We start from the raw sequence: 90,185 nt of genomic DNA on the forward strand, positions 1-90,185 counted from the left end.
GGAGGAAAGAGAAGAAAAACAAAAAAAAAAAAAAACACAAGGGAGGGGGGCGGCCCCCCTCCCCTCCGGGGGGGGGACCGGGGCCCGGCCCTTTCGGGGCCGGAGCGCCCGTCAGTCCGACAGCCAGTCCTCCACCACGCGCGCCGTCGTACCGGCGTGGTCCTCCATCATGGTGAAGTGGTGCCCCGGCACATCGCGCACGGAGTGGGGCAGCTCCCAGTACGACCGCCAGTCCCCGTCGCGGGACCAGTCGAAGAACTGCTCCTCGGCCCGGACCAGCAGGGTCGGCGTCTTGACCTCGCGGGGCTGCCACTGTCCGAAGAGCCGGAAGTACGCGCCCATGGCCAGCAGCCGGGCGTCGTCCACCGGCACAGGGCCCGTGCTCCGCTCGTCGATCCCCGCCCGCAGACCGGGCTGGAGGGCCATGGCGGCCTCCCGGTCGTGCGAGTAGATGTCGAGCAGCACCACCGCTTCCGGGAAGACCCCGGTGCTCTCCAGCCGTGCGGCCACCTCATGGGCGAGCAGCCCGCCCGAGGAGTGGCCCAGCAGCACGAACGGCGCCCCGTCGGTCTGTCGCAGCACCGCTTCGGCCTGCGCCTCGATCACCGCCTCCGGGTTCGCCGGAAGCCGCTCCCCGGCGATGAAACCGGGGTTGCCCAGTGCCCAGACGTCCCGGTGGCCACGGAATCCGGCGGCGAACCGCGCGTACTGGTGCGGGCCTCCGATCGACAGGATCGAGGGGAAGCACACCAGCGCGGGCCGCGTGTCCCCGCTGGACAACCGCACCATTGTGGGCGCCTTGTCCAACTCGGCGGCGCTCGCGAACGAGGGCCGGAACCGCGAGACGTCCATCAGCATCCGGGTGAACTCCCCCTGCTGACCGAGCTGCTCGGCTTCCCGCATCATCGCGCCGAACACGGCCGACGGCTCCGCGCCCGCCATCTCCGCCTGCGCGGCACCCGGATCCGCACCGCCCTCGGCGGCCACCGAACCGGCCAGCCCGGTGAGCAGTTGCCGGGCGACCAGCTCGGGCGTCGGGTGGTCGAAGAGCAGCGTCGGGGGCAGCCGCAACCCGGTCGCGGCATTGAGCCGGTTGCGCAGCTCGACGGAGGTCAGGGAGTCGAAGCCCAGCTCCAGGAAGCCACGCGTGGCCCCCACGGCCTCCGGGTCCTCGAAGCCGAGGACCACGGCGGCGTGGGTACGGACCAGATCCAGCAGGGTCTTCTCCCGCTCCGCCTCGCCCAGCCCGGCCAGGCGCCGCGCCAGCGAGGGGCCGCCCGCGTCGGCCGCCGCGGCGGAGGCCGTGCGCCGCCGGGGCGTCGCCCGGACCAGTCCGCGGAACACGGCGGGCAGCGCGCCCTCGGCGGCCTGCTCCCGCAGCGGCGCGGTGTCCAGGTGAAGCGGTACGAGCACCGCCTCACCGTCGACCGCGCACGCCGTGTCGAACAGCTCCAGACCGTCCCGCGAGGACAGCGGCGCCATCCCGGAGCGTGCGATACGCCGCACGTCCGCGTCCGTCATCGTGCCGGTCATCGCGCTGCGCTGGTCCCACATGCCCCAGGCCAGCGAGAGGGCGGGCAGTCCGGCGGAGCGGCGCTGCGCGGCGAGAGCGTCCAAGAAGACGTTCGCGGCGGCGTAGTTGGCCTGGCCCGGCGCGCCGAAGGTACCGGCGACGGACGAGAACAGCACGAACGCCGTGAGATCGAGATCGCGGGTCAGCTCGTCGAGGTTCCGGGCGGCGTCCACCTTCGGCCGGAAGACCGTGTCGATCCGGTCCGGGGTGAGCGCGGGCAGCGGCCCGTCGTCCAGCACGCCCGCCGTGTGCACCACGGCGGTGAGCGGATGCGCCGGGTCCACCTCGGCCAGCATCGCCGACAGCGCCTCACGGTCGGCCACGTCGCAGGCCGCGACGGTCACCTCCGCGCCCTGCGCCATCAGTTCGGCGATCAGCTCCGGCATTCCCTCGGCGCTGTGCCCCCGGCGGCTGCCCAGCAGCAGATGCCGCACCCCGTGCCCGGCCACCAGATGACGGGCGAGCTGTCCGCCGAGGACACCGGTGGCGCCGGTGATGAGCACCGTGCCGTCCGGGTCGAACCCCGGCAGCCCCTCCGGTTCCTCAGATTCCGGCGTGGTGGCGACCTTGGCCAGGCGGGGCGCGTACAGGCCGCTCGCGCGGACGGCGAGCTGCGGCTCACCGCTGTTCGCCGCCGCCGTGAGCGCTGCGGCCGGTGCCTGGTCGCCGTCCAGATCCAGCAGCAGGAAACGGTCCGGGTTCTCGGTCTGGGCGGTCCGGATCAGCCCCCATACGGGCGCGTTCGCCAGGTCGGACACCTCGGCGTCCGGGCCCGTGGCGACCGCGCCTCGGGTGACGAACGCCAGCCGCGCCCCGGCGAAACCCTCCTCCGCGAGCCACGCCTGCGCGCTCTCCAGCGCGGCGTGGGCGGCCAGCCGTGCGCCCTCGGCCACCTCACCGGTGGTGGCGGTGGTGTGCGGGAGGAGGACGACGTCCGGCCGCTGCCCGCCGGAGGCCACCACGGCCGCCAGCTCGGCCAGATCGGGGAACACGTCGCACTCGGCACCGGTGGACTCCAGCGCGGCGATGAGCCCGAGGGTGTCCGTACCGTCCGCCGCGGCCGCGTCGACCAGGGCCCAGCGGATGGCCTCGGGGGCCACCGAGGGCGTCGGCACCGCGGCCCACTCCAGCCGGAACAGCGAGTCGTGGTAGGTCACCTGGGCCGCGCGCAGCTGCTCAGGGGCGATGCTCCGCAGCATCAGGGAGTCCACCGACGCGACCGCGCCGCCGTTCTGGTCCGCGACGGCCAGGGCCACCGCGTCCGGCCCGGCCGGTGCGATCCGTACGCGCAGTGACGTGGCACCCGACGTGTGGAGGGTGACACCGCTCCAGGAGAACGGCAGCCGGATCCCGTCGGCGTCGGCGCCCACGAAGTCGCCGAGCGCCACGCCGTGCAGCGCGGAGTCCAGCAGTGCCGGGTGCAGCCCGAACAACGCGGCCTCGGCCTGCTGCCGCTGCTCCAGCCGGAGTTCGGCGAAGACCTCGTCACCGCGCCGCCAGGCGGCCGTCATCCCCTGGAACGCCGGACCGTAGCCGATACCGGCGGCGGCGAACCGCTCGTAGAAATCGTCCATTTCGATGGCGACCGCCTCGGCGGGCGGCCATTCGGCCAGGCCCTCGGCGGTGCCGACGGCCTCGGCGGCCTTGGTGGCCGCACCGGACGCGAGGACACCGCTGGCGTTCCGGCTCCAGGACTGGTCCGAGCCGTCTCCCCGGCCCGCGTCCGGCTCCGGCCGCGAGTAGACGTCCAGGGTCCGGCGTCCGTCCGCGTCGGGCACGCCAACGGTCAGCCGCAGCTGGACCCCGCCCCGCTCGGGCAGGATCAGCGGCGCCTCAAGGGTCAGCTCCTCCAGCAGGTCACAGCCCACCTGGTCGCCCGCCCGGATCGCCAGTTCGACGAAGGCCGTCCCCGGCAGCAGCGCGGTACCGGCCACGGTGTGGTCGGCGAGCCAGGGGTGGGTGTGGAGGGAGAGCCGCCCGGCGAACAGGAAGCCGTCGGAGTCCGGCAGTTCGACGGCCGCGCCGAGCAGCGGGTGATCGGCGGAGCCCAGACCGGCGGAGGCGACATCGCCCACCGAGGCCGGGACCTCGATCCAGTAGCGCTCGTGCTGGAAGGCGTACGTGGGCAGCTCGACGCGCTCCGCGCCCGTGCCCGCGTAGTACGCCTCCCAGTCCGGGACCGCACCCCGGGTGTGCAGGGCGGCCAGGGCGATCGTCAGGCTCTCGGCCTCGGGGCGGCCCTTACGCAGCGCGGACGCGAAGGCAACGTCATCGCCGGTCACGCACTCCTGCGCCATCGCGGTGAGCACACCATCCGGGCCCAACTCGACGTAGGTCGTGACGCCCTGCGCTTCGAGGGCGCGGACACCGTCGAGGAAGCGCACGGTCTCGCGCACGTGGCGCACCCAGAAGTCGGCCGTGACGATCTCCTCACCGGCGACACCGCCGGTGAGGTTGGAGACCACCGGGATCTTCGGGGGCTGGTACGTCAGGCTCTCCGCGACCTCGCGGAACGGCTGCAGCATCGGCTCCATCAGCAGCGAGTGGAACGCGTGGCTGACCGTGAGCCGCTTGGTCTTACGGCCCCGCGTCTCGAAGGACGCGGCGAGCGCGACGGTGGCCTTCTCCTCACCGGCGATGACCACCGAAGCGGGCCCGTTCACCGCGGCGATCGAAACGCCCTCGGTGAGCAGCGGCACCACCTCGTCCTGCGACGCCTGGACGGCGATCATCGCGCCACCGGCCGGAAGCTCCTGCATCAGACGGCCACGCGCCGCCACCAGCTTCGCGGCGTCCGCGAGCGACAGCACACCCGCCACATGCGCGGCGGCGATCTCGCCGATGGAATGGCCGGAGACCACGTCCGGCTTCACGCCCCACGCTTCGACGAGGCGGAACAGCGCCACCTCGATGGCGAACAGCGCGGGCTGGGTGTAGCCGGTCTGATCCAGCGCCTCGACGTCGTCCCCGAACAGCACTGTCTTCAGCGGCCGTTCGAGGTGCCGGTCCAGCTCATCGCAGACGACGTCCAGCGCCTCCGCGAACACCGGGTACGCCTCGTACAGCTCACGCCCCATCCCCAGGCGCTGGCTGCCCTGCCCGGTGAAGAGAACCGCCACCTTCCCCCGGCTCTCCACCCCCCGAACCACCCCGGCGGTGGACTCGCCCGAGGCGAGCACGGCGAGCCGGTCCAGGAAGGTCGCGCGGTCACCGGCGACGACGGCCGCCCGGTGCTCCAGCGCCGTACGGGACGTGGCCAGCGAGTATCCGACCGACACCGGGTCCAGATCGGGGTTCGCGGCCACATGGCTGTGGAGCCGGGCGGCCTGAGCCCGCAGGGCGTCCTCGCTCTTACCGGACACCACCCAGGGCAGCACCGGAAGAGCCGCATCGGTCGCGGAGGGGGTCGTACCCGCCATCTGCCGCGGCTCGGGGGCCTGCTCGATGATGGTGTGCGCGTTGGTACCACTGATACCGAACGACGACACGGCGGCACGACGCGGACGGCCGGTCTCCGGCCACGCCAGCTGCTCGGTCAGCAGCGACACCGCGCCCATCGACCAGTCCACATGCGGCGACGGCTCATCCACATGCAACGTCCTGGGCAACACACCGTGCTCGATGGCCTTGACCATCTTGATGAGCCCGGCAACACCCGCCGCGGCCTGCGTGTGCCCGAAGTTCGACTTCACCGAACCCAGCCACAGCGGCGCGTCCTCGGAGCGCTCCTGACCGTACGTGGCCAGCAGCGCCTGCGCCTCGATCGGGTCACCCAGCGTGGTCCCCGTACCGTGCGCCTCAACGGCATCGATCTCGGCGGCGGACAGCCGGGCGTTGGCGAGCGCCTGCCGGATGACGCGCTGCTGGGACGGGCCGTTGGGGGCGGTCAGGCCGTTGGACGCACCGTCCTGGTTGATGGCCGAGCCGCGCACGACGGCGAGGACCGGGTGGCCGTTCTTGCGCGCGTCGGACAGCCGCTCCACGAGCAGCATGCCGACGCCCTCGCCCCAGGCCGTGCCATCGGCGGCGGCCGCGAAGGGCTTGCAGCGACCATCGGTCGCGAGGCCGCGCTGCTTGCTGAAGGCCACGAACGTACCGGGGGTCGCCATCACGGTCACACCACCGGCGAGCGCGAGGGAGCATTCACCGTTGCGCAGGGCCTGCACCGCCATGTGCAGCGTCACCAGCGACGACGAACACGCCGTGTCGACCGTGACCGCCGGACCCTCCAGACCGAAGGTGTAGGAGACGCGGCCCGAGGCCACGCTGCCGGAGCTGGCGGTGCTGATATAGCCCTCAAGACCATCGGGCGCCCGGTAGAGGAGCGATCCGTAGTCGTTGTACATCACGCCCGTGTAGACACCGGTCTGGCTGCCCCGCAGCCCGGCCGGGTCGATGCCCGCGCGCTCGAACGCCTCCCACGACGTCTCCAGCAACAGCCGCTGCTGCGGATCCATCGCCAGGGCCTCACGCGGCGAAATACCGAAGAAGACCGGGTCGAAGTGGTGCGCGTCGTGGAGGAAGCCACCGTTGCGGGCGTAGCTGGTGCCCCGCTGGTCCGGGTCGTCGTCGTAGAGCGACTCGATGTCCCAGCCACGGTCGGTGGGCATATCGGTGATCGCGTCCGTGCCCTCGACCACCAGCTTCCACAGCTCTTCGGGCGACGTCACCCCACCGGGGAAGCGGCAGCTCATCGCGACGATGGCGATGGGGTCGTCGTCAACCGCCTTGGCGGCGACGACCGGTGCGGCCGCGTCGGACTGGCTGCCCTGGGCCTCGGCCCGCAGGTACGCGGCGAGAGCGATCGGATTCGGGTAGTCGAAGATCAGCGTCGCCGGGAGCCGGACACCGCTGACCGAGGTCAGGCGGTTGCGCAGCTCGACAGCCGTGAGGGAGTCGAAGCCGACCTCGCTGAACGCGCGCTGCGGCTCGACCGCTTCGGGTCCGGCGTAGCCGAGTACGGCCGCCACCTGCGTACGCACCACATCCAGCACGATCGCCTCGGCCTCGGCCTCGGACGTCCCGGCCAGCTGTTGTGCCAGCGCGCCGGACTGCGCCGCCGCAGCGGCCTGAGCAGCCCGCCTCGGCGGGACGCGCACCAGGCCACGGAAGAGGGGCGGCAGCATCCCGCCACTCGCCTGAGCGCGGAGGGCGGCCAGATCGAGCGGCATCGGCACCAGCAGTGCCTCGTCAGCGGCATCCGCCAGGTCGAACAGCTCCAGGCCCTGGTCGGCGGTGAGAGCGACGACACCACCGCGCCGCAAGCGGGCGAGTTCCGCCTCGTCCAGCTCCCCGGTCATGGCGCTGGCCTCGGCCCACAGGCCCCAGGCGAGGGAGGTGGCGGGCAGGCCCTGGGCACGGCGGTGCTGCGCCAGGGCGTCCAGGAAGGCGTTGGCCGCCGCGTAGTTGCCCTGCCCCGCGCCACCGAAGACACCAGCGGCGGAGGAGAAGAGGATGAACGCGGCCAGGTCCAGGTCGGCTGTCAGCTCATGCAGGTTCCACGCCGCGTCCACCTTCGGACGCAGCACACCGGCCATACGCTCCGGGGTCAGCGCCCCGATCACACCGTCGTCCAGCACACCGGCGGTGTGCATCACGGCCGTCAACGGATGCTCGGCGGGAACGGACGCGATGACGCGGGCCAGCGCGTCCCGGTCGGCCACATCGCACGCGACCCACTGCGCCTTTGCACCCAACTCAGCTAGCTCAGCCGTCAGTTCACCGGCGCCAGGGGCCTGGTCACCACGGCGACTGACCAGCAGCAGCCGACGCACACCCCGCTCGGTCACCAGATGGCGCGCGAAGAGGTTGCCCAGCATGCCGCCGGCACCAGTGATCAGCACCGTGCCCTCCGAACCGAAGGAGGGAATCTCCTGATCGGCGGCGGGCGCGGCGGGGTCGGTGACGGGAGCGGCGGGGTCGGCGACGGGAGCGGCGACGCGCGCCAGGCGCGGAGCCTTGACCGCGCCCTGGCGGACGGCGAGTTCCTGCTCGCCCGATTCCAGAGCGGCGGGGAGGGCGGTGAGCGAGTCCGGGTGGCCGTCGAGGTCCACCAGGATGATTCGCCCGATGTTCTCCGACTGCGCGGAGCGGATCAGGCCGGTCACGGTCGTCTGGGCCAGGCTGGTCGCCGGGTCGTCGGTGGCGGTGGCCACCGCGCCCTGGGTGAGGACGACCAGGCGCGAGTCCGCGAAGCGCTCCTCGGCCAGCCACGTCTGCAGCAAGGCCAGGGCACGGTCGGCGATCTCGTGCGCCATGGCAACCGGCGAGTCGGCCTCACCCGAGGCCGCCCGCGCGGACACCACCACGTGGTCCGGGGCCGTGGCACCGGACCCGATCTCCTCGGCCAGCGCGGCCAGGTCCGGGTACGTCTCGGCCTCGACACCGAGGCCGGGGACGTCCGCGCCCACAACCGCCACGCGCCCCTCGGCGGGCTTCCCGGAGGGAGTCGGGACCGCGATCCAGTCCACGCGGAACAGGGCGTCCGCCGCGTCGCCACCAGCCTGATCGGCACCCAGCTGCTCGGGGGACACGGTGCGCAGCACGAGCCGCTCCACCGAGGCCACCGGGGCACCCGTCACATCAGCGAGCTGGAAGGCCACCGTGCCGTTCCCGGCCGACGACAGCCGCACCCGCACGCTGTCCGCACCCACCGAATGGACCCGGACACCCGTCCAGGAGAAGGGCAGTCCGACCCCCTCCAGGTTCTCGGTCAAGTCGCCCAGGGCGATGGCGTGCAACACGGCGTCCAGCAGCGCGGGGTGCAGACCGAAGAGGTCCGCACCGGGCTCGACGCCCTCGGGCAGCGCGACCTCGGCGTAGACCTCGCCGTCGCCGCGCCAGGCGGCCCGGACCCCCTGGAAGGCCGGGCCGTAGCCGAAGCCTGCCTCGGCCAGCCCCTCGTAGAGGCCGTCGATCTCGATCCGCTCTGCACCGGCGGGCGGCCAGACACTCAGCTCGAACGACGGGGCGGACAGCGGCGCGCTGTCCACGAGCACACCCGTGGCATGCCGCACCCACGGCGCCTCGTCGTCGCCGTCATCGGGACGCGAGTGCAAGGCGAGGGCGCGGCGGCCGGAGTCGTCCCCCGCGCCCACGGCGATCTGCAGCTGAATCCCGCCCCGCTCGGGCAGGATCAGCGGCGCCTCAAGGGTCAGCTCCTCCACCAGATCGCAACCGACCTGCTCACCGGCGCGCACGGCCAGCTCCACGAACGCGGTACCGGGCAACAGCACCGAACCCATCACCGCATGGTCGGCCAGCCACGGATGTGTCTCCAGCGACAGCCGCCCGGTGAACAGGAAGCCCTCGAAGTCCGGCAGCTCGACGGCCGCACCCAGCAGCGGGTGACCGGCGGCGCCCAGACCGGCGGAGGCGACATCGCCCACCGAGGCCGGGACCTCGATCCAGTAGCGCTCGTGCTGGAAGGCGTACGTGGGCAGCTCTGCGCGGCGTGCGCCGGTCCCCTCGAACACGGCGTTCCAGTCCACGGACACACCCCGCGACCACGCCTCACCGAGGGAGGTCCAGAAGCGGTCCAGACCGCCTTCGTCGCGGCGCAGCGACCCGATCGCCGCCGCGTCCATCCCGGCATCCTCGGCGGTCTCCTGCACACCCATGGCCAGCACCGGATGCGCGCTGGACTCGATGAACACGCCGAAGCCCTCGTCGAGCAGCCGCCGGACCGCGCCCTCCAGCTCGACCGTCCGGCGCAAGTTGGTGAACCAGTACGCGGCGTCCAGCTCCGGACCCTCGACCCACTCCCCCGTCACCGTCGACAAGAACGGCACCTGGGCCGTCTTCGGCTGGACGGGAGCCAGCAACTCCAACAGCTCATCGCGCAACAACTCCACCTGCGCGGAGTGCGACGCGTAATCCACCGGCACCCGACGCGCCCGGACCTCATCCACCTCACACGACACCAGCAGCTCATCCAGCGCGGCCGGCTCACCCGAAACCACCACCGCCGAGGGCCCATTCACGGCCGCCACCGAAATGCGCTCCTCGCCCCACGGCGCGATCCGCTCCCGCACCTCCGACACCGGAAGCGCCACCGACACCATGCCGCCCCGACCCGCCAGCACCCGGCCAATCGCCTGACTGCGCAGCGCCACCACACGCGCCGCGTCCTTGAGCGACAGAATCCCCGCCACGCACGCCGCCGCGATCTCACCCTGCGAATGGCCCACCACCGCGGACGGCTCGACACCGAACGAACGCCACAACTCCGCCAGCGACACCATCACCGCGAACAGCACCGGCTGCACCACATCCACGCGCTCCAGCGACGGCGCACCCTCCGCACCCCGCAACACATCCACCAACGACCAGTCGGTGAACTCCGCCAGAGCCGCCGCGCACTCGTGGACACGGGCCGCGAACGCCGGTGCCGTGTCCATCAACTCCACGGCCATACCTGCCCACTGGGACCCCTGTCCCGGGAACACGAACGCCGTCTTGTCGGATGTCCCGATGCCCTGGACCGGAGCCTCACCCTGGGCCAGCGCCGTCAGGGCGCGGATGAAGTCGTCTCGGTCGGTGCCCACCACGACCGCGCGCCGATCGAACGCGGCGCGGGTGGTGGCCAAGGAGTAGCCGACGTCGGCCGGACGCAGACTCGGGTCTGCGTCGAGGTGGGCCAGCAGCCGCTCGGCCTGCGCGCGCAAGCCCGCCTCGCCCCTGGCGGACAGCGGCCACGGCAGCACACCGCCGGTCACCGGGGCGCTCTGCTGCGCGTCCGGCTCCTGCGGCTCCGGGGCCTGCTCGATGATGGTGTGCGCGTTGGTACCACTGATACCGAACGACGACACGGCGGCACGACGCGGACGGCCGGTCTCCGGCCACGCCAGCTGCTCGGTCAGCAGCGACACCGCGCCCATCGACCAGTCCACATGCGGCGACGGCTCATCCACATGCAACGTCCTGGGCAACACACCGTGCTCGATGGCCTTGACCATCTTGATGAGCCCGGCAACACCCGCCGCAGCCTGCGTGTGCCCGAAGTTCGACTTCACCGAACCCAGCCACAGCGGCGCGTCCTCGGAGCGCTCCTGACCGTACGTGGCCAGCAGCGCCTGCGCCTCGATCGGGTCACCCAGCGTCGTACCGGTGCCGTGCGCCTCAACGGCATCGATCTCGGCGGCGGACAGCCGGGCGTTGGCGAGCGCCTGCCGGATGACGCGCTGCTGCGACGGACCATTCGGCGCCGTCAGACCATTCGAGGCGCCATCCTGGTTGATCGCGGAGCCACGGACGACCGCGAGCACCGGGTGGCCGTTCTTCCGGGCGTCGGACAGCCGCTCCACGAGCAGCATGCCCACGCCCTCACCCCAGGCCGTACCGTCGGCGGCGGCCGCGAAGGGCTTGCAGCGACCATCGGTCGCGAGGCCGCGCTGCTTGCTGAAGGCCACGAACGTACCGGGGGTCGCCATGACGGTGACGCCGCCCGCGAGCGCGAGCGAGCATTCACCGTTGCGCAGGGCCTGCACCGCCATGTGCAGCGTCACCAGCGACGACGAACACGCCGTGTCGACCGTGACCGCCGGACCCTCCAGACCGAAGGTGTAGGAGACGCGGCCGGAAGCCACACTGCCCGAACTCGCGGTGCTGATATAGCCCTCAAGACCATCGGGCGCCCGGTGCAGCAGCGTGCCGTAGTCGTTGTACATCACGCCCGTGTAGACACCGGTCCGGCTGCCCCGCACGGTCCCCGGGTCGATGCCCGCGCGCTCGAACGCCTCCCAGGTGGTCTCCAGCAGCAACCGCTGCTGCGGATCCATCGCCAGGGCCTCACGCGGCGAAATACCGAAGAAGACCGGGTCGAAGTGGTGCGCGTCGTGGAGGAAGCCACCGTTGCGGGCGTAGCTGGTGCCCCGCTGGTCCGGGTCGTCGCCGTAGAGCGACTCGATGTCCCAGCCACGGTCGGTGGGCATATCGGTGATGGCGTCCGTGCCCTCGACCACCAGCTTCCACAGCTCTTCGGGCGACGTCACCCCGCCGGGGAAGCGGCAGCTCATCGCGACGATGGCGATCGGCTCATCATCCCCCGCCCTGACAGCCGCGACCGGTCCGGCCACATCCTCCTGGCTGCCCTGGGCCTCGGCCCGCAGGTACGCGGCGAGAGCGATCGGATTCGGGTAGTCGAAGATCAGCGTCGCCGGGAGCCGGACACCGCTGACCGAGGTCAGGCGGTTGCGCAGCTCGATGGCAGTGAGCGAGTCGAAACCGACCTCGCTGAACGCACGCTGCGGGTCCACGGCCTCAGGTCCGGCAAAGCCGAGTACGGCCGCCACCTGCGCACGCACCACACCCAGCACGATCGCCTCGGCCTCGGCCACGGAGGCCCCGGCCAGCTGCCGCGCCAGCGCACCGGACCGCGCCGCCGCAGCGGCCTGAGCAGCCCGCCTCGGCGGGACGCGCACCAGACCACGGAAGAGCGGCGGCAGCATCCCCGTACCCGCCTGCTCACGCAACGCCGCCAGATCGAGCGGCACCGGCACCAGCAGCGCCTCGTCAGCGGCATCCGCCAGGTCGAACAGCTCCCGCCCCTGCTCGGCGGTGATGGCGGCGACGCCGCCGCGCTGGAGGCGGGCGAGTTCCGCCTCGTCCAGGTCTCCGGCCATGCCGCCGGATTCGGCCCACAGGCCCCAGGCGAGGGAGGTGGCGGGCAGGCCCTGGGCACGGCGGTGCTGGGCCAGGGCGTCCAGGAAGGCGTTGGCCGCCGCGTAGTTGCCCTGCCCCGCGCCACCGAAGACACCAGCGGCGGAGGAGAAGAGGATGAACGCGGCCAGGTCCAGGTCGGCTGTCAGCTCATGCAGGTTCCACGCCGCGTCCACCTTCGGACGCAGCACACCGGCCATACGCTCCGGGGTCAGCGATCCGATGACACCGTCGTCCAGCACACCGGCGGTGTGCATCACGGCCGTCAACGGATGCTCGGCGGGAACGGACGCGATGACGCGGCCCAGCGCGTCCCGGTCGGCCACATCGCACGCGACCCACTGAGCCTTTGCACCCAACTCAGCCAGCTCAGCCGTCAGTTCACCGGCGCCAGGGGCCTGGTCACCACGGCGGCTGACCAGCAGCAGCCGACGCACACCCCGCTCGCTCACCAGATGGCGCGCGAAGAGGTTGCCCAGCGTGCCACCGGCACCAGTGATCAGCACCGTGCCCTCCGCGTCGAAGACGGCGGGCTCCCGGTCGGTGGCCGGAGCGGTGGTGGTCCGGACCAGACGCGGAGTCATGACCGCGCCCTGACGGACGGCGAGTTCCTGCTCGCCCGATTCCAGAGCGGCGGGAAGAGCGGCGAGCGAGTCCGCGTGGTCATCCAGGTCCACCAGGATGATTCGCCCGATGTTCTCCGACTGCGCGGAGCGGATCAGGCCGGTCACGGTGGCCTGCGCGGGCTCGGTCACCTGGTCATCGGTGCCCGTGGCCACCGCGCCCTGGGTGAGGACGACCAAGCGCGAGTCCGCGAGCCGGTCCTCGGCCAGCCATGTCTGCAGCGAGGTCAGGGCATGGTCGGCGCTCTGATGCGCCACGGTGGCAGGCGAGTCGGCCTCACCCGAGGCCGCCCGCGCGGACACCACCACGTGGTCCGGGGCCGTGGCACCGGACCCGATCTCCTCGGCCAGCGCGGCCAGGTCCGGGTACGTCTCGGCCTCGACACCGAGGCCGGGGACGTCCGCGCCCACAACCGCCACGCGCCCCTCGGCGGGCTTCCCGGAGGGGGCCGGGACCGGAATCCAGTCCACGCGGAACAGGGCGTCCGCAGCGCCACCACGAGCCTGATCGGCACCCAGCTGCTCCGGGGACACCGCACGCAGCGCGAGCCGCTCGACCGACGCCACCGGGGCACCGGTCACATCAGCCAGCTGCAGAGCTACCGTGCCGTTCCCGGCCGACGACAGGCGCACCCGCACGCTGTCCGCACCCACCGAGTGAACCCGGACACCGGTCCAGGAGAAAGGCAGTGCAGCCCCCAGGCCCTCGGTCAGGCCACCCAGCGTGATGGCGTGCAACACGGCGTCCAGCAGCGCGGGGTGCAGACCGAAGAGGTCCGCACCGGGCTCGACGCCCTCGGGCAGCGCGACCTCGGCGTAGACCTCGCCATCACCCCGCCAGGCGGACCGCAGCCCCTGGAAGGCCGGGCCGTAGCCGAAGCCCGCCTCGGCCAGCCCCTCATACAGCCCATCGATCTCGATCCGCTCGGTACCGGCGGGCGGCCAGACACTCAGCTCGAACGACGGGGCGGACAACGGCGCGCTCTCCACGAGCACACCCGTGGCATGCCGCACCCACGGCACCTCGTCGTCGCCCACATCGGGACGCGAGTGGAGCTCAAAGGCGCGGCGGCCGGAGTCGTCCTCGGCTCCCACGGCGATCTGCAGCTGCATCCCGCCCCGCTCGGGCAGGATCAGCGGCGCCTCAAGGGCCAGCTCCTCCACCAGGTCACAGCCGACCTGCTCACCGGCGCGCACCGCCAGCTCCACGAACGCGGTACCGGGCAACAGCACCGAACCCATCACCGCGTGGTCGGCAAGCCACGGATGCGTCTCCAGCGACAGCCGCCCGGTGAACAGGAAGCCCTCCGCAGCGGCCAGGGACACGGCCGTGCCGAGCAGCGGGTGATCGGCGGAGCCCAGACCGGCGAAGGCCACGTCGCCCACCGAGGGCGGGACCTCGATCCAGTAGCGCTCGTGCTGGAAGGCGTACGTGGGCAGCTCGACGCGCTCCGCGCCCGTGCCCGCGTAGTACGCCTCCCAGTCCAGGGTCGCACCCCGGGTGTGCAGGGCGGCCAGGGCGATCGTCAGGCTCTCGGCCTCGGGGCGGCCCTTACGCAGCGCGGACGCGAAGGCAACGTCATCGCCGGTCACGCACTCCTGCGCCATCGCGGTGAGCACACCATCCGGGCCCAACTCGACGTACGTGGTGACGCCCTGGGCCTCCAGGGTGCGGACACCGTCGAGGAAGCGGACCGCCTCGCGGACGTGGCGCACCCAGAAGTCGGCGGTGGCGATCTCCTCGGCGGAGACCACTTCGCCCGTCAGGTTGGACACGATCGGGATGCGCGGGGCCTCGTACGTCAGCCCCTGCGCGACCTCGCGGAACGCGTCCAGCATCCCGTCCATGCGCGGGGAGTGGAACGCGTGGCTGACAGTGAGCCGCTTGGTCTTACGACCCCGCTCCTCGAACGACGCCGCGACCTCAGCCACAGCGTCCTCGTCACCCGCGATGACCACCGACGTGGGCCCGTTGAGGGCGGCAATGCTCACCCGCTCACCGAGCAGCGGCAGCACCTCGTCCTCCGACGCCTGGACGGCGATCATCGCGCCACCGGCCGGAAGCTCCTGCATCAGACGGCCACGCGCCGCCACCAGCTTCGCGGCGTCCGCGAGCGACAGCACACCCGCCACATGCGCGGCGGCGATCTCGCCGATGGAATGGCCGGAGACCACGTCCGGCTTCACGCCCCACGCTTCGACGAGGCGGAACAGCGCCACCTCGATGGCGAACAGCGCGGGCTGAGTGAAACCGGTCCGGTCCAGCGCCTCGACGTCGTCCCCGAACAGCACTGTCTTCAGAGGCCGTTCGAGGTGCCGGTCCAGCTCATCGCAGACGACGTCCAGCGCCTCCGCGAACACCGGGTACGCCTCGTACAGCTCACGCCCCATCCCCAGGCGCTGGCTGCCCTGCCCGGTGAAGAGAACCGCCACCTTCCCCCGGCTCTCCACCTCCTGGACCACTCCGGCAGCGGGCTCACCAGCGGCGAGCGCGGCGAGCCGCTCCAGGAAGGTCGCGCGGTCACCGGCGACAACAGCGGCCCGGTGCTCCAGCGCCGCGCGGGTGGTGGCCAGCGAGTGGCCGACGGACACCGGGTCCAGATCGGGACGCTCGGCCACATGGCTGTGGAGCCGGGCGGCCTGAGCCCGCAGGGCGTCCTCGTCCTTACCGGACACCACCCAGGGCAGCACCGGAAGAGCCGCATCGGTCGCGGAGGCGCCCGTGCCCGCCGTCTCCTGCGGCTCGGGGGCCTGCTCGATGATGGTGTGCGCGTTGGTGCCGCTGATGCCGAACGACGACACGGCGGCGCGGCGCGGACGGCCGGTCTCCGGCCACGCCTGCTGTTCGGTGAGCAGCGAGACCGCGCCCGCCGACCAGTCCACGTGTGCGGACGGCTCGTCGACGTGCAGGGTCTTCGGCAGGACGCCGTGCTCGATGGCCTTGACCATCTTGATGATTCCGGCGACACCGGCCGCGGCCTGGGTGTGCCCGAAGTTCGACTTCACCGAGCCGAGCCACAGCGGCGCGTCCTCGGTGTGCTCCTGGCCGTAGGTGGCGAGCAGCGCCTGCGCCTCGATCGGGTCACCCAGCGTCGTACCGGTGCCGTGCGCCTCGACGATGTCGATGTCGGCGGCGGACAGCTGGGCCCCGGCCAGGGCCTGGCGGATGACGCGCTGCTGGGACGGGCCGTTGGGGGCGGTCAGGCCGTTGGACGCACCGTCCTGGTTGATGGCGGAGCCGCGGACGACGGCGAGCACCGGGTGGCCGTTCTTGCGCGCGTCGGACAGCCGCTCCACGAGCAGCATGCCGACGCCCTCGCCCCAGGCCGTGCCATCGGCGGCATCGGCGAACGGCTTGCAGCGGCCGTCGGTCGCGAGGCCGCGCTGCTTACTGAAGGCCACGAAGGTGCCGGGGGTCGCCATGACGGTGACGCCGCCCGCGAGCGCGAGGGAGCATTCACCGTTGCGCAGCGCCTGCACCGCCATGTGCAGGGTGACCAGCGACGACGAGCACGCCGTGTCGACGGTGACGGCCGGGCCCTCCAGGCCGAACGTGTACGACACGCGGCCCGAGGCGACGCTGCCGGAGCTGGCGGTGCCCATGTAGCCCTCAAGGCCATCGGGCGCCCGGTGCAGCAGCGTGCCGTAGTCGTTGTACATCACGCCCGTGTAGACACCGGTCCGGCTGCCCCGCACGGTCCCCGGGTCGATGCCCGCGCGCTCGAACGCCTCCCAGGTGGTCTCCAGCAGCAACCGCTGCTGCGGGTCCATCGCGAGGGCTTCGCGCGGCGAGATACCGAAGAAGACGGGGTCGAAGTGGTGGGCGTCGTGGAGGAATCCGCCGTTGCGGGCGTAGCTGGTGCCCTGCTGGTCCGGGTCGTCGTCGTAGAGCGACTCGATGTCCCAGCCACGGTCGGTGGGCATATCGGTGATCGCGTCCGTGCCCTCGGTGACCAGCTTCCACAGGTCCTCGGGCGAGGCCACCCCGCCGGGGAAGCGGCAGCTCATCGCGACGATGGCGATGGGGTCGTCGTCGTGTGCGATCGCGGTGGCGGTGGGTGTTGCCGCGTCGGCCTGGCTGCCCTGGGCCTCGGCCCGCAGGTACGTGGCGAGGGCGGCGGGGGTCGGGTAATCGAAGATCAGCGTGGCGGGGAGCCGGACGCCGGTGACCGCGGTGAGGCGGTTGCGCAGCTCCACGGCGGTGAGCGAGTCGAAGCCGACCTCGCTGAACGCGCGCTGCGGTTCGACCGCTTCGGGCCCGGCGAAGCCGAGTACGGCCGCCACCTGCGTACGGACCAGGGTGAGGACGATCGCCTCGGCCTCGGTGGCGGGTGCTCCGGCGAGCTGCTGGGCGAGGGCGCCGGACTGCGCGGCCGCGGCGGCCTGCGCGGCGCGGCGCGGCGGGACGCGGACCAGGCCGCGGAAGAGGGGTGGCAGCATGCCGACGCTTGCCTGCGTGCGGAGGGCCGCCATGTCGAGGGGCATCGGGACGAGCAGCGGCTCGTTGGCGGCCTTCGTCGCCGCGTCAAAGAGTTCGCGGCCCTGGTCGGCGGTGATGGCGGCGACGCCGCCGCGCTGCAGGCGGGCGAGTTCCGCCTCGTCCAGGTCTCCGGCCATGCCGCCGGATTCGGCCCACAGGCCCCAGGCGAGGGAGGTGGCGGGCAGGCCGCTTGCTGTGCGGTGCTGGGCGAGGGCGTCGAGGAAGGCGTTCGCCGCCGCGTAGTTGCCCTGTCCGGCGCCGCCGAAGACGCCTGCGGCGGAGCTGAACAGGATGAACGCGGCCAGGTCCGCGTCCTGGGTCAGCTCGTGCAGGTTCCACGCCGCGTCTGCCTTCGGGCGCAGGACGCCGGTCAGACGGTCCGGGGTGAGGGACGCGATCACGCCGTCGTCCAGCACGCCCGCCGTGTGGATCACGGCGGTCAGGGGGTGGGCGGTGGGGATCGCCGACAGGGCTTCCGACAGGGCGGTGCGGTCTGCTACGTCGCAGGCCGACCAGCGGACGGTGGCGCCCAGCTCGGTGAGTTCCGTGGTGAGTTCGGCGGCGCCGGGGGCTTCCGCTCCACGACGGCTCACCAGGAGGAGGTGGCGTACGCCTCGCTCGGCCACCAGGTGGCGCGCGAAGAGGGTGCCCAGCGTGCCGGACGCGCCGGTCAGCAGGACCGTGCCCTCGGGGCTCCACTCGGGGGCTTCGTCTTCCTCCGCCACCGGGGTGGTGCGGGCCAGGCGCGGGGCCCGGATCTCGCCGTTCCGTACGGCCACCTGGGGTTCGCCGGTGGCCAGGGCGGCGGCCACGTTGTCGCGCAGCTCGCCTTGGCCGTCGGTGTCCACCAGGACGATGCGGTCCGGGTTCTCCGACTGGGCGGAGCGGACCAGGCCGCGGACGGCGGCGTGGGCCAGGTCGGTGGCGGTGGTGAGGACGACCAGGCGGGAGTTCGCGAAGCGGTCGTCGGCCAGCCACGTTTGGAGGAGGGCGAGGGCTTGGGTGGTGGCGTCGTGGGCGGCTTGAGCGGGGCTTTCCCCCACCCCGCCCCTTCCCGCAGCATCGATATGCGGCTCCGCCGCGTGGATGGGCTCCGCCCCTGGACCCCGGTCCCCAATCGCCGGACGGGCTGGAGTTGCCGCACCCGGGCTTTCAAGTGCCGCACCGTTCGGGGCATGGGGTGCCGCGTCCCTCGGGGCGTGGGGTGCCGCGCCGTCCGAAGCCAGGGGGACGGTGGGTGCCAGGGACACCACTACGTGGTCCGGCAGCGGCGTGCCGGAATCGACGGCCTTGCCCAAGGCCTCCAGGTCCGGGTAGACGGTGTCGGGGCCCACGGACACCCAGGTGTCCTCCGACAGCGGCTCGGACACCGCCGCCACCGGGGTCCAGTCCACCCTGTACAGGGCGTCCGACGCGGCGCCCTGGCCGCTCGGGGCCAGCTGGGCCGGGGATACCGTGCGGAGGGCCAGGGACTCCACGGAGGCCACCGGGGCGCCCGTTACGTCCGCCAGCTGGAGCGACACCGTGCCGTTCGCGGCTGAGGTCAGGCGGACGCGGACCGTGTCCGCGCCCACCGAGTGGACGCGGACGCCGGTCCAGGCGAAGGGGAGGCCGCCTTGGCCCGGGGTTTCGGTCAGGTCGCTGAGGCCGATGGTGTGGAGCACGGCGTCCAGCAGGGCCGGGTGGAGGCCGAAGAGGGCGGCGCCGGGTTCGGTGGCCTCGGGGAGGGCGACCTCGGCGTAGACCTCGCCATCGCCGCGCCAGGCGGCGCGCAGGCCCTGGAAGGCCGGGCCGTAGGCGAAGCCCGCCTCGGCCAGGCCCTCGTACAGGCCGTCGGTCTCGATGCGCTCCGCGCCCTCGGGCGGCCAGGTGGTCAGGGCGAACGGCGCGGTCGGGGCGCTCTGCGCGAGCAGGCCCGTGGCGTGGCGTATCCACGGCTCGTCGTCAGGGGCCGCGTCGGGGCGGGAGTGGAGTGCCAGGGTGCGGCGGCCGGTGTCGTCTTCGGCGCCCACAGCGATCTGGAGCCGGACCCCACCCTGTTCGGGCAGGATCAGCGGGGCCTCCAGGGTGAGTTCCTCGACCAGGTCGCATCCGGCCTGCTCACCGGCGCGTACGGCGAGTTCCACGAACGCGGTGCCGGGCAGCAGGACCGTGCCCATCACGGTGTGGTCGGCCAGCCACGGGTGGGTGTCCAGGGCGAGCCGCCCGGTGAACAGGAAGCCCTCCGCGGCGGCCAGCGAGACGGCCGCGCCGAGCAGCGGATGGTCGGCGGTGCCGAGGCCGACCGAGGAGACGTCGCCGTAGGCGGTGCCCGCGTCGAGCCAGTAGTGCTCGCGCTGGAAGGCGTACGTGGGCAGCTCGACGCGCTCCGCGCCCGTGCCCGCGTAGTACGCCTCCCAGTCGGGGGCGGTGCCCCGGGTGTGCAGGGTGGCCAGGGCGGTGGTCAGGGTCTCGGCCTCGGGGCGGCCGGAGCGCAGTACGGGGACGAACGCCATGTGCGCGGTCTCGTCGCCCGCCAGGCAGGCCTGGCCGAGCGCGGACAGCACGCCGTCCGGGCCGAGTTCGAGGTACGTGGTGACGCCCTGGGCCTCCAGGGTGCGGACACCGTCGAGGAAGCGGACCGCCTCGCGGACGTGGCGCACCCAGAAGTCGGCGGTGGCGATCTCCGACGCGGGGGCGATGCCGCCGGTGAGGTGGGAGACGACCGGGATCTTCGGGGTGTCGTACGTCAGGCTCTCGGCGACCTTGCGGAACGCCTCCAGCATCGGGTCCATGAGCGGCGAGTGGAACGCGTGGCTGACCGTGAGCCGCTTGGTCTTGCGGCCCTGGGCCTCGAAGGACGCGGCGATGGCGACAGCCGCGTCCTCGTCACCGGAGATGACCACGGAGGTCGGGCCGTTGAGGGCGGCGATGCTCACGCGGTCGGTGAGCAGCGGCGTCACCTCGTCCTCGGACGCCTGGACGGCGATCATCGCGCCACCGCCCGGCAGCCGCTGCATCAGGCGGCCGCGCGCCGCCACCAGCAGGGAGGCGTCGGCGAGCGACAGCACGCCCGCCACATGGGCGGCGGCGATCTCGCCGATGGAGTGGCCGGAGACGAAATCCGGCGTCAGGCCCCACGATTCGACGAGGCGGAACAGCGCCACCTCGATGGCGAACAGCGCGGGCTGGGTGAAGCCGGTGCGGTCCAGGGCCGCGGCGTCGTCCCCGAAGAGGACGTCCTTCAGCGGCCGTTCGAGGCGCGGGTCGAGCGCGGCGCACACGGCGTCGAAAGCCTCGGCGAAGGCCGGGTACGCGGCGTACAGCTCGCGGCCCATGCCGAGCCGCTGGCTGCCCTGGCCGGTGAACAGGAAGGCCAGCTTGCCCCGGGTTTCCGTGCCCTCGACCAGCCCGGTGGCGGGCTCGCCCGCGGCGAGGGACGCGAGCCGGTCGAGGAACGTCTCGCGGTCTCCCGCGATGACGGCCGCGCGGTCCTGGAGGGCGGCGCGGGTGGTGGCGAGGGCGTAACCGGTGGACAGCGGGTCCAGGTCCGGGCGTTCGGTGACGTACGTGTGCAGCCGGGCGGCCTGGGCGCGCAGCGCGTCCTCGCCCTTGCCGGACAGCAGCCAGGGGAGGACGGGGAGGTCGCGCGGCGTGGCGGCGGCCACCGGTTCGGTGTCCTCGTCCGTCGTCTCGTCGGTGACCTCGTCCGGCGACGGGGGCTGTTCGATGATCAGGTGGGCGTTGGTGCCGCTGATGCCGAACGACGACACGGCGGCGCGGCGCGGGCGGCCGGTCTCCGGCCACGGGCGGCCCTCGGTGAGCAGCGAGACGGCCCCGGCCGACCAGTCGATGTGCGGCGACGGCTCGTCCACGTGCAGGGACTTGGGCACATAGCCGTGCTCGATGGCCTTGACCATCTTGATGATCCCGGCGACACCGGCGGCGGCCTGGGTGTGGCCGACGTTGGACTTGATGGAGCCGAGCAGCAGCGGCCGCTCGGCGGGCTTCTCCTTGCCGTAGGTGGCGAGCAGCGCCTGCGCCTCGATCGGGTCGCCCAGCGTCGTACCGGTGCCGTGCGCCTCGACGACGTCGATCTGGTCGGCCGTCAGCCGGGCGCTGGCCAGCGCCTGGCGGATGACGCGCTGCTGGGACGGGCCGTTGGGGGCGGTGAGGCCGTTGCTCGCGCCGTCCTGGTTGGTGGCCGAGCCACGGACGACGGCCAGCACCCGGTGGCCGTTCTTGCGCGCGTCCGACAGCCGCTCCACGAGCAGCATGCCCGCGCCCTCGGACCAGCCGGTGCCGTCGGCGGCCGCCGCGAACGACTTGCAGCGGCCGTCGAAGGACAGCCCGCGCTGGCGGCTGAACTCGGTGAAGGTGCCGGGCGTCGACATCACGGTGACGCCACCGGCCAGCGCCAGCGAGCATTCGCCGTTGCGCAGCGCCTGCATGGCCAGGTGCAGGGTGACCAGCGACGACGAGCACGCCGTGTCGACGGTGAGCGCCGGACCCTCCAGGCCGAAGGTGTACGCCACCCGGCCGGACGCGATGCTGCTGGATCCGCCGGTGCCGAGGTAGCCCTCGACACCGGGCGGTACGGAGCGCAGCCGCGAGGCGTAGTCGTGGTACATGACGCCCGCGAAGACGCCGGTGCGGGTGCCGCGTACGGAGGTGGCGTCGATGCCCGCGCGCTCGAACGCCTCCCAGGTGGTCTCCAGCAGCAACCGCTGCTGCGGATCCATCGCCAGGGCCTCGCGCGGGCTGATGCCGAAGAACGCCGGGTCGAAGTAGTTGGCGTCGTGGAGGAAACCGCCCTCCCGGACGTAGCTCGTGCCCGAGCCGTCCGGGTCGTCGTCGAAGAGCCGCCCCATGTCCCAGCCGCGATCGGTGGGGAACTCGGAAATGCCGTCCCCGCCCTCGGACACCAGCCGCCACAGGTCCTCGGGCGACTCGACGCCGCCCGGGTAGCGGCAGCTCATGCCGACGATCGCGATGGGCTCCTGGTCCTCCGACTCCACCTCCTGGAGGCGGCGTCGGGTCTCGTGCAGGTCGGCGGTGACCCGCTTGAGAAAGTAACGGAGCTTTTCCTCATTCATACGTGCGTTCCCTCTCGAGGAATCCGGAAGTCGGGTCACTTCTCGTCGGCCACGGTCACTTCAGGAGATCCCGAATTCTTTGCCGAGGAAGTCGATGAGGTCGTCGTCCGTGGCGGACTCGATCTCACCGGCGATGTCGGCGCCGTCTTCCGGTCCTCGGTCGTCATTCCATTGCGCGAGCAGCGCCTGCAGGCGTGCGGTGATCCTGCTCCGGTCCGCATCGTCCGGGGCGGCCCCGGCCAGGGACCTCTCGAGCCCGTCGAGTTCGGCGAACAGGGAGGTGACCCCCGTCGCGTCGTCCGGCAGGATCTCGCCCCGCAGGTACTGGACCAGTGCGTTCGGTGTGGGGTAGTCGAAGACCAGCGTCGCGGGGAGCCGGACCCCGGTGGTCGCGTTCAGTCGGTTGCGCAGCTCGACCGCGGTGAGCGAGTCGAAGCCGACCTCGCTGAACGAGCGGGTCGGATCGACCGTTTCCGGGCCCGGGTAGCCGAGTACGGCCGCCACCTGGGTGCAGACCAGGTCCAGCACCGCTTCGTCCCGCTCGGGCTCGGACAGCCCGGCGAGCCGTGCGCGCAGGGCGTCGGCGCCGCCGGTGGCCGTGGCCGCCGCGGACTCCGCCGCCCGGCGGGCGGGGGCCGTCCGGACCAGGCCGCGGAAGAGGGGTGGCAGCATGCCGACGCCCGCTTGGGCGCGGAGGGCCGCCATGTCCAGGGGCATCGGGACGAGGAGCGGCTCGTTCTGCCCGTACGTGGCATCGAACAGCGCCAGGCCGTTGTCCGCCGTGAGGACGCCGATGCCGCCGCGGCGGATGCGGGCGATCTCGGTCTCGTCCAGCTCACCGCCCATGCCTCCGGCTACCGACCACAGGCCCCAGGCGAGGGAGGTGGCGGGCAGGCCGCTTGCTGTGCGGTGCTGGGCGAGGGCGTCGAGGAAGGCGTTCGCCGCCGCGTAGTTGCCCTGTCCGGCGCCGCCGAAGACGCCTGCGGCGGAGCTGAACAGGATGAACGCGGCCAGGTCCGCGTCCTGGGTCAGCTCGTGGAGGTTCCAGGCGGCGTCTGCCTTCGGGCGCAGGACGCCGGTCAGGCGCTCGGGGGTGAGGGACGCGATCACGCCGTCGTCCAGCACGCCCGCCGTGTGGATCACGGCGGTCAGGGGGTGGGCGGTGGGGATCGCCGACAGGGCTTCCGACAGGGCGGTGCGGTCTGCTACGTCGCAGGCCGACCAGTGCACGGTGGCGCCCAGTGCCGTTAGCTCGGCGGTCAGTTCTTGCGCGCCCGGGGCCTGGTCGCCTCGGCGGCTCACCAGGAGGAGGTGGCGTACGCCCCGCTCGGCCACCAGGTGGCGCGCGAAGAGGGTGCCCAGCGTGCCGGACGCGCCGGTCAGCAGGACCGTGCCCTCGGGGTTCCACTCGGGGGCTTCGTCTTCCGCCGCCGGGGTGGTGCGGGCCAGGCGCGGGGCCCGGATCTCGCCGTTGCGGATGGCCAGCTGGGGTTCATCGGTTGCGACGGCCGTCGCCAGTGTTTTCAGCGAGGTGTCGTGGTCCTCGGTGTCGACCAGGACGACGCGGTCCGGGTTCTCCGCCTGGGCGGAGCGGACCAGGCCGCGGACGGCGGCGTGGGCCAGGTCGGTGGCGGTGGTGAGGACGACCAGGCGGGAGTCCGCGAAGCGGTCGTCGGCCAGCCACGTTTGGAGGAGGGCGAGGGCTTGGGTGGTGGCGTCGTGGGCGGCTTGAGCGGGGCTTTCCCCCACCCCGCCCCTTCCCGAAACCTGGGGCAAGCCCCAGGACCCCGGACGCCCTTCGGGCGTGTCCTCAATCGCCGGACGGGCTGGAGTTGCCGCACCCGGGCTTTCAAGTGCCGCACCGTTCGGGGCGTGGCGTGCCGCACCGTTCGGGGCGTGGCGTGCCGCGCCGTCCGAAGCCAGGGGGACGGTGGGTGCCAGGGACACCACTACGTGGTCCGGCAGCGGTGTGCCGGAATCGACGGCCTTACCCAAGGCCTCCAGGTCCGGGTACGTGGTCAGGCCCAGGGCGTCGGTGCCCAGCGCTGCCCAGTGGTCCGGGGACGGCTCCGTGGGCTGGGTCGGGATCGGGGTCCAGTCCAGGTGGAACAGGGCTTCCGACGTGGCACTCTGGCGGGTCGCGCCCAGTTGGGCCGGGGTCACCGTGCGGAGCGCCAGGCCCTCTACGGTCGCCACCGGGGCGCCCGTCGCGTCCGCCAGCTGGAGCGTCACGGTGCCCGTCGTGGTGCCCGCCAGGCGGACCCGTAGCGCGGAGGCACCGATGGCGTGCAGGGAGACGCCGGTCCAGGCGAACGGCAGGCGGCCCTCGCCGCCGTTTCCTTCGGCGGCGGCCAGGCCGAGGGCGTGCAGGGCCGCGTCCAGCAGGGCCGGGTGGAGGCCGAAGGTCTTGGCGTCGGCCTCGGTGCCCTCCGGGAGCCGGACCTCGGCGAACACCTCGTCGTCGCGCCGCCAGGCCGCTTCGAGGCCCTGGAAGACCGGGCCGTAGGCGAAGCCTGAATCGGCCAGGCCGTCGTAGAGGCCGTCGACGGCGATCTGCTCGGCGTCGGCGGGGGGCCATGCGGTCAGGTCGAACGCGGCCGCCTCCGCGTCGGCCGTCAGGGCACCGGTCGCGTGGCGCAGCCACGGCTCGTCGGACGGGGCGTCCTCGGCGCGGGAGTGCATCGTCAGGGCGCGTCGGCCCGTGGTGTCGGGGGCCGCGAGCGACAGGCGGAGCTGGACGGCGCCCCGTTCGGGCACGATCAGCGGTGCTTCCAGGGTGAGTTCGTCCAGCCGGTCGCAGCCCGCGTGTTCCCCGGCGCGCAGCGCGAGTTCCACGAACGCGGTGCCGGGCAGCAGCACCGTGCCCATCACGGCGTGGTCGGCCAGCCACGGCTGGGTCTGGAGGGAGAGCCGTCCGGTGAAGGCGAAACCGTCCGCGTCGGGCAGCTCCACGGCGGCGCCGAGCAGCGGGTGGCCCGCCGCGTGCAGGCCGATCGCGGTGGCGTCGCCGCCGGAGGGGCCGATGTCGAGCCAGAAGCGGCGGCGCTGGAACGCGTACGTCGGCAGCTCCACCCGGTGCGCGCCGTACGGGGCGTACAGCGCCTCGAAGTCCACGGCGGCGCCCCGCACATGGGCCTGGCCGAGGGCGGTGAGCAGCGTCTCGGGCTCCGGGCGGCCGCCGCGCAGCGTGGCGGCGAAGGCGTGGGTTCCGTCCGTGACGCAGTCCTGCGCCATGGCGGTGAGCACGCCCTCGGGGCCCAGCTCTACGTACGTGGTGACGCCCTGGGCCTCAAGGGTGCGGATGCCGTCGAGGAAGCGGACCGCCTCGCGGACGTGGCGTACCCAGAAGCCCGGGTAGGTCATGTCGTCGGCGGAGACGACGTCACCGGTGAGGTTGGAGACGATCGGAATGCGGGGCGCCTCATACGTCAGCCCGTCCGCGACCTGGCTGAACGCGTCCAGCATGCCGTCCATGTGCGGCGAGTGGAACGCGTGGCTCACGGTGAGCCGCTTGGTCTTGCGGCCCTGCGCCTCGAAGTCCGCCGCGATCTCCAGAGCCGCGTCCTCGTCGCCCGCGACCACGACCGCGGTCGGGCCGTTGACGGCTGCGAGGCTCACCCGCTTGCCCAGGTGCGGCGTCACCTCGTCCTCGGACGCCTGGATGGCGATCATCGCGCCGCCGGGGGGCAGTTGCTGCATCAGACGGCCGCGCGCGGCCACCAACCGGCACGCGTCCGCGAGGGAGAACACACCCGCCACATGGGCGGCTGCCAGCTCGCCGATCGAGTGGCCGGACAGGACATCGGGCTTCACGCCCCACGCCTCCACCAGGCGGAACAGGGCCACCTCGATGGCGAACAGCGCGGGCTGGGTGTAGGCCGTCTGGTCCAGGGTCTCGGTGTCCTCACCGAAGAGAACGTCACGCAGCGGCTGGTCCAGGTGCTGGTCCAGCTCATCGCATACGGCGTCCAGCGCCTCCGCGAACACCGGGTACGCCTCGTACAGCTCGCGGCCCATGCCCAGCCGCTGGCTGCCCTGGCCCGTGAACAGGAACGCCACCTTGCCCTCCGACACCGTGTCCGCCACGAGCCCGGGCGCGGTGCGCCCCTCGGCCAGGGCGTCCAGCGCGGCCAGGAATCCGTCCCGGTCCCGGGCGACCAGCGCCGCCCGGTGGTCGAAGCTGGCGCGGCCGGTGGCCAGGGAGTGGCCGAGGTCGGTGAGAGCGGCCTCGGGGTGGTCCGCCACGTGCGTGCGGAGCCGGGCGCTCTGGGCGCGCAGCGCCTCCGGGGACTTGGCGGAGAGCACCCACGGCAGCGCCGCCGCACCGTCCTCGGCACCGGACGCCGCAAGCGGCTCCGGCTCGGGGGCCTGCTCGATGATGGCGTGGGCGTTGGTGCCGCTCATGCCGAAGGAGGAGATGCCCGCGCGGCGCGGGTGACCGGTCTCCGGCCACTCCCTCGCCTCGGCGAGCAGCGACACCGCGCCCGCCTCCCAGTCGACGTGCGGCGACGGCTCGTCGATGTGCAGCGACCGCGGAAGCACACCGTGCCGCATCGCCAGCACCATCTTGATGATGCCCGCGACACCGGCGGCGGCCTGCGTGTGGCCGAAGTTGGACTTGATGGAGCCGAGCCACAGCGGCTGGTCCGCGTCCCGGTCACGGCCGTACGTGGCCAGCAGCGCCTGCGCCTCGATCGGGTCGCCGAGCGTGGTGCCCGTGCCGTGCGCCTCGACCGCGTCCACCTCGGCGGGGGACAGACCCGCGTTCGCCAGCGCCTGGCGGATGACCCGCTGCTGGGACGGGCCGTTCGGCGCCGTCAGACCGTTGGACGCGCCGTCCTGGTTGACCGCCGTACCACGCACCACGGCCAGCACCTGGTGGCCGTTCTTCCGCGCGTCCGACAGCCGCTCCACGAGCACCATGCCGACGCCCTCGCCCCAGGCCGTGCCGTCGGCCGCCGCCGCGAACGGCTTGCAGCGGCCGTCGGTGGCCAGGCCGCGCTGGCGACTGAACTCGGTGAAGACGGCGGGCGTGGTGATGATGGTGACACCGCCCGCGAGCGCCAGCGTGCATTCGCCGTTGCGCAGCGCCTGCGCCGCCAGGTGCAGCGCCACCAGCGACGACGAGCACGCCGTGTCGACGGTGACGGCCGGGCCCTCGAAGCCGAAGGTGTACGACACCCGGCCGGAGGCGATGCTGCTGGAGCCGCCGGTGCCGAGGTAGCCCTCGACGCCCTCGGGTACGGTGCTCAGCCGCGACACATAGTCGTTGTGCATCTGGCCGACGAAGACGCCGACCTCCTTGCCGCGCAGCGTGCCCGGGTCGATGCCCGCCCGCTCGAACGACTCCCACGACGTCTCCAGCAGCAGCCGCTGCTGGGGGTCCATCGCCATGGCCTCACGCGGGTTGATGCCGAAGAACTCGGGGTCGAAGTCGGCGGCGTCGTACGTGAATCCGCCTTCGCGGGCGTACGAGGTGCCGGGCCGGTCCGGGTCCGGGTCGTAGAACGCCTCGATGTCCCAGCCCCGGTCGTCCGGCAGCCGGGAGATGCCGTCGCGGCCCTCGGCCAGCAGCTCCCACAGGTCCTCGGGGGTGCGGACGTCGCCGGGGAAGCGGCAGCTCATGGCGACGATGGCGATCGGGTCGTCCTCGTCGGTGTCCTTGGCCGTGGCCCGTGCCTGGGCCTGCGCCGGGACGGCGGCCGCCGCCTCGGAGCCGAGGAGTTCGTCGCGCAGGTACGCGGCGAGCGCGGTCGGCGTCGGGTAGTCGAAGACGAGCGTGGCGGGCATGCGCAGCCCGGCGGCGCCACCGAGGCGGTTGCGGAACTCCACCGCCGTCAGCGAGTCGAAGCCGAGGTCCTTGAAGGCCCGGCTCGCCTCCACCGCGTCCGGCGAGTCATGGCCGAGCACCACGGCCACCTGGCTGCGCACCAGGTCGAGCAGCATCTGATCGCGCTCGGCCGCGTCCAGCCGGACCAGCCGCTCCACCAGCGGGGCACCGTCCCCCGCCGCGCCCGACTCGGCGGTGCGGCGGGTCGTACCGCCGCGCACCAGGCCGCGCAGCAGCGGCGGCACCGCCGCGACGGGCGCGCCCGTGAGCGACGCCAGGTCGAGCTGCATGGGCACCAGGAACGCGTCGCCCGTCTCCTGGGCGGCGTCGAACAGCGCCAGGCCCTCGTCCGAGGACAGGCCCAGTACGCCGGACCGGCTCATCCGGGACTTGTCGGTGGCCTCCAGCTCGCCGGTCATGCCGCTGGCCTCGGCCCACAGGCCCCAGGCCAGCGAGGTGGCGGGCAGGCCCTGGGCATGGCGGTGGCGGGCCAGCGCGTCCAGGAACGAGTTGGCCGCCGCGTAGTTGGCCTGGCCGGGGCCGCCGAACGTACCGGCCGCCGAGGAGAACAGCACGAACGCGGCCAGGTCCAGGCCGGCTGTCAGCTCGTGCAGGTTCAGCGCCGCGTCCACCTTGGGCCGCAGCACCTTCTCCAGCCGCTCGGCCGTCAGGGAGCCGATCACCCCGTCGTCCAGCACACCGGCCGTGTGCACGACGGCGGTCAGCGGACGGTCGGCGGGGATGGCGGCGAGGACGGTGGCGAGCTGGTCGCGGTCGGCCGCGTCGCAGGCGGCGATGGTGACCTCGGCGCCCAACGCGCGCAACTCGGCGGCGAGTTCGGCCGCTCCCGCCGCCTGCTCACCGCGTCGGCTGGTGAGCAGCAGGTGCCGGGCGCCGCGCTCGGTCACCGCGTGCCGGGCGACCAGGCCGCCCAGGGTACCGGTGCCACCGGTGATCAGCACCGTGCCGTCCGGGTTCCACGTGGCGGGCACGGTGAGGACGACCTTGCCGATGTGCCGAGCCTGGCTGAGGTAGCGGAACGCGTCCGGGGCCTGCCGCAGATCCCACGCGGTGATCGGCAGCGGCCGCAACGCGCCCCGCTCGAACAGCTCCAGCAGTTCGCACAGCATGGCCTGGATGCGGTCCAGGCCCGCCTCGGTCAGGTCGAACGCCTGGTAGGAGACGCCCGGGTAGGCGGCCGCGACGTCCTCGGGCGCCCGGACGTCCGTCTTGCCCATCTCGACGAACCGGCCGCCGCGCGGCAGCAGCCGCAGCGACGCGTCCACGAACTCCCGGGCCAGCGAGTCCAGTACGACATCCACGCCACGGCCACCGCTGACCTCGCGGAACGTCTCCTCGAAGGCCAGATCACGGGAGGAGGCGATGCGGTCGTCGGCCAGCCCGAGGCCGCGCAGCGTGTCCCACTTGCCGGGGCTGGCGGTCGCGTAGACGTCCACGCCCCAGTGGCGGGCCAGCTGCACGGCGGCCATGCCGACACCACCGGCGGCGGCGTGGACGAGCAGCGATTCGCCGCCGCGCAGGTCCGCCAGGTCGCGCAGCGCGTAGTACGCCGTCATGAAGACGATCGGCACGGACGCGGCCTGGGCGTACGACCAGCCCTGGGGCATCGGCGCCACCATGCGGCGGTCCACGACCACCAGCGGCCCGAACCCGCCGGGCAGCATGCCCATCACCGGGTCGCCGGGCGCCAGGTCGGTGACACCGGGGCCGGTTTCGAGGACGACACCGGCGCCCTCACTGCCCATCAGGCCCGCGTCGCCCGGGTACATGCCGAGCGCGTTCAGCACATCGCGGAAGTTCACACCGGCGGCCCGCACGGCGACCCGCACCTGCCCGGCCTCCAGCGGCGCGGCGGCCTCCGGAGTCGGCAGCAGCGTCAGGTTCTCCAGCGTGCCCTTGTCCTCGATGTCGAGCCGCCACGCCTGCTCACCGGCGGGCGGCACCATGGGCCCGTCGGCGGCGATGCGCGCCAGCCGGGGCGCGTGGACGGCGCCACGGCGCAGCACGAACTGCGGCTCGCCGGAGGTCAGGGCGGTGCCCAGCGCGGCGCCCAGCGCCTCGTACGAGGCGTCGGTGCCGTCGAGGTCCACCAGCACCAGCCGGTCCGGGTTCTCCGACTGCGCGGAGCGCACCAGACCCCACACCGGGGCGTGCGCCAGGTCGTACGTCCCCGCGTCACCGGCGGTGGCCACCGCGCCCCGGGTCACCAGCACCAGCCGGGACGCGGCGAACCGCTCGTCGGCCAGCCACTCCCGTACGAGGGCCAGCGCGTCCTGGGTGGCGGTGTGCACCGCGCCGGTCACGTCGTCGCCGTCGGCGCGCGGGTCGAGGCAGGCGAGGACGAAGTCGGGCAGGTCCCCGGCCTCGCCCAGCGCGGCCAGATCGGCGTGGACCGCCGCACCGGACGTCAGCGCGCCGGGCGCGCCAGCGCCCAGCACCGCCCACCGCGCATTGCCTTGCGGGGCGTCGGTGGCCATGGGCACGGTGGCCCAGTCCAGCCGGTACAGCGAGTCGTGGTACGTGGCCGACCGGGCGCCCGCGAGCTGACCGGCCGCGACCGGACGCAGCGCCAGCTGCTCCACGGACGCCACCGGGGCGCCGGTGCCATCGGCCAGCTCCAGCGACACCGCGTCCGTCCCGGCCGGGGTCAGCCGCACCCGGAGCGCACCGGCGCCCACCGCGTGCAGCGACACCCCGCCCCAGGAGAACGGCAGCCTGCCCTGCTCATCGCCATCGGGACGCGCGAACGTGCTGTGCAGCGCGGCGTCCAGCAGCGCCGGGTGCAGCCCGAAGGCCTTGGCGTCGCCCTCGGCGTCCTCGGGCAGCCGGACCTCGGCGAACACCTCGTCGCCGCGCAGCCACGCCGCCTCAAGGCCCTGGAACACCGGGCCATACGCGAAACCGCCCTGCGCCAGGTGCTCGTAGAGCCCGTCGATCTCGACGGGCTCGGCGCCCGGCGGCGGCCATGCCGTCAGATCGAACGACGGCTGCGGGGCGCCCGCCACCAGCACACCGCTGGCGTGCCGGATCCAGGGCACCTCGGCGGGCGCGTCCTGGGCCCGCGAGTACAGCTCCAGCGTGCGGTGTCCGGCGGCCTGCGGGGCCCCGACCATGATCTGCAGCTGTACCGCGCCGCGCTCGGGGAGGATCAGCGGCGCCTCGATGGTCAGCTCGTCCAGCCGGTCGCAGCCCACCTGGTCACCGGCGCGGATCGCCAGCTCGACGAAGGCGGTGCCGGGCAGCAGGACCGTGCCCATCACGGCGTGGTCGGCCAGCCACGGGTGGCTTTCGAGGGAGAGCCTGCCCGTGAGCAGGAAGCCATCGGAGTCGGCCAGCGGCACGGCCGCGCCCAGCAGCGGGTGGTCGGCCCGGCCCAGGCCCGCCGACTCCACGTCGCCGACGAAGCCCGCCGGGTTCGTCAGCCAGAAGCGGCGGTGCTGGAAGGCGTACGTGGGCAGGTCGACACGGGCCGCGCCCGTACCCGCGTAGTACGCGGCCCAGTCCGGCGCCACACCACGGACGTGCAGCCGGGCGAGGGCGGCGGTGACGGTGTCGGCCTCGGGGCGGTCCTTGCGGCATGTGGCGGCGAAGGTGGCGTCGCCGTCGGTGAGGCAGTCCTGCGCCATGGCGGACAGCACACCGTCGGGGCCGAGTTCGAGGTAGGTGGTGACGCCCTGGGCCTCCAGGGTGCGGATGCCATCGAGGAAGCGGACGGCTTCCCGGACGTGGCGCACCCAGAAGTCGGGCGTCATGATCTCGTCGGCGGAGACGACGCTACCGGTGAGGTTGGAGACGATCGGGATGCGCGGGGACTCGTACGACAGGCCCTCGGCCACCTCGCGGAACGCGTCCAGCATCCCGTCCATGCGCGGCGAGTGGAACGCGTGGCTGACGGTGAGCCGCTTGGTCTTACGACCCCGCTCCTCGAAGCCCGCCGCGATCTCCAGCGCCGCGTCCTCGTCGCCCGCGATGACCACGGACATCGGCCCGTTGAGGGCGGCGATCGAGACCCGCTCGGTGAGGAGCGGCGCCACCTCGTCCTCCGACGCCTGAATGGCGATCATCGCGCCACCGGCCGGAAGTTCCTGCATCAGACGGCCACGGGCGGCCACCAACCGGCAGGCGTCCGCGAGGGAGAGCACACCCGCCACATGTGCGGCGGCGATCTCACCGATGGAGTGGCCGGACAGGAAGTCCGCCCGCAGACCCCACGCCTCGACGAGACGGAACAGCGCCACCTCGAGGGCGAACAGCGCGGGCTGGGTGTAGCCGGTCTGATCCAGCGCGTCGGCATCGTCGCCGAACAGGACCGTCTTCAGCGGCTGTTCGAGGTGCGCGTCCAGCGCGTCGCACACCGCGTCCAGCGCCTCCGCGAACACCGGGTACGCCTCGTACAGCTCACGGCCCATGCCCAGCCGCTGGCTGCCCTGGCCCGTGAACAGGAACGCGACCTTGCCGCCCTCGGTCACCGAGCCCTCGATCAGCCCCGCGACGGACTCGCCGCGCGCCAGCGCCTCCAGGCCCGCGACCAGCGCGGCGCGGTCGTCACCGACCACCACCGCGCGGTGGTCCAGCGCGGCGCGCGTGGTGGCGAGGGAGTAGCCGAGGTCGGTGAGCGGCAGGTCAGGCCGCTCCTCCAGGTGGGCGAGCAGCCGTACGGCCTGGCCGCGCAGCGCGTCGGCGGACTTGGCCGAAAGGGCCCAGGGCAGCACCCCGGCCGCGCGCGGCGTGGCATCCGTCGTGGCCCGGGGCTCCGCCTCCGGGGCCTGCTCGATGATGGCGTGGGCGTTGGTGCCGCTGACGCCGAAGGAGGAGATGCCCGCGCGGCGCGGGTGTCCGGTCTCCGGCCACTCCCTCGCCTCGGCGAGCAGCGAGACGGCCCCCGCCTCCCAGTCGACGTGCGGCGACGGCTCGTCGATGTGCAGCGACCGCGGCAGCACACCGTGGCGCATCGCCTGCACCATCTTGATGATGCCCGCGACACCGGCGGCGGCCTGCGTGTGGCCGATGTTCGACTTGATGGAGCCGAGGTACAGCGGCTGGTCCGCGTCCCGGTCACGGCCGTACGTGGCCAGCAGCGCCTGCGCCTCGACCGGGTCGCCCAGCGTGGTCCCCGTACCGTGCGCCTCGACCACGTCCACGTCCCCGGCCGACAGCCCCGCACCGGCCAGGGCCGCGCGGATGACCCGCTGCTGGGACGGGCCGTTGGGCGCCGTCAGACCGTTGGACGCGCCGTCCTGGTTGACCGCCGTACCGCGCACCACGGCCAGCACCTGGTGGCCGTTCTTCCGCGCGTCCGACAGCCGCTCCACGAGCAGCATGCCGACGCCCTCGGCCCAGCCCGTGCCGTCCGCGTCGGCGGCGAAGGACTTGCAGCGGCCGCTCGCCGACAGGCCGCCCTGGCGGCTGAAGTCGATGAAGGTGTCCGGGGTGGACATGACGGTGACACCGCCCGCGAGCGCCATGGTGCACTCGCCGCTGCGCAGCGCCTGCGCGGCCAGGTGCAGCGCCACCAGCGACGACGAGCACGCCGTGTCGATGGTGACGGCCGGGCCCTCAAGACCGAAGGTGTACGCGACGCGGCCGGAGGCGACACTGCCCGCCGTACCGGTCCCGAGGTAGCCCTCGAGCCCCTCGGGCAGGGCGGTCAGCCGGGAGAGGTAGTCGTGGTACATGACGCCGGTGAAGACACCGGTCCGGCTGCCGCGCACGGCCGCCGGGTCGATGCCCGCGCGCTCGAACGCCTCCCACGAGGACTCCAGCAGCAGCCGCTGGTGGGGGTCCATGGCGAGGGCTTCGCGCGGGTTGATGCCGAAGAAGTCCGGGTCGAACTCGCCCGCCTCGTAGAGGAATCCGCCCTCGATGGTGGCGCTGGTGCCCGTCTGCCCCTGGTCGTCACCGAGCAGCCCGTCCAGCTGCCAGCCACGGTCGGTGGGGAAGCCGGAGATGGCGTCGGTGGCGCCCATGACGAGCTGCCACAGCTCCTCCGGGCTGCTGACCCCGCCCGGGTAGCGGCAGCTCATGCCGACGATGGCGATCGGCTCGTCGTCGGCGACGGCGGTGGCCGCCGCCGGGGTCGCGGCGCCCTCGTCGGCCTGGTCGCCGAGGATTTCGGTGCGCAGGAAACCGGCGAGCGAGGAGGGCGTCGGGTAGTCGAAGACGAGCGTGGCGGGGAGCCGTACGCCCGTCACCGTGCCGAGGCGGTTGCGCAGCTCGACGGCGGTGAGCGAGTCGAAGCCCAGCTCCTTGAAGGCGCGGCCCGCGCCGACCGCCTCCGGGCCCGCGTAGCCGAGGACGGCGGCGACCTGGCCTGAGACGACCTCCAGCAGCAGCCGGTCGCGCTCGGGGACGGACAGCGCGAGGAGCCGTTCGGCGAGCCCGCCGGGGGCCGTGGCGCCCGACTCGGCGGTGCGGCGGGCCGTACCGCCGCGCACCAGACCGCGCAGCAGCGCCGGGACCATGGTGGCCTCGGCGTGGCGCAGCGACGCCAGGTCCAGGTGCATGGGGACGAGCGCGGGGTCGCCGACGGCGAGCGCGGTGTCCAGCAGGGCCAGGCCCTCGTCGGAGGAGAGGGCGGCGACTCCGGCGCGGGTGATGCGCTGGATGTCGGCGTCGTCCAGGTCGCCGGTCATGCCGCTGCGCTCGGCCCACAGGCCCCAGGCGAGGGCGGTCGCGGGCAAGCCCTGGGCACGGCGGCGCTGGGCGAGGGCGTCCACGAAGGCGTTGGCGGCCGCGTAGTTGGCCTGTCCGGGGCCGCCGAGCGTTCCGGCGGCGGCGGAGAACAGGACGAACGCGGACAGGTCGAGATCGCGGGTCAGCTCGTGCAGGTTCAGCGCCGCGTCCACCTTGGGCGGCAGGACGCGGTCGACGCGCTCGGCGGTGAGCGAGCCGATGACACCGTCGTCGAGGACGCCCGCCGTGTGCACGACGGCGGTCAGCGGACGGTCGGCCGGGACGGTGGCCAGCACCTCGGCCAGCGCGTCGCGGTCGGCCACGTCGCAGGCGACGAGGGTGACATCGGCGCCGGACGCGCGCAGTTCGGCGACGAGGTCGGCGGCGCCGTGCGCTTCGGCGCCGCGACGGCTGAGCAGCAGCAGGTTGCGTACGCCGTGCTCGGCGACCAGGTGGCGGGCGACCAGGCCGCCCAGGGTGCCGGTGGCGCCGGTGACCAGGGCGGTGCCCTCGGGGTCGAGGGCGGGGGCGGTGTGGGCGGCGTCGGAGGCCACCTTCGCCAGGCGCGGTACGACGACGGCCCCGGCGCGGACCGCGAGCTGCGGCTCGCCGGTGGCGAGGGCAGGCGCGAGGGCGCGGTACGAGGCGTCGCCGCCGTCGATGTCGACGAGGGTGAAGCGGTCCGGGTTCTCGGACTGCGCGGAGCGCAGCAGCCCCCACAACGGGGCGCCCGCAAGGTCCTCGGTGTCGGCGTCCGCGGCGGTGGCGACGGCGCCACGGGTGGCGATGACCAGCCGGGAGCCCTCGAAGCGGTCGTCGGCGAGCCAGCGTTGGACGAGGTCCAGCGCGCGGTGCAGGGCGTCGCGTACCCCGTCCTGGACAGAAAGGTCCGCTGCGGCCGGGAAGAACGGCGCGACGACGGCCTGCGGCACCGGTGCGCCGCCGGTCACGGCCTCGCCGAGCGCGGCCAGGTCGGCGTAGCCCACGGCGGTGGGCAGCGCGGCGGCCAAGGCGGGAGTGGCGTCGCCCAGCAGCGCCCACTGCCCGGCCACGACGCTGGTGGCGGACGGCACCGGGGCGGGGGTCCACTCGACGCGGAACAGCGCGTCGTAGAAGGCGCCGCGCGCGGACGTCACCTGCTCGGGCGAGACCGGGCGCAGCAACAGCGCGTCGACCGAGGCGACGGGCGCGCCGCTCTCGTCGGTGACCAGGACGGCCACGGTGTCCTGACCCGCGGGCGACAGCCGGACGCGCAGCGCGGAGGCGCCGACGGCGTGCAGCCGGACGCCGCTCCAGGAGAACGGGAGGCGGCCGTGTTCGGTGTCCTCCAGCAGGGAGCCGATGCCGACGGCGTGCAGGGCCGCGTCCAGCAGCGCCGGGTGCAGCCCGAACAGGTCGGCCTCGGCGCGGGCGCCATCGGGGAGGCGGACGTCGGCGTACACGTGGTCGCCGTGCTGCCAGGCGGACTTGAGGCCCTGGAACACCGGGCCGTAGGCGAATCCGCTTGTCGTGAGCCAGTCGTACAGCCCGTCGACGGGGACCTCGGTGGCACCGGCCGGTGGCCAGGTGGTGAGGGTTTCGTCGGGGGTCGTGGCGCCGGTGGCGAGCACACCGGTGGCGTGGCGGGTCCACTCGCCCTCGCCCCAGCTGCCGTCGGCGGCCTCTTCGAGCCGCGAGTGCAGGGTCAGCGAGCGGCGGCCGGACGCGTCCGGCGCGCCCACGGACACCTGGACCTGCACGCCGCCCTGCGGGGGCAGCACGAGCGGCGCCTCAAGGGTCAGCTCGTCCAGGACGTCGGCGCCGACGTGGTCACCGGCGCGGATGGCCAGCTCCACGAAGGCGGTACCGGGCAGCAGCACGGTGTCCATGACGGCGTGATCGGCGAGCCACGGGTGGGTCTGGAGGGAGAGCCTGCCGGTGAACAGGAACCCGGCGGCGTCGGCGAGCGAGACGGCCGCGCCGAGCAGTGGGTGGTCGGCCGAGCCGAGCCCGGCGGCGGTGACATCGCCGGTCCAGGGCCCGGCGGGCTCGGGCCAGTACAGCTCGCGCTGGAAGGCGTACGTGGGCAGCTCGACGCGGCGGGCGCCGGAGCCCGCGAACACGGCGGCCCAGTCGACGGCCACGCCGTGCACATGGGCGCGGGCGAGCGCGTCGGTCAGGGCGGTGGCCTCGGGGCGGTCGCCGCGCAAGACGGGTACGAAGGCGGCGCCCTCAGCGGTGACGCAGTCCTGCGCCATGGCGGTGAGCACCCCGTCGGGGCCCAGCTCCACGAAGGTGGCGACGCCGTACTCTTCGAGCCCGCGGATGCCATCGGTGAAGCGGACCGCCTGCCGGACGTGCCGGACCCAGTAGTCGGGCGAGCAGATCTCGTCGGCGGACACGGAGGCGCCGGTCAGGTTGGAGATGACGGGGATGACCGGCGGGGCGTACGTGACGCCCTGCGCGACCTCGCGGAACGCCTCCAGCATGCCGTCCATGTGCGGCGAGTGGAACGCGTGGCTGACGGTGAGCCGCTTGGTCTTGCGGCCCTTCTCCGCGAAGACATCGGCGATCCGCTGAGCTGCGTCCTCGTCACCGGCGATCACGATCGACGTGGGACCGTTGAGCGCGGCGATGGAGACCCGCCCGGTGAGCAGCGGCGTCACCTCGTCCTCGGACGCCTGGACGGCGATCATCGCGCCGCCGCCCGGCAGCTCCTGCATCAGACGGCCGCGCGCGGCCACCAACCGGCAGGCGTCCGGGAGCGACAGCACGCCCGCCACATGGGCGGCGGCCAGCTCGCCGATGGAGTGGCCGACGAGGAAGTCGGGCTTCACGCCCCACGTTTCGAGCAGCCGGAACAGCGCCACTTCGAGGGCGAACAAGGCGGGCTGGGTGTAGCCGGTGCGGTCCAGCAGAGTGCTGTCCTCACCGAACATGACGTCGCGCAGGGGCAGTTCGAGGTGGCCGTCGAGTTCGGCGCACACCTCGTCCAGCGCCGTGGCGAAGGCCGGGACGGCCGCGTACAGCTCGCGGCCCATCCCCAGCCGCTGGCTGCCCTGCCCGGTGAACAGGAACGCGACCTTGCCCTCGCTGACCTCGCCCTGGACGAGCCCGCCCGCCGGGCTGTCCTCGGCGAGCGCGGCCAGCCCGCGCAGCAGGTCGTCCCGGCCGCCGTCGCCCGCGAGGACCACGGCCCGGTGGTCCAGCGCGGCGCGGGTGGTGGCCAGGGAGTGGGCGAGGTCGACCAGGCCGAGGCCCGGGGCGTCCCGCACATGGGCGGCGAGCCGCGCGGCCTGGGCGCGCAGCGCCTCCGCGCTCTGCCCGGACACCAGCAGCGGCAACGGCCCGCCGAGCCCGGTCCACTCACCCTCGGTGGTCTCCGTCTGGCGGTCCTCGGCGGGCGCCTGCTCGATGACGGTGTGGGCGTTCGTACCGCTCACGCCGAACGAGGAGATGCCCGCGCGGCGCGGCTGTCCGGTCTCCGGCCACGGGGTGTTCTCGGTGAGCAGGGACACCGCGCCCGCCGACCAGTCGACGTCCCCGGAGGGCGCGTCGACGTGCAGCGTCCTGGGCAGCACACCGTGCTCGATGGCCTTGACCATCTTGATGATTCCGGCGACACCGGCCGCGGCCTGGGTGTGCCCGAAGTTGGACTTGACGGAGCCGAGCCACAGCGGGCGGCCCTCGGCCCGGTTCTGCCCGTACGTGGCGAGCAGCGCCTGCGCCTCGATGGGGTCGCCGAGCGACGTACCGGTGCCGTGCGCCTCGACGGCGTCGACCTGGGCCGGGGTGAGGCGGCCGTCGGTGAGCGCCTGGCGGATGACGCGCTGCTGGGACGGCCCGTTCGGCGCCGTCAGACCGTTGGACGCGCCGTCCTGGTTGATGGCGGATCCCCGCACGAGGGCGAGCACCCGGTGGCCGTTCTTCCGGGCGTCCGACAGCCGCTCGACGAGCAGCATGCCGACGCCCTCGCCCCAGCCGGTGCCGTCCGCGCCGTCCGCGAACGCCTTGCAGCGGCCATCGGGGGCCAGGCCCCGCTGACGGCTGAAGTTGATGAACGCGCGCGGGCTGTTCATGACCGTGACACCACCGGTCAGCGCCATCGAGCACTCACCGTTGCGCAGCGACTGCACGGCCAGGTGCAGCGCCACCAGCGACGCCGAGCAGGCCGTGTCGACGGTGAGCGCCGGGCCCTCCAGCCCGAAGGTGTAGGAGACGCGGCCGGAGATGACGCTCGCCGCGTTGCCGGTCAGCAGGTACTGCTCGACGCCCTGCGGCGCCGTGTGCATCAGCTCCGGGTAGTCCTGGCCGTTGGTGCCGATGAAGACACCGGCCTTGCTGCCGCGCAGCGTGGCCGGGTCGATCCCGGCCCGCTCGAACGCCTCCCAGGAGGTCTCCAGCAGCAGCCGCTGCTGGGGGTCCATGCCGAGGGTTTCGCGCGGGCTGATCCCGAAGAACCCGGCGTCGAACTCGCCGGCGCCCTCCAGGAATCCGCCCTTGTCGGTGTAGCTGGTGCCCTGCTGGTCGGGGTCGGCGTCGAAGAGCGACGAGACGTCCCAGCCCCGGTCCGTGGGGAAGTCCGTGATGGCGTCGCCGCCACCGGACACGAGCTGCCACAGCTCCTCCGGAGACGTGACGCCTCCGGGGAACCGGCAGCTCATGCCGACGATCGCGATCGGCTCAGGCTCCTGCGACTCGACCTCGCGAAGACGCTGCCGCGTCTGGTGCAGATCGGCAGTTACCCGCTTGAGGTAGTCGAGGATCTTGTCCTGATCCGCCATTGGAGTCTCACCCATGCTTCTCGTCACAAACCTTGCGCCCGCGAACCTTCAGGTCCTCAGATTCCGAGTTCCTTCTCGATGAAGTCGAAGACCTCATCCTGCGTCGCCTGTTGCAGCTTCTCCGTCACGGTGCCGGCGCCGCCGTCGGCCGTCTCGGTACCGGCCGTACGGGGCTCCGCCCACTTCGCCGCGAGGTCCCGCAGCCGGGCCGCGATGTCGTCCCGCGCCTCGCTCTCCGGGTCGAGGACGGACAGGGCCGACTCCAGCGCGTCCAGCTCCGCGAGCCCGGGCGCGGCCGCCGCCCCGCCGTCGCCGACGAGTTCGCCGCAGAGGAACTCGGCGAGCACCGCCGGGGTCGGATAGTCGAAGACCAGCGTGGCGGGCAGCTTCTGCCCGGTGGCGACGCCCAGCCGGTTGCGCAGCTCCAGCGCGATCAGCGAGTCGAAGCCCAGCTCCTTGAACGCCCGCCCCGCGCCGACCTCGTCGGTCGTCGGGTGGCCGAGCGCCGCGGCCGCGTTGGCGCGGACGACGTCCAGCACCACCAGGGACTGTTCGGCCCGGGAGATCCCGGCCAGCCGCTGCCGCAGCGCGTCCGCCGGGGAACCGTCCGAGGACGCGGCCACCGCCGGGACGCCGCCCGGGCCGCCGGTCTCGCGCAGCCGCCGCACCTCCGGCAGGTCGCCGATGAGCGGGCTGGGTCGGACCGCCGTGTAGCCCTGGGCGAAGCGTTCCCACTGGATGTCGGCGACGGCCACGGCCGTGTCGTCGTGGTCCAGCGCCTGCCGCAGCGCCGCGATGGCCGCGTGCGGGTCCATCGCCGGGACACCGCCGCGGTCCAGCCGCTCGCCGATGGCGCCACCGGCGGCGAGGCCCGTCTCACCCCAGCGGCCCCAGGCCACGGAGGTGGCGGGCAGGCCGTCCGCGCGGCGCTGCTCGGCCAGTGCGTCGAGGTACGCGTTGGCCGCCGCGTAGTTGCCCTGCCCGGCGTCGCCGAGGGTGCCCGCGACGCCGGAGAACAGCACGAACGCGGACAGCTCCAGGCCCCGGGTCAGCTCGTGCAGATGGCGCGCCGCGTCGGCCTTCGGGCCGAGGACGGTCGCGAACCGCTGGGGGTCGAGCGCGTCGAGTACGCCGTCGTCGAGCACACCCGCGGCGTGCATCACGGCGGTCAGCGGCTGGTCGGCCGGGATCGCCGCGAGCAGCGCCTCGACCGCCTTGCGGTCGGCCACATCGCACGCCGCGACGGTCACCCGGGCGCCGAGCGCGGTCAGTTCGTCGCGCAGTTCGGCGGCGCCGGGGGCCTCCGGGCCACGGCGGCTGGTGAGCACCAGGTGCTCGGCGCCGCTACGGGCCAGCCAGCGCGCCACATGGGCGCCCACTGCCCCCGTACCGCCGGTGACCAGCGTGGTTCCGGTGGGCTTCCAGGACCGTACGGCGGGCGCCCCGGCCAGCGGGGAGCGGGCGAGCCTGCGGGCGAACACGCCCGCCGCGCGCACCGCGAGCTGGTCTTCGCCCTCGGCCCCGGCGAGCACCCCGGCGAGCCGGGACAGCGCCCGCTCGTCGGCGGCCCCGGGCAGGTCGACCAGACCGCCCCAGCGCTGCGGGTACTCCAGCGCGGCGGTCCGGCCGAGCCCCCAGACGAGCGCCTGCTCGGGGGATTCCGTGCGGTCCGTACCGCTGACGGACACCGCGCCACGGGTGGCGCACCACAGCGGCGCCTCCACCCCGGCGTCGCCCAGCGCCTGGATCAGCGCGGTGGTGCCGGTCAGCCCGGCGCCGACACCGTCCGTGCCGGGCGCGGTCCGCTCGTCGAAGGCGAGCAGCGACAGCACACCGGAGACGGTTCCGGCGTCGGCCAGTTCCTCGCGCACCAGACGGGTCAGCGACCCGCGGTCGGATGCCACGGCGGACGGTGTGATCTGCCGTACGTCGGCGCCGCGTTCGGCGAGCGTACGGACCGCGCCGAGCGTCCAGTCGTCGGTGACGGCGGACTCGGGCACGGCCAGCAGCCACGTCCCGGACAGCCGTGGGGCTTGGCGCTCGGACTGGGCCTTCCACGTCACGCGGTAGCGCCAGCCGTCCACGGTGGACTGCTCGCGCGCCCGCTTGCGCCACGAGGCGAGGGCGGGCAGGACGGCGCCGAGCGAGGACCGCTCGGTGTCGTCGTCGCAGGCGAGGGTGTCGGCCAGCGACTCCAGGTCCTCGCGCTCGACGGCCTCCCAGAAGCGGGCGTCGACGGCGTCGGACGATGATGCCGGGGCGTCATCCGCCACGGCGTCGGCGGCCCGCGGCCAGAGGTGCTGGTGCTGGAAGGCGTACGTGGGCAGCTCGACGCGCTCCGCGCCGGTGCCGTCGAACACCGCGTCCCAGTCGACGTCGACACCGCGTGTCCACGCCTCACCGAGGGAGGCCCAGAAGCGGTCGAGACCGCCTTCGTCGCGGCGCAGCGAACCGATCGCCGCAGCCTCGCGGCCCGCGTCCTCGGCGGTCTCCTGCACACCCATGGCCAGCACCGGGTGGGCGCTGGACTCGATGAACACGCTCATGCCCTCGTCGAGCAGGCGGCGGATGGCGCTCTCCAGCTCGACGGTGCGGCGGAGGTTGGTGAACCAGTACTCGGCGTCCAGCTCGGAACCGTCGGCCCACTCGCCCGTCACGGTGGACAGGAAGGGGGTGTGGGCCGTCTGCGGCTGTACGGGGGCGAGCAGTTCCAGCAGCTCGTCGCGCAACAGCTCCACCTGCGCGGAGTGCGACGCGTAGTCCACCGGCACCCGGCGCGCCCGGACCTCGTCCGCCTCGCACGAGGCGACCAGCTCGTCCAGAGCGGTCGGCTCACCGGAGACGACCACGGCCGAAGGCCCGTTGACGGCCGCCACCGAGATGCGCTCCTCGCCCCACGGCGCGATGCGCTCCCGTACGTCCGCCACCGGCAGCGCCACCGACACCATGCCGCCCTGGCCCGCCAGCACCCGGCCAATGGCCTGGCTGCGCAGCGCCACCACACGCGCCGCGTCCTTGAGGGACAGGATTCCCGCCACGCACGCGGCCGCGATCTCACCCTGCGAGTGGCCCACCACCGCGGACGGCCGCACACCCAGCGAACGCCACAGCTCCGCCAGGGACACCATCACCGAGAACAGCACCGGCTGAACGACGTCCACCCGCTCCAGTGACGGCGCTTCCTCCGCTCCTCGCAGCACATCCACCAACGACCAGTCGGTGAATTCAGCGAGCGCGGCGGCACACTCATCAATACGGGCAGCGAACACCGGTGAAGCATCCAACAGCCCCACGGCCATGCCTACCCATTGTGACCCCTGTCCTGGGAACACGAATGCGGCCTTGCCCCCGATTGAGGCCCCCTGCACCAGGTTGGGGAGGACCTGCCCCCTAGCAAGGGCGTCCAAACCGCGAGCAAAGTCATCCCGGTCCGAGCCCACCAGCACCGCGCGCCGGTCGAAGGCGGTACGGGTGGTGGCCAGCGAGTGTCCGACGTCGGCCGGACGCGGACCCGGGCCGGCGCCGAGGTGGGCGTCGAGGTGGGCCAGCAGCTTGGCGGCCTGCGCGCGCAAACCCGCCTCGCTCTTGCCCGAGAGCACCCACGGCAGCACACCACCGGTCTCCGGGGTGTCCCGCTGTGCGTCCGGCTCCTCGACGGGGGCCTGCTCCAGGATGGCGTGGGCGTTGGTGCCGCTGAAGCCGAACGAGGATACGGCGGCGCGGCGCGGGCGGCCGGTCTCCGGCCACGGCCGGGCCTCGGTCAGCAGCTCGATGTCGCCCGCCGACCAGTCCACGTGCGGGGTCGGTTCGGCGATGTGCAGCGACTCCGGCAGGACGCCGTGCCGCATGGCGAGCACCGTCTTCATCACGCCCGCGACACCGGCCGCCGCCTGGGCGTGGCCGATGTTGGACTTGATGGAGCCGAGCCACAGCGGCTGACCCTCGGGCCGGTCCTGGCCGTAGGTGGCCAGCAGCGCCTGCGCCTCGATCGGATCGCCCAGCGACGTCCCCGTACCGTGCGCCTCGACGACGTCGACCTCGCCGGTGCCCAGGCGGGCGTTGGCGAGCGCCTGCCGGATGACGCGCTGCTGGGACGGGCCGTTCGGCGCCGTCAGACCGTTGCTCGCACCGTCCTGGTTGATGGCGGAGCCGCGGACGACCGCGAGCACCGGGTGGCCGTTCTTCCGCGCGTCCGACAGCCGCTCCACGAGCAGCATGCCGACGCCCTCGGCCGGGCTGAAGCCGTCGGCGTCCGACGAGAACACCTTGGAGCGGCCGTCGGAGGACAGTCCGCGCTGGCGGCTGAACTCGATGAACGTGCCGGGGGTGGCCATGACCGTCACACCGCCCGCGAGCGCCAGCGAGCATTCGCCGCCCCGCAGCGCCTGCACGGCGAGGTGCAGCGCCACCAGCGACGCCGAGCAGGCGGTGTCGACGGTGACGGCGGGCCCTTCCAGGCCGAAGGTGTACGAGAGGCGGCCGGAGACGACGCTGGCGGCGCTGCCGGTGGCGAGGTGGCCCTCGTAGCCCTCGGTGGTGTCGCGCATGAGGATCGAATAGTCGGAGCCGTTGGTGCCGACGAAGACGCCGGACTGGCTGCCGCGCAGCGTGGCCGGGTCGATGCCGGCGCGCTCGAACGCCTCCCACGAGGTCTCCAGCAGCAGCCGCTGCTGCGGGTCCATCGCCATGGCCTCACGCGGCGAGATCCCGAAGAACGCGGGGTCGAACTCGGCGGCCCCGGTGAGGAATCCGCCCTCGCGGGTGTAGCTGGTGCCCTGGGCGTCCGGGTCCGGGTTGTAGAGGGCGTCGATGTCCCAGCCACGGTCGCCGGGGAACTCCGACAGCGCGTCGCCACCGGAGTCGAGCAGCTGCCACAGCTCCTCCGGGGTGCGGACACCGCCCGGGAAGCGGCAGCTCATGGCGACGATGGCGATGGGCTCGTCGTCGGCGGACCCCGCCGCGACCGGCCGCGTGGCCACCTCCGCCCGCTGCCCGCCGGACAGCTCGGTGCGCAGATGGCGCGCGAGCACCGTGGGGGTCGGGTAGTCGAAGATCAGGGTCGGGGGCAGCTTGAGCCCGCTGGCGGCGCCGAGGCGGTTGCGGAGTTCGACGGCGGTCAGCGAGTCGAAGCCCAGGTCCTTGAAGGCCCGGCCCGGCTCGACGTCGTCGGGTCCCGCGTAGCCCAGCACGGCCGCGACGGCGGTCCGCACCAGCTCCAGCACCAGCCGCTCCTGCTCGGCCTCCGATGCTCCCGCGAGCTGCCGCGTCAGCGCGGCGCTGTCGGCGCCCTCCGCCTCGGCGTCGGCGCCCATGTCCGCGATGACGTCCCGCGCCTCGGGCAGGTCGTGCAGCAGCGGACGGGAGCGGCCGGAGGTGAAGGCGAGGACGAAACGCTTCCACTCCATGTCGGCGACGGTCAGCACCGACTCGTCGCGGTCCAGGGCGTGCTGGAGCGCGGTGACGGCCGCGCCGGGCGCCATTTCGATGACGCCGTGGCGGCGCATCCGGTCGCCGACGCCGCCCTCGGCCATGCCGCCCTCGCCCCACGGGCCCCAGGCCAGCGAGGTGGCGGGCAGGCCCTGGGCGCGCCGCCACTCGGCGAAGGCGTCGAGGAACGCGTTGCCCGGCGCGTAGTTGCCCTGGCCGGGCGCGCCGAAGGTGGCCGCGAAGGACGAGAACAGCACGAACGCGGACAGGTCGAGGTCGCGGGTCAGCTCGTGCAGATGCCGGGTGGCGTCGACCTTCACCTTCAGCACCCGGTCGATCTGCTCCGGGGTCAGCCCCTCGATCACCCCGTCGTCCAGCACGGCGGCCGTGTGCACGACGGCGGTCAGCGGACGGTCGGCGGGGACGGTGGCCAGCGTCTCGGCCAGCGCGTCGCGGTCGGCCACATCGCACGCGGCGATGGTGACCTGGGCGCCGAGCGCGGTGAGTTCGTCGCGCAGCTCGGCGGCGCCGGGAGCGTCCGGGCCACGGCGGCTGGTGAGCACCAGGTGCTCGGCGCCACTGCGGGCCAGCCAGCGCGCCACATGGGCGCCGAGCGCGCCCGTACCGCCGGTGACCAGGGTGGTTCCGGCGGGCTTCCAGGTGCGTACGGCGGGAGTGCCGCTCAGCGGGGCCCGCACCAGGCGGCGTACGAGGAGCCCGGCAGCGCGGATCGCCACCTGATCCTCGCCCTCTGCCCCCGCGAGCGCGGTGACCAGCCGGGACAGCGCCCGCTCGTCGGCCGTAGCGGGCAGGTCGACCAGACCGCCCCAGCGCTCGCCGTGCTCCAGCGCGGCCACCCGGCCCAGGCCCCAGATCAGCGCCTGCTCGGGCGCGTCCAGCGCATCGGCCCGGCCGACGGACACCGCGCCACGGGTGGCGGACCACAGCGGCGCGCCGATCTCCGCGTCGCCCAGCGCCTGCACCAGCGCGAACTGCGCCGCCACCCCGGCCGGGACGGAGCCGTGGCGCGGATGCGGACGGCCGTCCAGCGCCAGCAGCGACAGCACACCGGCGAACGGGATGCCCTCGGTGTCGGCGAGCGCGGTGCGCAGCCGCTCGGTCAGCCGCTCACGGCCCTCGGTGCCGGGGTCCACCACGATCTGCCGTACGTCGGCGCCGCGTTCGGCGAGCGTACGGACCACGCCGGTCGCCCACGCGCCCTCGGCGGCGGACTCCGGCACCACCAGCAGCCACGCCCCGGACAGCCGCGCGGGCTGCCCATCGGCGAGCGGCTTCCACGTCACGCGGTAGCGCCAGCCGTCCACGGTGGACTGCTCGCGGGCCTGCTTGCGCCACGCGGCGAGAGCGGGCAGCAGCGCGCTGACCTGCTCGTCGCCGTCGACGGCCAGCTCGGCGGCCAGCGCCTGCCAGTCCTCGCGGTCGACGGCGTCCCAGAAGCGGGCCTCGACGGGGTCGGCGGCGGTGGCGGCAGCGGGCGTCGTACCCGACTCAAGCCAGTAGTTCTGGTGTTGGAAGGCGTACGTGGGCAACTCGACGCGCTCGGCGCCCGTACCGTCGAACACCGCCTGCCAGTCGACCCGCACGCCACGGGTCCACGCCTCGCCGAGGGAGGTCCAGAAGCGGTCCAGACCGCCTTCGTCGCGGCGCAGCGACCCGATCGCCGCCGCGTCCATCCCGGCGTCCTCGGCGGTCTCCTGCACACCCATGGCCAGCACCGGATGCGCGCTGGACTCGATGAAGGCCCCGAAGCCCTCGTCGAGCAGCCGCCGGACCGCGCCCTCCAGCTCGACCGTCCGGCGCAAGTTGGTGAACCAGTACGCGGCGTCCAGCTCCGGACCCTCGACCCACTCCCCCGTCACCGTCGACAAGAACGGCACCTGGGCCGTCTTGGGCTGGACGGGAGCCAGCAACTCCAGCAGCTCATCGCGCAACAACTCCACCTGCGCGGAGTGCGACGCGTAATCCACCGGCACCCGACGCGCCCGGACCTCATCCACCTCACACGACGCCAGCAGCTCATCCAGCGCGGCCGGCTCACCCGAAACCACCACCGCCGACGGCCCATTCACGGCCGCCACCGAAATGCGCTCCTCGCCCCACGGCGCGATCCGCTCCCGCACCTCCGACACCGGAAGCGCCACCGACACCATGCCGCCCCGACCCGCCAGCACCCGGCCAATCGCCTGACTGCGCAGCGCCACCACACGCGCCGCGTCCTTCAGCGACAGAATCCCCGCCACACACGCCGCCGCGATCTCACCCTGCGAATGACCCACCACGGCGGACGGCTCGACACCGAACGAACGCCACAACTCCGCCAGCGACACCATCACCGCGAACAGCACCGGCTGCACCACATCGACGCGCTCCAGCGACGGCGCACCCTCCGCACCCCGCAACACATCCACCAACGACCAGTCGGTGAACTCCGCCAGAGCCGCCGCGCACTCCTCGATCCGCGCCGCGAAGACCGGCGAGGCCTCCATCAGCCCCACCGCCATGCCCACCCACTGCGAGCCCTGTCCCGGGAACACGAACGCCGTCCGACCGCCGACGACGGACCCCTGCGCCACGCCCGACGCCATGCCACCACCGGCCAGCGCGCCCAGCCCGGCGAGCAGTTCGTCGCGGTCGCGGCCGCGCACCACCGCGCGGTGGTCCAGCTGTGCGCGCGTCGTGGCCAGCGACAGGCCCACGTCCAGCGGGCGCGGCGCGGGCTCGGCCTCCAGGTGGGTCAGCAGCCGCTCGGCCTGCGCGCGCAACGCCGCCGCGCTCTTGCCGGACACCACCCACGGCACCACATCCAGCCGCTGCGACGGGGGTTCCTCGGCGACCTCCTCCGCGCCCTCCTCGTCGGCGGGGGCCTGCTCGATGATGGTGTGCGCGTTGGTGCCGCTGAAGCCGAACGAGGACACGGCGGCGCGGCGCGGACGGTCGGTCTCCGGCCACGGTGTGGTCTCGCTGAGCAGCGACACCGCGCCCGCCGACCAGTCGACGTGCGGGGTGGGCTCGTCGAGGTGGAGGGTCTTGGGCAGGACGCCGTGGCGGATGGCCATGACCATCTTGATGATTCCGGCGACACCGGCCGCGGCCTGGGTGTGGCCGATGTTGGACTTGATGGAGCCGAGCAGCAGCGGCTGCCCCTCGGGGCGGTCCTGGCCGTAGGTGGCGAGCAGCGCCTGCGCCTCGATGGGGTCGCCCAGCGTCGTACCGGTGCCGTGCGCCTCGACCACGTCGACATCGGCCGCGGCGAGGCGGCCGTTGGTGAGCGCCTGGTGGATGACGCGCTGCTGGGAGGGGCCGTTGGGCGCCGTCAGACCGTTCGACGCGCCGTCCTGGTTGACGGCCGAGCCGCGCACGATGGCGAGCACCGGGTGGCCGTTGCGGCGCGCGTCGGACAGCCGCTCCACGAGCAGCATGCCGACGCCCTCGCCCCAGCCGGTGCCATCAGCGGCGGCGGCGAACGGCTTGCAGCGGCCGTCGGCGGCGAGTCCGCGCTGACGGCTGAACTCGGTGAACGTGGCAGGCGTGGCCATCACGGTCACACCGCCCGCGAGCGCCAGCGAGCATTCGCCGTTGCGCAGCGCCTGCACCGCCATGTGCAGCGTGACCAGCGACGACGAACACGCCGTGTCGACGGTGACCGCCGGGCCCTCCAGGCCGAAGGTGTACGACACCCGGCCGGACGCGATGCTGCCGGAGCTTCCGGTGCCGAGGAAGCCTTCGACGCCCTCGGGGATGGCGTCGAGCCGCGAGGTGTAGTCGTGGTACATGACGCCCGCGAACACGCCGGTGCGGCTGCCGCGCAGCCCGGTCGGGTCGAGGCCCGCGCGCTCGAACGCCTCCCACGACGACTCCAGCAGCAGCCGCTGCTGCGGGTCCATCGCCAGGGCCTCACGCGGCGAGATACCGAAGAGCGTGGGGTCGAAGCCGCCCGCGTCGTAGAGGAAGCCGCCCTCGCTCACATAGCTGGCGCCCGCCTGGTCGGGGTCGGCGTCGTACAGCGACTCGACGTCCCAGCCGCGGTCCGTGGGGAAGCCGGAGATGGCGTCCTCGCCGCCCGCGACGAGCCGCCACAGCTCCTCGGGGGTGCGTACGCCGCCCGGGTAGCGGCAGCTCATCGCGACGATCGCGATGGGCTCCTGGTGGCGCTCCTCGACCTCGCGCAGCTGGCGGCGGGCCTGACGCAGGTCGGCGGTGGCCCGCTTGAGGTAGTCGCGGAGCTTGTCCTCGTTATTCACCATTGCGTCGGCTCCTTGCGAAGGGGGAGGTGGTGCTCATGAGTTCCAGACGCTCCCTTTCAGGAGGAGCCGAGTTCGTCGTCGAGCAGGTCGAAAAGCTCATCGTCGGTCGCGGAATCGAGGTCGTTGTCGTCGGTGTCGCCATCGGCGGCCGTGTCCTGCGCGTCGTTCCACTTCGCCAGCAGGGCCTGGAGCCGCATGGTGATCCTGGAGCGGGTGACGCTGTCGTCGGCGGCCCCCGCCAGGGCGGCTTCCAGCCGGTCGAGTTCGCCGAACACCGACGGGCCGCCGCCGTCCCCGTGCGGGAGTTCCGCGCGCAGATGGCCGGCGAGGGCGTCGGGCGTCGGGTAGTCGAAGATCAGCGTGGCCGGGAGCCGGAGGCCGGTGGCCGCGCCGAGCCGGTTGCGGAGTTCGACGGCGGTGAGCGAATCGAAGCCGAGGTCCTTGAAGGCCGCTCCCGGTTCGATCGCCGCCGCGCTGCCGTATCCGAGCACGGTGGCCACCTGGGCGCACACCAGGTTGATCAGGTGGCGGTCCCGTTCGGCCGGGGACATGCCCGCGAGCCGGGTGGCCAGGCTCGTGGCGTCGTCCGCCCCGCCGCCACCGGCCACGGCGGCGCGCCGTACCGGGGTGCGGATCAGCCCGCGCAGCAAGGGCGTCACCCCAGCGGTCGACTGGGCGCGCAGGGCGGCGAGGTCCAGGGCGGCGGGGATCAGCACCCCGTGTCCGGCGAGCCCGGCCACGTCGAACAGGGCCAGGCCCTCGGCGGCGCCGAGCGCGTTCATGCTGCCGCGGTTCATCCGCTGCCGGTCGGCGGTGGCGAGCGTGGACGCCATGCCGCCCCCGGCCGTACCCACCTCGTCGTCCCACAGGCCCCAGGCCAGCGAGACGGCGGGCAGGCCCTGGCCGCGCCGGTGCTGGGCGAGGGCGTCCAGGAAGGTGTTGGCCGCCGCGTAGTTGCCCTGCCCCGGGTTGCCGAAGACACCGGCCGCCGAGGAGAACAGCACGAACTCCGCGAGGTCCAGGCCACGGGTCAGCTCGTGCAGGTTCCACGCCGCGTCGACCTTCGGACGGAGCACCCGCTCCACGCGCTCGGGGGTGAGGGATTCGAGTGTCCCGTCGTCGAGCACGCCCGCCGCGTGGATCACGGCGGTCAGCGGGTGTGCGGCGGGGATGTCGGCCAGGACGGCGGCGAGAGCGTCCCGGTCGGCCGCGTCGCAGGCCGCCCAGGTGACCTCGGCGCCCAACCGGCCCAGTTCGTCCGCGAGTTCGGCGGCGCCCGCCGCCTCGCCGCCACGGCGGCTCGTCAGCAGCAGCCGCCCGGCCCCGCGCTCGGTCACCAGGTGGCGGGCCAGCAGCCCGCCCAGGGTGCCGGACGCGCCGGTGACCAGCACCGTGCCCGCCGGGTCGAGGCCGGGCACGGCCGCCTCGTCGAGGGCCGCCACGCGCGCCAGTCGCGGTGCGTACGCGGCCCCGGCGCGCACGGCGAACTGCGGCTCGTCCGAGCGCAGCGCGGACAGCAGCGCGGGGAGGGCGGCGTCGGTGGCGCCGTCCACATCGGCCAGGACGAATCGGCCCGGGTGCTCGGCCTGCGCCGACCGCACCAGACCCCAGAGCGCGGCGTGGGTGAGGTCGTCCACGCCCTCGCTGTTCTCCCCGTCCGTCACGGCCACGGCGCCCCGGGTGAGCAGGACCAGCCGGGACGCGGCGAACCGCTCGTCGGCCAGCCACTCCCGGACCAGGGCCAGCGCCCGCAGGGTCACGGTGTGCGTCGCGGCCGCCGTGTCCCCGGGGGTGGTGAGGTCGGGCAGGCACGGTACGAGGACCACGTCCGGCGCGATCCCCTCGGCCTCCACCGCTTCGCCGAGCGCGGACAGGCCCGCGTAGGTCTCGGCCTCGATCCCGGTGTCGGCCAGCGCCGCCGCGATCTTCAGGTCGCCGCCGGTGTTCTCCAGGACGGCCCACAGGGCCTGCTGCGCTTCGTCGGATGTGGGCAGCGCGGCCCAGTCGACGCGGAACAGCGACTCGTGGTGACGGGCGTTGCCAGCGTTGAACTGCCCGGGGTCGAGCGGCCGGAGCGCGAGCGAGCCGACCGACACCACCGGGGCACCGGCCTCATCGGTGATCTCCAGCGCCACCGCGCCCTGCCCGGCCGGGGACACCCGCACCCGCAGCGCGGTCGCACCGACCGCGTGCAGCCGTACGGAGTCCCACGCGAACGGCAGCCGGGCCCGCCCGGCCTCCTCCGCCGCCCAGAATTCGCCGAGGCCCACGGCGTGCAGCGCGGCGTCCAGCAACGCCGGGTGCAGCCCGTACGCACGGGCCTCACCCTGCTGCTCCTCGCCCAACGCCACCTCGGCGAACACCTCGTCGCCACGCCGCCAGGCGGACTTCAGCCCCTGGAACACCGGGCCGTACGCGAGACCGAGCACGGCGAAGCCGTCGTACAGGCCGTCGACATCGATCGGCTCGACAGTCACTCCATCGGCATCCGCCGGGGGCCACTCCGTCAGCGCGGTGGCCACGGCGCCGGAAGCCGAGAGCACACCGGCCGCGTGCCGGGTCCACGGCTCATCGGCAGCGTCCTCCGGGCGCGAGTAGATGTGCACCGGGCGCCGCCCCTCGGCACCGTCCGGCTCGTCCACGGAGACGCGGAGCTGCACCGCGCCGCGTTCGGGGAGGACCAGCGGTGCCTCAAGAGTCAGCTCGTCGACCTGGTCGCACCCCACCTGGTCACCGGCCCGGACCGCCAGCTCGACCAGGGCCGTGCCCGGCAGCAGCACGGTGTCCATGACGGCGTGATCGGCCAGCCACGGATGCGTACGGAGCGACAGTCGGCCCGTGAAGAGGAAGCCGTCGGAATCGGGCAGGTCCACGGCGGCACCCAGCAGCGGGTGATCGGCGGTGCCGAGACCGGCCGACGCCACGTCGCCCACGGCCCCCGCGGGAGCCTCCAGCCAGTACCGCTCGCGCTGGAAGGCGTACGTCGGAAGCTCGGCGCGCCGCGCCCCGGTCCCGGCGAAGAACGCCTCCCAGTCAACCGTCACGCCACGGACGTACGCACCGGCGACGGCGGCCGTCAGCGCCTCGGCCTCGGGGCGGTCCTTGCGGAGGGCGGACACGAACGCCGCGTCGGCACCGGTGACGCACTCCTGCGCCATGGCGGTGAGCACACCGTCCGGGCCCAGCTCGACGTACGTGGTGACGCCCTGCGCTTCGAGGGTGCGGACACCGTCGAGGAAGCGCACGGCCTCGCGGACGTGGCGCACCCAGAAGTCGGCGGTGGCGATCTCCTCGGCGGAGACGACATCCCCGGTCAGGTTGGAGACGATCGGGATGCGCGGAGCCTGGTAGGCGAGCCCCTGCGCGACCTCGCGGAACGCGTCCAGCATCCCGTCCATGCGGGGTGAGTGGAACGCGTGGCTGACGGTGAGCCGCTTGGTCTTACGACCCTGCGCCTCAAAGCCCGCCGCGATCTGTACGGCGGCGTCCTCATCGCCTGCGATCACGACCGACGTCGGGCCGTTGAGCGCGGCGATGCTCACGCGCTCGGTGAGCAGCGACGCCACCTCGTCCTCCGACGCCTGCACCGCGATCATCGCGCCACCGGCCGGAAGCTCCTGCATGAGCCGGCCACGAGCGGCCACGAGGGTGCACGCCTCCGCGAGCGACAGCACACCCGCCACATGCGCGGCGGCCAACTCACCGATCGAGTGCCCGGACAGGAAGTCGGGCCGCATCCCCCACGCCTCGACCAGCCGGAACAGCGCCACCTCGATGGCGAACAGCGCGGGCTGAGTGAAACCGGTCCGGTCCAGCGCCTCCGCGTCATCCCCGAACACCACCGTCTTCAGCGGCGTTTCAAGATGCCGGTCCAGCTCATCGCAGACGGCGTCCAGCGCCTCCGCGAACACCGGGTAGGCGTCGTACAGCTCACGCCCCATCCCCAGCCGCTGGCTCCCCTGACCCGTGAACAGGAACGCCACCTTGCCGTCGCTCAGCGAGCCCTCGACCAGCCCCGCAGCCGACTCGCCACGCGCCAGGGCGTCAAGTGCGGCATGGTCCTCGCCGACCACCACCGCACGGTGGTCCAGCGCGGCGCGCGTGGTGGCGAGGGAGTAGCCGAGGTCACCCGGAGTGATCTCGGGGTGCTCGTCCAGGTGCGAACGGAGCCGCACGGCCTGGGCACGCAGCGCGTCGGCGGTCTTCGCCGACAGGACCCACGGCGTCACGCCAGGTACCGCCGCCACGTCGCGCGGCGCTTCATCCTCGGCAACCGGCGCCTGCTCAATGATCGTGTGGGCATTCGTGCCGCTGAACCCGAACGACGACACCGCCGCACGCCGGGGGCGGCCCGACTCCGGCCACTCCCGCGCCTCGCCCAGCAGCGACACCGCGCCCGCCGACCAGTCGATGTGCGGCGACGGCTCATCCACATGCAGGGTGCGCGGCAACACGCCCTCGCGCATCGCCATCACGATCTTGATGATGCCCGCGACACCGGCAGCGGCCTGCGTGTGGCCCATGTTCGACTTGATGGAGCCGAGCAGCAACGGCCGCTCCGCGTCCCGCTCCTGGCCGTAGGTGGCCAGCAGCGCCTGCGCCTCGATCGGGTCGCCCAGCGACGTACCGGTGCCATGCGCCTCCACCGCGTCCACCTCGGCGGCCGACAGCCCGGCGTTCGCCAGCGCCTGCCGGATGACGCGCTGCTGCGACGGGCCGTTCGGCGCCGTCAGACCATTCGACGCACCGTCCTGGTTGACGGCCGAGCCACGGACGACCGCCAGCACCGGGTGACCGTTCTTCCGCGCATCGGACAGCCGCTCCACCAGCAGCATGCCCGCGCCCTCGGACCACCCCGTGCCATCGGCGTCGGCCGAGAAGGCCTTGCACCGGCCGTCCGCCGCGAGCCCCCGCTGACGGCTGAACTCCACGAACGGCGCCGGAGTCGCCATCACCGTCACACCACCGGCCAGCGCCAGCGAGCATTCACCGTTGCGCAGCGCCTGCACCGCCAGGTGCAACGCCACCAACGACGACGAACACGCCGTATCCACCGTGATCGTCGGGCCCTCAAGCCCGAACGTGTACGCCAACCGGCCCGAAATCACACTCGCCGCGTTGCCCGTACCGAGGAAGCCCTCAACGCCTTCCGGGAGCGCCGGGAGCGAGGACGCGTAGTCGTGGTACATGACGCCCGCGAAGACACCCGTACGGCTGCCCCGCAGCACACCCGGGTCGATTCCGGCCCGCTCGAACGCCTCCCACGACGTCTCCAGCAGCAACCGCTGCTGCGGGTCCATGGCAAGGGCCTCACGCGGCGAGATCCCGAAGAAGGCCGGGTCGAAGTGGCCCGCTTCCGCCACGAAACCGCCCTCGCGGGAGTACGAGGTACCGGGGTGATCCGGGTCCGGGTGGTAGAGGCCGTCCAGGTCCCAGCCACGGTCGGTCGGGAACTCGGAAATCGCGTCCCGGCCTTCCATGACCAGCCGCCACAGATCCTCCGGGGTCTCCACCCCACCCGGATAACGGCAGCCCAGACCCACAATCGCGATCGGCTCGTCATCCACAGCCGACACCACCACGGGACCGGCCACCGCAGCCGCCGTCCCGCCAAGCTCCGCGCGCAAGAACTCCGCTAGCACCACCGGCGTCGGGTAGTCGAAGACCAGCGTCGCGGGAAGCCGCAGCTCACTCGCCGCACCCAGCGCGTTGCGCAGTTCCACCGCCGTCAGCGAGTCGAAGCCCAGCTCACGGAAGGAACGCCCCGGCTCGACCGTCTCCGGACCGGCGTATCCGAGCACCGCCGCGACGTTCGAGCGGACCAGGTCGAGCAGCACATCGAGCTGTTCGGCCTCGCCGAGCCCGGCCAGCCGCCGCCCCAGCGCACCCGAACCGGCCGCCGCGCCCTCCGCCGTACGTCGCCCTGGCACGCGCACCAGCCCACGGAACAGCGGCGGCAGCGCGCCGCTGCCCGCCTGCGCCCGGAGCGTGGCCATGTCCAGCGACATCGGTACGAGCAGCGGGTCACCGGAGCGGCCCGCCGCGTCGAACAGCTCCAGCCCCTCGGCGGTCGACAGCGCGAGCACACCGCCCCGGCTCATCCGGGACGCGTCGCCCTCGTCCAAGGCGCCGGTCATCGTGCTGGAGTCCGCCCACAGACCCCACGCCAGCGACGTACCGACCAGACCGCGCGCCCGACGCTGCTGCGCCAGCGCGTCCAGGAAGGCATTGGCGGCGGCGTAGTTGCCCTGACCGGCGTTACCGAAGACACCGGCAGCCGACGAGAACACCACGAACGCCGACAGACCGAGGTCCGCCGTCAGCTCGTGCAGACGCCACGCCGCATCCACCTTCGGCCGCAGCACCCGCGCCAACCGCTCCGGCGTCAGCGAGCCGATCACACCGTCGTCCAGCACACCGGCCGTGTGCACAACGCCCGTCAACGGATGCTCAGCCGGAACCGACCCCAGCACCTCCGCCAGCGCGCCACGGTCCGCCACATCACACGCGGCCCACCGCACCTCGGCACCCAACCCGGCCAACTCCGCGCCGAGTTCCGCAGCCCCCGGCGCCTCCGCACCACGACGGCTCACCAACAGCAGCTGCCGTACGCCACGCTCCGCCACCAGATGCCGCGCCACCAGCCCGCCCAGCGTGCCACTCGCACCGGTCACCAACACCGTGCCCTCGGCGCCGAACTCCGCTACGGCATCCGAGGAATCCGCGACCGCCCGCGCCAGACGCGGCACCAGCACCACCCCGGCGCGCAGCGCGAGCTGCGCCTCCCCCGAGGCAAGCCCGGCGGACAGCGCACGGAACGACGCGTCCTGACCGTCGACGTCGACCAGCACAAACCGGCCCGGGTTCTCCGACTGCGCCGAGCGCAGCAGACCCCACACAGCGGCGCCTGCCAGGTCCGCCACCGGCTCACCGGCCCGGGTGGCCACCGCGCCCGAGGTCAGCACCACCAGGCGGGCAGCCGCGAACCGCTCATCGGTCAGGTACGCCTGGATCAGCTCCAGCGCCCTGGCAGTGGTCTGGTGGACGGCAACCGGACCGTCGTTTCCATCAGACGCGAAGTCGACGATCACCTCATCGACCGACGCCGCGCCCGACTCAACCGCCGCGCCCAGTGCGGCCAGATCCGCGTACGCGGCCACTCCCGCACCGAACAGGCTCTCGGAACCGAGCACCGCCCAACCATCGCCGACCGGCGTGTCCGCAGCGGCCGGAGAGGCCGACTCGGTCCACTCCAGGCGGTACAGCGACTCCTGACGGCTCCCGCGCGCACCGCTGATCTGCTCAGCGGCCACCGGACGCAGCACGAGCGAGTCCACCGACAGCACGGCACGACCCGCGCCATCGGCCACCGCCAACGACACCGCATCCGTACCAGCCGCCGCCAACCGCACCCGCAGCACCGACGCACCCACCGCGTGCAGCGACACACCCGACCACGAGAACGGCAGCCGAGCCCCGTCCTCGTCCCCGATCAGGCCGCCAAGACCCACCGCGTGCAACGCCGAATCCAACAGAGCCGGATGCAGACCGAACGAACCCGCCTCGGACCGCGCGTCCTCCGGCAACTCCAGCTCGGCGAAGACCTCATCGCCCAGCCGCCAGGCAGACTTCAGCCCCTGGAACACCGGGCCGTACGCCAGCCCAAGTCCCGCCATGCCCTCGTACAGACCATCCAGCTCAACCGGCGTCGCACCCGCCGGAGGCCACACCCCCAGATCGAGCGAGCCGGACGACGCACCCTCCGCCAACGCACCCGAGGCGTGCCGCACCCACGGCTCATCAGCGGCCGCGTCCTCAAGCCGCGAGTACACCTCGACCGCACGACGCCCGGCGCCGTCCACCGCACCGACCGACACCTGAAGCTGTACGCCACCCGTCTCAGGAAGCACCAACGGCGCCTCCAGCGTCAGCTCCTCCACCAGGTCACACCCGAGCTGGTCACCAGCGTGAACCGCCAGCTCGACAAAGGCCGTGCCCGGCAGCAACACCGAACCCATCACCACGTGATCAAGCAACCACGGATGCGTCCGCACCGAGAGCCGCCCGGTCAGCAGCAGCCCATCGCCACCCGCCAGCGGAACAGCAGCCCCCACCAACGGATGGTCGACGGTCGCCAGCCCCAGCCCGGCCGTACCGCCCAGGGCAGCGGGCAGCTCCGGCCAGTAGCGCTCGTACTGGAACGCGTACGTCGGAAGCTCGACCCGCGCGGCGCCCGTACCGGCGAAGACGGCATCCCAGTCCACCGCCACGCCCCGCACATGGGCCCGCGCGACAGCCGACACCAGCGCCTCGGCCTCAGCACGGTCCTTGCGGCAGACGGAGACGGACGCGACATCGTCGCCGGTCACACACTCCTGCGCCATGGCGGTGAGCACACCGTCCGGCCCCAGCTCCACGAACGTCGTGACGCCCTGAGCCTCCAGAGCACGCACACCATCGAGGAAGCGCACCGCCTCCCGGACATGCCGCACCCAGAAGTCGGCGGTCGCGATCTCCTCGGCGGAGACGACATCCCCGGTCAGGTTGGACACGATCGGAATGCGCGGGGCCTCATACGACAGCCCCTCCGCGACCTGGCGGAACGCGTCCAGCATCCCGTCCATGCGCGGCGAGTGGAACGCGTGGCTGACCATGAGCCGCTTGGTCTTACGACCCCGCTCCTCAAAGCCCGCCGCGACCTCCACCACAGCGTCCTCGTCACCCGCGATGACCACGGACGCGGGCCCGTTGAGGGCGGCAATGCTCACCCGCTCACCGAGCAGCGGCACCACTTCCTCTTCCGACGCCTGGACGGCGACCATCGCGCCACCCGCCGGAAGCTCCTGCATCAACCGCCCACGCGCAGCCACCAAACGGCACGCGTCCGCGAGCGACAACACACCCGCCACATGCGCGGCAGCCAGCTCGCCGATGGAGTGGCCGGACAGGAAGTCGGGCCGCACACCCCACGCCTCCACCAGCCGGAACAGCGCCACCTCCACCGCGAACAGCGCGGGCTGGGTGAACCCCGTCTGGTCCAGAACCCCCGCATCGTCCCCGAACAGCACCGCCTTCAACGGCCGCTCAAGATGCCCGTCCAGCGCATCGCACACCGCGTCCAGCGCCTCCGCGAACGCCGGGTACGCGTCGTACAGCTCACGACCCATCCCCAGCCGCTGGCTGCCCTGGCCCGTGAACAGGAAGGCGAGCTTTCCGGCCACCGGCGAGCCCTGCACCACACCCGTGGCCGGTTCACCAGAAGCCAACGCCTCCAGACGGGCCAGCAGCCCGGCGCGGTCGTCGGCGACGACGGCCGCGCGGTGGTCGAAGGCGGACCGGGTGGTCGCGAGCGAGTAGGCGAGGTCGACGGGGCGCAGCTCGGGGCGGGCGTCCATGTGTGCCCGCAGCCGCGAGGCCTGCTCCCGCAGCGCGGCCGCGCTGCGGCCGGAGATCACCCAGGGCAGCACCGGCAGAGCGGCGTCAACGACGGTCTCCGCGTCCGCCTCGACCGGGGCCTGCTCGATGATCGTGTGCACATTGGTGCCGCTGATGCCGAACGACGAGATGCCCGCCCGGCGCGGACGGCCGGTCTCCGGCCACTCCATGGCCTCCGTGAGCAGCGACACCGCACCCGCCGACCAGTCGACATGCGGCGACGCCTCGCCCGCGTGCAGGGTCTGCGGCAGCACCCCGTACCGCATGGCGAGCACCATCTTCATCACGCCCGCGACACCAGCCGCGGCCTGCGTGTGGCCCATGTTCGACTTGATGGACCCCAGCCACAGCGGCTGGTCATCGGCGCGGTCCCGGCCGTACGTGGCCAGCAGCGCCTGCGCCTCGATCGGGTCGCCCAGCGTCGTCCCCGTACCGTGCGCCTCCACCGCGTCCACATCGCCAGCCGACAGCCCCGCACCGGCCAGCGCCTGCCGGATGACCCGCTGCTGCGACGGGCCGTTCGGCGCCGTCAGACCATTGGACGCACCGTCCTGGTTGACGGCCGAGCCACGCACGACCGCCAGCACGGGGTGGCCGTTGCGGCGCGCGTCCGACAGCCGTTCCACGAGCAGCATGCCCGCGCCCTCGGCCCAGCCCGTACCGTCCGCGTCCGCCGAGAACGCCTTGCACCGGCCGTCGGCGGACAGGCCGCCCTGGCGGCTGAAGCCGATGAAGGTGGCCGGGGTGGCCATCACCGTCACACCACCGGCCAGGGCGAGGGAGCACTCCCCCGCCCGCAGCGCCTGCATGGCCCAGTGCAGGGCGACCAGCGACGACGAACAGGCCGTGTCCACCGTCACCGCCGGGCCCTCCAGGCCCAGGGCGTACGCGACCCGGCCGGAGGCGATGGAGCCGGTGCTGCCGGAACCGATCGCGCCCTCGCCACCGCCGTCGGGCGCCTGCTCCACGAGCGTGGCGTAGTCGTGGTACATGACGCCCGCGAACACACCGGTCTGGCTGCCGCGCAGCGACGCGGGGTCGATCCCGGCCCGCTCGAAGGCCTCCCACGACGTCTCCAGCAGCAGCCGCTGCTGCGGGTCGGTGGCGACGGCCTCGCGCGGCGAGATGCCGAAGAAGGTGGGGTCGAAGTCGGCGGCGTGGTGGAGGAAGCCGCCCTCGCGGGTGTACGAGGTGCCCGGGTGCTCGGGGTCCGGGTGGTAGATCGTGTCCAGGTCCCAGCCACGGTCGACCGGGAAGCCGGAGATCGCGTCCTGCCCGGAGGCCAGCAGCTGCCACAGCTCCTCGGGGGTACGCACCCCACCCGGGAAGCGGCAGCTCATGGCGACGATGGCGATCGGCTCATCGTCGACCGCGCCCACGGTCGACGCCGGAACCGCCAACTGAGCATCGGTGCCCGCCAGTTCGGCCCGAAGGTGTTCGGCCAGGACGAGGGAGGTCGGGTAGTCGAAGACCAGGGTGGCGGGGAGCCGCATCCCGGTGGCCGCGTTCACGCGGTTGCGCAGCTCGACGGCGGTCAGCGAGTCGAAGCCCAGGTCGCGGAAGGCGCGGTCGGGGTCCACGGAGTCGGCGGAGCCGTATCCCAGGACGGCGGCGACCTGCGTACGGACCAACCCCAGCAGCAGGCCGAGCCGTTCGGCCTCGCCGAGCCCGGCCAGCCGCCGCGCCAGCGCGCCCGACCCAGAGGAGGCTTCCGCCGTACGCCGCGCCGACGCCCGCACCAGCCCCCGCATGAGCGGCGCCACCACACCCGACGACGCGGCCTCGGCCCGCACCGCCGCCAAGTCCAGCCGCACCGGCACGAGCAGCGCCTCGCCCGCACCACACGCCGCGTCGAACAGCTCCAGCCCCTCGGCGGCCGACAGCGCGGCGACGCCACCCCGGCTCATCCGGGACACATCGGCCTCGTCCAAGGCACCGGTCATGCCGCTGGAGTCCGCCCACAGACCCCAGGCCAGCGACGTACCAGCCAGGCCACGCGCCCGGCGGTGCTGCGCCAGCGCGTCCACATACGCGTTGGCGGCGGCGTAGTTGCCCTGCCCCGCGCCGCCGAAGACACCGGAGGCCGACGAGAACACCACAAACGCCGACAGATCCAGATCCGCCGTCAGCTCGTGCAGGTTCCAGGCCGCGTCCACCTTCGGGCGCAGGACGATATCCAAGCGCTCCGGCGTCAGCGAGCCGATCACACCGTCGTCCAGCACACCGGCCGTGTGCACAACGCCCGTCAACGGATGCTCAGCCGGAACCGACCCCAGCACCTCCGCCAGCGCGCCACGGTCCGCCACATCACACGCGGCCCACCGCACCTCGGCACCCAACGCGCCCAACTCCGCGCCGAGTTCCGCAGCCCCCGGCGCCTCCGCACCACGACGGCTCACCAACAGCAGCTGCCGTACGCCACGCTCCGCCACCAGATGCCGCGCCACCAGCCCGCCCAGCGTGCCACTCGCACCGGTCACCAACACCGTGCCCTCGGCACCGATATCGGGAACCTGCTCGGCGTCCACCACGGCCCGCGCCAGACGCGGCGCCCTCAGCACACCGTCCCGTACGGCCACCTGCGGCTCGCCCGACGCCAGCGCGCCCGACACCGCCGTACGCGAGTCAGCGGCACCATCCACATCAACCAGCACGAACCGGCCGGGGTTCTCCGACTCGGCGGACCGCACCAGCCCCCACACGGCGGCGTGGGCCAGATCGGTCACCGGCTCGTCCGTACCGGCGGCTACGGCACCCGAGGTCAGCACCACCAGCCGGGCGTCCGCGAACCGCTCGTCCTTCAGCCACGCCTGGACCAGGCCCAGCGCCTCGCCCGTGGCCCGGCGCACTGCGGCGGGGTCGCCATCCCCCTCGGGGCCGAGGGAAACCAGTACGTCATCCGGCATGGCGGCGCCAGAGGTGACGGCCGTGGCCAGCGCGTCCAGGTCCGCGTAGGTATCAACCGACGGTGCCAAGCCGAGGGCGTCGGACCCCAGCAGCGCCCACTGCCCCGCCGCGCCCGCGCCCGATATCTCGGCCCAGTCGAGCCGGTACAGCGACTCCTGGCGCGCGCCCCGCGCGCCACGGATCTGCTCGGTGGCCACCGGACGCAGCACCAGCGAGTCCACCGACAGCACGGCACGACCCGCGCCATCGGCCACCGCCAACGACACCGCATCCGTACCAGCCGCCGCCAACCGCACCCGCAGCACCGACGCACCCACCGCGTGCAGCGACACACCCGACCACGAGAACGGCAGCCGAGCCCCGTCCTCGTCCCCGATCAGGCCGCCAAGACCCACCGCGTGCAACGCGGAGTCCAGCAGCGCCGGATGCAGACCGTACGAACCCGCCTCCGTCCGCGCGTCCTCCGGCAACTCCAGCTCGGCGTAGACGTCATCGCCCAGCCGCCAGGCAGACTTCAGCCCCTGGAACACCGGACCGTAGGCGAGCCCGGCGTCGGCCAGCCCCTCGTACAGGCCCTCGACAGGCAGCGCCTGGGCACCGGCCGGAGGCCACACGCCCAGGTCGAAGGAGGCGGCAGACGACGCCCCCGACCCCAGGACACCCGAGGCGTGGCGCTCCCACACCTCATCCACGGCCGCGTCCTCGGACCGCGAGTACACCGTCAGCGAACGCCGCCCCGACGCGTCGGGCGCGCCCACCGACAGCTGAAGCTGAACGCCACCCACCTCGGGAAGCACCAACGGCGCCTCCAGGGTCAGCTCCTCCAGCAGATCGCATCCCACCTGGTCACCGGCGCGCACCGCCAGCTCCACGAACGCGGTCCCGGGCAGCAGCACGGAACCGGCCACCGTGTGGTCCGCGAGCCACGGGTGGGTGTCCAGGGCGAGGCGGCCGGTGTAGAGGAAGCCGTCGGTGTCGGCGAGCGCCACGGCGGCGCCCAGCAGCGGGTGGTCGGCGGCGCCGAGCCCGGCGGACGCCACGTCGCCCATCGGGTATCCGGCGTCCAGCCAGTACGTTTCGCGCTGGAAGGCGTACAGCGGCAGGTCGGCGCGCGCGGTGTCGGTCCCGGCGAACACCGCGTTCCAGTCGGGGGAAACGCCGCGTACGTGCGTCTGCGCGAGGGCGGTGGCCAGGCTCCGGACCTCGGGGCGGCCGGTGCGCAGCGCGGAGACAAGGGTGGTGTCGTCACGGGTCAGACAGTCCTGTGCCATGGCGGTGAGCACACCGTCCGGGCCCAGCTCGACGAACGTCCTGACGTTGCGCTCCTCCAGCGTGCGCACGCCGTCGAGGAAGCGCACGGCCTCCCGGACATGCCGCACCCAGAAGTCCGGACTGGTGATCTCCTCGGCGGACACCACGGCACCGGTCAGGTTGGACACGATCGGGATGCGCGGAGCCTCGTACGTCAGCCCCCGCGCCACCTGACGGAACGCCTCCAGCATCCCGTCCATACGGGGCGAATGGAACGCATGGCTCACCGCGAGCCGCTTCGTCTTACGACCCCGCTCCTCAAACGACGCCGCAACCTCGGCCACAGCGTCGTCATCACCCGCGAGGACCACCGACGTGGGCCCGTTGAGGGCGGCAATGCTCACCCGCTCACCGAGCAGCGGCGCCACCTCGTCCTCCGACGCCTGCACCGCGACCATCGCGCCACCGGCCGGAAGCTCCTGCATCAACCGCCCACGCGCAGCCACCAATCGGCACGCGTCCGCGAGCGAGAAGACGCCCGCCACATGCGCGGCGGCCAGCTCACCGATCGAGTGCCCCGACAGGAAGTCCGCCCGCAGGCCCCACGCCTCCACCAGCCGGAACAGCGCCACCTCCACCGCGAACAACGCGGGCTGAGTGAACCCTGTCTGGTCCAGAACCCCCGCGTCCGCACCGAAGAGCACGTCACGCAGCGGCCGTTCGAGGTGCTGATCCAGCTCCGCGCACACCGCGTCCAGGGCCTGCGCGAAGACCGGATACGCGTCATACAGCTCGCGCCCCATCCCCAGCCGCTGGCTGCCCTGCCCGGTGAACAGGAACGCCACCTTGCCGCCCGCCACCTTGCCGTCGAACAGCCCGGTCGCGGGCTCCTCGTGGCTCAGCGCGTCGAGGGCCCGGACCAGGCCCTCGCGGTCGTCGGCGACGATCGCCGCGCGGTGGTCGAAGGCGGCCCGGCCCGTGGCCAGGGAGAACGCGGCGTCGGCGAGCGGGAGTTCGGGGTGGGCGTCCAGGTGGGCGCGGAGGTTCGCGGCCTGGGCGCGCAGCGCGGTCCGGGACGTGGCCGCGACGGTCCACAGCGGCAGCGCGGCGGCGGGGCTCCCGTCTTCGGTGGCCTGCGATTCCTCGGTGGCGGCGGCCGGGTCGGGCGCCTGCTCCAGGATGGTGTGCGCGTTGGTGCCGCTGATGCCGAACGAGGACACGGCGGCGCGGCGCGGCTGCCCGGTGTCGGGCCACGCGCGGCTCTCGGTGAGCAGCGAGACGGCGCCCGCCGACCAGTCGACGTTGGAGGTGGGCTGGTCGACGTGCAGCGTCTGCGGGATGACCCCGTGGCGCATCGCCATGACCATCTTGATGATGCCCGCGACACCGGCTGCGGCCTGGGTGTGCCCGATGTTGGACTTGATGGACCCGAGCCACAGGGGCTGCTCGTCGGTGTGGTCGCGCCCGTACGTGGCGAGCAGCGCCTGCGCCTCGATGGGGTCGCCCAGCGTCGTCCCCGTACCGTGCGCCTCGACCACGTCGATCTGCCCGGCGGAGAGCCGGGCGCCGGACAGGGCCTGGCGGATGACGCGCTGCTGGGAGGGGCCGTTGGGGGCGGTGAGGCCGCTGCTGGCGCCGTCCTGGTTGATGGCGGAGCCGCGTACGAGGCCGAGCACCTGGTGGCCGTTCGCGCGGGCGTCGGACAGCCGCTCCAGCAGCAGCATGCCCGCGCCCTCGCCCCAGCCGGTGCCGTCGGCCGCGTCCGCGAACGACTTGCAGCGGCCGTCGGTGGCCAGCCCGCGCTGGCGGCTGAACTCGGTGAAGGTGCCGGGGGTGGCCATGACGGTGACGCCACCGGCCAGCGCGAGCGAGCACTCGCCGCGCCGCAGCGCCTGCGCGGCGAAGTGCAGGGCGACCAGGGAGGAGGAGCAGGCCGTGTCGATGGTGACGGCCGGGCCCTCCAGTCCGAAGGTGTACGCGACGCGGCCGGAGGCGATGGACCCGGAGCTGCCGTTGCCGAGGAAGCCCTCGACGTCCTCGGGCGCGGAGAACAGCCGGGACGCGTAGTCGTGGTACATGACGCCCGCGAACACACCGGTCTGGGTGCCGCGAAGCGTCGTCGGGTCGATGCCCGCGCGCTCGAACGCCTCCCACGACGTCTCCAGCAGCAACCGCTGCTGCGGGTCCATGGCCAGCGCCTCGCGCGGCGAGATGCCGAAGAACGCCGGGTCGAACTCGGCGGCCTCGTGCAGGAAGCCGCCCTCGCGGACGTACGGCTCCTGGCCGCTGTCCGGCTCGGGATCGAAGAGGACGTCGGTGCCCCAGCCGCGGTCGGTGGGGTACGGCGAGGCCGCGTCACCGCCGCGGGCGACGAGGTCCCACAGCTCCTCGGGCGTCCGCACGCCACCCGGGTAGCGACAGCTCATCGCCACGATGGCGATGGGTTCCTGCTCGCGCTCCTCGACCTCGCGCAGCCGCCGCCGCGCCTCGCGCAGGTCGGTGGTGGCCCGCTTGAGGTAGTCGAGGTATTTCTCTTCGTTCGCCGTCGCCATTACGCCGTCTCCGCGGTTGAGAGAGTCCGAAAGCTCTTGTGGAGCCGGTCAGGAGAGCCCGAGCTCGTCGTCGAGGAGATCGAAGATCTCGTCTGCTGTCGCGGACTGGATTTCACGGTCTTCCGCGGGGCTGCCCGTAGCACTGTGCGCTTCATTCCACTTCGACAGGAGGTCCCGCAGGCGGGTGGTGATGGCGGGGCTCTCGGCGTCGTCGGGTGCGATCGTGGCGAGGATCGCTTCGAGCTTGTCGAGTTCCGCGTGTACGGGCGGGTGTGCGTCCGCGCTGTCCAGGCCGAGTTCCTCGCGCAGATACCCGGCGAGCGCGGTGGGCGTCGGGTAGTCGAAGATCAGCGTGACCGGCAGCCGCAGTCCGGCGGCGGCGCCCAGTCGGTTGCGCAGATCGACGGCGGTGAGCGAGTCGAAGCCCAGGTCGAGGAAGCCGCGCCCGGCGTCGACGTCGTCCGGCGTGGCGTGTCCGAGGACGGCCGCCACGTGGGTCCGTACGACCTCCAGCAGTTCCCGGTCGCGTTCGGTGTCCGAGAGGCCCGCGAGCCGCTCGGTGAGCGATCCGGAGTCGGCCGGGGTCCCGGCACCGGTGGGTCCGGTGTCGACGGAGCGCCGTACGGGCGTACGGACCAGGCCGCGCAGCAGCGGCGGCAGCAGCCCGGTGGCGGCCTGGCCGCGCAGCGCGCCGGTGTCGATGCGGATGGGTACGAGCACGGCCTCGGAGAGGGTGTCCGTCAAGTCAAACAGGGCCAGGCCCTCGTCCTGCGGCAGCGCCTCGAAGCCACCGCGCGCGATGCGGCCCACATCGGTGGTGTCCAGGCTGCCCGCCATGCCGTCGGCCGCCGCCCACAGGCCCCAGGCCAGCGAGGTCGCGGGCAGGCCCTGGGCGTGGCGATGCTGGGCGAGCGCGTCCAGGAAGGTGTTCGCCGCGGCGTAGTTGCCCTGCCCCGCGCTGCCGAAGGCTCCGGCGGCCGAGGAGAAGAGTACGAACGCGGAGAGGTCCAGCTCGCGGGTCAGCTCGTGCAGGTTCCACGCGGCGTCCACCTTGGGGCGCAGCACCGCGTCGATCCGCTCACCGGTCAGCGAGCTGATCACACCGTCGTCCAGGACGCCCGCGGTGTGCACCACGCCGGTGAGCGGGTGCTCGGCGGGGATCGCGGAGAGGACGGCGGCCAGGGCGTCCCGGTCGGCGGTGTCGCAGGCCGCCCAGGTCACGGTGGCACCCAACGTGCCCAGTTCGGCGCCGAGTTCGGCCGCGCCGGGGGCGTCGCCGCCGCGCCTGCTGAGCAGCAGCAGCCGCCGTACGCCGCGCTCGGCGACCAGGTGGCGGGCGAAGAGCCCGCCCAGGGCGCCGCTCGCGCCGCTGAGCAGCACGGTGCCGTGCGGGTCGCCGAAACCAGCCGCCTGCACGTCATCCGTCGCGCCCGTTTCGGCCGGGACCCGGGCGAGCCGGTACGCGTGTGCGGTGCCGGAGCGCAGCGCGAGCTGCGGTTCGTCGGTGGCGAGCACCGTCGGCAGCGCCCGCTGCGAGGCGTCGGTGCCGTCGGTGTCGACCAGTGTGAACCGGCCCGGGTTCTCCGACTGGGCGGACTTGACCAGGCCCCACACGGTGGTGCGGGTCAGATCGGCGACGTCCTCACCGGGGCGTGCCACGACCGCGCCACGGGTCACGAACACCAGGCGGGTGTCGGCGAACCGCTGGTCGGCCAGCCACTTCTGGACGAGGTCCAGGGCGTCCCGGGCGGCGGCCTTGGCCGCCTCGGGCAGCGACGCCCCGCCGCCCGTGAGGGGCACGAGCACCACGTCGGGGGCGGTGCCGTCGAGGGCGTCGGTGAGCGCCGTCAGATGCGGGTAGTCATCCAGCCGCTCGCCCGCCGCCGTGAACGCGGCGTCGGCGCCGAGGGTCACCCAGCGTTCGCCCAGCGGGATGCCGGTGGCGGACGCGGGGGTGGTCAGCTCCGTCCACTCCGGGCGGAACAGCGACTCGTGGTGTGCGGCGCGCGAGGCGTTGACCTGGTCGGCCGACAGCGGGCGCAGCACCAGACCGTCGATGGTGGCGACGGTGGCGCCGGTGCCGTCCGCGACGTGGAGCGCCACGCCTTCGGCGGCCGGGCGCAGCCGTACCCGCAGCGACGCGGCGCCCCCGGCGTACAGCCTCACGCCCGTCCAGGCGAACGGCAGCCGCGCCCCTTCGCTCTCCCCGCCGGCGTCCGGCGTGGCGAGGCCGAGGGTGTGCAGGGCGGCGTCCAGCAGCGCGGGATGCACCCCGTACGAGGCGGCCTCGGGCTCGTCGCCACGCGGCAGCCGGATGGTCGCGAAGAGGTCGTCGCCGCGCCGCCAGGCTTCGTGCAGGCCCTGGAAGACCGGGCCGTAGCCGAGCCCGGCGGCGGCCGCGTGCTCGTAGAACGCCTCGGTCGGGAGGGCGGTCGCGCCGGTGGGCGGCCAGACGCCGAGGTCGACGTCTTCCACCTGCTCGGCGGGTGCGCTCGGGGTGAGGAAGCCGGTGGCGTGGCGTACCCACGGCTCGTCGGCGGGGACGTCCTCGCGGCGGGAGTGCAGGGTCAGTTGGCGCCGTCCAGTGTCGTCGCCCGCCGCCAGCTCCAGCCGCAGCTGGACGGCGCCCTGTTCGGGCACGACCAGCGGCGCCTGCAGCGTCAGCTCCTCGACCGTGTCGCAGCCCGCCTCCTCACCGGCCCGCAGCGCCAGTTCGACGAAGGCCGTGCCGGGCAGCAGGACGGTGTCCATGACGGCGTGATCGGCCAGCCAGGGGTGGGTCAGCAGCGACAGCCGCCCGGTGAACACGAAGCCACCGGTGTCGGGGAGTTCCACCGCCGCGCCCAGCAGCGGGTGGCCCGCCGAGCCGAGGCCCGCGGAGGCCACGTCCTCGGCGGAGATGCCCACGTCGAGCCAGTAGCGCTGCCGCTGGAAGGGGTACGTGGGCAGCTCGACGCGGCGGGCGCCGCGACCGGCGTAGACGGCGGCCCAGTCCAGGGCCACGCCCCGCACATGGAGCTGGGCGAGGGTCGTGGCCAGCGCCTGGGCCTCGGGACGGCCGTTGCGCAGGGCGGGGACGAACACGGCCTCTGCCGCGTCCTCCTCGATCTCGGCCAGGCAGTTCTCACCCATCGCGGAGAGCACCCCGTCGGGACCGAGTTCCACGAAGGTGCTCACACCGTTGTCGCGCAGGGTGCGCACACCGTCGACGAAGCGGACGGACTCGCGGACGTGGCGGACCCAGAAGTCCGGCATGCGGATCTCGTCGGACGTGGCCACGGTGCCGGTGAGGCAGGAGACCAGGGGGATCGTCGGGGCGTTGTACGTCAGACCCTCCGCGACCTTGCGGAAGTCCGCCAGCATGGCGTCCATGCGCGGCGAGTGGAAGGCGTGGCTGACGGTGAGCCGTTTGGTCTTACGACCCTGTGCCTCGAAGCCCGCCGCGATCTCAGCAACAGCATCGTCGTCACCCGCGATGACCACGGACGACGGGCCGTTGAGCGCGGCGATGCTGACCCGCTCGGTGAGCAGCGGCGCCACCTCGTCCTCCGACGCCTGCACCGCGACCATCGCGCCACCGGCCGGAAGCTCCTGCATCAGACGGCCACGCGCCGCCACCAGCTTCGCCGCGTCCGCGAGCGAGAACACACCCGCCACATGCGCGGCGGCCAGCTCGCCGATGGAGTGGCCGGACAGGAAGTCCGCACGCACACCCCACGCCTCGACCAGCCGGAACAGCGCCACCTCCACCGCGAACAGCGCGGGCTGGGTGAATCCGGTCCGGTCCAGCGCCTCGGCGTCCTCGCCGAAGAGGACGTCCCGCAGGGGCCGTTCAAGGTGCTGGTCCAGCTCCGCGCACACCGCGTCCAGGGCCCGCGCGAACACCGGGAACGTCTCGTACAGCTCGCGGCCCATGCCGAGCCGCTGGCTGCCCTGTCCCGTGAAGAGGAACGCCGCCTTGCCCTCGGCCGCGACCCCGCGCAGCTCTGCCGCCGGACGCTCGCCGCGCGCCAGCGCGTCCAGCGCGTCCAGCACCTCGTCGTGGCCGTCGGCAACCAGGGCGACGCGGTGTTCGAGCGCGGCACGGGTCGTCGCGAGGGAGAAGCCCAGATCGGTCAGGTCGGAGGTCCCGGTGGCGATCCGCGAGCGCAGTCGCCGCGCCTGGGCGCGCAGGGCGTCCTCGCCGCGCGCCGACAGCAGCACGGGGACGTACGGCAGGGCCTCGGTGTCCGCCGGGGCCTCGACCGCCTCGGACGCGGGCGGCTGCTCGATGATGGCGTGCGCGTTGGTGCCGCTGATGCCGAACGACGACACGGCGGCCCGGCGCGGGCGGCCGGTCTCCGGCCACTTTGTCTGCTCCGTCAGCAGCGACACCGCGCCCGCCGACCAGTCGACGTGCGGCGACGGCTCGTCCACGTGCAGGGTTCGCGGGAGCACACCGTGGCGCATGGCCAGCACCATCTTGATGACACCGGCGACACCGGAGGCGGCCTGGGTGTGGCCCAGGTTGGACTTGACGGAACCCAGCCACAGCGGCTGCTGCTCCGCGTCCCGCTCCCGGCCGTAGGTGGCCAGCAGCGCCTGCGCCTCGATCGGGTCGCCCAGCGTCGTCCCCGTACCGTGCGCCTCGACCACGTCGACCTCGCCGGTGCCCAGACGGGCGTTGGCGAGCGCCTGCCGGATGACACGCTGCTGCGACGGGCCGTTCGGCGCCGTCAGACCGTTCGACGCACCGTCCTGGTTGACCGCCGAGCCGCGCACGACGGCCAGCACCTCATGGCCGTTGCGACGGGCGTCCGACAGCCGCTCCAGCAGCAGCATGCCCGCGCCCTCGCCCCAGCCGGTGCCGTCGGCGGCGGCCGCGAACGACTTGCAGCGGCCGTCGCGGGCCAGCCCGCGCTGGCGGCTGAAGTCGATGAACGTGCCCGGGGTGAACATCACCGTGACACCACCGGCCAGCGCCAGGGAGCATTCGCCGTTACGCAGCGCCTGCGCGGCCAGGTGCAGCGCCACCAGCGACGACGAGCACGCCGTGTCGACCGTGACGGCCGGGCCTTCCAGACCGAAGGTGTACGCGACGCGGCCGGACACCACGCTGCTGGAGCTGCCGGTGCCGAGGTAGCCCTCGACCCCGTCCGGCACGGCGTGCAGCCGGGACCCGTAGTCGTGGTACATGACGCCCGCGAACACACCGGTCCTGCTGCCGCGCACGGACGACGGGTCGATGCCCGCGCGCTCGAACGCCTCCCAGGTGGTCTCCAGCAGCAACCGCTGCTGCGGGTCCATGGCCAGCGCCTCGCGCGGGGAGATCCCGAAGAACGCCGGGTCGAACTCGGCCGCGTCGTGCAGGAATCCGCCGTCGCGGGCGTACGAGGTGCCCGGGGTCTCCGGGTCCGGGTCGTACAGGGCGTCGAGGTCCCAGCCGCGGTTGTCCGGGAAGCCCGTGATGCCGTCCTCGCCCGCGGCGAGCAGCTGCCACAGCTCCTCGGGGGTGGTCACCCCGCCCGGGTAGCGGCAGCTCATCGCCACGATGGCGATCGGATCGTCGTCGGTGGCGGCCGACACCGGCACCGGCGTGTGCACCGCCGCCTGCGGCTCCTCGCCCACCAGCTCGGTCCGCAGGTGGCGGGCCAGCACCTGCGGGTCCGGGTAGTCGAAGATGAGCGTCGCGGGCAGCCGCAGCCCGGTCACGGCCTTGAGCTGATTACGCAGCTCAACGGCGGTCAGCGAGTCGAAACCCAGGTCCTTGAACGCCCGCCCGGAACCAATGGTGTCCGCACCCGCGTACCCCAGCACGGTCGCGACCTGCGCCCGCACCAGGTCCAGCAGCAGCCTCTCCTGCTCCGCCACGCTCAGCCCGGCCAGCCGACCGGCCAGCCCGGCGTCGCCACCGGCCGCGACCGCGTCCACCGCGCGCCGCGCCGGGATGCGCACCAGGCCGCGGAAGAGGGGCGAGATGGCGGGCTGGTCGCGCAGCGCCGCGAGGTCCACCCGCATCGGCACCAGCGATGCCACGTTCATGGTCAGCGCGGTGTCGAGCAGCGCCAGGCCGTCCGCCACCGGCAGCGGCGGCAGTCCGGCCCGCCGCATCCGGGCGATGTCGGCCTCGTCCAGGGTGTCGCCCATTCCGGCCCCGGCCCACAGACCCCACGCCAGCGAGGTGGCGGGCAGGCCCTGGGCGGCGCGGTGCTGCGCGAGCGCGTCCAGGAAGACGTTGGAGGCGGCGTAGTTGCCCTGCCCCGGGCCACCGAACACACCGGAGGAGGACGAGAACAGGACGAAGGCCGCGAGGTCCAGGTCCCGGGTCAGCTCGTGCAGGTTCCAGGCCGCGTCCACCTTCGGGCGCATGACGTGGTCGATGCGCTCGGGCGTCAGCGAGCCGATCACACCGTCGTCCAGCACACCGGCCGTGTGCACGACGGCGGTCAGCGGATGCTCAGCCGGAACCGACCCCAGCACCTCCGCCAGCGCGCCACGGTCCGCCACATCACACGCGGCCCAGCGCACCTGGGCGCCCGACGCGGCCAGCTCGGCGCCGAGTTCGGCGGCGCCCGGAGCCTGGTCGCCACGACGGCTCACCAGCAGCAGATGCCGTACGCCACGCTCCGCCACCAGGTGGCGCGCCACCAGCCCGCCCAGCGAACCGGACGCACCGGTCACCAGCACCGTGCCCTCGGGGTCCATCCCACGGGCGGTGTCCGCTTCGGGCTCCACGGCCACCCGCGCCAGCCGTGGCGCCGACACCACGCCCGCGCGGATCGCGAGCTGCGGCTCGCCCGTCGCCACGGCGGCGGGCAGCGCTGCCGCCGACTCCTCCTGCCCGTCCACATCCACCAGGACGAAACGGCCCGGGTTCTCCGACTGCGCCGAGCGCAGCAGACCCCACACGGCCGCACCGGCCGGGTCCGCCACCGGCTCACCCTCGGCGGCGGCCACCGCGCCACGGGTCACGACCACCAGCGGGGCGTCCCCGAACCGCTCCTCGCCCAGCCACTGCTGGACGGTGGCGAGGGCCTCGGCGGCGGCGCGGTGCGCGCCCTCGGCCACGTCGTCGCCGTGGTGTTCCACGGACGGCGCCACGACCACGTACTCGGGCGACGGGGCCGTGCCCGAGGCGAGGGACCCGGCCAGCGCCGTGAGGTCCGGGTACGCGGTACCACCGAGCCCCAGCGTGTCCGTGCCCAGAACCGCCCGCGAGCCATCGGCCGGGGTGTCCGTCATGGCCACCGACCCGGCCGCCGTCCACTCCAGGCGGAACAGCGAGTCGTGGTACGCGGTACGCGCGCTCCGCAGCCGCGCGGCCGAGACCGGGCGCAGCCCGAGCGTCTCGACGGCTCCCACCGGCGCACCGGTGGTGTCGGCGATCTCCAGCCGCACCCCGTCGTTGCCCGAGGGCACCAGGTGGACGCGCAGCGCCGACGCGCCGCTCGCGTACAGCGACACCCCGGTCCATGCGAACGGCAGCCGCCCCTCGCCGTTGGTGTTGCCAAGGCCGTCGAGCCCGATGGCGTGGAGGGCGGAGTCCAGGAGCGCCGGGTGCAGGCCGAATACGGCGGCGTCCTCGGCCACGTCCTCGGGAAGCGCCACCTCGGCGAACACCTCACCGTCGCGCCGCCACGCCCTGCGCAGGCCCCGGAACTCCGGGCCGTACGCGAAACCGATGTCCAGCAGGCCTTCGTAGCGGCCGTCGAGGTCGATCTCGGTGGCGTCGGCGGGCGGCCAGGCGCCCAGCTCGAACTTCGCCTCCGGGCGCCCGCCCGCCGCCAGGAAACCGGTCGCGTGCCGGGTCCACGGCTCCTCGGCGGGCAGGCTCTCGACGCGCGAGTGCAGCGACAGCGGACGGCGGCCCAGGTCGTCGGCCGCGCCCACCGAAAGCCGCAGCTGAACGCCGCCCTGCTCGGGCAGGACCAGCGGCGCTTCGAGGGTCAGCTCTTCGAGGTAGTCACATCCGACCTGGTCACCGGCGCGGATCGCCAGCTCCACGAACGCGGTGCCCGGCAGCAGCACGCTGTCCAGGATCGTGTGGCCCGCGAGCCAGGGGTGGGTGGAGAGCGCCAGGCGGCCGGTGAACAACACCCCGTCCGAGTCCGGCAGTTCGGCGCTGGCACCGAGCAGCGGATGCGCGGCCTCGCCCAGACCCACTGCGGCCACGTCGCCGAGGAACAGCGACGACACCTTCGGCCAGTAGCGCTGGCGCTGGAAGGCGTACGTGGGCAGCTCGACCGACGTGGCGCCCGTACCGCTGTAGAAGGCCGCCCAGTCCACGGCCACGCCACGGACGTGCGCCCGCGCGAGGGCGTTCGTCAGCGCCTCGGTCTCGGGGCGGTCCTTGCGGCAGACGGAGGCGAAGACGGCCTCGTCATCGCCGGTGACGCACTCCTGCGCCATGGCGGTGAGCACACCGTCCGGGCCCAGCTCGATGAAGGTGGTGACGCCCTGCGCCTCCAGGGTGCGCACGCCATCGAGGAACCGCACCGCCTCGCGGACATGCCGCACCCAGAAGTCGGCGGTCGCGATCTCCTCGGCGGAGACGACATCCCCGGTGAGGTTGGAGACGATCGGGATGCGCGGGGCCTCGTACGACAGCCCCTGCGCGACCTCGCGGAACGCGTCCAGCATGCCGTCCATGCGCGGCGAGTGGAACGCGTGGCTGACGGTGAGCCGCTTGGTCTTACGACCCCGCTCCTCGAAGCCCGCCGCGATCTCCAGCGCCGCGTCCTCGTCACCGGCGATGACCACGGATGACGGTCCGTTGAGGGCGGCGATGCTCACGCGCTCGGTGAGCAGCGGCGCCACCTCGTCCTCCGACGCCTGCACCGCGACCATCGCGCCACCGGCCGGAAGCTCCTGCATCAGACGGCCGCGCGCCGCCACCAACGCAGCCGCATCGGCGAGCGACAGCACACCCGCCACCTGCGCGGCGGCCAGCTCGCCGATGGAGTGCCCGGACAGGAAGTCCGGCTTCAGGCCCCACGCCTCGACGAGACGGAACAGCGCCACCTCGATGGCGAACAGCGCGGGCTGGGTGTAGCCGGTCCGGTCCAGCGCGGCGGCGTCGTCCCCGAAGAGAACGTCCCGCAGCGGCCGTTCCAGATGCGCGTCCAGATGGGCGCACACCTCGTCCAGCGCGTCCGCGAACACCGGGTACGTCTCGTACAGCTCACGGCCCATGTCCAGCCGCTGGCTGCCCTGACCCGTGAACAGGAACGCCACCTTGCCGCCCGCCACCGAGCCCTCGACCAGGCCCGGGGCGGACTCGCCCGCCGCCAGCGCGTCCAGGGCGGTCAGCAGCCCGTCCCGGTCGTCGGCGACCAGTGCGGCCCGCTCCTCGAACGCCGTACGGCGCGTGGCGAGCGTGAACGCCACGTCGCGGCCGTCCAGCTCGGGGCGGGAGTCGAGGTGTGCGCGCAGCTGTGCGGCCTGGCCGCGCAGCGCTTCGGGGGTCTTGGCCGACAGCACCCAGGCGGCCGGGCCGTCGACCTGCGGCGCCTTCGTGGCTTCCCCCTCAAGAGCGGGAGCCTGCTCGATGATGGTGTGCGCGTTGGTGCCGCTGATACCGAAGGAGGACACGGCGGCCCGGCGCGGGCGGCCGGTCTCCGGCCACTCCCGCGCCTCCGTCAGCAGCGCGACCGCGCCCGCCGACCAGTCGACCTCGGGCGTCGGCTCGTCCACGTTGAGGGTCTGGGGCAGCACACCGTGCCGCAGCGCCAGCACCATCTTCATCACGCCCGCCACACCGGCAGCCGCCTGCGTGTGGCCGAAGTTGGACTTGATGGAGCCCAGCCACAGCGGCTGGTCCGCGTCCCGGTCCTGGCCGTACGTGGCGAGCAGCGCCTGCGCCTCGATCGGGTCGCCCAGCCGGGTGCCCGTACCGTGCGCCTCGACCGCGTCCACGTCGGCGGCCGACAGACCGGCACCGGCCAGTGCCTGCCGGATCACCCGCTGCTGCGACGGACCGTTCGGCGCCGTCAGACCATTGGACGCACCGTCCTGGTTGATCGCGCTGCCGCGCACCACCGCCAGCACCTCGTGGCCATGACGCCGCGCGTCCGACAGCCGCTCCACGAGCAGCATGCCGACACCCTCACCCCAACCGGTGCCATCCGCACCCGCCGCGAAGGCCTTGATACGGCCATCCGCAGCCAGCCCCCGCTGACGGCTGAAGTCCACGAACGAACCCGGCGTCGACATCACCGTCACACCACCGGCCAGGGCGAGAGAGCACTCCCCCGCCCGCAGCGCCTGAATCGCCCAGTGCAGCGCGACCAGCGACGACGAACACGCCGTGTCCACCGTCACCGCCGGGCCCTCAAGACCCAGCGCGTAGGACACCCGGCCCGACAACACGCTGGCCGCGTTGCCCGTGCCCAGGAAGCCTTCCGACCCGTCGGGGGCGGACAGGATCACGGGCAGGTAGTCCTGGCCGTTCGTACCGGCGAACACGCCGACCTGCTGGCCGCGCAGCGTCGTCGGGTCGATGCCCGCGCGCTCGAACGCCTCCCAGGAGGTCTCCAGCAGCAGCCGCTGCTGCGGGTCCATGGCCAGCGCCTCGCGCGGCGAGATCCCGAAGAAGACGGGGTCGAACTCGGCGGCGTCCGCGAGGAATCCGCCCTCGCGCACATAGCTGGTGTTCTCGGCTCCCGACTCCGGGTCGTACAGCGACTCGACGTCCCAGCCACGGTCGGCCGGGAAGTCCACCACCGCGTCCTGCCCGGCGGCCAGCAGCCGCCACAGCTCCTCCGGCGTGCGCACCCCGCCCGGGAAGCGGCAGCTCATGCCCACGATCGCGATCGGGTCGTCGTCCACGGCCACGCCCACCGACGACGCGCCGGTGACGGCCGGGTGCGAGCCGATGAGTTCGGCCTGCAGGTGGTCGGCGAGGGCGAGCGGGGTCGGGTAGTCGAAGATGATGGTGGCGGGCAGCCGCAGCCCGGTGAGCGTGCCGAGCAGGTTGCGGATCTCGACGGCGGTGAGCGAGTCGAAGCCGAGGTCCCGGAAGGCGCGGCTGGGCTCCACCGAGTCCGGCCCTGGGTAGCCGAGGACGGCGGCGACCTGGGTGCGGACGAAGTCCAGGGTGAGCTGGTCGCGTTCCTCGTCGGTCGCGGCACCGGCCAGCTGCCGCGCCAGCGACGACGCGTCTCCGGGCATGGCGCCGGGGGTGGCCGCGACGGCGGCGCGGGCCGCTTCGAGGGCCCGCCGGGCGTCGGGGAGGTCGTCGATCAGCGGGTTCGGGCGGTTGGCGGTGAGGCCGGGCGCGAAGCGGTCCCAGTCGATGTCCACGACGAGGGAGAAGGTCTCGCCCAGGTCGAGCGCGGCGCCCAGCGCGGTGGCCGCGGCTTCGGGGGCGAGGGCGGGCAGCCCGGACTGGCGGAGCCGTTCGGCGACGAGTTCGTCGGTGGCCATGCCGCCCTCGGCCCAGGCGCCCCAGGCGAGGGAGGTGGCGGGCAGGCCCTCGGCGCGGCGCTGTTCGGCGAGCGCGTCGAGGTAGGCGTTGGCGGCCACGTAGTTGGCCTGACCGGCGGCGCCGAAGGTGGCGGCCATGGAGGAGAACAGCACGAACGCGGACAGGTCGTGTCCACGGGTCAGCTCGTCCAAGTGGCGCGCGGCGTCGGCCTTGGCGCGCAGCACGTCGGCCATCCGCTGCGGGGTCTGGGCGTCGAGTACGCCGTCGTCGAGCACACCGGCGGCGTGGACGACGGTGGTCAGCGGGTGTTCCGCCGGTACGGTCGCGAGGAGCGCGGCGAGCGCGTCCCGGTCGGCGACGTCGCAGGCGGCGAGGGTGACCTCGGCGCCCTGCCGGGTGAGTTCGTTGGCCAGCTCGGCCGCGCCGGGGGCGTCGGGGCCCCGGCGCCCGGCGAGCAGCACGTGGTCGGTGCCGTGGGCGACCAGCCAGCGGGCGACGTGGGCGCCGAGGGCGCCGGTGCCGCCGGTGATCAGCGCGGTGCCGTGGGTGGACCAGCCGTCGCCGGTGGTCTCGTGGTGCGGCGCGCGGGCCAGCCTGCGGGCGTGGACGCCCTGCGGGCGGATCGCCAGGTGGTCCTCGTCGCGGAGCGCGTCGGGCCCGGCGAGGATGTCGGCGAGCCGGGCGAGGGAGCGGTCGTCGGCGGTCTCGGGGAGGTCGATCGACCCGGCCCAGAGGTCGGGCTGTTCGAGGGCGACGGTGCGGCCGAGGCCCCAGACCTGGGCCTGAACGGCGCTGGTGAGCCGGTCGGAGCGGCTGACGGAGACGGCGCCACGGGTGGCGGACCACAGGGGCGCGTCCGTACCGGCGTCCCCGAGGGCCTGGACGAGGGCGAGGGTGCCCGCGAGTCCGGCGCTGAGCGCGGGATGCGCGGTGTGCGGGCGCTCGTCGAGGCCGAGGAGGGACAGCACGCCGTCGATAGGCGCCGCCTCGTCCGACTCCAGGGCGGCACGGAGGTGTTCGGCGACCGTGGCGCGGTCGTCCGTCGTGCCGTCGACGGTGATCTGGTGGACGCGTATGCCACGTTCGGCCAGGGTCCGCAGCGGCCCCGCGACCCAGGGGTGGGCGTCGTGTCCGGCGGGGGTGGCGACGAGCCAGGTGCCGGTGAGCGGCGTGGCCTGGAACGGCGGCAGCGGCTTCCACATGGTGCGGTAGCGCGAGCCGTTGACCGTGGTGTCGACGTGGTTGCGGTGGCGCCACGCGGACAGCGCGGGCAGCACCTCGCTGAGCGGCTGGTCGCCGTCGAGCCCGAGGGTGTCGACCAGGGTGGCCAGGTCCTCGCTGTGGACGACCTCCCAGAACCGGGCGTCGGCGACGGCCGGCGCACCCGCCTCGGCGGCGGCCTCGGCCTCGTACGTGAAGGGGTTGGCGGGCCAGTAGCGCTGCCGCTGGAAGGCGTACGTGGGCAGGTCGACGCGGCGCGCGCCGGAGCCCGCGTAGTACGTGGTCCAGTCGACGGGCACGCCGCGGACGTGGGCGTGGGCGAGCGCCTGGTGCACCGTGCGGGTCTCGGGGCGGCCTGGGCGCAGGGCGGGCAGGAACGCGAACGTCCTGTTCTTCGCCTCGGTGACGCACTCCTGGGCCATGGCCGAGAGCACCCCGTCGGGGCCCAGCTCGACGAAGGTGGTCACGCCGAGGTCTTCCAGGCGGCGCACACCGTCGAGGAAGCGGACGGCCTCGCGGACGTGACGCACCCAGAACTCGGGCGTGGTGATCTCGTCGGCGCCGACCAGGTCGCCGGTGAGGTTGGAGACGATGGGGATCTGCGGGGCCTCGTAGGTGAGGCGCTGGGCGACCTGGCGGAAGTTGTCCAGCATCGCGTCCATGTGCGGGGAGTGGAACGCGTGGCTGACCGTGAGCCGCTTGGTCTTGCGGCCCCGCTCCTCGAAGGACGCCGCGATCGCGACGGCCGCGTCCTCGTCGCCCGCGATGACCACCGACGCGGGCCCGTTCACCGCGGCGATCGAGACGCGCTCGGTGAGGTGCGGCGCCACCTCGTCCTCGGAGGCCTGCACGGCGATCATCGCTCCGCCGCCGGGGAGTTGCTGCATCAGCTGGCTGCGCGCGGCCACCAGGGCGGACGCGTGGGTGAGGGACAGCACCCCGGCCACGTGAGCGGCGGCGATCTCGCCGATGGAGTGGCCGCAGAGGAAGTCGGGCCGCAGTCCCCACGACTCGACGAGGCGGAACAGCGCCACCTCGACGGCGAACAGGGCGGGCTGGGTGTAGCCGGTCCGGTCGAGCGCGGCGGCGTCGTCGCCGAACAGCACGTCCTTCAGCGGCCGGTCGAGGAAACGGTCGAGCTGGGTGCACACCGCGTCCAGCGCTTCGGCGAACACCGGGTGGTTCTCGTACAGTTCGCGACCCATGCCGAGCCGCTGGCTGCCCTGGCCGGTGAAGAGGAACGCGAGGTTGCCCTCGGCTGCCAGACCCTCGGTGACCTCGGAGTGGTGGCGGCCGCCGGCGAGCGCTTCGAGGCCCGCGAGCAGTTCGTCCCGGTCGGCGGCGGCGACCACGGCGCGGCGGTCGAGGGCTGCGCGGGTGACGGCCTGCGAGTAGCCGATGTCGGCGGGCCGGTAGCCGGGGTTCGCGGCCAGGTGGGCGTGGAGCTGGGCGGCCTGGGCGCGCAGCGCGTCCTGGTTCTTGCCGGAGAGTGCGACCGGGGTGAGGGGCGGCGTGGCCTGGGCGGGGTCCGGCTCCGCGCGGCCGGGCACGACGTTCGTACGGTCGGCGTCCGTCTGGTCGGCGGCCGTGTGCCCGGCGCCCGTCTCGTCTGTGGCGGGGGTGGCCGGGGCGGGGGGCTCCTCCAGGATGGTGTGCACATTGGTGCCGCTCATCCCGAACGACGAGATGCCCGCCCGGCGCGGCTCGGCGCTCTCCGGGTCGTGCGGCCACTCGCGGGTGGCGGTGAGCAGTTCGACGTCCCCGGCGGTCCAGTCGACGTGCGGGGTGGGCTCGGTGAGGTGGAGGGTCTTGGGCAGCGCTCCGTGGCGCATGGCCATGACCATCTTGATGACACCGCCGACACCGGCGCCCGCCTGGGCGTGGCCGATGTTGGACTTGATGGAGCCGATCAGCAGCGGCTTGCCCGCGGGCCGGTCCTGGCCGTACGTGGCGAGCAGCGCCTGCGCCTCGATCGGGTCGCCCAGGGCGGTGCCGGTGCCATGTGCCTCGACGGCGTCGACCTGGTCGGGCGAGAGCCGGGCGTTGGCGAGCGCCTGGAGGATGACGCGCTGCTGGGAGGGGCCGTTGGGGGAGGTGAGGCCGTTGGACGCGCCGTCCTGGTTGACGGCGGAGCCACGGATCACGGCGAGCACCGGGTGGCCCCTGCGCTGGGCGTCCGACAGCCGCTCGACCAGCAGGATGCCGACGCCCTCGCCGAGGCAGAAGCCGTCGGCCTCGGGCGCGAAGGGCTTGGAGCGGCCGTCGAAGGCGAGCCCGCGCATCTTGCTGTAGTCGACGAAGACGCCGGGCGCGCACATCAGGGTCGCGCCGCCGGCCAGGGCGAGCGAGCATTCGCCCTGCCGCAGCGCCTGCACGGCGAGGTGGATCGCCACCAGCGACGAGGAGCAGGCGGTGTCGACGGTGACCGCCGGGCCCTCGAAGCCGAAGGTGTACGAGAGGCGGCCGGAGGCGATGCTCGCGGCGTTGCCGGTGCCGAAGTAGCCCTCGAAGTTCTCGTCGGAGCTGAGGATCGCCCCGAGGTAGTCGTGATTGCTGGTGCCGACGAAGACGCCGACCTGCTTGCCGCGCGCCGAAAGCGGGTCGATTCCGGCCCGTTCGAAGGCTTCCCAGGAGGTTTCCAGCAGCAGCCGCTGCTGCGGGTCCATGCCGAGTGCTTCACGCGGGCTGATACCGAAGAGAGACGGGTCGAAGTCGGCGATTCCGTCGACGAATCCACCCTCGTGCACATAACTGGTGCCGGGGTGGTCCGGGTCCGGGTGGTACATCCTGTCGACATTCCACCCGCGGTCGACCGGGAAGTCGCTGACCGCGTCGACGCCTTCGCTGACGATGCGCCACAGGTCCTCGGGCGACCGGACGCCTCCGGGATAACGGCAGCCGATCCCCACGATGGCGATGGGGTCGTGGTTCTTCGCCTCGGCCTCTTGCAGGCGGAGGCGAGTCTGATGCAGATCCGCCGTTACCAGCTTGAGGTAGTCCCGCAGCGTCTCTTCATTCGCCATTTACGCAATCCATTTACGGCAGACGGCATCGGAAATGCTCCACAGATCCTCAACAGGGGAGCCGGTAACCAACAACCAATTAGTCGACTTCTCCACGAGAGCCTATGTGCGGGTTAACCCTCTCGACAACCCCTAGCTGCCCCCTACGACCCCCTGGTGACCCAGGGAATCGATAGGGGGCGGCCGGTATTGGAGAACTCTATTCAAGGGTGGGGAAAATCCTGTCCGACATCGGATACGACGTCAATAGCAGAATTCCCGTCACGCCCTTCCGAGACCCTTGTTGATGAATGCGAACAGCTCTTCGTCGCTGGCCGACTGAAGCTGATCGGCCTCGGTCGCGCCCTGGGCGAGGGCTTCGGACGGGGCCGCCGCGGGCTCGGCGGGGGCGGCCGTGTCGTCGGACTCGTTCCACTTCGCCAGCAGCGACTGGAGGCGCATGGTGATGCGCGCCCGGGTGATGTTGTCGGGTGCGCTGTCGGAGAGCACGGTCTCCAGCTTGTCGAGTTCTTCGAGCACCGGGGCGCCGGTGGCCGCCGCGTCGGGCACGATCTCGGCCCGCATGTGGGCCGCCACGGCCGCCGGGGTCGGGTGGTCGAAGATCAGCGTCGGCGGCAGCTTGAGCCCGCTGGCCGCGCCCAGCCGGTTACGGAGTTCGACCGCGGTGAGCGAGTCGAAGCCCAGGTCCTTGAACGCCCGGCCCGCCTCGATCGCCTCGGCCCCGGAGTGTCCCAGCACGGCGGCGACCGCGCTGCGCACCAACTCCAGCAGCACCCGCTCCCGTTCGGTCTCCGGCAGCGTGGCGAGCCGACCGGCCAGCGCGTCCCCGGCGGCGGCCTCCTCGGCGGCGTCCGCCCGCATCTCCTCGGCCACCTCGCGCGCCTCGGGCAGCGCGTCGAGCAGCGGGCGCGGCCGGTCGGCGGTGAAGGCCAGGGTGAAGCGGCGCCAGTCCATGGCGATGACGGTGAGCGCCGTCTCGTCCCGGTCCAGGGCGTGCTGAAGTGCGGCGGTGGCGGACAGCGGCGCCATCTCGTTGATGCCGTGGCGGCGCATCCGGTCGCCGGTGGCGCCGTCCACCGTGCCGCCGTCGCCCCACGGGCCCCAGGTCACGGTGGTGGCGGGCAGACCGTCCGCGCGGCGCTGCTCGGCGAAGCTGTGCAGGAACGCGTTGCCGGGCGCCTGGTTGCCCTGGCCCGGTGCGCCGAACGTCGCGGAGAAGTGCGAGAACAGCACGAACGCGCTCAGGTCCAGGTCCTTCGTCAGCTCGTGCAGATGGCGCGTGGCGTCCACCTTGAGCCGCAGGACACGTTCGACCTGCTCCGGGGCCAGCCCCTCGATCACACCGTCCTCGATGACCGCGGCGGTGTGCATGACGGCCGTCAGCGGCTGGTCGGCCGGGACGGCCGCGAGGGTTTCGGCGAGCGCCGCGCGGTCGGTCACATCGCAGGCGGCGACGGTGACCTTGGCGCCGAGGCCGGTCAGTTCGGCCTCCAGCTCCACCGCGCCGGGGGCGTCCGCGCCCCGGCGGCTCGCCAGCACCAGGTGTTCGGCGCCGTTGCGGGCCAGCCAGCGGGCGACCTCCGCGCCGAGCCGTCCCGTACCGCCGGTGACCAGCGTGGTGCCGGACGGCTTCCAGGACCGTACGGGGGACGTGTCGGCGAGCGGGGCGCGCACCAGGCGCGGCCCGAAGACGCCCGCCTCGCGGATCGCCACCTGGTCCTCGTCGTGCTCGGCGGCGAGAACCCCCATGAGACGGCACAGCGCCTGCTCGTCGGGTGCCTGGGGCAGGTCGACCAGACCGCCCCAGCGCTCCAGGTGTTCCAGCGCGGCCACCCGGCCCAGGCCCCAGACGAGGGCCTGTTCGGGGCATTCCGGCCGGTCGGCGCCGCCGGTGGACACCGCGCCACGCGTCAGGCACCACAGCGGCGCGCCGATTCCGGCGTCGCCGAGCGCCTGGATCAGCGCGAGCTGGGCGGTGGCTCCGGCGGGGGCCTGCGGATGCGCGTCCCCGGCGTCCCCCGCGTGCGAGAGCAGCGACAGCACGCCGGTGAAGCCGCCCTCGGCTGCCTCCGCGTGCGCGGTGCGCAGCCGCTCGGTCAGCTGGTCGCGGCCGTCCGTGCCGGGGTCCACCACGATCTGCCGCACGTCGGCACCGCGTCCGGTGAGCGCGCCGGTCACGGCGGCCGTCCACGCGTCGTCGGTGCTGGCCGCGACGACGAGCCAGGTGCCGTCCGGGCGCGCGGACCGCGCCTCGGCGAGCGGCTGCCACGTCACGCGGTAGCGCCAGCCGTCCACGGTGGACTGCTCGCGGGCCTGCTTGCGCCACGCGGCGAGGGCGGGCAGGACGGCGCTCATCGGCTGGTCGCCGTCGACGGTCAGCTCGGCGGCCAGGGCCTGCCAGTCCTCCGCCTCCACCGCCGCCCAGAACTTCGCCTCCACGGCGTCGTGCCGGGCCTCCCCCGCCACGCGCCCCGGCCCGGCCTCGGGCCAGTAACGCTGCTGCTGGAAGGCGTAGGTGGGCAGTTCGATACGGCGGGCTCCCGTGCCGTCGAACACCGCGTGCCAGTCCACGGCGACACCGCGCGACCACGCCTCGCCGACGGAGGCCCAGAAGCGGTCCAGACCGCCTTCGTCGCGGCGCAGCGACCCGATCGCCGCCGCGTCCATCCCGGCATCCTCGGCGGTCTCCTGCACACCCATCGTCAGCACCGGATGCGCGCTGGACTCGATGAACACGCCGAAGCCCTCGTCGAGCAGCCGCCGGACCGCGCCCTCCAGCTCGACCGTCCGGCGCAGGTTGGTGAACCAGTACGCGGCGTCCAGCTCCGGACCCTCGGCCCACTCCCCCGTCACCGTCGACAAGAACGGCACCTGGGCGGTCTTGGGCTGGACGGGGGCCAGCAGCTCCAGCAGCTCGTCGCGCAACAGCTCCACCTGCGCGGAGTGCGACGCGTAATCCACCGGCACCCGACGCGCCCGGACCTCATCCGCCTCACACGACACCAGCAGCTCATCCAGCGCGGCCGGCTCACCCGAAACCACCACCGCCGAGGGCCCATTCACGGCCGCCACCGAGATCCGCTCCTCGCCCCACGGCGCGATCCGCTCCCGCACCTCCGACACCGGAAGCGCCACCGACACCATGCCGCCCCGACCCGCCAGCACCCGGCCAATCGCCTGGCTGCGCAGCGCCACCACACGCGCCGCGTCCTTGAGCGAGAGGATCCCGGCCACGCACGCGGCGGCGATCTCGCCCTGCGAGTGGCCGACCACGGCGGACGGCTCGACGCCGAGCGAACGCCACAGCTCGGCCAGGGACACCATCACCGCGAACAGCACCGGCTGGACCACGTCCACCCGGTCCAGCGACGGCGCGCCGTCCACCCCGCGCAGCACATCCACCAACGACCAGTCGGTGAACTCCGCCAGAGCCGCCGCGCACTCCTCGACATGGGCCGCGAACACCGGCGAGGCGTCCATCAGCCCCACGCCCATCCGCACCCACTGGGATCCCTGCCCCGGGAAGACGAACGCCGTCTGGCCCGCGACGACCGAGCCCCGCTCGACGCCCGCCGCCAGGCCGCCGTCGGCGAGCGCGGTCAGCCCGGCCACCAGCTCGTCGCGGTCCCGGCCCTGGACGACACCGCGTACGTCCAGCGCGGCGCGGGTCGTGGCCAGCGACAGGCCCACGTCCACCGGGCGCAGCGCCGGTTCGTCCTGGAAGCGGTCCAGCAGCCGCCGGGCCTGGGCGCGCAGCGCCGCCTCGCTCTTGCCGGACACCACCCACGGCACCACGCCCGGCTGCTTCGACACCAGTTCGGCGGGCTCGCGCTCCTCGGCGGGCGCCTGCTCGATGATGGTGTGCGCGTTGGTGCCGCTGAAGCCGAACGAGGAGATGCCCGCGCGGCGCGGACGGCCCGTCTCGGGCCACGGCGTGGCCGAGGTGACCAGCGAGACCGCACCCGACGACCAGTCGATGTGCGGGGACGGCTCGGCGATGTGCAGCGACTCCGGCACCACACCGTGCCGCATGGCCAGCACCATCTTCATCACGCCCGCGATGCCCGCGGCGCCCTGGGTGTGGCCGATGTTGGACTTCACCGACCCCAGCAGCAGGGGCAGTTCCTCGGGGCGGTCCGTGCCGTAGGTGGCGAGCAGCGCCTGCGCCTCGATCGGGTCGCCCAGCGACGTACCGGTGCCGTGCGCCTCGACCACGTCCACATCGGCGCCGGACAGCCGCGCGTTGGCCAGCGCCTGCTGGATGACGCGCCGCTGGGACGGGCCGTTCGGCGCCGTCAGACCATTGCTCGCACCGTCCTGGTTGACGGCGGAGCCACGGACGACCGCGAGCACCTGGTGGCCGTTCTTCCGCGCGTCCGACAGCCGCTCCAGCAGCAGGACGCCCACACCCTCGGCCGGGCCGAAGCCGTCCGCGTCGGCCGAGAACGCCTTGCAGCGGCCGTCCTGCGACAGCCCGCGCTGGCGGCTGAACTCGATGAAAAGACCCGGCGTGGACATCACGTGGACGCCACTCGCGAGCGCCAGCGAGCACTCGTCCAGACGCAGCGACTGCACGGCCAGGTGCAGCGCCACCAGGGACGCGGAGCAGGCGGTGTCCACGGTGACGGCCGGGCCCTCCAGGCCGAAGGCGTAGCTCAGCCGTCCGGAGACGACACTGCTCGCGTTGCCCGTGCCCAGGTGGCCGCCGAAGTCGTCCTCGGCGTCGAGCGCCACCGTCAGGTAGTCGGAGGCGTTCATGCCCGCGAACACACCGGTACGGCTGCCGCGCAGGGTGGCCGGGTCGATGCCCGCCCGCTCGAACACCTCCCAGGAGGTCTCCAGCAGCAGCCGCTGCTGCGGGTCCATGGCGAGCGCCTCACGCGGCGAGATCCCGAAGAACGCCGCGTCGAACCGGGTGGCGTCGCCGAGGAATCCGCCCTCGCGGGTGTAGGTGGTGTCCGGGGTGTCCGGGTCCGGGTCGAAGAGGCTCTGGAGGTCCCAGCCGCGATCGGCCGGGAACTCCGTCTGCGCCTCACCGCCGGAGGCCATGAGCTGCCACAGCTCCTCGGGGGTGTCGACACCGCCGGGGAAGCGGCAGCTCATGCCCACGATGGCGATCGGTTCATGGGCCTGGTCGTCGACTTCCCGCAGCCGCCGGTGGGCGGCGGTGAGATCGGTGGTGACCTTCTTCAGATATTCGCGGAGCTTGGCTTCGTTGGCAGTCGCCATGGACGTTCACCTATTCGCAAGTGCTCTGGATCGTCGGGGGTGCGGGAGTGGGTGCCGTTCGCGTTCAGCCGTTGCCGAACCTCTTGTCGATGAAGTCGAAGAGTTCGTCATCGCTGACCTCTTCGAACGCGTCCGCCTCGGCGTCCGCCCCGTCGTCGTCCGCGGTGCGACGCACGTCGTGCCACTTCGCCAGCAGCGTCTGCAGGCGCACCGTGATGTTCGCATGCGCGGCCTCGTCCGCCGCGACCGCCGCCAGATCCTCCGGCGCCAGCGAGGACAGGCTGTTCTCCAGCCGCTCCAGCTCCTCCGTGAGGGACGTTCCGGCGTCCGCGGTCCCCGGCGCCACCTCGTGGCGCAGCTGCCGCGCGAGCGCCAGCGGCGTCGGGTGGTCGTACACCAGCGTCGCCGTCAGCTTCAGCCCGGTGGCCGCGTTCAGCCGGTTCCGCAGCTCCACGGCCGTCAGCGAGTCGAAGCCCAGCTCCTTGAACGCCTGCTCGGCGCCCACCTGCTCCTTCGACGCGTAGCCCAGGACGGCGGCCACCTGGCGGCGCACCAGGTCGAGAACGGTGCGCTCCTGCTGGGCCTCCGACTGCCGCGCCAGCTGCTGGGCCAGGGTCTGTGCCCCGGTCCCGGCCGCCGTTTCGGCGACGGCCGGGCCGCCGCTGTCGGCAGCGCGGCGCACCGGAGTGCGCACCAGGCCGCGGTAGAGCGGCAGCAGCTCCCCGGCGGAGGCGGCGCCGCGCAGCGTCGCCAGATCGAGCCGTACGGGGACGAGCACCGGCTCGTCGGGCACCGCGCGGGCCACGTCGAACAGGGCCAGGCCCTCGTCGGCGGACAGCGGCAGCACACCGCCGCGCGCCGCCCGCTTCAGGTCGGCCGCGCCGAGCCTGCCGCCCATGCCCCGCTCCTCGGCCCACATGCCCCACACGAGGGACTGCGCGGTGTGGCCGGTGGCGCGGCGGTGTCCGGCGAGCGCGTCGAGGAACACGTTCGCCGCCGCGTAACCGCCCTGGCCCGGGCCGCCGATCGTCCCGGCCGCGGCCGAGAAGAGCACGAAGGCGGACAGGTCCAGGTCGCGGGTCAGTTCGTGCAGGTTGACCGCCGCGTCGACCTTCGGCCGCAGGACGCGGTCGATCCGCTCCGGCGTCAGCATGTCGATGACCCCGTCGTCGAGGACGCCCGCGGTGTGCACCACGGCCGTCAGCGGACGGTCGGCCGGAATTCCGGCCAGCAGGGCCGCCAGCGCCTCCCGGTCGGCCGCGTCGCAGGCGACGACGGTGGCCTGGGCGCCCAACTCGGCGAGTTCGGCGGTCAGTTCGGTCATGCCGTCGGCGGCGGGGCCGCTCCGGCTGGTCAGCAGCAGATTGCGGGCGCCGTGCGCGGTGGCCAGATGACGGGCCACCAGCCTGCCCAGACCGCCGGTGGCGCCGGTGATCAGGACGGTGCCCTCGGTGGTGTCCGGTACTGCCTCGGCGGCCGGGGCCTCGACCCGGGCCAGGCGCGGTGCGTACGCCGCGCCCGCGCGCAGCGCGAGTTCGGGTTCGTCCGAGTCCAGCGCCGCCGCGATGGCCGGGTACGACACCTCGCCGTCGACGTCGAGGAGGACGAACTGCCCCGGGTTCTCCGTCTGGGCGGACCGCAGCAGTCCCCACACGGGCGCGTTCGCCAGGTCCGTGACCTCGGTGTCCCCGGCCGCAGCGACCGCGCCACGCGTGACCAGCACCAGCCGGGCACTGCCGGGCCTGCCGCCGTTCAGCCACTCCTGGACCAGGCCCAGGGCCCGGTGGGTGGCCGCGTGCGCGTCCGCGGCGAGGTCGCCACTGCCCTCGGGCAGGAAGGGGACCAGGACCGTGTCCGGCGCCGTCCCGTCCATCACGACGGCCATGTCCAGCGCCGCCAGGTCGTCGTGGACCGTGGCGGTGTGCCCGGCGGCGTCCAGACCCACGCTCAGCTTGAGGTCGTCGCCGCCGACGACCGCGAAGCTCGCCGATGTGCCGTCCGAAGGCGCGGCCACCGGAGCCCAGTCCACCCGGAACAGGGTGTCCTGGCGTCCGGTTGTCGTCGCCGCTCCGGCGATCCGGTCCGTGTCGAGCGGTGCCACAGCCAGCGCGTCCACCGACGCGACGAGCGCGCCCGCCTCATCGGCGGCCACGAGCGACACCGTGCCGTCCGCCGCGTCCGCCACCGGGGCCAGCCGCACGCGCAGCACCTCGGCGCCCACCGCGTACAGGCTCAGCCCCCGCCACGTGGCCGCCACCGCGGCACCGTCCACGCCCAGCCCCAGCGGCTGGAGCGCACCGTCCAGCAGGGCCGGGTGCAGGGCGAAGCGGGCGGCGTCCGCCTGCCGCTCCTCGCCGATACGGACCTCCGCGTACAGCTCCTCGCCGCGCCGCCACACGTGGCGCAGGCTCTGGAACGCCGGGCCGTGCAGCAGCCCGGCGCGCGCCATGCCCGCGTACAGCGCGGCGGTGTCCACCGGCTCCGCGTCGGCGGGCGGCCATACGGCGAACTCGGCGACGGGAGCCGGGGCCCCGGCCGGGGCGAGGACGCCACCGGCGTGCCGCGTCCACGGCTGGTCCTGCTCCGCACCCTCCGGGCGCGAGTACACCGCCAGCGGGCGGCGGCCCTCGTCGTCCGGCTCGCCGACCGACACCCGCAGCTGAACCCCGCCGCTCTCCGGCAGGATCAGCGGCTCCTCAAGGGCCAGTTCCTCCAGCAGCGCACAGCCCGCCTGGTCCCCGGCGCGCACCGCCAGCTCCACGAACGCGGAGCCGGGCAGCACGGCCGTATCAGCCACCATGTGGTCCGCCAGCCAGGAGTGCGAGGCGAGCGAGAGCCGCCCGGAGAAGAGGAACGCGTCCGCGTCGGGCAGTTCCACCGCCGCACCCAGCAGCGGGTGACCGGCCGAGCCGAGCCCGGCCGAGGCCACCTCGTCCAGGCCCAGCAGGGCGTCGACCCAGTAGCGGCTGCGCTGGAACGCGTACGTCGGCAGCCCGACCTTCCGCGCGCCCGTCCCGGCGAAGAACGCCTCCCAGTCCGGGGCCAGGCCACGGACGTGGAGCCGTGCGACGGCGTGCGTCAGCGCCTCGGCCTCGGACCGGTCCTTGCGGCAGACGGAGACGAACGCGGCGTCGTCATCGCCGGTGACGCACTCCTGCGCCATGGCGGTGAGCACACCGTCCGGGCCCAGCTCCACGAACGTCGTGACGCCCTGATCCTCCAGAGCACGCACACCATCGAGGAAGCGGACCGCTTCGCGGACGTGGCGCACCCAGAAGTCCGGGCTGGTGATCTCCTCGGCGGACACCACCTCGCCGGTCAGGTTCGACACGATCGGGATGCGCGGGGCCTCGTACGACAGGCCCTGCGCGACCTCACGGAACGCGTCCAGCATGCCGTCCATGCGCGGCGAGTGGAACGCGTGGCTGACGGTGAGCCGCTTGGTCTTACGACCCCGCTCCTCGAAACCAGCCGCGATGTGCACGGCGTCGTCCTCGTCGCCCGCGATGACCACGGACGTGGGCCCGTTGAGGGCGGCGATGCTGACGCGCTCGGTGAGCAGCGGCAGTACCTCGTCCTCGGAGGCCTGGACGGCGATCATCGCGCCACCGGCGGGCAGCTCCTGCATCAGCCGACCACGAGCGGCCACGAGGGTGCACGCGTCCGCGAGCGACAGCACGCCCGCCACCTGCGCGGCGGCCAGCTCGCCGATGGAGTGCCCGGACAGGAAGTCCGGCTTCAGGCCCCACGCCTCGACGAGACGGAACAGCGCCAC

At 73.4% G+C, this 90,185-nt stretch carries 6 protein-coding genes and 1 pseudogene; all 7 read right to left on the minus strand.

Annotation, left to right across the window (positions count from 1 at the left end):
- Window positions 1-111: 111 nt before the first annotated feature.
- Window positions 112-22,410 (minus strand): SDR family NAD(P)-dependent oxidoreductase, encoded by a 22,299-nt coding sequence (locus ACZ6CL_RS34600; protein WP_468943299.1) that lies wholly within the window; start codon window positions 22,408-22,410, stop codon window positions 112-114.
- A gap of 60 nt (window positions 22,411-22,470) precedes the next feature.
- Complete coding sequence (locus tag ACZ6CL_RS34605) at window positions 22,471-39,696, minus strand: SDR family NAD(P)-dependent oxidoreductase (protein WP_468943302.1); 17,226 nt, start codon at window positions 39,694-39,696, stop codon at window positions 22,471-22,473.
- A gap of 56 nt (window positions 39,697-39,752) precedes the next feature.
- The gene (locus ACZ6CL_RS34610) at window positions 39,753-49,385 is read right to left on the minus strand and encodes a type I polyketide synthase (RefSeq protein WP_468943311.1); all 9,633 of its coding nucleotides are present in this window, start codon (window positions 49,383-49,385) and stop codon (window positions 39,753-39,755) included.
- Between the two features lie 59 nt (window positions 49,386-49,444).
- The gene (locus tag ACZ6CL_RS34615) at window positions 49,445-65,533 is read right to left on the minus strand and encodes a type I polyketide synthase (RefSeq protein WP_468943304.1); all 16,089 of its coding nucleotides are present in this window, start codon (window positions 65,531-65,533) and stop codon (window positions 49,445-49,447) included.
- A gap of 48 nt (window positions 65,534-65,581) precedes the next feature.
- The gene (locus ACZ6CL_RS34620; RefSeq protein WP_468943307.1) at window positions 65,582-81,181 is read right to left on the minus strand and encodes a type I polyketide synthase; all 15,600 of its coding nucleotides are present in this window, start codon (window positions 81,179-81,181) and stop codon (window positions 65,582-65,584) included.
- A 261-nt stretch (window positions 81,182-81,442) separates the two neighbouring features.
- Window positions 81,443-86,389 (minus strand): annotated as a pseudogene (locus ACZ6CL_RS34625) (type I polyketide synthase); the annotation flags it as partial.
- A gap of 85 nt (window positions 86,390-86,474) precedes the next feature.
- The coding region (locus ACZ6CL_RS34630; protein WP_468943309.1) for a type I polyketide synthase at window positions 86,475-90,185 on the minus strand (3,711 nt) is incomplete at its 5' end.

The sequence above is a fragment of the Streptomyces sp. NPDC041200 genome, from assembly GCF_055591805.1.

What these genes read in the sequence shown, in the direction of transcription:
- ACZ6CL_RS34600 (WP_468943299.1), bottom strand. Translation starts at nt 22,410, where the DNA reads ATGAATGAGGAAAAGCTCCGTTACTTTCTCAAGCGGGTCACCGCCGAC.
- ACZ6CL_RS34605 (WP_468943302.1), bottom strand. Translation starts at nt 39,696, where the DNA reads ATGGCGGATCAGGACAAGATCCTCGACTACCTCAAGCGGGTAACTGCC.
- ACZ6CL_RS34615 (WP_468943304.1), bottom strand. Translation starts at nt 65,533, where the DNA reads ATGGCGACGGCGAACGAAGAGAAATACCTCGACTACCTCAAGCGGGCC.
- ACZ6CL_RS34620 (WP_468943307.1), bottom strand. Translation starts at nt 81,181, where the DNA reads ATGGCGAATGAAGAGACGCTGCGGGACTACCTCAAGCTGGTAACGGCG.